This window comes from Corynebacterium sp. LK2510 (assembly GCF_040946405.1).
GTDB lineage: Bacteria > Actinomycetota > Actinomycetes > Mycobacteriales > Mycobacteriaceae > Corynebacterium.
Map to the genome: position 1 here is coordinate 1 of NZ_JAYWLR010000007.1, position 112,049 is coordinate 112,049.

Sequence of the window (112,049 nt, forward strand, 5' to 3'; positions counted from 1 at the left end):
GACGGGTGAGTTCGGTGCTGTTGCAAGTGCGGGTATGAATGAGTTCATTTTTGTAGGAACCGTTGGCATTTTCGGCTAAGGCATTGTCGTAGGAGTCACCGACCGTCCCAGTAGAGGCCGTGATTGCGTGCTCGGCTAGACGCTCGTTGTAGACAATGCTGACGTAGTGCGATCTGTGATCTGCATGGTGAACAAGGCCCGCTGTGTTCTTGGCACACACAATGGCTTGATTTAAGCGCCTGCAGCGGCAACGCCTCGGTACGCATCGAATCGGACAACGCCCACTCGACGATCCGACGGGAGTACACGTCAGTCACGAACGCTGTGTACACGAAGCCGCCCCGCGTGCGGACGTACGTCATGTCAGCGACCCATAGACGGTTGGGTCTACAGGCCTTGAATTCACGGTTAACGAGGTCAGCATCGCGCATCCGGGCCCGTAGGCTTACGGGTGGTGATGGGTGCACCACCTTTTGCCTTTCCGGACAGGTCTGCTAGGCGCATCAACCGGGCAGTCTGTTCGCGACCAATATCACTACCTTCACGTCGAAGCGCGTGCCACATTGTCTGCACGCCGTACACGCCGTCATTGCCAGCGTGAACCTCGCGAATGTGCTCCACGAGGGCAGCATCGCAAACGCGGCGAGTGCTCACGCCACGTGCTTTGTGTTGGCGGTACCCGCGCGAGGTGATAAATCCTGCCTCACGATGATTCCTTAACGTCTGGCAGATGAACTCGACTGTGAAACGATCCCGCTGTCTATCGATGAATTGGATCATCTCCGACGTTGTGGGTCGAGTTCTGACGCGAAAAAAGCCGATGCGGCCTTCAACAATTCATTGGTGTCACGTAGCTCCTGAACTTCGCGGCGTAGCCTGGCATTTTCAGCAGCCAGGTCGTCAGGCAGACGTTCGGGAACTCGTCCTTCGCGGCGAGCTGCCTGCGTCCATTGGCGGGCTGTGTGCCATGAGACGCCCAGTTTGGGTGCCACAATCTTGCACGCTTCCTGCGTGGAAACATTCTCCACCAGAATGGGGTCTTCTACGAGGCGGACAACGCGGTCCTTCGCATCCTGGTCAAAACTCCTCGGCATGCTCCAAACTTTCCCATCTACTCAAACGGAACAAAACCCGGGGCACTTCAAAGACCCGTTCGGGAGATAGTGTCGCACCCTGGTGGACTATGCTGGAGCGATGTTGCATGCGTTCATTGACGAGTCTGAGTACAAGGACAAGTACTTCATTCTCACCGCTCTGATAGTCGAAGATGAAAAGCTTCAGGCATTGGATAATGAGCTCGCGACACTAGTGTTCGACTACTTCCTCGAAACAGATGTCAAAGCTGATGCTGAATTGCATGGTTACGATCTCCTCCAGCAAAAGGGTGACTGGGAATCTGTACACATGAACATTGCAGCATCGATTTACAAAAAGGCTCTGGGCATCATCGATGAACACGGGGCAGCGCTTTACATCGAGGTCATTGACAGAGAAGCCCAACGAAGCCGCTACAAGTATCCGTACAATCACCGCAAGCTGGCAATTGGCTACATTTTGGAGAAAGTAAACAGTTACGCCTACCGTCGCGGAGAAACTGTCAAGGCTTATCTAGACGACCATTACACTGCTCCTGAAGGTCGAAAAGAGTTCATTGAATACAAAGCAACGGGAACCTTCGGCTACAAAAGCTCAAAACTCCTGAATATTGAAGAAATGGAGTTCTACGACTCCAGAACGCTGTATGGATTGCAAGCCTCAGACCTTTGTTGCTACATCTATCAACGGCATTTGTGCGCAGAAAAAGCACATCCACGTGCACAAAAGCTACAGGACAAACTCTGGTCGATCTTTGCAGATCTTCGAGCAAGAGGCTACACAAGAATCTGGCCTTAGAAGCACGAAAACCCCGCGAGGCGGGGTTTCGGCAATGTGGAGTTGCGAACGCTCGCAATCTCTACACCCACAATGTAGCGCGCGCGACTGTCTAGAGTCAACAGTTCGTGTCAATTGAGTTGATCCGGTGGTTTATCTAGATGCGGCCAAAATTGACTGAAATTATCGAGCTGTCTCCCGTAGAGTCTGATGCACTGTGGGGAGTGAAGGGGCTAAAGCTTGTTGAGATTTCCACCGGTATCTCCACTGGTTCTTCTGTTCGCCAGCCTCGAGAGCTTAACTGGATGAACAGAGAGCGGTAGCGCTTAGCAGATACGAGACCGAGGTGATGTGCCCGCATGATGAGTGCTGCGATTGAGACGGCATACTGGGCCTTGATTCTCGCATACCCTTCCAGGGTCAAATACTCGCTGAATATTTCCCGAGCATCTTTTTCCGGAACGAGAAAAGCGCCGGCGAACAAATTTGCTTCTGATTCACGCACCTTTTCGATGCCAGGTCGGATATACGTATGGAGGACTAGATGTCCGAGCTCGTGAGCCCGGGTGAATCGAACACGCCCACCGTCTTGTTTCTCGGTGGTGGCGATTAAGCCACGTCCTTCAGGATTGAATGCTGGACTAGACGCTCCATCGATCCTGGAAATATCAACGAAATTGTTGGTGATGGTGCAGACCCGGTGCCCTGCATTTTCGATGGCGTGAGTGACATTGAATACCGGACCTGAGGTAGGGATTCCTAATCGTCTTCTGGTTTCAGCTGCCGCAGATTCGATCAACGGCAGTGGAAGTGGTGCAGTTCGATCCGCTAGATCATCCTCGAGCAGCGGAACTACGGGGGAGCTGGAGGGTTCTGATAGAAGCGCATTCTCGGCTTCGTAGAAGGTTGAGGCAAATGCATTCTGTACTTTTGCTGGCACTTTGTAAGTGCGGAAATTGAGGGCGCCAGATCCGTAATGAGAAGGGGACGCTTCAAAGTAGGAGGAAGGAATCTTGAATGCAAAGACGGCCTTTTGGATGAGGTCGTGGTTCTCCGTGCGCCCATTCTCCGCCTCGGAGAGCGTCGATTGGGTGCATCCGAGACGTTGAGCGAATTCCTTTTGCGTCATGCCCATGGAATGGCGCAGATCCTTCAATCGCTGGCTATGAAAAATCCTCATCCTTCTCGACTTCTAGCTCATAGTTGTAAATAGCATTGGGGTCAAAAGAGGCCTTAGGGAGCATCTCAGATTGTCCTGGAAAAAGCTGAATTGCGAGGTCAGCTTCTCCCTTTCGAAGGTTTCCTTTTCGAGATTGCCTAATAGCCATGAGATTGAAGTTGTAGGAATCCACTGAACTAGGGTTTTCCCAGCTGATAAATGCCAAACTGGGCGACTGCAGCTCCAATTCGTATAGGGCAAGTTGTTGTTGGATCACAGGGTCTTGATCAAGTTGGGGGATAGGGCTATCAACCAAGCTCAGTTGTTTGAGTTTCGCTAGCCTGATTTCGAGACCAGTATCTTCCTCGCGGAGACAAACAGCTTGGTTTAAGTTGTGGGCACTCTCATCCAATGTGAATCCCTTGACTGGATTGTCATGCAGATAGTCGAAGGCGCCACTGCGAACGATATGGGATAACAATGCCTTCTTATTCGCTCGAAACGTTCCAAGGTTTGCCTTCCGCGCTTTCTTGATTCCCTGAGTGAGAGCGAACTGAACCGGCTCGGCAAGTTTGTTCATTGTTTCATGAAACTGTTCTGGTGAATGGCGCATAACGCGAGCTCCAATGTTTCAAATGGATAGAGAGTATCGCTACTGCCGATAATATAGCACACATTGAAACATGTTAACGTGGCAAATTAACCAATCACCTTGAACCGCGCCCGCCGACGCTCCGCCTCCGACTCCTCCCGCGACGCCACCTCGGCCGCCAGTCGCTCCCGCTCCTTCGCCATGAGTGCGTCCAGCTCTCCGGGTAGGGTGTCCAAACCTTCTTCCCAGAGGTGGCCGTAAACGTCCAAAGTCGTGGTGGCTGACGAGTGGCCGAGCATGAGTTGCACGGTCTTGACTTGACGTCCGCGCCAACAGCGATCGCGAGCGACGCGGCCGTGTGCCGTAGCTCGTAGGTATCCAGGTCGCCGATGCCGGTGTGGATCAAGATCGTGGCACAGATTTTGCGCCACCGGGCGGTGGTCCAGACGTGGCCGTGCTCGTCGGGTACGAGCCATGCGTCATCGTCTCGCCCGTCCGCAGCGGCCGCCCGCAGCTGTAGTACCTCGCCGCCGATGGGGACGTCTCGGTGTTTGTAGGTCTTGACGTCGCCGATGTGCCCGAGGTCATCGACGTCACGGCGAATCGCTAGGCGCCCGCGCGCGACGTCGAGGTCGCGCACTTTCAGTCCTTTGGCTTCGCCTGGGCGTAGCCCCGTCATGAGCAGCACCCGCAGCAGTAATTTGGCGGCGTCTGTTGGGGCGGCGTTGAGGATTGCGTCGATCTCCCAGACTTTGAGGTAGCGGCGCTCGGCTTTCGCCTGCCGGAGCACGTCACCCGACTTGAGCGGGTTGAAGTGCCCCGGGTTTTGTTCCTGGGCATTTGCCTTGATTTTCATTCTCTCGTGATTTGGGTTGCCAGTCCACAACTCTTCTTCTACTTCTGCCGGCGTACGGTAGCCGAGACTTTGGTGAAGCCTTGATTCGTTCCACCACGTGACCCACTCAAAGGTCGCGACTTCTACATCGACCACATCGATCCAAGTGCGGGTATGAATGAGTTCATTTTTGTAGGAACCGTTGGCATTTTCGGCTAAGGCATTGTCGTAGGAGTCACCGACCGTCCCAGTAGAGGCCGTGATTGCGTGCTCGGCTAGACGCTCGTTGTAGACAATGCTGACGTAGTGCGATCTGTGATCTGCATGGTGAACAAGGCCCGCTGTGTTCTTGGCACACACAATGGCTTGATTTAAGCGCCTGCAGCGGCAACGCCTCGGTACGCATCGAATCGGACAACGCCCACTCGACGATCCGACGGGAGTACACGTCAGTCACGAACGCTGTGTACACGAAGCCGCCCCGCGTGCGGACGTACGTCATGTCAGCGACCCATAGACGGTTGGGTCTACAGGCCTTGAATTCACGGTTAACGAGGTCAGCATCGCGCATCCGGGCCCGTAGGCTTACGGGTGGTGATGGGTGCACCACCTTTTGCCTTTCCGGACAGGTCTGCTAGGCGCATCAACCGGGCAGTCTGTTCGCGACCAATATCACTACCTTCACGTCGAAGCGCGTGCCACATTGTCTGCACGCCGTACACGCCGTCATTGCCAGCGTGAACCTCGCGAATGTGCTCCACGAGGGCAGCATCGCAAACGCGGCGAGTGCTCACGCCACGTGCTTTGTGTTGGCGGTACCCGCGCGAGGTGATAAATCCTGCCTCACGATGATTCCTTAACGTCTGGCAGATGAACTCGACTGTGAAACGATCCCGCTGTCTATCGATGAATTGGATCATCTCCGACGTTGTGGGTCGAGTTCTGACGCGAAAAAAGCCGATGCGGCCTTCAACAATTCATTGGTGTCACGTAGCTCCTGAACTTCGCGGCGTAGCCTGGCATTTTCAGCAGCCAGGTCGTCAGGCAGACGTTCGGGAACTCGTCCTTCGCGGCGAGCTGCCTGCGTCCATTGGCGGGCTGTGTGCCATGAGACGCCCAGTTTGGGTGCCACAATCTTGCACGCTTCCTGCGTGGAAACATTCTCCACCAGAATGGGGTCTTCTACGAGGCGGACAACGCGGTCCTTCGCATCCTGGTCAAAACTCCTCGGCATGCTCCAAACTTTCCCATCTACTCAAACGGAACAAAACCCGGGGCACTTCAAAGGGCTTGGCACCACTACTTAGATCGGCGGCCTCGAATCTGATAAGGTGGAGCTATCACGACCGGTTCCGCCCTTTGGGGTCCAGGGCCGGTCTTCATTTTTCTGCAGCGCTGGAGGAGGATACCGAGCATGGTCGAGCGCTTGCCCAAGGTCTTCAAGACCTACGACGAGCAGATCACTCTACTGCGGTCCCGTGGCATGCGCATCGACGACGCGGAGTATGCGCGAGCTGTCCTTGAACAGGTCAACTCCTACCGCCTGTCGGGCTATTGGTATTCGCTGCGGCGCATGTCTGAGAACTCGCCTGGCAGAAGCGACGACTTCGTTGATGGGACAACGTTTGAACACGTCACCGCGCTCTACAACTTCGATGAACGCCTGCGTTCACAGCTATTTCAGGTTGTGAGCACGATCGAGTTGGCCTTGCGTGCGATGCTCGGATACGAGCTGGGCCGAGTCGACCCGCATATCCATCTACGCCCTGACCTTCTTGGACCCTTGGCTCGTGCACCGCAGTCTGCGGATGAGCCTTCAGCTGATTACAACCGGTGGCTGAGTCGATACCGCAAGGAACTGAGCGCTTCGCGTGAAGACTTCGTTGCTCACCACAAAGAGACATACGGTGGCCGCCTGCCCATTTGGGCGGCTGTCGAGGTCATGGATTTCGGAGCCCTCAACTACCTGTATCGTCTTTCGCCGGAAAACGTACGTCAGGACATCGCGGCTCGTACAAATCTCACGCCTGCACAACTGGGCTCGTGGATTAAGTCGCTGAATATCGTACGCAACTACTCCGCGCACCACGCACGGATGTTCCACCGTGTCTACGTGCTACAACCCCGACTTCCACGTTTAGGGAAGGACCCAGATTTGGATGCGGTACGAGGCGTGATGAATCGCTGCTTCGGGCAACTCACGCTGATTCAGTATCTGATCACAGTCCTTGATCTGCGTGGACGACATATCCTTCCCGAGGTTGTAGCTACCTACCCCACAACCGTGGCACCTGTCCCTATCAGTCATATTGGTGCACCACACGATTGGCACGAGCTCTCACTGTGGCGCACCAGCTAGTCCTTCACATAGAAATCGCACGCATACCCATCCGCCGATAACGGCAGCCCCTCAGCCCAGTCGGGTGTAATGGCCGTGAGCGCACAGATCTCGTTCACAGTGGCGGTGGTGGTTTCGACGACGACCTCGTCGTGGACGTGCATCACGATCCTGGGCCCAGCGTCCGCTACTTGGCGCATACCGTAGGTGAGGAGGTCGCAGGCGACGGCCTGCACTGATGCCCTCGTGAGTGATGGACGTGCCACCGAACTTGTTCTCATCCGGTCGTGGCTTCACATAAGCGAGCCAGCGCCCCACCCCGAGATCAACCGCGCGCTCAGCGCTGTAAACCCAGGTGGGAAAACTCGGGGCAATTCATTAGACTTTCCCGTCATGACACTCGATGCCACTGGGCTGCCCGAGGCGACTGTGACAACCGACGCTGATCGGGTTCCTTCGCTTCTCGACGCCACCTGCGAGGACTACGTCTACGACCTAGCGGAAATCTCGCCGACGCTGGCTACTAAGATCGGCGTTGAGGGCTACGACCATGAGCTGCAGGACTTCGGCCCGGAATACTGGGACCGCGTTGCTGACCGCCTGCGCGACATGGTTGCCGACATCGACGCTCTCAACGACTGCACGGACGAGTCCGACGATGAGGACGACTTCGACAACACCGACCACCTCACCGCCGCGATCCTGCGCGAGCGTCTCACGCTCGAGCTTGACCTGCACCACCAGGGCGAGTTCCTGCGCATGCTCAACAACATCGACTCCCCGGTGCAGCACATCCGCGATGCCTTCGCAATGATGCCGAAGGTGACTCCCGCAGACCTGGACAACGTTGAGTCGCGCCTCAACCAGGTGCGTAACTCCCTGCACGGCTACCGCGAGTCTCTTGCCGAAGCCGCAGCCCAGGGCAACGTAGCTACCCACCGCCAGATCGACGCCGTGATCAACCAGTGCGAGGCCTTCGCCGAGGACGAGTCCTTCCTCGAGCGCCTCGGCTTTCCGCCCGAGCACCCCGCCGTGGTCGAGGCCAAGGACGCTTTCGAGGAGATGGCGGACTGGCTATCTACCGAGTTGTCCGTGCAGGCGGACCACGAGGACGGTGTGGGCCGCGAGCGCTACGAGCTGTTTTCGCAGTACTTCCTGGGAACGAAAATCGACGTCGACGAGGCGTACGATGCGGTCCTGCATGATCTTGAGGAGACCGTCGAGAAGCAGCGCGAGATCGCGCACGAGCTTTTCGGCTCGGACTGCACGGTGCAGGCTGCTTATCGACGCCTCAACGAAGACGAGCGCTACACCCTCCACGGCATCGATGAACTGCGCGAATGGGTGCAGGAAACCACCGGCGCGGCGATGGACGTCTTCGCGCGCGACTACTTCACCCTCCCGGACCCGGTGCGCACGCTCGCCTTCGACGTCGATAAGGGCGGCTCGGGTGGGGTTTACTACACCCCGCCGAGCGACGACTTCCTGCGCCCGGGAACGATCTGGTGGTCCGTGCCGGAAGGCCGCGACACCTTTCACACCTGGCAGGAGACGGCGCACGTCTTTCACGAAGGCGTGCCCGGCCACCACATCCAGCACGCCACGGCGCTGACCCAGCGCTCCGAGCTCAACCTGTGGCGCCGCGCCGTGAACTGGAACGCCGCGCACAGCGAGGGCTGGGCGCTCTACGCTGAGCACCTCATGACGGAAGCTGGCTTCTTCGACGACCCGGCGCTGCGCCTCGGACTGCTCAGCACCCGCCGCCTGCGCCTCGCGCGCGTCGCCGTCGACCTCGGCGTGCACTTGCAGAAGAAGACCCCGGACAAGTCCGGGCCGTGGGATGCCCAGTACGCCAAGTCCTTCCTGCGTGACAACGCCGCTATGTCCGAGTCAGGCATCGCGTTCGACCTTGACCGCTACATGGGCTGGCCTGGCCAAGCACCCGCCTACACCGTGGGCTACCGCGCGTGGATGCAGCTGCGCTACAACGCCACGGCGGCGGGCATGGACTTACGAGAGTTCCACGACAGGGCGCTGCGTCTCGGCTCCATGCCGATGGGGCTTTTGGCACAGGAGTTGCTGCCGAACTAGCGGCTACCTCCTGCGCAGCAGCTGGGGGAGGAACCCGGCGATAAGCAGCACCGCGATTAGTCGGATCAACTGCAGGGCGATCACGGCCGGGCCCGCGCCACCCTCGGCTGACAGCGCCAGGACTGTCTCTAACGCGCCCGGGCTGGTGGCGAGGTAGCCCTCGAAGAAGCTGATGCCCAGCCAGACTGAGACGACCCAGCCCATCGCGGCGCAGGCCGCCATCACCACCACGATGTAGGTCACCGTCACCGGCAGCTCGCGGGCGAACAGCTTTAAGGCGGGCACGGACAGCCCGCCGCCGCACGCCCAGCCGACGGCGAGGAATGCGAGGATTGCCAGTGGTTGTGGCATCACGAGCGGTACGTCAAGAAAAGCACCGACAGCGACCGCCACTAACAGCGGGCCGAACACGCTGGGCACCGGGATGTGCACCAGGCGCGCAAGCGGGCCCGCGCCCGCCGCGATGGCGAGCACTAATAGCCACATCCACCACTGCGCCGCCGGGCGCTCTACCCCGGTGGCACTGGGCGCAACGAGGAACGACGCCGCGATCGGGAGGGTGAGCGACACCGCGAGCAGCCGCAGGTACTGAGTCAGCGCCACGAAACGAATATCCGCGCCGAGGTCGGCGGCGATGGCGGGCATGATCGAAGCACCACCGGCAAGCATGGACAACACCCCGGTCTCCCGGCTCAGCCCGCTGTGGCGGGCGAGCACGAAACCGCCGGCGACCCCCACGCCCGTGGTCACGGCCGCGGCCACGATGCCCGGGACGATGTAGCCAGCCAGCTGGCTCGGCGGCACCCCGTCGAGTGGGAGGGCGGCAAGCACTCCGATAATGCCGCGCGACAGGGCGTAAAAGCGGGTGTCGATGTGCAGTTCCCGAGCCGAGCCCAGCGCCATCGCGCCACTGGCCACAATCGCGCCAAGGATCCACGCTGCGGGGACGTTCACAGCACTAAAAAGCCAGCCCAACGCCACGGACAGAGGGGCGACGATGAGCCAGCGATACATGCTTGATTACCTTACCGGCGGTGTAAAATCCGCCTCATGGCTAAACAGGTGGGCCCACGGTGACCATGGGGGTTGTCGTCGCCGCCGCGTTCGCCGCCGGCTGGGTCGACGCCGTCGTCGGCGGGGGCGGGCTCGTGCTCATCCCCGTCATGCTGGCTTCGACAGGTTTAAGTCCCGCGGGCGCGTTGGCCACCAACAAGGCCACCGCGATCGCTGGCACGGCCTCGGCCGCGATCACGATGGTGCGCCGGGTTGGGGTACCGCGCCACACGTGGGCCTACGCCGTCATCGCAGGGGTGCTGGCCGCCTGCGGTGCGCTGGCAGTATCGATCGTCCCGGCGGAGATCGTCCGTCCGTTGATTATCGTGCTGCTGCTGGCGGTGGGCGTGTTTGTGGCGCTGCGCCCGTCGTTCGGCACGGAGGCCGGCGCGCCCACGGTTACCCCGCGCCGCGTCGCGCTCGGTGGGCTACTTGTCGCTGCGATCGGCTTCTACGACGGGGTCTTCGGCCCCGGTACCGGCATGTTCATCATCATGGGGCTGACCTCCATCTTCTCCCAGGCGTTTTTGCGCTCGGCCGCGATGGCGAAAGTGATCAACGTCGCCACGAATATCGGCGCGCTGGCGGTGTTCATCGCCGGAGGCTTCGTGGTGTGGAAGCTCGTCATCGTTCTCGCGGTGGCCAACGTTCTCGGCGCGCAGCTGGGCGCGCGCACGGCACTCAAGGGCGGATCCACCTTGGTGCGCTGGGCGTTGCTTGTTCTCGTGGTCGTTCTCTGCGCCCGTCTCGGGTGGCAGGAAATGCATAACTCTCTTAGTTGATAAAAGTTTTCACTAGTTTTATGCAATAGTGTTGGCATGACCGATCAGGGACCACCCATTCACAGACGGCCAAACCGCCGCAAGGCAACGGAGGAGAAGATCTACCGCTCCGTTCTCGCTCTCGCGCGGGAGTATGGGTTTAATGCAGTGACCATCGATGCCGTCGTCGCGCACTCGGGGGTTGCGAAGACCACGATCTACCGGCGCTACGACGACCGCAGGGAGATGCTTGCCGACGCCCTCGACAACGTCGTCATCAACATCCCGACGGAATACCCCACGACCTTTGAAGAATTCGAGGCGTTCCTCGCGCAGCTGCAGGATCACCTCGAAAACGAAGTCGGCATCCGACTTATCGGCGCGCTTCTGGCCAGCCACGAAGAATACGTAGAGGAGTGGGGCGACCGCCTCGTCGAGGAGGTACTCGACGGGCTCGAGGTGTACGTCAACGAGGGCATCGAGCGCGGCTTGTTTTCCGAGGATGTCGACGCCCGCATCATCGTGGCGATGGTGGTGGGAAGCATCCTCGTGCGCGCCGCCTTCGAGTACGGCGACCCGAAAACGCACGTGCACAAGCTGGCCACACAGGTCTGGCCGATGCTGCGGGTCGGCGTGGCGGAGGACAGAGATTAAGTCAGGGTGAGGGTGCCGTCGATAAGCTTGGCGAGCGCATACGCAGCGGCGATGAGCACGACGGTGAGCACGACCCACTCGAAGCGGTTGAATGCGCGCTCCCGGTTAGCGCGGCGCGTGAGCACGTAGGGGACGATGCCGGGCACAACCACGAGCGCACCGAGGAGCACGTAGACCGGATCGGCGGCGTAAATGAGCCACAACGAGTAGATAAACCCGATCGCACCGACGAGCACATGGCCACGGGTGTCGCGCGCGGAGATCATCAGGTACAGCGCCGAGAAGATGTAGGGCAGCAGGTACATGATTGTGGCCAGCTGGACCATGGCGTTGTAGGATGCCTCGGACGCGAAGAAGATGAGCACGAACAGCTGGATCACCGCAGTCGAAACCAGTTGAGCGCACCACGGCGAACCGGCAGCATTCGTCGCTGCCAGCTGGCGTGGCAAGAGGCGGTCGTTGGCCATTAGCACCAGCGGCTCGGCGCACAGCATCTGCCAGGAAACATAGGCGCCGAGCACCGACAGGCACAGGCCCAGCGAGATCAACGCCCCGCCCCACGGGCCGACGACGGCCTCGAGGACGGCGCCCATGGAGTTTTCGGGAAGCGCCGCCAGCTCCTCGCGGGTAAGCACACCGTAGGACAGCGTCGACACCGCGACCAGCAGAGCGAGCACCGAGAGGAACCCGACGATGGTGGCGCGGCCGACGTCGCGGCGCGCCTGCGCCTGCTTCGAGTACACGGATGCGCCCTCTATACCGATGAACACCCACACCGTAAACAGCATGATGCCCTGGAGCTGCTGGCTCAGCGGGATGCCGGAACCCTTGCCCCAGAAATCGAGGGTGAACGTGTCCCAGGAGAAGCCGAGGAAGGCAACGAGCACGATGAAGCTGACGATGGGCACGAGCTTCGCGACGGTGGTGACCAGGTTCATCACCGCCGCTTGCTTGATGCCGCGGGAGAGCACGAAGAAGATGGCCCACGTCAGGATCGACACGGCGACCGCCAGGACCCACTGGTTGTGCAGCACCGGAACGTAATGACCCAGGGTGCGGAAGAACAAGGTGGCGTAGCCGACCTGCGCCATGACCGAGCCGAGCCAGTAGCCCAGGCCGGAGGTGAAACCGATGAAATCGCCCAGGCCCGCGCGGACGTAGGAGTACACGCCTGAGTCCAGGTGTGGCTCGCGCCGGGCGAGGATCTGGAAGACGAACGCGATCGACAGCATGCCCACGCCCGCGATCGCCCAGCCGATAAGCATCGCTCCCGGGCTGGCCACCGACGCGATGTTCTGCGGCAGCGCAAAGATGCCGGAACCGATGGTCGATCCGATGATGAGGGAGACCAGCGTCCACATAGTCACCGTGTGCGCCTTATGCGCGGTCGTCATGGAGCACAAGAATACTTGGGGTGGCCCTATTTAATAAATGGGACGCGGTCCGGTTAACTGCTGGAGGGCAAAACCTCGAGCGTGAAGACGGTGAAGGAAGGTTGTCCTGGCTCATAGCGTTGACGCCCGAGCGAGTGGAATGGATCAGCTCCATAGTGGGCAGGGGTGCCGGGGATGTCCCGGTGATTAATGAGGAAGCTGAGCCGCAGTGGAATCTATCGTCCTACCTGTTGCTTTCGAGTTCGTGGCGTGGATCATTCCCGTTTAATTGGGATTTCCAAGCGAAGAGGGCCTTGACCAGAGTGGTTCCCGGCCAAGGCCCTGAATGGGCGGAGCGCTTAGTCCTTGCTATTGCGTCTTGACGTGAGGCTCCAGTAGATGCACATTGCTCCGATTACGGCGACAGTTCCAGCAGCCGCCAAAACCGTAACCTCGCCCGTGCCCCGAGAGATTGCCAAGAGCACGCTCAGCAGCGAGAGCACGATAGCGATGACGCCAGCACCAAACCCTACGCGTTCTGAAACATTCATTTTCAACACCTCCGAGCTGGGATCAGTAGTGCTTAGTTGAGCGGGCCGCAGTTAACCTTGCAAGCAGCGATCTGTTGCTATGGCAGTTCCAATATAGGTCGCGGCTGCCCCTCCGATAACCAAGCTACCGCCCGGCTGCTTTGTGACCGAGCCGTTTGCGACACTGGCAGTGAAGCCATTTTCGTCCAGGTGATCGAACGTCAGTTCCGCCACCCCAGATTCTTCTCAGCTGTAACCTTTTCCATCAATCGAGCTCCACGCAGCAGGCTGTATGAGGTCGGGTTGCGTCCCTCCATCGCTCACATTTTCCTCTTCGTGCGCGCAGTCGCCGGCGCCGTCCACGGATCCTCAGGCCACGGGTGCTTGGGGTAGCGCCCGCGCATTTCCTTGCGCACGTCCTGGTACGGCCCGTCCCAGAAGCTGCGCAGGTCGTCGGTGACGGCGAGCTCGCGCCCGGCGGGCGAGAGAAGGTGGAACAGTACCCGCACGCCGCTGACTCGCGGGCTTGCCGCCAGTCCAAAACATTCCTGCAGCTTGACGCGCACAATCGGCCTGCCTGTCGCGTAAGAGATGCGCGGGTGGGAGCCGCTGGGAACCTCGAGCCGGGCGGGTGCGAGCTCGTCGAGGCGCGCGGCCTCGGGCCAGGGCAGTTGTCGCATCAGTGCGGCACGCATGTCGAGCTTGCTTATCGACGCCCCCTCCGCCAACCGCGCAACCTCCACCGAGTAGTCACCCTCGGAAACGTCCGGCCAGGGTGTGCCGACGTTAGCGTGCAGGAAGTCTAGGCGCTCCTTGAGCTCGCGTGCGGTGTCGTCGAGCTGGAAATCGGCAAAACCAATGCCCGTGAGCGCCTCGGCCGCGGCGGCTGGGTCGAGGCGTACCGGTGTCGAGGTCAGCTCGATGGCGCCGACGGCTGTGACTTTTCGGCCGCGGACTTTGCCGTCGACAAGCGATGCCCGATCCTCGCTGGTGACGAGCTCGGTAGGGAAATCGATCGGGGCTGCCGCGCGGATGACCGCGCCGCCGCGGGTGAGCTGGACCTCGGAGGCGGCGATCCAGTCAGGGGTACTCATCGGTACGGCGAGGCGGGCGCGCGTGCCGCTGGCGAGCAAATACTCCTCGCCGGTGCGCTTGGCCACCCACTGTGGGTAGGCAGCCTTGATGACCTCGCCGGCGGGCACGGGCGGCGTCTGAGAGACGAGCTTTGCCAGCCGGGCGACCTGGTTATTCGGCGGGCGGGCGCGGCTGAGATCACCGCTGAGTCCCTCTGCGAGTGCGGCGACGGTGGGCGCAGCACCGGAACCGTGCGCGAGCAGGGCAGCGCCCAAGCGCGGGTCGAGAGGCATGCGGGCGAGCTGCTCACCGAGCGCGGTGATGGCGCCGTCACCGTCAAGCGCGTTGAGGAGGCGCAGGGTCGCGTGGGCGTCGTCAAGCGCTGGACCCGACGGCGGGGTAATGAGCGGCAGGTCGGGCGAGCCCCACGCCGCCATGGTCAGCGCGGCACCCGTTAGGTCGGAGGTGACGATCTCCGGGGTGATATCGGCTGGGAAGTGCTGGTAATCGGACGGGGAGTACGCGCGTACGACCTCGCCGGGGCCGAGGCGGGCGGCGCGGCCGGCGCGCTGATCCGCGCTCGTCTTCGCCGTCGAGACAGTCACCAGCCCGGTCATGCCGCGGGCGGCGTCGCGGCGCGGGACGCGGGACAGGCCGGCGTCGACGACCCTACGTACCCCGGGCACCGTCAGGGAGGACTCCGCGATCGACGTCGACACGACAACCCGGGCATCACCGTTGAGTGCCTCGTCCTGCTCCGCGCTGGTGAGTCGGCCGTGCAGAGGGGCGGCGCCCGGCAGGTGCCCGCAGACCATGTCGACCTCCCGCGCGCCGGGCACGAAGACCAGGGTTCTGCGGTCGCTTCTTCCGGCCAGATCGGCGACGTGGCGGTAGAACTCGCGCGTGCCCTCGGTGCGGCCCGGGTGGGGCGCGTAGCTGATGTCTATCGGGTGAGTCACGGCTTCGGTGCTGAGCACCCGCGCACCCATATGTGTCGCGAAAGCCTGGGCGTCGAGGGTCGCGGACATGGCGACGAGGTAGAGGTCGTCGCGAAGCACGGCTAGCTCCATGCACATCGCGAGCACGAGGTCGGTGTCGAGCTGGCGCTCATGGACCTCATCGATGATCACCGCACCCACGCCGGTGAGCTCCGGGTCCTTCAAAAGACGGTTGAGCAGCACGCCCGGGGTGACGAATTCGACAAGTGCGCCGGGGGAGTGCTCGCCGCGGATGGAGTAGCCGACCCGGTGGGTGTCAGGGTGTGTGTCTAGGTGCTGTAGGCGCCGCGCGGCCGCACGCACCGCCACTCGGCGCGGCGCTGTGACCAGCGTTTTACCCTTGATGTTGCTGATCGCCGGCGGGATGAGCGTCGTCTTTCCTGTGCCGGGCGGGGCCTCGACGACCAGGGGCCCTTCCGCCGGGAGATCACCGATCACGGCGGCGACGGGCAAGTTCTTGCCGATGGCGTCGAGGTCGAAGGGCGCGTGGGACATGACTGCAAGGGTAGCGCCCGCAGGTACAGCGGCGTGGAAAGGTCGCAACAACTCCGAAACAACTCTCAACAACTCAAAACAATTCGCTGAGCTGCAGAAACGGGGATCTGACCTACCGTTTTCCCGACATAGTTGTTGCAGAGTTGTTTAGAGCATTGTTTTCGGGCACCAAAAACAACTTCCTGGGGAAATGTATGATTGCAGCATGGATTCCCACCCTGAAAGTGTCATTACGCCGCCGCTACCGGCTGATGTTGCGGACGCGCTCCACGCAATTTGGCAGGGCGCTACGGCGGATTCAGTCGAATCGGAGACGCTGGAGATCAAAGAGGATCCCGCTCATCTCAACCATGGAGAGGGCATTGGTGGAAATGCCCAGGCAAAGCTTGTGGAAAAGCTCATCGACGAAGCTATCTGTCTGGCAAACGGAGACTCCGCGATGGGCCACATTGTTGTCGGTATCAGCGATAAGACCGGTGGCCCGAGCGGATTTACCGGAACTGATCTCGATACAGACTTTATTGAGCGAAAAATCTTCGGCGGTACACGGCCGAACCTGCGCGTTGAGGCATCTGATGTCAATTACAGGGGAATACGTCTGTTGGTGATCCGTATCCCGGAAGCTCTCAGTCTTTATACGCGAACACTTGGTCAGGCGCGAAAGAGAAGAGGTTCGGAATGTATTCCACTTAGCGAGGAAGAGAGAAGGGCAATCGCGCAGGAGCGTGCGAACCCGGATTACTCGAATGGCGCGTCAACTTCTTCGGTTGATGACATTGAGATTGCCGTGATTGGCGAAACGCGTCGCCTACTTAAAACTAAGCGAAATCTCGTAGACGGTTCGGACTATGTCCCGAGCACAACGGTGGGGCTCCTTCGCGAGTTAGGTCTTCTCTCCAGGGACGAGACAACACTTAAGCGTGCAGCAGACATTCTTCTGCTTCCAGTTGATCGCCCAGAAGTGATGGTGCGGCACCTATGGCGCCCAATGGTCGGGGCAGACCCGCAAGTTACCGAGATTCTTGATCCTCTTATCGTGGCTTTGCCCCGCTTACGCCGACTCATCGAGGAGCGCGCATCGCAGGAGATTGAACGTATCCAGTTCTCGGATGGCCAGGAGGAAGCGATTCCTCGTTTCCCCGCTCAGGCGATTGATGAAGCGGTAACAAACGCATTTATTCACCGAGATTGGCAGCTCAGCAGGCCGGTAGTGGTCGATCAGTCTCCCAGTACTCTGAAAATCTGGTCGCCGGGGCCGTTGCCCCCCGGGGTGGATAAAGACCACTTGCTGACAACTCAGTCGGTTCCGCGAAACAGCCGTCTCATGGCGGCGATGCGAGGACTGGGACTCGCGGAAGAGTCGTCCCGAGGTTTCGATCGCATGTGGTCGGCAATGATCAGTTCAGGCCGCGAAATCCCGGTTGTGCGCACAGAAGACTCATTCGTGGAGGTAGTTCTCTCCGCGGGTACGCCTGACACTGAGTTCGTCACCATGCTGCACGAGCTTTCAAAGTCATCCTCGAGTTATGTCCTCGAGAGCGTTGATACGTTGATCGTGCTTAAGCATCTCTGGGATGCGCCACGAGTCACGAGCGCACAGGTTGAAAAGCTGACCCAAACGTCATCAGTAGAAACCGCAGAATTGATGGTTGCGCTCCAGGAGGCCGGAGTCGTGGAACGACTTCCGAACTCGAGCGAGTGGGTTCTAGGGCCCGCAGTTGATGCTCGTGCTGGGAAATCTCGAAGTGGCAGCGACGCGGTGTTGCCAGCAAAAGAGGTGCTTCGGAGGAAGTTTGCTAGCGGCGAGTCGGTTTACGCAGCTGAGGCAGCAGAAGTTCTTGGCATCAGCCGCTCTGAAGTCACCGCGATATTGCGAAGTCTGCGTAATGATGGCGTAGCGCAGATTGATCCGGAAGGGCCGCAGCGAGGACCCCGGACCAGGTGGATAAAGCTGGGGGAGAAAAACTAGTAGGCCATCAACTTCGAAACAACTTCAAACAACTACGCATCAACTCGCTGAGCTGCGAAAACGGCGCGTTTCGTCGCACCTTTCCGGCAATAGTTGTTGAAGAGTTGTTTCAGAGTTGTTGAGCCGGCCATTTTTTGGCCTCGAAAACAACTTCCTGGGGGAAACGGGGGATATTCGCTGACCCCCGACTGCCCAGGTACCCTCGGCAAGCATGAGGAATTACTCGAAGGACAAGGAACCGAAGGACGCCGCGATGGCGCTCCGCACCTTCGCATGAGGCGGCTGTTCGCGGCGATCATGCTTCCCCACGCAACACGGGAGCACTTGGTCACAGCCCTGCGCCCGTTGCGGGATCGTGAGCTGCGGTGGACAGAGCCGGATAACTGGCACCTCACGCTGGCGTTCTACGGCAGGCAGCCGAACGACGCCGTTGCCGTCACCGAGGCACTCGCCCACGCCACGGCGTTTGCTCGCCCGCTCTCGCTGCACCTCAGCGGTGCTGGCTGCTTCGACCGCCGGACCCTCTGGGTCGGCGTCGGCGGTGACACGCAGCCGCTGCGCGAGCTCATGGCGGATTGCCTGCTGGACCCGGAGGAGCGCCACCGCCAGCGCGCGCACCTCACCGTGGCGCGCGGGCGTGACGGCTGGCTGCTCGCAGACCACGCCCACGCGTTGAGCGTCTACCGCGGTCCGGAGTTCCTTGCCGACGAGGTCGCGTTGGTGGAGTCGCACCTCGGCGAGGGTCGCGGCGGCGGGCCGCGCTACGAGGTCGTCGACACGTTCCTTCTGCGCTAGTCAGTAACGCGCGGCTGGCGCATGGCCGCCCACGCCGCGATCACGGCGGCGATGAGGACGACGACGGGACCGCCCCAGCGACCTTCGGCCAGGATGTAGGACGCGACGACGACGGCTACCACGGCGGCCGCGATCACGGCCATGTTCACATCTTTCTTCATGCGCCCAAGGATAGCCTGTTGGCATGCTTTTCGACGCCACAGATCTACCGCGCCCGCCGCACAGGATCGCCGAGGGCGTTGTCCACCTGCCCGCCTTCCTCACCCCTGAAACTCAGGCAGAGCTGGTGGCGCAGGCGCGCGCCATCGCAAAGTCGGTAGCGGGCACCCCTGTGGCGATGCGCCGGCCCATGGTCGGGCAGCACCAGATGAAGGCGTACCTGATGTCGCTGGGCTGGTTTTGGGCCACCAACCCGTACCGCCTGGTGCGTGAGATCGACGGCGTGCAGGTCCCGCCCGTCCCGGAGAACTACCAGGGCATTGCCGACAGCGTCATCGCTGCCGCCCGCCAGCTCGAGCCCGGCATCGCGGACGTCACCGTCGAGACCGCCCTGGTGAACTTCTACCCGCCTGGGGCCGGGATGGGCGAACACGTCGACGGGGAAGAACAGGCCGACAATCCCGTGGTCAGCTTGTCCATCGGCGAGGAGACCACCTTCCGTATCGCGGGGCACAAGGTCGTGCTCATGTCCGGAGACGCCCTCGTCTTCGGCGGCCCCGCGCGCCGGGCAAAGCACGCGGTCGCCCCGCCACGTGCGGGCACCGGGCCCGACCACACGGGCCTAAAAGACGGGCGCATCAACATCACCATGCGGCAGGTGCACCCCCAGTAGAATGTCCGAGCATGAACAAGATCGCAGTGGTGACAGGCGGGTCGGCAGGAATCGGGGCGGCCACCGCGCGGGCGCTCGCGGCGGACGGGTGGACCGTCTACGTCGCCGCGCGGCGGCTGGAGCGCTGCGAGGAGATCGCGCGTGAGATCGGCGGGGTTGCGGTTGAGGTGGACGTGACGGACCAGGGGAGCGTCGACAAGCTTGCGGCGAAACTCGACCGCGTCGACCTGCTGGTCAACAACGCCGGCGGGGCGAAAAACCTGGACTTTCTTCGCGACGCACGCGAAGAGGACTGGGAGTGGATGTACAAAACCAACGTCTTCGGCACCGTGCGCATGACCAAGGCCCTGTACCCGCAGCTCAAGGCGGCGCAGGGGCTCGTGATCAACATCGGCTCGGTGGCGGGCACGGATGCGTACAAGGGCGGGTCCGGCTACAACGCCGCAAAGTACGGGCTGCGCGGACTGACCCGCGCGCTGCGCCGCGAGGAAGCAGACAACCTCATCCGCGTTACGGAGATCGACCCGGGACGAGTCAAGACCGATTTTGCGCTCAACCGCTTCTCCGGCGACACCGCGCGTGCCGATGCCGTGTACGACGGCAACGTCAACCTCACCGCCGAGGACATCGCTGAGACGGTGCGCTGGGTGGCCAGCCTCCCGGCGCACGTCAACATCGACACCCTCAGCATCATGCCGGTGGACCAGGCAGAACGCTAGGATGCTCGCACTCATCGGGGTGTGGCTGGCCGCGCTTGCCAGCCCCGGCCCGGACCTGTTCCAGATCATCCGCCTCGGCGCGAAGTCCCGCGCGGTCGGCGTAGCCTGCGCGGCAGGCATCATGATCGGCAACGCCCTGTGGATCACCGCTTCGCTGGCGGGCCTGGGCGCACTGGTTCAAGCCGTGCCCGATGTGCTGTCCGTGCTCCAGGTCGTCGGTGGCGCCTACCTGCTGTGGATGGGCATCGGCGCGATCCGCACCTCCGCCGGCGGCACGGTGCCGAAGGCGCGCCGGGAGGTCAGCGCCTCGCGCGCGCTGCGCATTGGCTGTGCCACCAACCTGTCCAACCCGAAGGCCGTGTTGTTCTTCGGCGCCGTGTTCGCCCAGTTCGTCCAGCCCGGTGCCGGGTGGGGATGGATGCTCTCGGTTGCGGCGACACTGATCTTCATCGGCGTGGTGTGGTTCGTCGGCTTTGCGCTCGCGGTGCAATCGTTGGCGAAACCCATCGAGAGGTACGGGCACATCATCGACGCCGTCACGGGCCTCGTCTTTATTGGGCTCGCGGTGTGGATGCTGTGGGAGGGTGCAACGGGGTTGTTCGATTAGGCCCGCGCCCGGTTAGGCCCGCGGTTACAGCGACCGCTTCACCACGGCCGGGACACCGGCCACAAGTGATCCGGCCGGCACATCGCGCGTGATTACCGCCCCGGCAGCGACGACACAGCGATCGCCCACCGTCACGCCGGGCATGACCATCGAACCTGCACCGAACCAGCAATCGTCGCCGATAGTGATCGGGTGGGCGATTTCCCAGCCCTCGGCGCGCATGGCGTGGTCGTCGACCGGATGGCCGACGGTGATGAGCTGGCAGCCGGGGCCGAATAGGCAGCGCGCCCCGATGGTTACTGGAGCGATGTCAAGAATCGTGCAGTTGAAGTTCATGAAGCAGCCCTCGCCGAAGCGCGTGTTCACACCGAACTCGAGGTGGAGCGGCGCCCACACGTCCGGTGTAGACACGCTACCGGGAAACATCTGGGACAACAGCTCCCGTGCGCGCCCGGGGTCCGTGTTGGACAACGCGTTAAACTCCCGTACAAGCTCCCAGGTGGCGCGGTGCCGGGCGTCGGCCTGCGGATCGCCGGACGGCAGATACCATTCTCCGGTGGGGTACATGGTGCTCACGCTACCTGCCGCGGCAGGGTCGCGGCCCAAGCCCGCTAAGCTTGTGCCCCATGGACGTCGACATCACGGGTGACTCGATCAAGCTCGGACAATTCCTCAAACTGGCCAACCTCGCCGAGAGCGGGGGCCAGGCCAAGGAGCTCATCGCCAGCGGCGAGGTGACGGTCAACGGCGAGGTGGTCACCTCCCGCGGCTACACGCTTCGCGACGCCGACACGATCACCGTCGCCGGAACCACGGCCACCGTGGCGGCTGACGCAGACGGCGACGACTACTTCGACGAGCGCACCGCCAACGACGACTTCGACCCCGAGAAGTGGAGGAACCTCTAAATGCCGGCATTCGAGGCGATGGAGGGCATGCCGTACTGGCAGGACCTGGCCACCAGCGACACCCAAAAGTCCACCTACTTCTACTCCAAGCTGCTCGGCTGGGACATCTCCGCCGACGCCTACCGGATCGCGCGTACCTCGGGCCTTCCGGTCGCGGGGTTCATTCCGCAGCTTGACGACGCCACCATGACCGACGCCTGGGTCATCTATTTCTTCACGCGCGACCTAGGGCGCGACCTCGGTGGCGTCGAGAAGCTTGGCGGCACTGTCTTGGCCCGCGCTGAGGTGTCGCTGGGCGAGATGTCGCTGTGCGCCGACCCCGCGGGTGCCGTGTTCGGCCTGATCCAGCCGGCGGGCGAGGATCAGTTCGTCGCCGCCGGCGAGCCCGGAACCCCGGTGTGGCACGAGTACGTGGGCGTGGACAAGGCAAAGGAATGCATCGACTTCTACGCCGAGCTGTTCGACTGGGAGGTCAGCGTCACCGACGGGTACTACACCGCGCTGCGCGAGGGCGCGCCCTTCCTCGGCATGCGCGACGAGTCCGGCCGGGAGGAGCTCGAGGGCATGGCCGGATTCTGGGAGCTCTACATGGGCGTGGCCGACGCGCGCGCCGCGGCCCAGACTGCTGCTGAGCTGGGCGGTGAGGTGCTCGTCGCCCCCGAGCAGCACCCGTTCGGTGTTTTGTCCGTGATCGGGGACTCCACCGGTGCGACGCTGACCGTGTGTACGGTAGACGCTCCGGTGGCCGATGACCTCAGCGAAGCCGAGTCGATCCTCGACCTCTAGCTGCACCTTTCTCGCTACCTCCTCTCGCTAGCTCCAGCCACTGAAACGGATGGCCCCATCGGCGAGAGACGTGACAAAAACATACCAAAATTGGTATGTTTTTGTCTCGGAAGAGGAAGGTGGTGGCACTGCAGATGACGTATCGAGAAATCCTGCGCGATTTCGCTGGGTATGAGAATTCGATCTTTACCCTCGACGACGCAGACGAACTTGGCGTACCAGCTGTAGAGGTTCACAAAATGGCCCGCAGAGGTGTGGTTAAGCGTGTAGGTGTGGGCGTATATCGCCACCTAGATTTACCCACGACGCTTTACACGGAGTTTGCCGTAGCCGTACGATCTGTTGGCGCAAATGCATATCTAGCGGGCGAGTCTGTCCTGCACATGCACGATCTAGCTTTCGTGAATCCCCGAGGGATCACCGTAGGTACCCCGGATCGACTTCGGAGAAAGGTACCGCCTCAAGTGACAGTGATGGAACGCCGCGCTGTCGAAGCTGAGGATCTGACTACATATTGGGGCGTCCCGTCAGAGACGGTCTCTAAGGCACTAACCGACGGAATCAACTATCTAATGGAGGATAGGGTGATCGACGCTGCAGATACTGCGCAGAAGATCGGGCTGATAACACCCAACGAGTTCGATCGTATCGTCCGCCAGGTTCAGGAGAAGAAAAAGTCTCTGGCCGTCTAGGGGGGGAAGTGGAACCAAGTGTCTTCTGGAAGCGACAGGCTGGCAGAACTCAGAGCGTTAGGGGAAAACGGCTTTCCCCGTACAACCAAAGAGCTGGAAAGCCGTTTGGAGGAGATTGCGGGCAAGCTCAACATCAGCATCAAAAGGACGCGCTGGTTGGTGGGAGCGCTCGTGGTTTCCCAAATGCTTCCCCCAGACACCCTGGTAAAAGGCGGTTTCGGGATCACCTTACGGGTAGGAGATGCAGCAAGTAGAACGACTGAGGATCTCGATGTTGCAACACGGGATCCAGAAGCGTTGTTCGATGCGCTCAATCAACGCTTGAGACAAGGCTTGGGGGTCATTCCGGCCAGAAAGCCAGGCAAAAGAGATCGAATCGCGTTTTCAGGGGAAGCAAAACGCAAAACGAAAAGGATCCCTGAGGGCGTTATCCCTGCCTACGCGATGCAGCCTTACCCCGTGAAGCTCACCTATGACTCAAAGGGGCTGAGCACAATTGAACTCGAGGTAGGGCATAACGAGATCGACGCACTTGAGAGCTTCGATGAAGTTCCACTTCCCGAGGATTTAGAGGCGGTACTCAATGCAATGGGTATCTCGGATATCAAACCAGTACGGCTCCTAAGTATCGAACAACAAGTTGCGCAGAAGGTTCACGCACTCGCATTTGATCACAATGATCGTGCCCACGATCTAGTTGATCTACAGGTTCTTTGGGAACAAGAGGACATCGATCTTCAAAGGACACTGTCCCGTTGCGAGCGAGCTTTCCGATACCGCCAAAATGGTGATTGGCCTCCCCCATCAGATTTCAGCCATCTGACGGATGGCGGATATAAAGCTGCACTCAAGGAAACTGACCTTGCTGATCAGTTGCAACCTAACTTGATCCTGGCAAAAGAATGGCTAAAAGACATCATTTCTAGAATCTCTGCCGCATAAGGAGTATTGATCACCTAGTCACGCCTTTACCGGAGGACTTCCCTAGTTCGCTCACACCGTTCACAGCCTCCCGAGGGAATGCATCTAAAGTGTGATCTGTGCACGTGAAGAAACTGCTGATTGCGCTGGGGATCTGCGCTATGCTCCCCGTGTCACAAGCGCACGCCTACGAGGTGAACCGCTCCTTCGACCAGGACCGCACGGGGATCGCCGTTTACCATCCCGACGGCCGGTGGTCGGGCACCTCTGACGCCCTCGAGCCGCGCCCCGCGTTGTCCCTGGCCAAGATCTACCTCGCCTACTACGTGCTCTACAACGGCTCGGCGGAGGAAAGGGGCCTGGTCAGGGACATGATCCGCCACTCCAGCGACGACAAAGCCCAGCAGCTCGACAACGCCTACCCGGAAGCGATCGGGCAGATCGCCGATGACTTCAACCTCAACGACACCTCCCGCAACGGCGCCTGGGGCAGGACCACGACCTCGCCGTATGACATGAGCCGGTTTATTGCCTCCATCTTGTGGGACCCCAAGGCCCGCCCGCTTTTCGACGCCATGGAGGACGTCGCCGACACCGCCGCCGACGGCTTCCGCCAGGAGTTCGGCACAGCGAAGCTTGACCGCGTCACCGGTTTTAAAACCGGCTGGTCGGACGACCAGATCAGCGCCACCGGCAGCGTCGCCTACGGCAAAATCGGCGACGAGGTGTGGGTTGCCACTGCTTTGACCAACGGCGACGCTTTCGACAACACTGCCGACGCGATCCGGGGAATCGACCAGATCGAAGAAGAGCGCGTGCGCCCGAGCCGGGTGGCTGCTCTCAAGGCGTGGAAGCGCGGCGACCCGATCCCGTTCCCGCTTAAGCGCAACGACAGGTAAGGTTCCTGCCGCAATCGCGCTGCTTCCGGGTGCATACTGGACAAATGAAGCGTTTGATTGTCATCCTGTCCACCCTTGTCGTCGCCGCGGCGGGGGCCGTGGCTGGGGCGGCTCCGGCCCACGCCATGGATGTCACCGCGGGCTACTCCGGTGGCCGCACCGCCGTTGCGGTCTACCACCCGGGCGGCGGTTGGTCGGGCTCGCCGAACGCCCGCGAGCCGCGCCCCGCGCTCTCCCTGTCCAAGCTGTACCTCGGCTATTGGGTGCTGCACCACGCGGCGCCGGAGGACAAGGCCCGCGTTGAGCAGATGATCCGCACCTCCGACGACGCGATCGCCTCGCTTCTCGACGCCCACCATCCCCACGCGATCGACCAGGTCGCCCGCGACTTCGGGCTTACCTCCACGCGCCGCGGCGGGCACTGGGGACTATCTTCAACATCCGCCTACGACGTGGCGAAGTTCCTCAACGACATCCGGACCGACCCCGTTGCTTGGCCGCTGCTTAACGGCATGCGCACCGCCGCGCCCGTTGCGGCCGACGGGTTCGCGCAAAACTATGGCACCAGCCACCTGCCTGGGGCACAGGGTACGAAGTTCGGCTGGTCCGATGATCGAGTCTCCCTGACCGCATCAGCCTCTTTTGGGCCGGATTGGACGGCGGCAGCGCTCACGCACGGCGACGTCGCAGCAAACACGGCCGATACGCTCGGCGCTATTTCCCCGGGCCTGACCGGCGGGCCGGGGGCCGCGACCAGCTCGGCCGGCCCCGTCGAGCTGCCGCTCATCTCGCTTCGCGACGCCCTGCGTCCCTACTTCCCGCCAGCACAGCTCGAGCAGATCCCCGCTACGATCATGGTCCCGGCCGGCCCGCCGGTCGTGCGTTAGGAGTGTGAGCTACCCGCCGCGCGCAGGAACTCGGCGGCGTCGCGCACCCGGCGCCGTGCCTGGGCGGGGGTGGAGATCCAGCCGCGGGTGACGTACTCCTCGCGAGTTTGCACGAGCGTTGCCTCGTGAGCCTCATCGGTGGGAAACGTCAGCAACGTCGCGTCGGCCTGCCCCGCCGGTAGCGCGCCCAACCCCCACAGGGTGACGTGCGTGGCGCCGGCCTCGCGGGCGGCGCGCACCGCCGCCGGTGCGGCATCAGGGTCGGCGACATCCAGGATCGTGGTGCCGGACAGTTCCGCAGCGCCCGCTACTTCGGGGTGCCAGAGAAACTCGCGCGCCTGCGGGCCAAGGCCCACCGCGCACGAGACCGCCCACGCGCCGCTGGCGGCAGAAGGGTTAAACAGCGTGCCGTGCTCGACCTCGTCTACCGAGATCCCACCGGCGAAAGCGACACCAGGCATGGTGTGGTCCACCGCCGAGCCCAACATGAGCATCGACGCGTGCGTGAGACGGTCCGGCAGCAGCGCCAGGTACTTGTCCGACGGCTCCCCGTCGACCGGGTAGGTGGCATCCATGTAGGAGACCAGCTGCTCAAGCTGCAGCTCATCGGGCAAGAGCCTCTCAACGCCGCCGACGTTGAAGTCGGAATTGCCTTGGACGTTTTCCGGGTAGGCGTCGTCAAGCGAGCCCTGCTCGAGCGGTTTCCTTACCAAATCGTCACCCGCTCCGCCGGGTCGATCCACACCCTGGAGCCCTCAACGACGTCGAACGCCTCATAGAACTCGGGCACGTTCGCCGCGATGACGTTGCAGCGGAACTCGTTGGGCGAGTGCGGATCAATCGCCAGCAACTGTGCAGCCATCTCCGGGCGGGCCTTCGAACGCCACACGCGCGCCCACGCCAAAAAGAGGCGCTGGAAGCCGGTGTACTCGCCGTCGAGTTCCCCGAACGGCGCCGCGGGGCCGTCCTCCTCACCCTGATCCGCGAGGTAGAGCTTGTAGGCGACCACCGCGATGCCGAGGCCGCCCAGATCACCGATGTTCTCGCCGAGGGTGAACTTGCCGTTGACTCCGCTGATGTCCTCGCGCTCGTCGAGCACAGAGGGAACCAGACCGTCGAACTGATCCACGAGCTTGGCGGTCAGCTCCTCGAATCGCGCACGATCCTCGTCGGTCCACCAGCTGTTGAGGTTTCCCTGCCCGTCATAACGCGAGCCCTGGTCGTCGAAGCCATGGCCGATCTCGTGACCGATGACCGCGCCGATCGCACCGAAGTTCTCCGCGGCGTCGGCCTCCGGGTCGAAGAACGGCGGCTGCAAAATGGCAGCAGGGAAGGTGATGTCGTTGACCACTGGGTTGTAGAACGCGTTGACCGTCTGCGGGGTCGTGACCCATTCATCGCGGTCAGTGGGGCGGCCCACCTTGCTGATCTGGTAGTCGTGCTCGAACTCGGCACCGCGGCGCACGTTGACCACGAGGTCCGCGCCCTTGTCCGAGAACGACAGCTCTGAGAAGTCGCGCCACCGCTCCGGGTAACCGATCTTGGCGTTGAACTGGTCCAGCTTTTCCAGCGCCCGCTCCCGCGTCGCAGGCGTCATCCACTCCAGATCCGAGATGCGGTGGCGGTACGCCTCAACCAGGTAGTCGACCAGCTGAAGCATCTGATCCTTGGAGGAGGCGGGGAAGTGCTTCGCCACGTACTCGCGGCCGATCTCCTCGCCCACCAGGGATTCCGCCAGGCTCACGCCGCGCTTCCAACGGTCGCGCTGTTCCGTGGCACCCGACAGAACGGTGCCGTAGAACTCGAAGTTCGCGGCACCGACCTCCTCCGGAAGCACGCCGGCGCGCGAGCGCAGGATGTGCCACGCGCCCCACAGCTGCCAGTCCGCCAAGGTCTCGGGGCGCAGCATCCCCGCCAGGGCGGTGGTGAAGGAGGGCATCATGTTGATCACGGTGCCGTCGCTAAGCCCGGAGGCGCGCAGCATCGTCTGGATGATCTCGGGTAGTTCGTCCAACTGAACCGGGTTGTAGGTTTCCACCGCGTCGCGGGTGGACACGACATCCCAGTGGCTGGCCGCGATCTGCCTCTCGTGGTCGACGATGCGCTTCGCGGCGATCTCGGGAGTGAGGCCGAACAGATATGCCGGGTCGATAAACCCGAGCATCTTCTCCACGTGCTCGCCGTAGAGACGCAGCGTCTCGGCGTGCTCGGGGGAGCGGTAATACGCTTCGTCGGGAAGCCCGAGCCCGCTTTGCATCAAATAGGGCACCGCGTCCTCGCCCTGGGAGTCCTTTTCCACCCAGTAGCTCAGCGGCGCGCCCACACCGCGGCGCTCAAGCGTGCCGAGGTTGCGGGCGAACTCCTCGATGTCGGCGATACCGAGCAGGTCGAGGTCCTCCTTCAGCGGCGCCATTCCCGCCGCGTTGACCCCCTCGGTGTCGGTGAAGGAGGTAAACAGATCGCCGCCGCGGCCCGCGCCTTCGGACAGCAGCGCGCGCACATCCGCCTCCGATTTGTCGCGCAGCGCGTAGAATGCGCCGTCGATGCCGCGGTCGGCGGGGATGGTGTGGCTGTCCACCCAGGCGCCGTTAACAAGTTCAAACAGGTCTTTCATGTCCCCCACCTTAACGCGGTTGCGGACACGACAGCGCGGGTACGCTCCACCGTGTGTGGGGAGCGCACCCGCGCGACGCCCGGTAGCCGCCGGACGGATGGACCGTGAGTCTGGAAAGCCCTAGAACGTCACCGCGTTCGGATCGCGGATCTTCATCGGGCCCGGCGTCCACAGTCCGGAACGAGGGATAACTTCGTAGTCGATGTCGGCGAGCTCCGGAGCCTCGCCCACCGAGTTGGTGCGGCGCTCGTACTTGGCCACCGAACCCCAGTCGCGCTGCCAGTCACCGTCGAGGTAACCTGGGATCTCGTAGGAGTAGTTCACGGCCTCCGCGGTTGCGAGCGCGCCGCCGCCGAGGAAGTCCATGAAGCCCGACAGCTGCATCTTGCCCGGGGCGTCCGGCATAATGCGGAACTCCGGGATCTCGGCCACGCCGGCGTAGTGGTTGAAGGTGCGCTGGCACGGGTACTGGAAGGCGACGGACCAGTCGAGCAGGCCCGGCTGATCAGACGGCAGCACCTCGCCGAGCGGGGCGAGCTCCGGTACGCGCAGCGGAGTGACGGCGAACCAGTCCTCGAGCTTGAGCGAGGTGTCCTCCGCGACGATGCGCGCCACGTTAGCCTCCTCGGGCAGGTCCGCGAGCGGGTAGCGCAGGTTGCGCCACGATGGCGTCGGGCCCTGGTCGAGCATCTCGACGTCACCGAGGACATCGACCTCGCCGTTGTCGGCTCTGCGGCCGTACTCGAGGCGCACCGTGGTGCCCTCCTGCTCGACACCGTTGATGTCGTGGTGCGCGATGCGCCCGGCTACCGACGTCACCAGCAGCGGCGCCGTCTCGCTCGGCTCTGGCAGCTCGTACCACTGGCTTTCCAGGTAGGAGGACGTCGCGGGGTCGTCGGCAAACGTGCCGAGGACCGGGATGCGGGTGTAGTCGAGGTTGAACGGCAGGCGCACGGTGGAGCCGTTCACACCGCGCTGGTCCGCCGGCCGGTTGCCCTGTGTGGCCGTGCGCGAGGTGGACTGGGCCTCCTCGGAGGCCGCGCCCGCGCCTGTGGTGTCGCCGGCCGGGTCGGCGCCGTCGGCTCCGCCTGTCAGGGCACCGTCACCCGCGGCTGCGGCAGCTGCGCCGTCCGCGGCCTGGGTGTCGCCCGCCGCGCGCGAATCCGCGGTGGCAGTGTTGTTCTTCTCGGAGACGATGTAGGCGGGCACTCCCTCCGGGTTCATACCGCGGTTGGCGTCCGAGTCGAGCGAGCGGCCCAGCGGCACGCCGTCGACGGGGGTGAGGAAGGCCTCGTTGGTGTTGGTCTCCAGCAGCACCTCGCCGCCGAGGGCGCAGGCGTTACCAGCGAACGTTTTCACGTTGCCCATGCCCACCGAGTACGACGGCGCCTGGTCGGCGAACGCCTTGATGAAGGTCAGGCAGGAAAACGCGACCATGAGGATCGACATCACAGCGATGGGAGCGGACATGACACCCGCCCAGCGGGAGCGGTTGACGCGCTCGCGGCCGGAGCCGCGCCGCATCGACTGCACGATGCCGATGACGAGGACGATGAGCGTGATACCCAGCATGACGGTGTTCGCCTCAATCGCCTTGAGCTGGACCGTGCGGTCCCACCACGGCACGCCGAAGGAGGACACGTACCACCACGCGTTCCACCCGGCCAGGGTGAGCGACATGATGAACAGCACCGCGGCGAAGGCGAAGGTGCGGTTGCGCACGGAGCGCAGCGCCACCTGGCTGAGCACGACGGCGCCCAGCGCCGCGGCGGCGCCGCCGATGCCGGCGTAGATGCCGAAGTGGTGGGTCCACTTCGTCGGCGTGAACATGAAGAAGAAGGTGCTCAGGCCGACGATCATCACGAGACGCTGCGTGGGGCCCGCCGCGGCCCCGGGGACCTTGTTGAAGCGGGCGAGGGCCCACAGGATGAGTGCGACGCTGAAGATGAAGATGAACATGGGGAAGCGCCGGGCCATGGAGCCGTCGACAGCCTGCTCGAACAGTGTGGCGTAGCGGGTCCACTCGTTGTACCACTCGAGTGCCGGGCCGACCTCGGAACGCACCGCGGTGGCCTCGAGGACACCGGCGACAGTCTGGTCGTTGAACACCGGGATCATCACCGCTGTGCCCACGCCGAAGAACGCGAGCACGTACGCGACCATCGGCGCGAACCGGCGGCGGGCGTGCATGATGCCGAACAGCGCCGGCAGGCTGACCACGAACACGCCCACGGCGGACAGGCCCGTCGGGCCGCACGCCAGCGTGAACGCCGCGATGAGGGTGCCCAGCGCGGCCGGGAAGAGGCGGTTAGTGGCGATGGCGCGCTCAAAAGCGGCCCAGGTGGCGATGAGTCCCAAGGCGATGATCGGCTCGGGGCGGGTGCCGTTGTTGTACGGCAGCCAGAACGCGAGGAAGACGAACGCGGCCGTCCAGTAGGCCACGCGCCGCAGCGCGATGGCCTCGCCGAGGCGCGGGAGGATCTCGCGCGAGAGAATCCACCAGATGAGGATGCCGGCGATCAACGTGGGCAGGCGCATCCACATCGACGCTGTGGAAACCTTGGCCAGCAAAGAGAGCAGGTCGTAGAACGGGGAGCCGAAGGGCGACTCGGGCACGCCGTACCAGCGGTAGTAGTTGGCCATGTAGTCGGACTCGTTGGCCACGCGCGCCATGGTCAGCAGGTAGCCGTCGTCCGAGGTGTTAGCGCCGAAGACGTGCCAGAAACCGAGGATGGCCACCACGATGCCGTCGAGGGGGCGAATCTCGCGCCACCGGCGGGTGATGCGCGGCAGGCGGGCGCCGTCGCGGCGGTCGAGCTGCCACAGGCTGTACAGGGCGAGGGCGGTCGAGAGCGCGCCGATGACCATGGCGGCGAGCTTGATCGCGCTCGGCGAGGAGGTGAAGCGGGAGTTGATCTGCACGTCGGCGTTCAAACCCGCCCCGGCAAGCGCGGCGGCGTCTCCCTGGAGTTCCGTGTAGATACCGGTGACCTGCGGGCGCAGGTCATCCTCGGTCTCCTCCTTAAAGTCGGTGCCGGGGACCTCGACGCTTGTACCGTCGGGCGTGGCGCGGACCTCGATGCGCGCGTCCGCAGGCAGCTGCGCGACTTCCTCCGGGGTCAGCTCGAATATGACCTCGTTGACCGAGTTGACCACGATGCCGCCCTCGGGCGCGGTCACGAACATGCCGCGGTCGAAAGCTTCGCTTGACGACGCCGGGAGGGTACCAATCAGCGTCGTCTGGCCCGGGCGCAGGGAGTTGATCGCGCCGACCGGCACGGTCAGGTCGATCTCGTCGGGGGCGAGCGAGATCAACGGCGCGTTGACCGAGTTCAACGAGTTGCTCTGCGGCCAGGTCAGCGAGGACTGGACCTGGTTCACCGGGAGCAGGGGCGTCAACAGGAAACAGATGAATGCCACAAGTCCTGAGAGCGCGGCCGTGCGGGCCCACGTGCCCCACACCCCGCGATCCCCGGCCGCAGGCCTCACCGCTGTTGAACCAAAGCGCTGGTCAGAGGCTATATCTCGTGCTGTCACGTCGTGTAACTCTACTTTCCGTGCGACGTATTGCGAACCGCCACGACGAACGGACCGATCTCCGTTACGTCCCAGTCGGCGGAATCGAAGGCGTCCGGGTTGAAGAACAGTGCCTCGTAGCGCACGTTCGGCTGGTTCGGGAAGATGTCGTGGGCGATGTGGGTCTTGAACGGCTCGTCACCATCGAGGGAGCCGCGGAAGATGAAGGCGTCGGGCGCCGCCCACTGCGACTCGTCGAGCGCCTCAGCGAACGCCGCCGGGTCGGCGAGGTCGTCGAAGGACCCTTCAGCCCAGCGGGCGAGCTCGGCGCTGCGTGCTTCAAATTCGCCCAGCGGGTTGGCGTAGTGGCTGGTGAACGCATTGAACCCGTAGTAAGGGTGAAACGCCATGAAGTTGATCTCATCTGTGTAGACGATTGCTTCGGTGGGTGCGTGGCCGCGCTCGGTGAGGTGCTCGGTGATCTCGCTGTAGTAGCGCGCAGAGTCAGGAGGGAACCTGTCGGCGCGCTCGCCGAAGCCGTCGGTGTCCGCGTACGCTTGGTCGATGTGGGACTCGTTTTCCATGGGCACGTTCTGCAGCATCGAGAACGCTCCAGCCGCGACGACGACGGCAGCGAACGCCGTGGCGATCCGCTTGTCGCGCGTGCTCAGACGGGGTGGGTAGAAGTTATCGAGGGCGTCGACAATCGCGAGGACACCGGCGGTGCAGAACAGTAGGACAAGAAGGACCTCGACGCGGAAGCCGAGCAATGAGGTACCGAGCAAGGTGGCCACCATCGAGCCGAGCACCCACAGGTAGCAGACCACGATCCCGGCGCCAAGGCCGGTGATGTCCGCGCGGGTGAAGCGGCGGATCAGGTACAGCAGGCCGACGAGGCTGAGCAGGCCGACGAGCGAGAAGCTGAAGAAGGGCAGGGGGAAGATCGTGCCCTTGATGGGTAGAAAGTGGTTGGCCGTGCTGTGCGCATCGAAATCGCCGGTGAGCAGATTCCACAGGTACGGGCCCCAGGAGATCAGTGCGATGAGGACTGAGCCGGCCCCGATGACAAGCAGGTGGATCAGCGGGGTAAGACCGCGCTTGCGGGTGAAGAAGAGCACCAGAGCGATGGCCACGACGGTGAGGGCGGACAGCGCCGTGTATAGCGTGTAAAACGTCGCGGATATACCCAGGTAGAGCGTCAGCGCAGCCGTGGCAGCCCATGAGCCGGACAACGCGCGCACGGAAGCGACGGCGGCGGCGGGGACGAACATCGCGACGATTGCCGCGTACGGCTCGTCTGGGGTCTGCGTGAGCACGATGGCGGTGGTCACGCCCGCGATCGCTACCGCGGCGGGTAGCGAGGAGGTGAGCTTGCGCCAAACGGGCACGAGCGCGGCGGCGGCCGCGGCGAGAGAGACGAGCGCCCACGGCTGGTAAACCTGCCAACCGGGCATCCCGAGTACGTTCGCCATCCGTCCGCCGAGCCAGAACCACCCGAGTGGGTAGAACGTGGGCAGCTCGGCGTAATTCATGTCGTGGTTGCCCAGCTGCACGGTCATCCGGGACAAAAATTGGGTGCGGAAGCCCTGGTCAACCTGGATACCGTCGAGATAGAGTCTCGTCGCGCTCAGCGGCACACCCAGGGAGGTCAGCACGAGGGCGGCGGGCATGAGCGTGGCGACGACCTCCGCGACCCACCGGTGCCAGCGTGGGGCGCGGGGGCCACGTGTGCCGTCGACAAGCCAGAGCCACATCAGCACTGCTGTGACGGCGACAACCGCGAAGGATCCCGCGGTGGCCAGCGCCCGGGTGACCATGGAGGTGTTGAAGGCGGGCAGCGTGATCGAGTGGAGAATAACCCACGCGAGTAACGCGAACACGCCGCCGCCGACAACTGCGGCAAGGATGCGCAGCGCGGCGCCGGCGTTGGTGATCCGGTCGGGTGCGTAACCGGCCCCCCGGGACTCAACCCGGGTGGGCGTCACGCCCGGTTGTGTTTCTTGCATGGCAAACAGTGTGTCATATGGGCCGGACACAACTGAGCAAGCAGAAACGCTGCCAACCGGTCCCGTCGATAAGCGCTAGAAGTTCAGGCGACGCATGACGGCCGCCGGAAGGTGCTGGAGCACGATCGAAATGGGGCCGAAGAGCTTGTGCACGAACACGGAGCGCCCGCCCTTGAGCGCGGATTCGACAGCCGCGTGCGCGACCTCCTCCTTGTTCACGGTGAGCGGCGCCTCGTCGAGGCCCTCGGTCATCTTGGTGCGGACCTGACCCGGGCGCACGACGGTGACCTTCACGCCGTCCTTGCGCAGGGCCTCGCCCAGCTGCAGATAGAAGGCGTCCATGCCGGCCTTGGCGGAGCCGTAGACGAAGTTGGAGCGGCGCACCTTCTGGCCCGCAACGGAGCTGAAGGCGATGATCGTGCCGTGGCCCTGCTTCTTCATGGCCTGGCCCAGCAGCACGCCGACAGAGACGAACGCCGTGTAGTTCGTCTCGGCGGAGGCGACGGCCTTGGCCTGGTCCTGCCACAGCTCTTCCTGGTCGCCCAGGGTGCCGAAGGCGACAATGGCGACATCGACGTCGGCGCCGTCGAAGGCAGCCTCGATGGTCGCGGGGTGGGAGTCGAAGTCGGTGGCCTGGAAGTCGACAACGCGGACCTCGCCGGCGCCGGCACGGCCGACTGCCTCGATGGCGGCGTCGGCGCGCGGGGAGTCCTTGCGCATGGCGAGGGTGACGGTCGGCGCGGCACCGCGGCCGACGAGCTCGGCGACGGTCGCGAGGCCGATGTCCGAGGTTCCGCCGATGAGAAGGATGTTCTGTGCTTGGCCTACTGCGTTCAGCATGTGATTCTCCTGTTGCTGGTTAAGCGTTCTAGTTCGGCGGGGATTAGTGCAGCTCGAGGCGGCGGGACATGTCGGAGGCGAACACACCGGTCGGGTCGATGGCGCGGCGGGTCTCCAACCATCCCTGCATCTCCGGGTACATGGAGTGGAACTTCTCCGGGGTGGTGCGGGACTCCTTGGCCAGGTAAAGGCGGCCGCCGAACTCCATGACCTGCTCGTCGAGTCGGTCGAGGAAGTCGCCCAGGCCCGAACGGATGGGGAAGTCGACGCAGACGTTCCAGCCCTTCATCGGGTAGGACAGCGGCGCGCGGTTGCCCTCGCCGAACAGCTTGAACACGTTGAGCGCGGTGTAGTGGCCGCTGGCCTGAATCTGGTAGATGATGTCCTTGAACGGCTCGACGGCGTCGGTCGGGACGACGAACTGGTACTGCAGGAAGCCTGCGGAGCCGTAGCCGCGGTTCCACTCGCCGATGAGATCGAGCGGCTGGTAGAACTGCGTCAGGTTCTTGACCTTGTTACGCGAGGTCGCGCCCATGCGGTAGTAGGCCTCACCGATGGCCATGAGGGAGTACTTGTTCATGGTCCAGGACGGGAAGATGTCCGGCACCGTCATCAGCTGCGGCGCGTTGAACTTCAGCGGGTCCTTCGCCAGCTTCGGGGCGAGCTCCTCGAGCTGCGCCAGGGTGGCCAGGGAGCCGCGGGAGATGGTGGAGCGGCCCGTCTTCGGCGGCGCGGAGATCGCGTCGAACCAGGCGGAGGAGTACTCGTAGTTGACCTCGGAGCCGTCGGAGTGCGCGGCGATCGTCTCGTCGAGGGTGTTGGTGCGGTCGGTGTCCGCGATGAAGTAAGCGGTCTCCGTCTTGGTCATGCGGATTTGCGCACGCAGGATGATGCCGGTCAGGCCCATGCCGCCGATGGTGGCCCAGAACAGGGTGCCCTCGGGGTCGTCCTGGCTGCCTTCCGGGGTCAGGTGCAGCACGCGGCCGTCGGCAACGAGCAGCTCGAGGGAGACGACGTGGTCACCGAAGGAACCGGCGGTGTGGTGGTTCTTGCCGTGGATGTCCGGTCCGATGGCGCCACCGATGGTGACCTGGCGGGTGCCGGGGAGCACGGGGACCCACAGGCCGTAGGGGAGCGCGGCCTTCATCAGCTGGTCGAGGGTCACACCGGCGTCGACGTCGACAATCGCGGTCTCCGGGTCGATGGCGTGGATCTGGTTGAGCGCCTGGATGTCGACGACGAGGCCGCCGCCGTTCTGCGCCGGGTCACCGTAGGAGCGGCCCATGCCGCGGGCGATAACGCCGCGGCGCAGGTGCTCCGGCAGCGACTCGTTGTCGGCGGCGACCTGGGCGACGGCCTGCTTGATCACGTCGACGTCCGGGGTAGACAGAACGTGCGCAGTGGAGGGCGCGGTGCGCCCCCAGCCGTAGAGGGATTCAACGGTGGTGTGGAGTTCCATTGGGGGATCGTTCTCCTTCTTATCTGCCGGGCAGAATGTGGAACAGGTGTAATCGGGGTTAACGGGCCGAATAATGAACGGATATAAGTGTAATCGTCTTATCCGTCAAAAGTTGTATGACTCGCACCCGGGCGGGGGCGGTGGCGTGGCGGATCCGGTCCAATCCGGGTTACAGGTCCATGATTTCGCGGATCTCGGCGGGCAGCTCCTCCTGGGAGGAAATGACCGGCCGGCCAGCGTCTTTGTGCTCGCGGAGCAGCTCGTAGACCCGGGTGCGGGAGACGGAATCCAAGAAAGGCAATTCCTCCACGAACACGCGGGCCATGAAGTCGGACAGTGGGGCGTCGATACGTTGTGCGGCCTCGTGGATCGCGTCCGGGTCGTCGCCCTTGTAGTGCTTTCTCATACCCCGCAAGCCTAGTGCGCGTCTACCATGGGCGGGCATGGACGCAGCAGCAGCACCGACTTCCCCGGCCCCGGAGCAACGGATCGACTACAACGCGCTCGACAACAGCTTCGGCGGCCGGCTCATCCAGGCCGGGTTCATCGTGGGTTTCTACGCGGCAGGCGACCTGACCCGCCACGTTATCGCGGCCCGCCTCGCGCTCACCGCAGCCAACCTCGGAGTGGTGGCCGCGTTCAACGCCTTCGACGAGGAACCCGGCAACGATCTCACGTCCGTCGCCCGCGACGGCGGGTCACCGGCCCAGACGTGGGCGCTGCTCGGCGGTGCCGGCGTGGCAGCCGCAGGTGTGGCCGTCGCGAGCACGTGGGCGCACCGCGCGGTGGCGCGCAGCCTCGCGCGCCGCGGGGTGAACACCCCGTGGACCGCAATGGGGGTGGTCGTCGCCGCTGGCTACCTCGCCGCGACGCAGCTCGCACAGGCTAGGCGCTGATATGTCCGGAAGCAGAGGTTCTGACGCGGGAGTCATCGACTTCGCAGGCGCCGCGCTCGCCCGCGCGCGGCGCGCCGGAACCTCTGCTTTCCCCACCACCCTCGTCGTGCGCGTGTCCACACTCAAGGCAGACGAGGACATCTACCGCTACCTCGGGCTCAACAGCGACCTGCCGCTCACCGAGGTGCAGCGCGTCATCGCGGCCGCCTTCTCGCTTCCCGACGACACCCCCACCCCCGCGCAGTTCTCCACCGACGCCGCCACCCTCGGCGAGGCGCTCAGCGGCGCGAACCCTCCCTTGTCCTTTACATGGGGGCTGTGGCGTTTCGACCTGTTTCGCGCAGGCGCCTACCCGCGCGACGCCGCCACCCCCAACGCCGTCTGCATCGCCGGCGCCGGCGACTTCACCGACGCGCCCTTCGACATCACGGAAGTCAACCGCCGCCTCGTCGGCGACGACACCGCTAACGGCGTCCTCGCCACCATCCATCCCGAGGCCCGCGATGTGATCACCCGCTCGCGGATGTTCGACTTCGTTCTGTTGCTGCAGGCCCTGGACGTGGGGAAGGAGGGCGTCGATAAGCGAGCGCGCGACGTGGCGCGGACCCTGCCGCGGGAGCGCAGCCCCGAGGCCCGCGACGCCTACTGGTGCGTGGTGCTCGGCCTCGCCTGCCTTGCCGACGCCCCCACGACCAACTCCGTGATCGAATCCACCTTCCGCGCCCTCGGCTGGCCTGCTCACACCGCGGACGAGATCCGGGCCCTGTGCGCGGGGTCTTTGGTGCGCCTCGCCGCCATCGGCGCGTACGGCCCCGGCCAAGCCGCGCCGGTCGAGCGCGTGGATGTCTTCCGCGAACTGCTTCGCCGCTAGACTGTCCGCCGTGTCCAAGGAGAACAGGCAATCAGTGCTGCGGCAGCTCGTGCCGTTCATCATCATCGGCATTGGCTGCGCGGTGATCGACTTCGGAATCACCTACGCGCTCACCGAACTCACCGGCCTGTCACGTACCTCGTCCAAGGTCGTCGGCTGGGTCTTCGGCACCCTGGTCGCCTACGTGCTCAACTCCCGCTTCGCCTTCCAGGCCCAGGTCAGCGCCAAGAAAGCTGGCGCGGTGCTGCTGCTCTACGCCGTCACCTTCGCCGTCCAGGTCTTCCTATATAAGGTCACCGACGACCCGCTGCAAGCGATTGGCCTGGTCAACCCCTGGAAGGACTTCGCCTCCTTCGTCATCGCCCAGGGCGTGGCGACGGTGACGAATTTCGTGCTGCAGCGCCGGGTGATCTTCAAGGAGGAGACGAAGATCGTCATCGCGCAGGAGCCCGTGCCGGGGCGCGCTGCTGCGGTCACTCCGGGTGTCACTCGGGGCGGCGGAAATCCTCCCGTGCCCCCATCCGCAGTAACCGCAACCAGCGAATAAACTCCGCCGGATTCTTCTTCTCCAGCAGGAAGAACCAGCCGAAACGTACCACTTCCTGCAGCTTCATCTTCCGCATGCCCGGCTGGTTCATGATGTAGCCGCGGTTGCGATAGGTGAAGTAGCGCTTTGTCGGGTTGTCCGGCCACTGGGCGTGCGCCCGCCCGCCCATGATTGGCAGAAACTCTCCCGAGCCGTCCGGGTGCAGGTACGCGGTGGTCAGCGCCGTTCCGTAGGCCAGGCCCGAGTTGGCCAGCCGGCGGTGGTACTCCACTTCGTCGCCGCGGATGAACAGGCGGTAGTCCGGCACGCCGATGCGCTCCATCGCCGCGGCGGAAATGAGCGCGCCGTTGAACAGCGAGGCGTACTGCGGCAGGAAGTCTCCTTCGAGCTGATCAGTCGTACGCTTCCAGGTCAGGCCCTGTCGCAGCGGGAACGCCAGCTTGCCTGGGTCGTCCATGTTCACCACGATCGGGCTGACCTCGTGCAGTCCGTGCTCCTGTGCCGTGCGGTAGAGCGTGTCCAGGACGTGCTCGTCGGCGGGGCGGCCGTCGTCGTCGGCGCACCACACCGCATCCGCGCCCAGTGCCAGGGCATGCAGGAAGCCGTAGGCGAACCCGCCGGCGCCGCCGAGGTTGGTGCGCGAGGGCAAATAGACTGCCTTGTCGCCGGCGAGCTCGCTGAGCAGGTCACGGACCTCGTCCTGGGCCGCGTTGTCCACCACGATCACCCACTCCACCGGGTGCGTCTGGCGCACCACTTGCTCCAGGGAGTGGCGCAGCAGCTCGACGCGGTTGTGGGTGACGATCACCGCCGCGGTCGTCCCGCGGGGATTCAGGGTGGCAGTCATGCCCACTATTGTGCCATTGCGGGTGCGCGCGGCCCTATGCGGCAGCGCCGCGAAATCGGAGGGACCGACGCGGCCCACCCGGCTGCGCAGTGACACATCTTCTGAGCCCCAAACCCCGCGCCCCGAAACCCCCTACCCGTGGAACCGCTCCACCAAGTCGGCGACATACCCGCCGGCCTCGGGCCCCTCGTACGCCTCGACCACATCGGCGACGAGCCCGGCCTGGCGGATTTCTCCCTTGTCCACCCACAGGGCGGTGGTGCACAGCTGTGCCAGGAAGTCGTTGGAGTGGGAGGCGAAGACGAGGATGCCGGAGCGCTCGACCATCTTGGCCAGGCGGACGCGGGCCTTGGCCATGAAGGCGGCGTCGACGGCTCCGATTCCTTCGTCGAGAAGCAAAATCTCGGGCTCGATGGAGGTGACTACGCCGAGGGCGAGTCGGACGCGCATGCCGGTGGAGTAGGTGCGCAGCGGCATGTTGAGGTAGTCGCCGAGCTCGGTGAAGTCGGCGATCTCGTCCATCTTGGCTTTCATCTGCTTGCGGGTCTGCCCGAGGAAGAGGCCGCGGATGATGATGTTTTCGTAGCCGGAGATCTCCGGGTCCATGCCGACGCCGAGGTCGAAGACGGGCGCGACGCGGCCGCGCACGTCCGCCACGCCGCGGGTGGGTTCGTAGATGCCGGACAGGAGGCGCAGCAGGGTGGACTTGCCGGCGCCGTTGTGGCCGACGAGTCCGACCCGGTCACCTTCGCGCAGGTGCAGGTTGATGTCGCGCAGCGCTTCCACGACGACGGTGTTGGAGGAGTTCTTGCCGATGGCGCCGCCGGCGGAGGAGACCACCGCCTTTTTCAGGGAGCGGGACTTGGCGTCGAAGATGGGGAAGTCGACGCAGGCGTTGTAGGTGTCGATCGAAACCACAGGTCAATCCTTAAACCCAGTAGGGGACGCGGAAGCGCCACTGGCGCATGACCACCAGAGCGAGGAACAGGCCAACGAGCGTGCACGCGGCGACGATAGCCCAGTGGTAGGCCGCCGCCTCGCCGCCGATGAGCGGGGCGCGCACGATTTCGAGGTAGTGGTAGAGCGGGTTGAGCTCGGCGATGCGGGCGCGCTGCGCCACCTCGCCGCCCTGCTCGCGCAGGGTGGCGGTGGTCCACACGATGGGGGTGACGTAGAACAGCAGCTGCACGAGCGCCTCGAGCAGGGGCGCGACGTCGCGGAAGCGGGTGGCGATGATGCCGAAGAGCATGGTCACCCACACGCCGTTGATCACCAGCAGCGCGAGCGCCGGGATGGCCCACAGGGTCGTGACGGTCAAAGGGATCCGGAAGATGATGACCAGCAGCAGCCAGATGACCATGTTGTGCGCTAGGAAGAGCAGATGGCGCCACACGAGGCGGTAGACGTGCACCGACAAAGCGGAGGGCAGCTGCTTGATCAGGCCTTCGTTTTCGATGAAGACGTTCGCGCCGTCTTTGATGCACCCGGAGATGAAGCCCCAGATGATGAAGCCGACGGTGACGTGGGGGAGAAATTCCCGCACGGAGATCTGGAAGAGCATGGAGTACAGCAGGCCGAGCGCCAGGGCCATGACACCGGTGGCGATGGTGATCCACAGCGGGCCGAGCGCGGAGCGCCGGTAGCGCTGCTTGATGTCTTGCCAGCCGAGCTGGAGCCACAGTTCTTTCTGGCTCCAGCCGTGGGTCAGGTCCTTCCACGCCATGGTGAGCGTTTTGGACAGTGACTTCGGCATGGTTTCGGTGGCCGGGGTCGTCATTCTGGCGACGTCGGCGCGCAACTTATTCATGTCCTGCACGTTCCTTACCCTAGCCCCCGCGCCGCCGGCGTTAGTGGATTGTCGCGCCGCGCGGGGCGATTCATAACTGGTCTCGCACCTGTCAACCTGGAAAAACGCTTATAATCGGCTGGTTCCGGGGGAGTGTGCATTGCGCACCGGGGCGGTGCATAATTGGAGTCGTTGTTTTCGAGCGAGGGTCCGCGGGAGGTGGGTTAGGGTGGCTTACGACGTCTTCCACGTGCGCGGCTTGTACACCTCGCTTTCCGACGGCTGGACCTACCTCAACGCCCACGACTGTCCGCAGATCCCCGAGCGCGTGTCGTCGGCGGTGGCCCGCTCGTTCCGGATGTCCACCGCGGTGGCGCGCCCGGAGCCGGTGGCGGGTTCGCACTCGCGCGATAACGTCGGCAAGCCGGAGGGTTATTCGCTGCTGAGCGACGCCCATGCCGCTGTCGCGGATCTTGTGGGTGTCTCTCCGGATCGCGTGGTCCTCGGCCCGAACTTGCACACCCTGTACTCGGCGCTGGCGGCGGCGATGCGCCCGATGTTCCGCCACAATTCGACGGTGGTGCTGAGCAAGCTCGACCGTCCCGAGCTCACCGCGGCGCTGGGCCGCATCGACGCGCGCGTGCGCTGGGCCGAGCCCGACCTCGGCACGGGTGAGCTGCCGGCGTGGCAGTACGGCGAGCTTGTCGACGGCACCACACGCCTCATCTCGCTGCCCGCGGCGCACCCCCTGCTCGGCAACGTCACCCCGGTCGCCGACGTGGTCGACGAGGTGCGCGAGCGCTCCCGCGCCTGGGTCGTGGTGGACGCCTCGGCCTACGCCCCCTACCGAGCCATCTCCTTCGACGAGTGGGGCGCCGACGTGATCGCCGTGGACATCGGGCAGATGGGTGGCCCGGAGATCGCGGCGCTCGTATTCCGCGATAACGCGATGTTCACCCGCATGGAGTCGCTCGGCGACTCCAGCCTCGCCGGCCGCGACAAGCTTGCCCAGACCGTTTCCCCGGGCCTGGCCGGCGGAGTCTCCGCGACCGTGGAGCACTACGCTTCGCTTGCCGACGCCACCCCGCGCGGCCGCGCCACCCGCCGCAACCGCCTGATCGCCTCGATGGCGGAGCAGGAGCGCTACCTCAACGGGCTGCGCGACGACTTACACACGTTCCTCGGCACCCTGCCGGCCGTCCACATCGTGGGCGTTTCCGGCGAGGCGGCCGGAGGGGTCAGCGTGGACAGGATCCCGCGGGTAACCTTCGGCGTGCGCGGCGTTCCCGGCCAGACCGTCTACCAGCGCCTCATCGACAACGGCATCGTCGCCACGGAGGCGCCCGCCAGCGAGCTTTTCGACGCCATGGGGGTCCCCGACCTCGGCGGCGCCGTCACCGTTTCTCTCGGCCCCTTCAACACAGCCGGGGACATCAACCAGCTGATCCGGACCGTCGCCTCCCTGGCCTAGTCCGACCTAGTGTGGCCTAGTCGCCGACGGTGAGGACGATCTTGCCGGTGTTGTCGCCGGAGTCGAGGTACTCGTGGGCGGCCGCAGCCTCGGCGAGGGGGAACGTGCGCGAAATGGTCGGCGCGATGGTGCCGTCCTCGAACAGCGGCCAGATGGTTTTTACGGTGTCGGCGACGATCGCGGCCTTCATCGGCAGGGGACGCGCGCGCAACGTCGTGGCGTGGACCGTGAGGCGGCGCGGCATCATCCGCCCGAGGCTCAAGGTGCCCTTCGCCCCGCCCTGCAGGGCGATGACGACCAGGCGGCCGTCGTCAGCCAAGGACTTGATGTTGTCCTCGAGGTAGTCCCCGCCCATGATGTCGAGGATGATGTCGCAGCTGCCGGCGAGTTCCTCGGCGAAGTTCTGTTCCTTGTAGTTGATCAGGATGTCCGCGCCGAGGTCGCGGCAGTACTCCAGCTTCTCGGCGCTGCCCGCGGTGACCGCGACCTCGCAGCCCAGGGCCTTGCACAGCTGAATCGCGAATGAGCCGATGCCGCCAGCGCCGCCGTGGATGAGCACGCGGTCGCCCTCCGCGATGCCCGCCGTCATCCCCAGGTTCGACCACACGGTGGCGGCGACCTCGACCACGGCGGCCGTCTCGTTCATCGAGAATCCCTTCGGCAGGGGAGTGAGCTGGCCCTCCGGCACCGCGACGTACTCCGCGTAGCCGCCGCCGGCGAGCAGGCAGCCCACCTCCTCGCCAACCTCGCGGGAGGTGTCGCCGGCATCGGCGATGGTGCCTGCGCACTCCAAGCCCAGGGTCTCGGGCGCGCCCTTCGGCGGCGGGTACATGCCCTCCGCCTGCTTGAGGTCTGCCCGGTTCACGCCGGCCGCAGCGACCTTGACCAGCACCTCGCCCGGCTGGAGAGTGGGGCGCTCAACCTCGGCGAGCTCGAGTGAGCGGGGGTTGTCGGGGTCTGTCTGGATGATTGCCTTCATGCCCCCCGAGATTATCGAAGTCTGCGGTCCCGGGCTAAGATGGTCGCGTTGGAGACGTGGCAGAGCGGCCGAATGCACCGGTCTTGAAAACCGGCGAGGGTCAAACCTCCGGGGGTTCAAATCCCCCCGTCTCCGCCACGCGAAATCGGGTTGTGCGCCACATGAGGCGCACAACCCTTTCCGCGTTTTCGGAGGTCAGAAGATTATTCGTTGGAGCTAGCGTGGCGAAGGCTGGCGCGGCGGACGCTCTCGAGCTTGGCCCTGTTATCGGGTGTCAGGGTCTTCCTCATATTGGTTTCTACGACTGGACGTTCGGCATACATCACCTGTGAATGGTGTAGATCATCTGTCGCCCTGTGAAATAGCTTCAACTTGGATTCGTGGGTGAATGCACCTTTTGCGGCTCCGAGTGAGCTGCTTTGGGGAACCCAGCTGTACCGCGAGTTCTCGACGAGTTGGTATTCAATCGCTCTCTTCACCAGAGCAGATATCCAATCGGCGAATTGGATATTTGCAGACACCTTGCTGTCGATGTGCATAGGGGGTTCGATAATCCGTCGCATTTCATCGTGGTCGCTCGCTCGACCGAGAATGTGAGAGTACATGCGTGGCAGGCGCTGAAGGCGTGATTTCTCATTGATTTGGTCCATCATCACCAAGAGCGTTTCATCAGCGGTATCTGCATGCCGAGCCAACCGGTTGAGAGTCTCCCGCATGGCGACTTCCTCACGGATGCGGAACTCCGCTGGACCTGAGTTGGTTTCCTTTGGGGTCCCGAGCGCCTTTTCCTCTGCATAGTAAAAGAGACGACCTTCGAGCTTGCGCACTGCTCTTATCAGCGATCCAAGAACACGAAGATTTTGGGGGCGCTCCTCTGCGGCCCGAGCGAAAAGGAGGTCGGAACCCTTCCATTCCCAACGACCTTCGTGGTCAGCATTGCTGTTGGCTTCGGGAAACAAGTTGCGCTTTTCTCTGGTGAAGATTGCTCCGAACGCCCGAGCATTGTAATCCGGAATCAGGAAGCCACCGTAGCCAAAGGCGGGGCCGTCACTGAAACGCTTGTGTTCAAGGCTAACGAAGGCACCGGGCTGACCAATTTCATCTATGTAGGCGAGGAGCATAGTGTCGATAGTCCTTTTCCGAAACGCGAGAACCCGCGCTCAGAGCGCGGGTTCTCGGATTTGCTGCCCTAGACCTTCTTGTCCGAAGACTCAATCTTGGCTCACGGGAAAAAGCTTAATACATCGGAACAGGTATCGCTAGACAGCAGCGCTCTTAAGGAGCACATATCTGTGCCCTCGCCCTACGCCTCGATAGCGTCCAGCGCCTCGACGAAGCGCGCGGCGGTCGCCTCCGGGTCCTCCCACTTGTCCAGGCCGAACAGGCCGATGCGGAAGGTGGAGAAGCTCTCGCCTTCGTTGATCTTCAGCGGAACGCCCGACGCGATCTGCAGGCCTTGGGCCTTGAACGCGGCGCCGGACTGCTGCTCGGGGGTCTTCGCGTAGAGCACGACCACGCCGTTGGACTGGTACCCGTCCGCGGCGACAGAGGCGTAGCCGCGCTCGGCGGCGGCGTCGCGGACCAGGCGCCCGAGCGTTTGCTGGCGGTTTTCCAGCTCGTCCAGGCCGATCTTCACAGCCTCGCGCATGGCCTCGAGGTTGGCCACGATGGTGTCCGTTGGCAGGGTGGAGTGGTAGGCGGCGGTGCCCTTGCGGTATCCCTCGAAGATCTCCAGCCACTTCTTCAGGTCCAGGGTGAAGGACGTGCTTTGCGAGGCCTCCACGGCCGCGCGCCCCTTCTCCCCGAGCATGACGTAGCCCGTCGAAGGCGACCCGGACCAGGACTTCTGCGGCGCAGAAATCAGCACGTCGACGCCCGTTTCGCGCATATCGGTAAAGGCAGCACCTGCGGCGATGCAGTCGAGGACGAACAGGGAGTCCGTTTCGTCGGCGATCTCGCCCAGGCCGCGCAGGTAATCCTCGGGCAGCGTCAGGCCGGCGGCCGTTTCGGTGTGGGCGGTGACGATGATGTCGGGGTTGAACTCGGCGGCGGCTGCGCGGACGCTATCAAGCGAGGGCGGTGCGAACGACGGCGTGGCACCCTCGGTGGCGGGCGCGGCGTTGAGGACGCGGACGTCCTCGGTGATCGCGCCGGTCTCGATGATCTGCGACCAGCGGAAGGTGAACAGGCCCGAGCGGAGCACGAGCACCCGCTTGCCGGTGAACAGCTGGCGGGCGACCGCTTCCATGGCGCCGGTGCCGCCACCGGGGACGAGCACCGCCGATTCAGCGCCGTAGGTGGAGCTGAGCAGCTCCACGATCTCCTGGGCTGCGTCGATGAACTTCTGGGACATGTGGTTCAGGGAGCGATCGGTGAAAACCACCGAGTACTCCAGCAGACCATCCGGGTCGATGTTGGGGCGAGGTAGTTTAGTCATGCTGCCAGGGTAGCCCCTCGCAGCGTGGCCCGGGGCTGTTTTCCCGGGTCAGGTCAGCGCACTATGCCTCCGGGAAGAGCTCCGGCATGGTGTAGAACTTGCGCTCGCCGAACGGTGCGTCGACGCCGCGGAACACCTCGAGGGCGAGCTTGGTTGACGGCCGATCCTGGCCCGCAACGACCTGCACCTGGTCGAGGCTCAGCGGGCCGTCGATAAGCACGGTGGCGCCGGCGTTGGGGGAGTCGGTGCGGTGGGAGAAGCGGGAGATGTCGAAAAGCGAGGAAGCGTCGTCGAGCGAGCGCGTGGACTTATCGACGCCATCCGAGAGTGTCCAGTCACCCTCAATGTCGCCCAGCGGGATGCCGAGGAGCACCACGTCGCGCGCGAACTCCGGGTTCGTCAGCGCGGACACCTTCGGCGCCAGGTAAAAGGTCAGCGGCCCGCGCAGGGTCTCGGCGCTTAGCTCGCCCGCGCGAACGGGAAGCCAGACGAGCCAGTCCTTGGCGTTGTCGGTGGTGGGGGCTTCGTCGCCGCGCGCCGCGAAACCGGAGGTGAGCCATGAGTTAATTTTCATGCGTCATAGTTTACGTAAATGCGGGCGGCCGAGGGGTGGGCGCATTTTGCGGGCGGGGCATTGTTGGGTAGGATTCCAGAAGGTCTGGAGACGTGCCAGAGTGGCCGAATGGGGCTCCCTGCTAAGGAGTTGCCCTCTTTGCGAGGGCCGCAGGTTCAAATCCTGTCGTCTCCGCCACGCGCCCGTAGCTCAACGGATAGAGCATCTGACTACGGATCAGAAGGTTGGGGGTTCGAATCCCTCCGGGCGCACGTTATCCCCGGGACACCGCACGGTGCCCCGGGGTTTCGCATGTGTGGGGGTGGGGCTTGTTCTTCCGGTTAAGAACACAAGGCTAAGAATCCACCTTTTCCGGGCCGAGCCCTGGATTCTTACCCTTCCGTTCTTAACCTGAGGCGCCAGTGCCCCCGCGCTACCTCGGTAGTGTGAAGCGCAGTGAGGAAGGGGCAGGTATGGCAAAGGTAAGTATGGACCCGCTGCGCTCGCTCAAGCGTCGCAAGTCCGTCGCCGCGCAGGACGTGGAGGCGATGCAAAGGCAGCTGGAGTCCATGCCGTTGCGCGAGGTCACCGGGCTGGTGGAGCGCACCGCGCCCGCCGAGGGCGCGAAGGTGCTGCGCATGCTGCCGCCGGAGCGGTCGTTGGCGGTGTTCGACGTCCTCGATCCAGGCCACCAGGCAGACATCATCGCCGCGCTTGGCGACGACTCCGTGGTCTCCTACTTCGGCTCCATCGGCGCCGAGGACCGCGTCGCGCTGCTTGATAACCTGCCCGCGGAGATGGCGGAGCGCCTCCTGGCCCAGCTTGGCGAGGACGACCAGCGCGTGACCAACGTGGTCCTGGGCTACCAGAAGGGCTCGGTGGGCCGCGCCATGTCGCCGGCCGTGCCGGAAGTGACCCCGGAGATGACGGTGCAGCAGGTGGTGGACATGCTGCGGGCGGACGTCGAGAAGCTGGAGACGATCTACACCATCCCGGTGATCAACGACGACCGCGAGCTCGTCGGTGTGACCACCCTGCGGCGGCTGTTCCGCAGCTTCAGCGACGACACGATTGCTGACGTCGTGGAGCCGGCTGCCTCCGTCACCGCGACCGACGAGGTCGAAGACGCGGCGCGCTGGTTGATGTCGACGGACCTTCTCGCCGTGCCCGTGGTCGACGAGGACAACCGCCTCGTGGGCATCCTCACCTACGACGAGGCCCAGGACGTGGTCGAGCACGCCGACACAGAAGACTCTGCGCGCCTCGGTGCCTCCGAGCCGCTGGGCAAGCCGTACCTGTCCACCCCGCTGGTGCAGCTGGTGCGCAGCCGTATCGTGTGGTTGCTCGTGCTTGCGGTCTCCGCGACGCTGACGGTGCAGGTCCTCGATATCTTTGAGGACACGCTTGCGCAGGCGGTGGTGCTGTCTCTGTTTATCCCGCTGCTTACCGGCACCGGCGGCAACACCGGGAACCAGGCTGCGACGACGGTCACTCGTGCGCTCGCGCTTGGCGACGTCCACAAGCGCGACGTCCTTTCCGTCATGTGGCGCGAGCTGCGGGTCGGCATGATGCTCGGCGCCGCACTCGGCGTTATCGGCCTGGGCGCGGCGACGGTCTTCTTCGGCTCCGACATTGGCGTTGTCATCGGTGCGACACTCTTCCTAGTCTGTTCGATTTCGGCGACCGTCGGCGGTGTGATGCCGTTGGTGGCCAAAGCCGTTGGCGCGGACCCGGCGGTCTTTTCCAACCCGTTCATTTCCACCTTCTGCGACGCCGCCGGGCTCATCGTCTACTTCCTCATTGCGAAGACAGTGCTCGGCCTCTAGGTCTAGGATTATGTGTCTGGCCAGGCTTTTTGGCGGGGAATCGACCGAGGTGTAAGGTTTCTATCTGTTGCCGAGCACAACGCAGCAGCGTTTCGGCCCGACACAATAAAATATGCGCCCGTAGCTCAACGGATAGAGCATCTGACTACGGATCAGAAGGTTGGGGGTTCGAATCCCTCCGGGCGCACAAAATCAGGCCCCCGAGCTGCAAGGATATTGCACAGCTCGGGGGTTTCTCGTTGTCTGAGTTCGCCTGGTGTCGGATGCGGATTGCAGCTTGTGTTTATGGCGTCAGTGTCGGCGTAGAAATGAACGCAATTTTCAATGCGGAACCGGTAATAACCCCAGTTCATAGGGCTTAACAGAGAAATTGGTTACGCGTCATCCAGTGAGTTCTGCTGCACTTCCTAGATTCCTTCTAGTGCAGTAAGCTTCCTGGGGTTATAGCTATACCCAATTCTCAGTGGCCTATTGCGTAACCCCGTTCCCGGGGTGCGTGCACCTGAGGTTGGTCGGAAAAAGGACACTTAATGAACGGCAAGTCCACAAATACGCTGCTGAAGGTACTCGCAGCTTTGCTGTCCGCCGGATTACTGCTGGGGCTTGTTGTCCCTGCGATGGGTCGGGCAGAAACTAACGGCTACAGCGTGGCGATTAGTGATGCGAAATCTGCGCCCACGCATTCAACCCTCGAGTACACCATCTCCATCAACTGTGTCGTTCAGGGCGGCTGCGCGGGTGCGAGCCTGACGCTGAACCGGCCGACTGGCCCGGATGGGGTAAAGCTTGACGGCCCGGCGGTTTTCTCCCTGCGTTCGGGGGTTAACCCGGCAATTGTCTTCACCACGACCGGAGACAACACCGACACGGTGACGATGGATTTTTCGCGCTTTGACCAGAACATCTCCCAGGTCTTCACCGTGAGCTGGAAGACCACTGATGCTCTCGTGATCCCGGGAACTTACACCTTGAACTGGTCCACCAAGTGGCCGGCGCAAGGGGTGGATCGTACCGGTAGCGCAACGGGTGTGGTGACTGGTACTCCAAATGTGAGTCTCCAGAAGTCGGCGGTCACTGGGGGTAACACGACCTGGGCTGGTCAATTCCGCCGCTACCAGATCCAATACAACCGTCCTAGAAACGTCGGTACCACTGGTGTGACGACGACACTCGTGGATAAGCTTCCTCCGGAGGTCGAGTTCCTCGGCTTTACGGAAGAGGGCGTTGGCGGCGACATGAGATTCCGTCGTTTGGATATCGCAAACGGCGACACGAAGACCGTCTACGACACTACCGAGTCGGGCGGGGCCATCTACGAGTACGACGCCGCCAACCACCAGGTCCTTATCCATATCACCCGCGGAGTGGATGCGTATCTCGGCATGCGCACCCGGGGTATGGCAATTATTCGCTACGACGTTCGCACAAAGCAGCAGAACGCCTCTGGTCAACCCATTGCGGCTGGCACTCCCGTCAAGAACACGGTGAGTGCCCTGGACCCGACAACGTTGGATGGTAAGTCCTTCGCGATTGCTCCTGCCACAGCGTCTGCGACGTACATCGCACAGCGCCCCGGTACGTTCACGAAGGGGCGTACCACCGGTGAGTATGTCAGGACGACAGCGGATGATCCAAACGCACCGGCGCAGCGGTTTGGCTGGGCTATCGGCACGACTAACCCGGGAACCGCGCCGACTCAGTTGCGCATCGTGGACAAGACGAGGTGGGAGAAACCAATCCAGGGTACCGACTACCGTTACCTCACGGCGGTCTCCCTCGACCCGGTGACCTATAACAACGGGGACGTCATCTCGTATCCCGCGACGGTGATCGGCACCACCGCGTCTGGGAACACCATCACCTACACCGTAGGAGCCGGTCAGACGCTCAATATTCCGGCGAGCGACGAGATTATTAACGCGGAGATCGTCGTCGAGAACTTCCGCAACATGGACTTGGTGCCGGATACGCCAACCAACGGGCTGCTTAACGTGAGGCTCACTCATGACGTGAAGATCACCACGCAGCAGATTGTCGATGCGAAGAATGCGCCCGGCATGTTCCTGTTCAACGAGGCGACCTTTATCCTCAACAACAAGGGGGCGGGGTTCGCGAGAGCGTACTACACTTTGCAAGCCATTTTGCCGGCCATTAATCCGCTGCTCGAGGGCGTCCCTAAACCTGGGAATACGAGGGACGGGATCGGTCTGTACCGCAACGAGACCTTCACGGCTCAGATGAATCTGTACGCGACCCAGGCAGGCGTGATGGCTCACCCAGAAGCCTTCATGGTGCTTCCGAAGGGTTTCACATTGGGCGGTACGCCCCAACTGACGAACGCGCCCGGAAAATCCTGCACACCCGATGCCTCCGAATGGGTCTGGGAGAAAATGGCGCCCTACAACGGTGGCGAGCGTTGGCGAATTACCCTCCGCGATGGAGGCGAACTCGATCCCAAAAACGGAGCGGCGCAATTGTGCTACAACCTCGAGGTCTCCTCGGGCAACGCCATGGCGGGCACGTATGACAAGCCCAACCTGAATGATCCCATGCACGGTATCGTCCTTGGTGTGCGTGAAATGGGAGGCGCACTGGCGTCTACCCAAATGGGCTCTAACGACGCCTACGACATCAACTCCGACGGAAATACAGAGGGCCAGTGGCGTTTCACTTCCATGCCCGTCAGCGTCGCCCCGATTAGTGCGGTGGGCGTAACCAAGACCTCCCAGGGTGACCTGGACAAGGTCAACGATATTTCGCCGCAGCAGTGGGAGCCGGGTGCTACTACGGCTGCCCAGGCGCGGGATACTGCCGACTTCACCATCACTGCCTCGACGTCTGGAACGACTGCCGTGCGCGACTTGGTGGTCTACGACATGCTTCCCACCGTCGGAGAGAGCTTCACTCAGATGGTCGACAACGCGACTGCTGATCCTGCAGCGAACACCGTCAACACCTTTGGCCCCACGCTGACGGGCCCGGTCACAAGAGTTGGCCACAGTGAAGATGTGACCGTGTACTACACCACCTCAGCTAACCCGTGTCGCCCCGAACTGTCGACGAGTAGGCAGTGGCCGACAACGGATTGCACGAGCTTCAACGCGAAGAACGAGTGGACCACGAATTTCGATTCTCTCCGCAAGGAAGACATCAAGGGCATCCGCATCGTCTTTAACCAACCGGTATTCGGTGACTTCAGCTTCAACGTGCCAGTTGCACTTCCGAAGAACGACTACTCCGGCAAGCCTGTGGATGACGCGGACATTGCTACCAACCGCACGGCTGTTGCCGCGAAGACCCCGGACGGCGTGGTCATTCCTTACGTCGGTCCCGCGTTCGCGAGGGTGACCCCCTACGGCGCCATCGGCGTGAATAAGTCCACCATCATTAATGGCAAGTTTTCCGACACCGCCGGTGACACCGCGGCGCCGACGCTTCGCCGAGGCGACGAGTTCATCTGGGTGGTCAATGCTTACGGCGACAAAGACGGCGTGGCAACGACGGACCCGGAGATCTACGACGAGCTGCCCGCAGGCGTGGAGCTGGTTGAGGTAGTTAAGGACGCCCCGTACGCCAGCGACGGAACCTTCGACGAGGAGAACGGTCTGTGGAAGCCTGGTCGGATTGATCCGGGCCAGCACAAGTACCTTTATTTGAAGGTCCGTGCGACGGGAGCGGGGGACATGTCCAACTACGCGCTTTACGACGACCCCAGTGAGCCCGGCTTGCCGGATCAGAACCAATGCGTGGCCGGTGTTGACAACGACGGAAAGCGCGCATGCGACGTCTCTACCGTTCACATTGACGCAGGAAACGCCACGATTTCTGGCAACGTCTTTAATGACGTGGACTGGTCCAACACCCGTACCGATGGCGACGGCGCAAACGACAACTGGCCTGTCTACCTGATGGAAGTCCTCGAGGACGGGACGCTGAAGCCCATCGCGGAGACGTTTACCAACGTCGACGGCAACTACACCTTCGATTCCCTCCCGGCCGGCAACTACCGTGTCGCCTTCGGTGCGGAGGACCGTGTGCGTTTCGCCGACAGCAACATCGGTGATGACGAGCAGGCAGATTCCGACGGCGAGGAGTACCTCGAAATCGACGGCAACCCGCGCTTCCTCACTGCGTCGTACGCACTCGCGGAGAGCAGCAGCATCGACAACATCGATCTCGGTGTCCAGGAGCTGGCTTACGTCAGCGGTATCGCTTTCGACGACCGCGACGGCAACGGCAGCATGGATGGTGAAGACACGGCGCTGTCCGGCGTCGAGGTCCAGATTTTCAACGAGGACGGCACCCCGGCTCTAGCGGGCTACTCACCCTCCAACCCCACCGGTGCTGAGGCGCCGACCCTGACCACAGGGGAGGACGGCACTTACCGCTTCGAGGGCCTGCGCCCGGGACGCTACTACGTGCAGTTCTCTGAGAAGGACAACTACGCCTTCACCATTCAGAGCGGCGCCGCCGACACTATCTCTGAGCCGGAAAAGTCTGATGTCATTCAGTTCGGAGAGACCGCCGGCCAGACCCCGGTGTTCGGGGCAGTCATTGGTGAGACCCCGAACGTTGACGCCGGTCAGGTGCAGCGCGCCCAGCTCGCCGGTGTGGTGTGGACCGACGACAACGGCGACGGTTTCAACTCTGAAGGCGAGAATCCGCGCGAGGGTGTTGTAGTGCAGCTCGTCGACGCCAATGGCAACGTCGTCGAGACGACAACGAACGGGAACGGTGAATACTCGTTCACGGGGATTCTGCCCGGCACCTACACGGTCGTTTTCAACGCCGGTGACGACATTGTTTTCACTACGCGTCCGGAAACCCCGAACGCCTCTGACGTGGACGGCAGTGATGTTGACTCCGCCACCGGTCGATTTGAGAATCTGGTGCTCACTCCAGGTGCCAACGTAGGGCACCTAGACGCTGGCGTCTTGCCGCGCTCCACGGTGTCGGGTGCCGTCTTCTTCGACGACAACAACAACGGCATGTGGGACGACGACGAGTCGGTTGAGCCACGCGAAGTTACAGTGCAGCTCCTCGACTCCGAGGGCAACTTTGTCGCCGAGACCAAGACCAACCCTGCGACCGGAACCTACTCGTTCCCCAACGTCGTTCCAGGGACCTATTCGGTCCAGTTCGTGAACCCGAACGCCGGACGTTTCGCTAACCCTGGCGACGCCGATTCGATCACCGATCCTCGCGTCAACGATGCTGACGCAACCGGCACGACCGCGCAGTTCGTGGTCGCTGGTGGTAAGGCTGTCGAGAAGGTGGACGCTGGCTTCCTGCGTTACCAGCAGGTCAGCGGACACGTGTTCGAGGACACCAACGCCAACGGCGTATGGGATGAGGGCGAGCCCGCGCGCAAGGACGTGACGGTGACGCTTACCGACGCCCAGGGAACCGAACATGTCCAGATGACGAACGACGACGGCTTCTACCTGTTCGACGGCGTCATGCCGGGTCAGACCACCGTCACCTTCACCCTGCCGGACGGCACGCAGTGGACGACACGGACTAACTCCAGCACGCAGCTCGATGACCTGCGCCGTGACAAGCTCAGCGACATCGATCCGGAGACAGGTGCGGTCACGTTCACCATGGTCGGTTTCGACGACCCGGCGAACGCGGATAGCGCGAACGTGGTCAACCTCGATGCCGGTCTGATCAGGCCCAGCGTTGTCGCCGGCGTTGCTTTCACAGACAGCAATCGCGATGGACGCCGCGACGAGGACGAGGCCGTGCTCGCCGGAGTGACCGCCACGCTCTTCAGGGCGGACGGCACGCAGGTGGGTGACTCGGTCACCACCAACGAGAACGGGCGCTACGAGTTCACCGACGTCGTCCCGGGTGAATACTATGTCGTCTTCGGCCCGCCGGAGGGCGCTGTGTTTAGCCCGCAGGCTCCAGCCGAGGACGTTCTCCTGCCTGGTTTGAATGACGCCGACGGCCAGGGTCGCACCGCGATCTTCACGGCTGGCAACAACCCGGTGGACACAATCGATGTTGGCATCATTAACTCCGCCAACATCAGTGGTGTTGCCTGGATCGACAAGAACCAGGACGGCATCCGTGGTGATGATGAAGAGGTCCGCAGCGGCGTTCCGGTCTACCTCGTGGACGAGAACGGCAACGTTGTCGGTGAGCCAGTGTTCACCAACGGCGATGGGGCCTACGCGTTCATCGGTGTCGCACCGGGCACCTACAGCGTCGTGGTGGGCGATCCCGCCAAGTCGATCGCGGAGCGCTCGGCAGAGCTCGGCCTTGGCATAGGTAGCCCGCAGACCGGCGAACCGTTCGACGCGGAGAAGCTCAACGACGTCGATCCGACGACGTGGACGTCGCGCCCGTTCCGCCTTAACGCGGGTGCGGACGTGGTCAACGTCGATATCGCGACCACGAACCTCGCGAGCGTCAAGGGAGAGGTCTTCCTCGACCTGAACCGCGACGGAATCCAGGACAGCGGCGAAACGCCGGTGGCCAACGCAGAGGTCCGCATCATCGACGTCGAGAGCAACCAGGTGTACACCACGACGACCGACGAGACGGGTGCGTACTCTAAGGCCGTTCCGTCCGACCGTACCTACCGCGTCGAGTTCCCGGCGCTCGAGGGCTACAAGTTCAGCCCCTCGAACGACTGGAACCGCGACGTGAGGGAGGCTGGTTTCTCCGACATCAACGACCAGGGTGTGACCGGAGAGTTCACCGTCGGCGACGGTGAAGAGGTTGGTCCGATCTCGGCCGGCTACATCGCCAACGGCGCCATCTCGGGCATCGCGTTCAACGATGTCGACGGCAACGGTACGCAGGACGCCGGTGATGAGCCCCGCGCGGGCGTCAATGTCGAGCTGATCCGCATCGCCGAGGACGGCACTGAGACTGTCGTCGACACCGTCACCACCGATGAAAATGGTGCGTACCTGTTCAACACGGTCGAGCCGGGCACCTACGCGGTGCGCTTCAGCACTGGGGATGAGAAACTCGACTTCACCCAGTCCGACGACGCCACGGACCAGAACCTCCAGGAGTCGGGCCGAAGCGATGTCAACACGAGCGGCATGACCCGCCCGTTCACCATCGCGGTGGGCGACATCGTTGCGAACGTCGACGCAGGTGTGGCTGCTGTGCCCGAGCCGACGACCACCCCGACCACGCCGGTAGGGGAGGGCACCATCGCGGGCCGCATCTTCAACGATGACAACCGCAACGGCGCTATCGACGGCATCGACTCGGGCATCGCAGGCATCGTGATCGAGCTTCTCGACGCCAACGGGGACCCCGTCCTCGGCACCGACGGCCAGCCGGTGACCGCTACGACGAACGCTCAAGGCGAGTACTCGTTTAACAACCTGCCGGTCGGTGACTACCGCGTGCGCGTCCAGAGCGCGCCTGCAGGCATGGAGCTCACCTCGTCCTACGGCGGCGACGGTCCCACCGTTAATCCGAGCCTTGTGGCTCCGGTGACGTTGACTACCTCGGGTGTGGGTGGCGTGAACTTCGGATTCTCCGCGCCACTCATCCAGCCGATTCCAGGACCTGGTTCCATCTCCGGAACCGTGTTCGTGGACAAGACGGCACTGGGTGAGATGGGTACGGATGAGTATGGCATTGGCGGCGTCATTGTGATCCTGCGCGACGCCTTCGGCGCCGAGGTTGCCCGGACGGTGACCGACCGTGAAGGTCGTTACGTCTTCACCGGACTTCCGGCGGGTAGCTACGTTGTCGAGATCGACACCGACTCCTCGCCGCTCGGCACGGCCTTCACTCTCGTGTCGGGCCCGAAGGGCGCCACTGGCGCCGCGGCAGTCCCGCGCTTCGAGGTGGAGCTGGTGGAGATCGCGGATGTGGACGGCACCCTGATCGTCGACTCCGTTGAAGGTATCAACTTCGGTTTCCAGCCCACCGCAGGGCCGGTGGAGCCCGCCACACCGACGGAGACCACGACGGAAACCACGACAGAGACCGCCACGGAGACTGAGTCCTCCGCGGTAACGGTGACGAAGGAGCCCTCGTCAGGCCCCACCACCACCGTCACTGCTGCGGCGCCCACCACGGCTCGCAGCGACAACCCCACCCCGAGCGCACCCGCGCTCACCGCGGCTGCACCGACCGCCAGCGCGGCGCCTGCGCCTGCTGAGGATCGTGCGCGCTCGCGCGGACTCGCCGAGACCGGCGCGAACGTCCTGCTCGTGGTCTTGGTCGGCCTGGTTCTGCTGGGAGCCGGAGCGGCACTGGTCACCCGTCGCCGTAAGGACAACAACTAACACCGAACGGCGCGGTGTGATCCGCACCGTGTGATCAAGTCCCCGCCCACAGACTGTGTCTGTGGGCGGGGACTTTTCGTCGTAAAGCGAGCTGGCGTTGGGATGGGGTTACGCGTTGAGAACCTAAGGGAGCTCCGATAGATTGGGTGGGAGATATCTGCACACAGACGCATGGCAAGACTGTGCCTGGTTGATTGAGGTTGGAATGGCAAACAAGAACTCGGCACGTCGCGTCGGACGGATCTCCCTGGCGCTCATCGCGTCCACCGCGGTGGCAGTCTCCCCGCAGGTGGCACTGGCGCAAACCCCCACCAGCGTGAACGCATCGCCGGTCGAGCCCACCTCCCCGCAGTCGGCCCCCGAGCCCGACGCCGCAGCGACGCCCGACCTTGCTGGGGAGCTGCTCGGCCTCGCTACCGCGCTCGGTGCGGCAGGCACCGTCTCGGAGCCGGGCGCCGGCACCTCTGGCACGACGTTCACCTCCGATGGGCGTCAGTACACCGCCCTCGCCGCGAACCCGATCAACGGCAAGCTGTACGCGGTTCAGCCGGCGAAGGACGACGAGATTGCCGACCACCTCCTGCGCATCAACCCCGCCTCGGGTGCTTCCATCGACCTCGGTCCGCTCACCGCGCACGGTGCCGAGCAGCCGGTCGGCCTGACCACCGCGACCTTCACTAACGACGGCACCCTGGTGCTGTTCCCCGAAAACGCTGACGCTGACAAGCGTGTGTTCACCCTCGAGCTGGCGGACGACAACGCCCAGGACTCCGCTGACCGCGTCATGACCCCGCTGGAGATCCTCGTTACCGAGGAAGCCGACAAGCTCGGGGTCGAGAGCTTCGGTGCCTTCGCGCCGTGGGGCACCGACGTGAATGACCAGTCGCTGTACTCCTTCGCGATCGTGGAAAAGACGAAGCCGGTTCTCTACCGCTACGACCTGAAGGACCAGACCCTCGACGCCCACCTCGTGTCCATTGATCCGAAGGTCGACCAGGCCACAGTCACACGCGAGGACATCGTCGCTGCTTGGACGAAGGACAACGATGTTTTCGTTGCCGCGGACGCGCAGGGCGAGACGTTGGAGATCGTGAAGTCCGGCGCAGACGACACTAAGCCGGTGATCTCCGCGACCTCCAAGATTGCTGAAGACGACATCGCCTCCGAGGTCGCCCAGAAGCCGGTCATTGGCATGCAGCGCGTCATGCTGCAGGGTGAGGTACAGGCAACCCCGTCGGCCAGCGACACCCCTGCTTCGAGTGAACCTGCTGAAGCAATGCATGACCTTTCGGTGAAAGCAGTTGATGCCGATGGGAAACCGATCGCCGGAGCCACCGTGACTCTCGCAGGTGCCGATGACCGGAGCCAGACAACGGACGATAAGGGAAGAACCGTCTTCACCGGCTTGCCGACGAACACGTACGGCATCACGGTGTCCAAGGACGGCTTCACGACGAGTGTGTCAGACAGTGTTGAAGTAAAAGCCGGGTCGACGAATTTCCAGGTGAACCTGACCAAGACCACCACCACGACTTCGACGACGACCACGCAGTCGACCCCGGACCAGATCCAGGGCATCATCAAGGAGTTCACCCCGCTCCTCGCCGCTCTGGGCGTACCCGCTGCGGCGCTAGGCGGGACTGCGGGCGGATCGAAGGCCACCACGACGCGGACGACCTCGACGACGAAGTCCACCACATCGACTAAGTCGGCAACGTCCGGTGCGCGCACCGTCAGCGCGGGCGTGACCACCAGCCGAGCAGCTGCTGCGGCGAAGAACAACACCGCGAAGAGTAACACGGCGAAGAGCGGCAACGCTAAGTCCACCGCGACGACCGCTAAGAACGCGCGCAAGGGCAACCTTGCCGACACCGGTACCCCGATGACCTCCGTGATCGGTCTGGGTACGCTGCTGCTGCTCGTCGGTGCCGCCTACGTGTTCATGGGCCGCCGCCGCGAAAGCTAGTCGACGCGAGAGCTAGGCGTGGAAACTAGGCGTCGAGAAGCGAGCGGCTAGAACACCTCGACGCGCGCGCCGAGCGATTCGATCTGCTTGAGCTGGTTGATCCAGCCCGGCGCCCCGGGGTGGACGCGCATGACCGGGCGCGACGAGATGCGCACCGGGGAGACGGACTCGCGGCGCGCCCCGGAACGGGCAGCAAGGCGCGTGTAGGCACGGTTTCCGGCCTCGGCGAGCTCCTGCATGGAGGGGGCGTCGCCGCTCAGACCGTCGCGGGCGTCCTTGAGTAGGGCGATGTATTCGTCGATAACCGGCACGAGCGCGGCCGCGTTGGTCTCCACCATGTTGCGCACGAGGACGGGGTCCGTGCCGGCCACGCGGGTCGCGCCCTTGAATGACCCGGCCGCAAGCGACTGGGCGAGGGTGCCGCCTTGGTCGCCGACCAGCGAGAGCGCCTCGGCGATGACGTGGGGCAGGTGGGAGACGCGGGCGACGGCCTCGTCGTGCTTCGTGCCGGAGACGGGGACGGCCTCGGCGCCGAGGGCGGCGGCGAGGTTGCACACCTGGCCGAACAGCGTCGCCCACTGTGCTGGTACGGAGGCACCCTCGGCGTCGAGCTCGATGGCCCAGTCGTAGGTGACAGCCCACGCTGCGCGGACGAACAGGTCCGCCTGGGAGGCGTTCCACCCGGAGTTCTCGGTGCCGGCCATTGGGTGGCCGCCGACGTACTGGTTCTCAAGCCCGCGCTCGCGCACGAGGTTGTAGACGGGCTGCTTCACGCTGACTACGTCGGTGATGCCGCAGCCTCCGGCGTGCTCGACGATGGCGTCGAGGACCCCGGCGACGGCGTGCATGGGGGTGGCTACCACGATGAGGGCGTCCTGGTCAGCGGCGCGTTGCAGGGTCTCGGTCAGGTCGGAGGACACGTCGAAGCCGTCGCGCTGTGCCTGGCGTGCGCCGGAGCGGGACAGGGTGTAGCCAAAGGCGGTGAGGTCGGCGGCCACAGCGTCGCGCATGATGGACCCGCCGATCAGCCCGAGGCCGATGATGCAAAGCGGAGGGAGGGAGTGCGGGAACCGGTCAGTCACGGTGACAAGTGTTGCACACCCCCGCTATTCTCACTAGGCATGAGCCAGGATTTCGAGGACGGGTACGCCGTCACTGTTGCTGCGGACGGCGGTGAGTGGGTTGTGCGGGAGTTCGAAGACGATTTCGACAGCCTGGAGACCTCCGTCGCGGCGGTGCGCGCGCTGCGCAGCGAAGGTGCGGCCTTTGCCATCCTCAACGTGGAGGAGGAGTACCTCGTTATCGTTCGTCCTGGCCCGTCGAAAACACGGCTGCTTATTTCGGACGCGACCATGGCTGTCGACGACGACTTCGCGGCCGACATCCTCGATGAGGCCGGCATCGACATCCCCGATATTGACCCGGACGAGCTGGACAACATCGATGGCTGGCCGGACGGAGACTTTGGCATTTTTGCTGATCTCGGGCTGTCCGAGCAGGTCCTGAGCATCGTGCTCGACAGTGGGGACGACCCGCACGAGGCGATTATGCGCATTGCAGAGGAGCTCGGTTTCGCCGACGAGCTCGCTGACTGTCTCGAGTAAGCGGTGGTCAGCGAGCTGGAGCGCCGTGCTCACGAGAGAATGGGCCGGGCGATGGAGGTCGCCGCGGGCACCCCGCACGGCGATGTCCCGGTCGGCGCCGTCATTTTCGACGCGGACGGCAACGAGGTGGGCTGGGGGGTGAATCGTCGTGAAGCGAATGGCGATCCCACCGCCCACGCCGAGGTGGAGGCGATCCGCGATGCCGCGCGCCGGCTGGGCACGTGGCGGCTTGACGGCTGCGAGCTCGTGGTCACCCTCGAGCCGTGCACCATGTGCGCCGGTGCCATCCTCGGCGCGCGGGTGAAAAGCCTGGTCTTCGGGGCGTGGGAGCCAAAGACGGGGGCCGTGGGCTCGCTTCTCGACGCCCTCCGGGACCCGCACCACCTCCACACCGTCGACGTGCGCGGCGGGGTGCGTGAGCAGGAGAATGCGGAATTGCTCAGTCGTTTCTTCGCTTCCTTGCGCTGAACCGTCATGGAATTGTTACGCGGCGACCCAAGCGGCGTCGTTACAGTGGAGGCGTTAGTAACAATCGATTTTAGGTAAGGAGTCTCCTCATGGCACTTGAAGGCAAGGGCGACCAGCTCAAGGGTAAGGCGAAGGAAGCTGCCGGCGACCTCTCCGGCAACAAGGACCTCGAGAACGACGGCAAGGCTGACCAGCTCGGCGGCGGCCTGAAGGAGAAGGCAGCCGAGGTGCGCGACGCCGTTAAGGACAAGGCGAACGAGATCGCGGCCAACATTCAGGACAGCCGCGAGAAGTAGCAAATTTGGTGTCCCGGGCCTGCTGCCGTTACGCTAATCGGCGGTAGCGTGTCCGAGCGGCCGAAGGTGCTCGCCTCGAAAGCGAGTGTGGGTAAAACCACCGCGGGTTCAAATCCCGCCGCTACCGCAAGGTAGGAACAAAGCCCCTGACCAGCAGGTCGGGGGCTTTGTCGTGCCTGGCGTATATGATGGCGGAGACCTCAAGGCTCTTTGACACTTCAACCGCGGAAAGTTTATGGCTGATCTCCTCTTCCGACTCGGACGCTGGTCCTACCTGCACAAATGGCGCGTGATCGTGACATGGCTGATGCTGTTGGCGGCCGCCGCTGCGGGGGCCGCGGCTTTTTCCAGACCGTTTACCTCCGAGTTCGCGATTTCGGGCACGCCGTCCATTGATGCCCTAGTCACCCTCGACGAGAACTTCCCCGGTTCCGGCGATATTGCGAATGCGCCGACGGTCAATGTGGTCTTCGCCGCGCCGGAGGGGGAGACGCTGGACCAGCCGGAGAACATGCGGGCCATGGACCAGACGGTCGGCTACATCCGCGACAACCTCCCGGACATTGAGAACACGGAGCGCTTCGGCAACCCCGTGGCTGTCAATGCCGAGATCAGCCGCATGATCGTCGAACAGATGACCAGCATGGGCATGCCGGAGGAGACGGCCCGCGCCGACGCGTACAACGTGCGCACGCTTTCGGACGACCGCCGCATCGCCTATACCGCATTCGACTTCGGCGCCGAGTCCTCCATGTCCGTCAGCGAGGAAGACCGCCAGGTGGTGGAGGACGCGATGGACATCGGCCGCGCGGCCGGCCTCCAGGTGGAGGCGGGTGGGCCCGGTTTCGGCGATCCCATTGAGATCAAGACCGGCAGCGAGGCAGTTGGCTTGGCCGTGGCGTTCGTGGTCCTGGTGGTCACGTTCGGCTCGCTCATCGCGGCATCTATGCCCGTTGTCACCGCCGTGATCGGCGTGGGCATTGGTGCGCTGCTTATCTTGAGCGCCACCTACTTCGTCGAGCTCAACGACGTCACCCCGGTCCTCGCCGTGATGATCGGTCTCGCGGTCGGCATCGACTATGCCCTGTTCATCCTGTCGCGTTACCGGCAGGAACGTGCCACGCTCGACGCCCCGGACGCTGCGGGCTTGGCTACCGGCACGGCGGGATCCTCGGTGGTGTTCGCGGGTGCGACGGTCTTCACCGCGCTCGTGGCGCTCTCGCTCGCCGGTATCGAGTTCCTTACCTGGATGGGCTTGGCTGCCGCGGCCACCGTGTTCATCGCCGTGCTCATCGCGCTGACGCTGATCCCGGCGCTGCTTGGCGCGTGGGGGAAGCGCTCCTTTGGCCTGAAGATCCCGGGTGTTGCCGGACACCCTGGCCCGGGGTCTCGCCCGGCGAAGGATCTGGAGAACAAGTCCCTCGGCCGCAGCTGGGTCAACTTCGTGCGTCGCTTCCCGGCTGTCGTGATGGCGGCCGTGGTGCTCGGACTCGGTGCGCTGTCGCTGCCGGTGCTTAACCTGGAGATGGCGTTGCCGTCGGACACTACCTCCAACCTCGACACCACCCAGCGCAAGGCGGCTGACCTCATCGGTGAGGGCTTTGGCCCAGGTGTCAACGGCCAGTTCATGGTCATCGTCGACGCCCACGGCGTGAACCCCGACGCGGAGATCCTTCAGCCCTACATCGCGGCGATGCCCGACGAGGTCGGCAACGAGACGACCAAGGCGTCGCTCGCATCCTTCCTGTACTCGGTGGAGCAGGCGTCGTCGGTTAACGGCATCCGCCATGCGCAGCTGATCAACGTCAACGAGGATTTCACCGCGGCCCAGATTGTGGCCACCCCGGTCAGCGGGCCGGAGGAGGAGTACACCCTCGACGTCGCCCACGCGCTGCGTAGCACGAACACTCAGGTGGAGGACGCCACCGGTGTGGACATCGGGTTGACGGGTTTGACCGCGGTCCAGATGGACATCACCGAGGAGCTCGGGGGCGCGATGCCGCTCTACCTCGCCGTCGTGGTGGGGTTGGCGATCATCCTGCTTATCCTTGTGTTCCGCTCGCTGATGGTGCCGCTCGTTGCGGGCCTGGGCTTCTTGCTGTCGGTGGGCGCGGCGTTCGGTGTGACCGTCGCGGTGTTCCAGATGGGCTTTACCGGCCTGGTCAACACCCCCGGCCCGATCCTGTCGTTCATGCCGATCTTCCTTATCGGCGTCACGTTTGGCCTGGCCATGGACTACCAGGTCTTCCTGGTCACACGCATGCGCGAGCGATATCTCGAGGCACGCGACAATGGCCACCCGAACCCGGAGATCGCCGCCGTGGAAACCGCCACGGTCGAAGGCTTCGCCCAGGGCGCGCGTGTCGTCACGGCCGCGGCGATCATTATGATCGCGGTCTTTGTGGCGTTCATTGACCAGCCGCTGCCGTTCATCCAGATCTTCGGCTTCTCCCTCGGTGCGGCAGTGCTTTTCGACGCCTTCTTTATCCGCATGGCCCTCGTCCCCGCCACCATGTTCATCCTCGGCCGCGCCACGTGGTGGATGCCGCGCTGGCTCGACCGCATCCTGCCGGACCTGGACGTGGAGGGCACCGGGCTGGAGAAGAAGTTTGAAGGTAAGCGCCGTGAGGTGGGCGTCGAGAAGCGAGAAAGCCTGGAGGCGAGCCATGCGTGAGGACCTGACTTTTGAGGTGGCGACGACGCTGTATGACGCACCCGGCAAGCACGGGCGCACCGGTGTGATCCGCACCCCGCACGGTGACATTGCGACCCCGGCGTTTATCCCGGTAGCCACGAAGGCCACCGTGAAGACGCTCACGCCGGAGCAGATCCGTTCCACGGGCGCGCAGGCGATCTTGTCCAACGCGTACCACCTCTACCTGCAGCCGGGCCCGGACATCGTGGACGTGGCGGGGGGAGTGTCTGCCTTTGCCAACTGGGGCGGGCCGACGTACACCGATTCCGGCGGGTTCCAGGTGATGAGCCTGGGTGTGGGGTTCAAGAAGGTCCTCGCGATGGGCACTGAAGGCCTGGTGGACTCGGACATCCGCGCGGCCAATAAGGACCGCATGGCGCGTGTCGACGACGACGGTGTGGACTTCAAAAGCGTCATCGACGGCTCGAAGCACCGCTTCACCCCCGAGGTGTCCATGCAGATCCAGCACCAGCTTGGCGCCGACATCATGTTCGCTTTCGACGAGCTGACCACGCTGGTGGATACCCGCGCTTACCAGGAGCATTCCGTGGAGCGCACCCGAAGGTGGGCGAAGCGCTGCCTGGATGAGCACGACCGGCTCACTCGCGAGCGCGCCGCTAAGCCGAAGCAATCGTTATGGGGCGTGGTGCAGGGCGCGCAGTACGAGGATTTGCGCCGCCAGGCCACGCGAGGCCTGCTCGACCTGGACCGCCAGGCCCGCGCCGAAGGGAAGCGTGGTTTCGGTGGCTTCGGCATCGGCGGCGCGTTGGAGAAGGAGAACCTCGGCACGATCGTCGGGTGGGTGACCGACGAGCTGCCGGCGGATGCACCGCGGCACCTGCTGGGCATTTCGGAGCCGGACGACATCTTCACGGCCGTCGAAGCCGGCGCGGACACGTTCGATTGTGTCGCGCCGACCAGGCTCGGGCGCCGCGGTGGCGTGTACACGCTCGACGGGCGGATGAACCTCGCTGCGGCGCGGTTCCGCCGCGACTTCGCCGGGGTGGACGATGAGTTCGGCGGCTACGTCTCGCAGAACTACTCCCGCGCGTATATCCACCACCTGCTGCGCGCGAAGGAATTCCTGGCCGGGACGTTGTGCACCATGCACAACCTCGAGTTCATGATCCGGTTGGTGGACAACATCCGCGCGGCGATCAATGCGGGCAGGTACGAGGAGTTCCGCGACGAGTTTCTTGGGCGGTATTACGCGGCGTCGAGAAGCTAGGCGGCGCTTTCCGCGCGGCGAGTCCACGCGACGGCGGCGTAGGTCAAAGGCATGACGATGACCTCCATGAGCGTCTTCCACAGGAACCCGACCACGACGTAGTTGATGAACTGGCCCGGGGTCTCGATGCCAATGACGGCGGCGGCGATTGCGCAGAACAGCAGCGTGTCCGCGAACTCGCCGACGATGGTCGAGCCGATCAGGCGGGCCCAGAGGTTGCTGGTGCCGAAGCGGTCCTTCATTTTCTGCAGCACCCAGGCGTTGAGCAGTTGGCCGACGACGTAGCCGGCGAGCGAGGCAACCACGATGCGCGGCAGCAAGCCGAGCACGGCGGCGAAGGTGTCCTGGCCGTCGTAGAAGCTGGCCGGCGGCAGGTAGATCGCCACGTAGAACGACACGATGCCAACCACCGCGATGGCGAATCCGGTGAACACGGCGCGCCGGGCGGCGCGGAAGCCGTAGACCTCGGCGATGACGTCGCCGATGACGTAGGACAGGGGGAACAGGAAGAACGCGCCGTCGGTGATCAGCGGGCCGATCTGCACGCCTTTTTGCGCGGTGATGTTAGAAATCAGGAAGATCGCGCAGAAGAAGGCGACTAGGACGGGGTACGGGGAACGGGTAGCTGGGTGTGTCACCCGTAATATCCTAGGGCCATGAACGCTGGCAGATACGCGCCCTCGCCGAGTGGGGATCTCCATTTCGGCAACCTGCGCACAGCACTTCTTGCGTGGCTTTTCGCGCGTCAGAGCGGGCGGGCGTTTTACTTGCGTGTCGAGGATATTGACTCGGAGCGCTCCTCTGCCGAGTCCGCGGCTAGGCAGATCCAAGATCTCGAAGCGCTCGGCATCGATTTCGACCCGCCGGTGGTTTACCAGTCGCAGCGTTCGGATTTGTACGAGGCGGCGCTGAAGAAGTTGCCGGTGTACGAGTGTTACTGCACCCGCCGCGACATTCGCGAGGCCGCCAGCGCGCCCCACGCCCAGCCCGGCATGTACCCGGGGACCTGCCGCAACCTCACCGACGCCGAGCGAGCTTTACGACGCCAGGAGCTTGCCGACGATCACCGCATGCCCGCCCTGCGCCTGCGTTCGTCTGTTGCGGAGTGGACAGTGCGCGACTTCTTCCATGGTGCTGTCACTGGGCCTGTCGACGACGTTATTGTGCGCCGTGGCGGCAACCTCAACCAGGCGCAGGCGGGTGACTGGGCGTACAACCTCGCCGTGGTGGTTGATGACGGCGAGCAGGGCATCGACCAGGTGGTGCGCGGTGATGATCTGCTCATGTCCGCACCCGCCCAGGCGTACCTGGCGCAGTTGTTGGGGTATGCGGAGCCGGAGTACGTGCACGTGCCGCTGGTGGTTAACGCTGACGGTAAGCGCCTGGCCAAGCGCGATGGGGCGGTGACCTTGCGAGAGATGGGTTTGGATGCCGCATGGCCCGAACTGGTGCGTTCGTTGGGGTGCTCGTTGGGGTGTGAGGGCGTGGCGTCGGCGCGTGAGCTGCTGGAGGTGTTCGACCCGGCGAGGGTGTCGCGGCGGCCGTGGGTGTGGGAGTGACGAGAACGGTAGGGCTGGCGGCTGAGATCGATTTTATGTGAGTTTAGTCACTTTTTCGCGGTGCCTTCCCGCGACCTGCGGAAACGCCGGGCCACATGTCCGGACCCCTTGATACGAATATGTGTGCGATACAAGCCACACGTTCAGGGGGATAAATCATGGAGGGTTTCTACACCGTCAATACGCCGGGCGATCCGCTCGCGGAGGCGCTCACGGCAACGCGTCGAGCTGAATACGAACTGTTCCAAGCGAACCGGCCGCCCATCGATGCGGACTTCGAAGAAGTCGTCGATGTGCTGGCGGCTGCCTCGGGTCGCAGTGTGTTCTCGGTGACGGCCATTGTGTTCGCGCTACACCGCCTCGATGAGCTGCCTCGGCTCAGGGAGGTTCAAGAGAGGCTGTTTCATCTGGACTTCGCGCGGCTCATTGCTATCGATAACGTGCTCGGAAAGCTTGGTCCCGAGCCTGATCTGGAGGTGCTTGCGCGCATCGACGCCGCGGTCGCGCGCTACCTTACGCCGCGCAGGCCCCGCCAGGTGCTGCCGTCGGTGGCGAATCTGCGCCGCAAACTCAACGCGCTCGTTGCGGTGGAGGACCCCTCCATCGATCCTGCGCCCGACAAAGATCGCCCGCCGACGTATGACACGACGCCCGCCGGCGGGGGCAGGGTCGGGATCTATGCGGAGTACTCAGCTGCCGACGCCCTCCTGATCGACGCGGCCGTCTCTGCGGCGGCGAAAGAGTTTTCGATCAGCGAGGCTGAAGCGCTCAAGGGGCTCGTGCTCGGTGAGATGGCTGCTCCGAAAGTGGTGCTGCACACCTACCGGGCGAGCGACGTCAATCACGCACCGGGCTACGTGCGCGGCTTCGGCTGGGTGGACGGCTCCACCGCGGAACTGCTGGACTCGAAGGCGTCCCGCACGGTGGACCTTGACTGTGCGGCCCGTCGTGTCAGCCCGTCCTACGTCACCCCCGACCTGATCAAGCGCGCGGTCGAGGCGCGCGACGGGACCTGCCGCTACCCGCACTGTTCCCGGCCGGCCGCGGCCTGCCAGAAGGATCACTGCGTGGACTTCGCTGACGGCGGCCCGACCGCAGCGTTCAATCTGGTCAGCCTGTGCCAACATCACCACAACGTGAAAACCGACAAGCGGGCGACCTACGTGATCGACCCAGCGACCGACGACGTGATCTGGCTCTTCGCCGACGGGCACTGGGAGCGCACCGAAGCCACCGGCCCCACCGCGGCGGCCTCCCGCAACTGGGTGCAAACAGTTGGCCAAGCTATCGACGCCCGCCGGGCCGCCACCCGGGCAGCCGCAAAGCGAATCGACACTCGGGGTGACGGTGACGGAATGTCGGAAAATCCGACAATCACCCCGGTCGACGACATGTCCGTCGACGCCCCGCCGTTCTAACGAGAGAGGAGGATTTGAGGCACCCGGTGCGAGTCCTTTCAGGCCTTTACCAGCGTTTCCTGACAAAGGTTTGCCTAGCCTTACCTAAACACCCTAAGGTAAGCCTGTCCTAAGTTGAGGAAAGCGTCCTCGGGACTTGTGAAAGGAACAGAACATGAAGGTGTGGAAACGCGTCGCCGCCACGGCACTCGCGCTTGTCACGTCCGTCTCCCTGACGGCATGCGCAGGAAACTCGAGCAACACCGCCGCGACCGGCGCGGGCGATACGCCCTCGGCAAGTGGACCGATCGAGGTAACCGACGTCGTCGGTCGCACCGTCACGCTGGACAAGCAGCCCGAGCGCATCATCCTGGGCGAGGGCCGAGCGCTGTTCGCGACGTCCATCATCGACCGTGACAACCCCACCAACCACGTGGTCGCGATGGGTGAGGACCTCCTCAAGGCAGCGCCGTCCTACTACGAGCGCTTGACGGAAGCCCACCCTGAGATCAAAGACGTGCCGACCATCGGCAACCTGGGCAAGGGAGACGTGTCGGTGGAGAACCTGGTGTCCTACAACCCGGACGTCATGACCATCACCCTGGATCACTACAAGGCCGCCAAGGACGCGGGAATCCTCGAGAAGATGGACGCCGCAAGCATCAAGTACGTGGTGACCGACTTCCGCCTCCACCCGCTGGAGAACACCACCAAGTCCGTGGACATCTACGGCCAGCTCCTCGGCAAGGAAGACAAGGCCAAGGAGTTCAACTCCGAGTGGACCTCCACCGTTAAGAGCGTGGAAGACCGCGTGGCCAAGGCTGACAAGCCCAGCGTCTTCGTGTGGCGTGCAGCCGGTTACAAGGACGGCGTCTCAACGGTGAAGAACTCCAACATCGGTGACTTCGTCCGTGTCGCCGGTGGCGACAACATCGGCGACCGTCTGCTCGACTCTGAGTTCGGCGACATCACCATGGAAAAGCTCATTCAGGAAAATCCGGAGAAGGTCCTGGTCACCGGCGGCTCGTGGGCCCCGAAGGGTGAGAAGGTTACTCACGTCACCCTCGGCTACACCACGGAAGAAGCAGCAGCGCGCGAGTCCTTGGGCAACCTGTCCGACATCGCTGGCGTGGACCAGGTAACAGCCATGAACAACGGTGAGACCCTTGCTATGTGGCACCAGTTCTACGACTCCCCGCTGAACTACCTGGCCATCGAGCGCATTGCTCAGTGGCTGCACCCGGATCTGTTCGAGGACCTCGACTTCGACAAGGAGTGGAGCGACGCCCACGACAAGTACGTTCCGTTCGACGCGTCGGGCACCTTCTTCACAGCAGACGCCAACTAGGCCGCCAGCCCACCCACCAGGTAGAAAGTCGGAAAACTGTTGACTGCCGCAATAATGCCCCAGGATGATGCGTGCGCCGAGAGCATCGACAAGCTGCTGAAAAGCCACAACAAGGTCGTGCGCAGGCGACGGCTCATCATCGCGGGGCTCGTGTTCCTCGCCGTTGCCGCCTTCACCGTTGGCACAATTGTCGGGCCCGTGAACCTCAGCGTGCGCGATGTCTTTGTGGGGCTTGTAAACCCGTCTTCCTTAGACGACACCGCACATACCGTGCTGTGGAAACTACGCCTGCCCATGTCGGTGATGGCGGTACTGGTGGGCATGTCCCTGGGTGCCGCGGGTTCGCAAATGCAGACAATTCTGGGTAACCCCCTCGCGGAGCCGTTCACCTTGGGCATCTCTGCAGCGTCTGCCTTTGGTGGCGCCGCCGGCATCGTGCTGGGCTGGAACCCGCTGGGTCACCCACAGCTGAGCCTGGCGGCGATGGCGTGGGGCTCCTCGATGCTCGCCACCGGAGTCATCATTGCGGCAGCAATTGTGAAAAAGGCCAGCGCGGAGACCATGATCCTGCTGGGAATCGGTCTGGTCTTTCTCTTCCAGGCCCTCCTCGCACTGATGCAGTACAGGTCCTCCGCTGAAGCTCTGCAGCGCATTGTCTTTTGGATGATGGGGTCCATGTCCCGCGCGACGTGGCTGGGCAATTCCGTCGTCGCCGGTGCTTTGGTGGTTTCCCTACCCGTGATGTGGTTCCTGTCGTGGCAGCTCACTGCCCTGCGCTTGGGTGATGAACGCGCCAAGGCCATGGGCGTGAATGTGCTTACGCTGCGCGTGGTCATGCTGGGCATTGTTTCGGTGCTGACAGCCAGCGCCGTCGCGTTCTGCGGAATCATCGGCTTTATCGGCCTGGTCGGCCCGCACATCGCGCGCATGCTGGTGGGTGAGGATCAGCGCTACTTCTTGCCGGCCTCGATGGCTGCGGGTGCGACACTCCTCGCCGGTGCGCACGCCTTGAGCCTGATCATTATTCCCGGCTTGGCTATCCCGATCGGCATCATCACCGCCCTGATCGGCGTGCCCTTCTTCATCTTTATTGTCCTGACGCGAAAGCGAGCCTTGTGGTGATTTCCCTTGAACTATCGCAGGTAGCAACGGGCTACGGCCGCACCCGAATTGTGGACAACCTGACGGCGTCACCGCTTCGCGGCGGCACCGTAGTGGGTTTGCTGGGGCCGAACGCCTCCGGAAAATCCACGTTGATCAAGACCATCGCCGGGGTGCACCCGCTTATCGACGGCACCATCGCCCTCACCGATGGCACAAAAACCTTCACGGGACGCGAACTTCGCGACATCATTGGCTACGTCCCCCAAGACCTCCCCAGAACCGCAGCGCTGACGGCCTTTGAAACTGTGGCCGTCTCCGCGCGGCGCTATTTCCCTCCCAAGGAGGCCCTGCACCGCGCGGCGGCGATCCTGCACGAGTTGGAAATCCCGCACCTCGCGCAGAAGTACTTGAGCGATATGTCCGGCGGTCAACGCCAGTTGGTTGCGGTGGCACAGATGCTGGTGTCTGACCCCTCGGTCATGCTGCTGGATGAGCCGACGTCCGCCCTGGACCTGCACTGGCAGTTGTTTGTCCTAGCGCAGTTGCGCCAGCGCGTCCGCGCTAACGACTCGCTGGCCATCGTGGCCATTCACGACATGAACCTGGCAGCGCGCTTTTGCGACGAGCTCATCGTGCTGCATAAGGGTGTTATTACCGCGCAGGGCGCGCCCAGCGAGATCATGTCCTCGACGCTGCTGCAGAAGGTCTACCAGGTAGAGACCGAGATTCTCGACCACGTTGGTGTTCCGGTGGTCTGCGCCATTAGGTAGGCAGGCCTGGCGTCGATAAGCGTCGGCGTGTACACAACAGAATCCCGCCCCTCGGTACGTATCGGGGGCGGGATTATTTTGCGGAGGATGTGGGAATTGAATTCAATCGCTATTTGCCAACCTGGTTGTGAGTCATCTGAGTCAAGGAGTTCGCAATCACGTTGAAGTTTCGTACTGCCGCTGAGACGGCGGATTTAATCACGGAATACAGTGCCATGCCGCATGGAAAGAAAACTCAGTGGCGACAAGTGCATAACTTGTCGGCCAATGACGTCTGTAAGTTGAATCGCCAGTACTTCGGTGGGGACGTGGATCGTGATCTGACTCCACGCGAGTAGTGTATCTGCCCTTTCGATAAAACAAGCAGCATGACGGTGTCAGGGACCGGCACGAGCCCGATGGTGAGACTGGCTCATGCGACCTCCTGAACGGTGTCGCCGGCATCGATGACGGCGGCAGCCATCATCGCCTTTGTCTGCTCCAGGGCCGTCAGCGACATGTAGCGCTTCTGCTGGATCCTCTCATCGTGCTGCTCCGCCAGCACCGCCCCGACGAGGTGGACGACGGCATCTCGGTTCGGGAAGATCCCCACGACGTCGGTGCGCCGGCGGATCTCCCGGTTGAGCCTTTCAGTCGGGTTGTTCGACTACACCTTCGTCCACACCGCCTTCGGGGCGTGGGTGAAAGCCAGCAGCTCGTCGAGGGACTCCTCGAGATAGTCCGCAACATGCGGGAACTTCTGCTCACAGAAGCCCACCTTCTCCCGTGCCTGATCCCACACAGCCTGGGCGTCAGGTTGCTGGAAGATCGTGTGGAACATCGCCGACAATGTCGGCCACTGCGTCTTCGACACCATCCCGGAGAGATTCTTCGAAAAGTGCGTCCGGCACCGCTGCCAGGAGGCCTTGGGCAGTGCCTCGCCGATGGCGTGCTGGATACCTAAGTGTGCGTCGCTGGTGACCAGGTAGACGTCGTTGAGGCCCCGGGCCTTGAGGTCGCGGAAGAAACCCGTCCAGGAGGCCATCGACTCCGAGGTGGCGACCTGCATACCGAGTAGTTCCCGATAGCCTTCCGCGTTCACACCGGTGGCCAGTAGGACGGAGGTTTTCACGACCCGTCCGCCTTCACGCACCTTCATGATCAACGCGTCGCAGGAAACATACAGGTACGGGCCAGAATCCAGGGGTCGAGTCCGGAAGTCCTCCACCGTCTGATCGAGATCCTTGGCCATCTCTGAGACCTGCGATTTTGAGAGGTTGTTGATCCCCAGGGTGGCGACGAGGTCGTTCATCCTGCGGGTGGAGACACCCTTTGAGGTAGCAGGTGGCGATCACGGTGGTAAGGGCACGTTCGGCCCGGGTGCGCCGTTCCAACAGCCAGTCCGGGAAGAAGGAACCGGTGCGTAGTTTGGGCACGGCGACGTCGATGGTGCCGACTCTGGTGTCGAGGCCTTGGTGGCGGTAGCCGTTTCGGACGTTGGTGCGCGCATCACTGACGGTGGCGTAGTCGGCGCCGCAGACCTGGTCGGCCTGGGTCGAGAGGATCTGGTTGATGAACCCCTTGGAGCATCTCGCGCATCAGGTCCGGGGAGGTGTGAGACAGCAGGTCGTCGAGGTAGGTGGTGGGGTCGATAGAATAGGGGCCAGCGTCCATCGTGGTTTCCCTTTCGAGGAAGTGTGGTTACGGATTCGAAAGGTACTGCGGTGGTCGCCTCATGCATTCATGAGGTCGTCACCGGCAGCTACAGATACACCACGCCAAAGGACGCAACCGCGACGGGTTCGCGCTGTTCAATAACAGCTTTGACGATCGCGTGGTTGCGGTTGGGACTGTTCACCTTGTCAACGATGTCGCGACTGATCTGTCAACCGTCTCAACTGAAGCCCCAGGCACGCGGTGTCAACTATGTCATGACTTCGGACACGCGCCGGGAACCCCCGAAATCTCGCCACATGCTCGTTCAGTTACACGCGCCTCGCAGCGTGGTAGCAGCCCGGCGGGCGGGGCATCCCGGGAGTCTGCACTGCCGTAGCATGTGGTGCAGGTGGCGCGACCTTTCATTGAGGGTTTCTGCTCTTCGTGGACAGGACCGCGGCAAATTTCGCCGTCGCGTCACCGCGCCATGCAGAGATATACTTTCTACCTTTAGTGGAAAGATTGAAAACCAACACTAGTGTCGGGTAGTGTACTACCATCCTCTTTAGGTGCCTCACCGATGGGGCGCCGCCAGAGTAAAGGGCATCCCGGACGTGCCGAACCCCCAATTCGAACTCCCTTTCCCTGGCCAGTCTTCCGTGCCACAAGGAGCGCCATGATCACCCCCGATTTGCTTGCCGACGCCTGTTCGCGCGGCGGTGCCAACGTTCTCACTTCTGTGACCCGTCTTGAACCGGCGGCGGGTAAGCACGCCTCGGTTTCCCCGGCGAAGTTTGTGGATCGACGCGGTTCGGTCTTCGCCTTTGAAACCCGCTACATCGACGGCTCCCCGCAGCGGGTGGTTATCATGGACTCCAAGCAGTCCATGCTCAATCGCGGCGAGGCCATCCTCAGTCGCGATATAGAGGAAGGCAACGACACCCTGGCGAAGATGCCGCGCATGCGGGTGCGTTATCCGAATGGGGAGACCTTCACGGACCTGGATCTACCACACCGCTTTGCAGACGGGCATTTCAGAGCAGCGACCATCAACGGCCAACCTGCTACCCAAGACCCTGCCTACCGCGCCGTTCGCGACACAACTCCAGGCGATATCACGCCTCTGGTCAACACCGCGCCCGCCTCCGCCGTGTTCGGCGTCTGGGACGCCACCCGCGCTCAGAGTCAGGTGCGCCTTCCGAGCATCGTGACCGGAGAAATCATCGGTGTTCTCGCTGACCAGGAGCACGACGGAGAGGAACAGCAGTCACGCCGCGGTGGGGCGCGCGTCGATCCACTGGCAATGAGTGTCCAGCTCACTCCGGTGCAGATGCGGGCTCTACTCGACGGTCAGCGTTCCGAGCTGAGCCCAGGCAACGCGACAAAAATCGAGGATCAGATCAAGAAAGCCAAGAAAGGGCAGCGCATATCAGCCTCCCCGCTCGGACTTGGTGGCATTCCACCGCAGCTCGATTCCCTCGGCGGAGTTTCGTGCCGTGACATCATTCGTTCGTGGGTTGTTAGCTTCGCCGGCCTGCGGCAACTGCGTTTCGGCGGCAACGCCGAGCAGGATGTGGCGGGCCGCGCGCTGCTTGCCGCCCTGGGCCTTTCGGCAATCGCCCGGGCTGAGGAGGAGCTGTACCTGCGGGCGAACTGCCACCTGGTGGAGGCTGGCGCACCGATTGTCACCCTGGACAAGCGCTTCGGGGAGAGCGAGACCCTTGAACCGCTGACGGTTGGGGCGACCGACAAGCTTCTCGCGGAGACGCTCGCGGTTGCCCAGGCCGCCGGTGTGGTGGACTGGCACGGTCAGGTGCTCGAGTTCGAGGGCAACCCGGACATCCTCGGCGGCGCTGTGGATGAGGCCGAGGAGTAGGTCATGGCGGCCATGAGCATCGGGACCACGACGTTGTCGTTGCGCGTGCGTCTCATCAACGGTGTGTACCGGGGTCACCTTCCGGATAAGGGGCCGGAATTGTTCCCACAGCCCGCACGGCTCCATGCGGCCCTGCTGAACGCAGCCGGGCGTGGCACGCTTGCTGAGCGGGGCAAAGACGGGGTGCTGCGCCCCTCCGAAACGTCGCTGCACGCTTTGCGCTGGTTAGAGAACAACCCGCCGGTGGGTATCGAAATCCCTGCCCACCAATGGGTGCATCGCGGAGGCCGACGCTTTATCTACCGCGAGGTCAGCTCAGTCAACAGGGCCCACCGTACGGAGGAGCGCGCAGTGTCGGACGGGGTCGCCGTGGCCTCGCATTTCGGTTTCACGTGGAACGACGTTCCGGAGGACGTCGCTGCGACACTGGTGGAGCTCACCGCCGACATTGGCTACCTCGGAGAGGCGGAAAGCGTGGCTGTGGTGGAACCCGGCGACGTTTGCCCCACGCTGGTGTTGGACGCCTCCTCGTCGCCCTTTGAGCACGGAGGACTGGGTTTCGAGTGCGCTCAACCGGGCCGGACCGACCATCTGGTGGAGGGCTTTGCCGCGGTTGCGGCGCGGAAGGCTCAGAAAAAGGAGCGGTACAAGAAAGCGGAGCTTCCCCTTCCGTCGCCCTCGCCGCGCGCATTCATCGCGCGGTGCCGGTATTCGGCACCGCGCCCTGCTCCGGTGGACGGGCCGTGGACTTCCGTGGTGCTGCTCGGCCTCCCCGGAGAGGACATTCCCGTCGACTTTCGGGTGGAGCTCGCCAAGGTGACGCACCGGGCTATCGTCTCTGCCATCGGCTTCGGTGCCTCTCCGATGATCACGGGGCGCTACCCAAAAACCGTGGTCGCGCGGCCCGCGAACCACTTGGCGATCCATTACCTCCCGAGGTTCGAAGCCAGGCGCTTTGGGTATGACCACGGGGTCATTGCTCTGTTGATCCCGGACGGTGCCGATGGGGCCGATCTTGAACAGCTCGCCACTGTGCTGCCGCTGGTCGCCGCGAACGGTATATGGTCACGCCGACTTGGCCGGCGCGAGGTGAGTTTCGACGGGCAAACTGTCGCCGCTGACGAGTTCTGGCCACCGGAGGAAGAGGGAATGAAGCGACTGTGGTTGACCGCTACCCCGGTTGTACCGGATTCCCGCCCAGTGGATTCTCGGCGATTCGGCCGGACGTGGACGCTGCGCGATGCTGGGCTGTTGTCTATCGCCTTCACCTGGAGGGCGGGCTTGGACTTTCGCGGTCGCCACGACACGCTCTACATCAACGGGCGCAACGCCGCGTACGAACGAGGCGCCCGCGTTATTCGGGCGCGCACCGTGGACACGCGCCCACGGGAATTCGCGCACACCGTCCCTCAGAGTGTCACGATTCAGGCCTGGCGCGGGGTTGTTGATCTGGGGCACATTGGAGCGGACACAGCGATCGCGGCGATCGGCCAATCCCGGCACATGGGCGGGGGGCTGCTCGTGCCCCACGATGTGCCCCGAGAGGAATACCGCATGCTTGTGGAAGGGAGCAGCGATGAATGAACGCAGCGCTACACCGGTAATTGAGCGTGAGCGGTTTGCAGAGTTTTTCGCCGCTGTTAACGGGGGTCACAGCCCCTTCACGTGGCAGGAGGATGTGCTCGCCTTCATATTGGACACGGGGGAATGGCCGCGGCAGATCGGGGCGCCCACTGGCGCCGGGAAATCTTCCGTGGTGGACATCCACGTCTTTGCCAACGCGGTGAGCGCGACCCGGGGGCCACGGATCCCGCGACGATTGCACACCGTGGTGAACCGCCGCGGCTTGGTGGACAACCAGGCGGATCGGGCACAGTATATTTCTGTAGCGCTGGCCGATGCGCTGCAGGCAAGCGCACCAGCCGGGATTCTCCGCGACGTCGCGCAGGCCCTTGTGAGTTTGCGCGGCGATGGCCTGGAGATCCCGCTCGAGGTCGGGCATCTGCGCGGCGAGTTGCCGTCGCGTTCTGTGCCACTTTCGGAACTCTCAGCCTGCGCGGTCATTGCCGCAACCCCCGACATGTGGGGTTCACGATTACTCTTCCGGGGCTACGGGGCGAGCCGTTACGCCCGCCCTCGGGAGACAGCCCTGGTGAGCATGGATTCCGTTGTTGTTGTTGATGAATCGCACCTGAACAGGCAACTTGTTGCCACGGCGCGCCGGGTGTCAAATCTGCAGGCAGGCGAAATGGATCTGGGAGTTCCACGCCTGCAGGTGACGGAAACCACCGCCACCGCCGCCACGGTGGAGGATGACAGCAGAACCATTGAGGTGCGCGCCGCGCACCTGGACGGTGAGCGGGATGCCGCCCTGCTGAAGCGACTCACCGCCAGCAAGAATTTAACGTACGTTCCCCTTGATGAGTGGACTGGGGCGCCGCGCACCCCCGGGGTGAACGCGGAGATCGTCGCACGTGCCACACAGTTGCATGGTGCTCTCGGTGCAACGGTGGGGGTGATCGTAAATCATGTGAAGAGTGCGACGGCGATCGCCAAAGAGCTGCGACGAGCGGGATTGAGAGTGCTCACCCTAGTAGGGCGGATGCGCCCCTGGGACCTGCAGAGAATACGGGAGGAACACCCGGACGCGTTCGCCATCACCGGTGACCCCACGGTGGACGTGGTGGTGGCCACGCAGACCCTCGAGGTAGGTGTGGACGTCAGTTTCTCGGCGCTCGTTACCGAGCTCGCCCCGGCATCCTCTTTGGCGCAGCGCTTTGGACGGGTAAATCGTCTGGGCGAGCATGAGGTTGCAGAGGTAGTCGTCGTTGGCCCACCCAACCCCAACGATATTGGTCGGGATGCCCCGCCTTACACCCGAGACGACCTGCAGACCTCTATGGGGTGGCTGCATGAGTTGGTAGGGAGACGTTCTGTTTCCCCGGTTGTGCTGGAATCTGTCCCGGCACCCGCGGCGCGGCTGCAGCGCCCTGTGGTGCAGCGGGTGGAGCGGACCGACCTCGACTTCCTCGCACGCACTTCGGACACATTGGTGGCGGACCCGAGCCTCGAATTGTGGTTGCGAGACAACCTCGATCCGGATCCGGTGACGCTGGGCGTGGTGGTGCGCGATACTCTGCCAGAGGACCGGATTGCCGCGCTTGAGTTGCTCCGCCAGTTCCCACCGCGCGATGAAGAGGTATTTCCCGCTCGCTTCCGGGACCTGGTTACCCTTCTTCGGCGCGGTTCCTTTGCCCGGGCATTTCTGTATCGGAATGAGGAGTTTAGCGTCGTTGATGTGGATGATCTCGGCCTGCAGCCGGGCGACGTCCTGGTTGTCGATTCGGGAGCCCGATTCACCACCGAAGGCGTCGTTGACGACGCCCCCCAAGACTCGCCAGCGCTCCCGGTTTCCTCCGGCGGCGGCGCGGACGTGAGGATCCACCTGTACAAGGATGACGCCAGTGAGAGCGAGAAACGGACCTTCCGCACTCTGGTTGGTCTGACACCGCAAGAGGCGATCGAGGAGCTGGGCGTCGCTGCCGAAGCGAAGGAAGTGGCGGTCTCGCGGGTCCTCGTTGAGTCAAATGGGCGCGACGCCGTTGCGTGGTACGCGGTGGTTCCCTTACGGGTGGAAGAATCGGAGGTGCTCCAGGAATGGACCCCCTCGGAGCATGTGGTCTTCCTGGCCAACCATCAGCGCGACGTCGCGCGGCGCGCCGGTGATATCAGCCGAGCACTGGGTCTCGATGACGCGCTCACCCTCCAAGTCGAGATCGCGGGTGCGCACCACGATGACGGAAAAGCAGATCTGCGCTTCCAGGCGATGCTCGGGCGCGTCAGTGACCAGGAGGAGTTGGCGAAAAGCGAAAAGCGGTCAAAGCAGGAGGTCAAACGCGCCCGCCTGCTCAGTGGCTTGCCGGCGGGGTGGAGGCACGAACAGCTTTCGGCACTTCTCTTCGCCGCCGAACACGGAGTGGGTACGGAGGCCGACCTTGCCCTGCGGGTCATTGGGACCAGCCACGGTCGTGGGCGTTGTAGTTTCCCCCACGTCGGGGAGGAGTTATTCGATTCCGGCGCGGATGGTCACACCGGTGAGGTTGCGTGGGAGCTGTTCACCCGTGGCGATTGGGACGCGTTGATCAACACGACCCATCGAAAGTACGGCCACTACGCGGCCGCATTCATTGAGGCGATCGAGCGGGCCGCTGACGCCCAGATTTCGAGGGAAAAGAAATGAGTGAATCGGAACACCTGACACTTGCTGGCGACGTGACCTCGGCGCTGACGCATTTCGCCGCATTTGGGCTGATGATCGTCATCCAGGAGGAATGCGAGCACGCTCGCGCCCTATTCTGGTTCACCGAGGAACCGAGCCCCAGGGCTGTCCTGCACTTGGACGGGTGCAACCGTATGGAGGTTGCAGAAGCGGTGGGCCGTGTCGCTCGTCGGTGGGCTGCAGATAATTCGTGGGTGCAGGAAACGGTGTCGTACCCGTCGGGGAACGGAAATGCGGAAGAACGTTCGCCGTTCTCTCCACGTATCAAAGCATTTACCGACCCGCAGACTTGGCAAAAACACAGTGCGTTCCGTCACGGGCACATCGATGCCCTGGCCGGTGACGGTGTGGCACGGCGCTTGATCGCCGGGTTGGGGGAGGCCGCCTACTGGCGTGCTGAGTCTAACTCTGCCCGTCCCGACGAGGGGGCATCCAGGTGGGAGATGAAGACCCGGAACAAGGGGCAGGAATTCATCGTCCATCGCCTCGCCCCGCTGGTCTCCGAGGTTGCCTCCTGGTCTGTTGACGACATCCTCGACGGCATCGAGGGGAAGTGCTTGCGCGATGCGATTGGCAAGATGGCACCCGATTCACGAACCTCCACTGGGCTGACCACCCCGCAGCCGGTGGACAACGCACTCGCATTAATAGCGCTTCTCGGAATGGGGATGATGCCGCCGGTCGTACGTTTGCGGGGGATTGCTGTGACTCCCGGGGCGTACCCCAACACGGTCACGCACCCACAATGGATGGTTCTGCCGGTTCCGGTCTGCCCCGTCACCGCGGAACGATTCCACGGTGTGGTGCTATCCAGCCAATTCGACCAGGTCACGCGGTCAATCCTCGGTTTCGAGGAAGAGAAATCCGGCCTTGATACGGCGGGAAGGGCGTGGATGATCAGCAGAAACCTTCCGGCTGTCGCGGTGTTCCCGATTTTGAAGACCGGGAGTAGTTCCGCTCCGGAGCGTCAGGTCCTCAATGGCAACTTGGTAGTGCTGTGATGACTGTAAAAGGTGACCCGCTGCCCATCAGCCTCGTGTGTCACACCGTGTTCTGCCCGCGGCGTACCTGGCTGGAGGCAAATGGTGAAAAAACCGACACCTACCAGATGCAGGCAGGTCATACTGCCCACAGGCGGGTGGATAATTCAGCGGAATCCCGGCCGAATGAACTGCGAAGCCTGACGCTTGCCTCTCGAGAGCTCGGCTTGAGCGGACGTGCGGACTTGGTGCGCACGGGTGAGCGATCTGTGGAGTTGGTTGAATACAAGGCAACACCGCTTCGCGGTAGAGCAACGGTGACTCGTGCACAAGAGGTGCAGCTCGCGCTCCAAGCAGCCTGCCTGCGGGAAGCAGGCTACGAGGTGAGCGGTGCTGCGGTGCGTTTTGCGGACCACAACCGCACCATTCGGGTGGATCTGACTGGTGAGCTTGATCGAACCGCTCAGGAATACGTTTCCAAAACCCGGGCAATTGTTGATGCTGATCACGCTCCGGCGCCTCTCATCGACGACGCGAGATGCACCTCGTGCTCCCACATCTCGGTGTGTCTACCGGACGAACGGCAAGAAAAACTCGTGCGTCGAGGAATCCGTACCTCGGAGGTGCATGGGAAACTGCTTCACGCCACGGTCCCCGGCAGTCGTGTATCGCTCTCCCGGGGGCGGGTCAGAGTGTCCCGTAAGGGTGAAGAGCTTGCCGACGTGCCGTTAGAAATAGTCGAGGGGATTGTGGTTCACGGAAACATCGATCTCTCGTCGGCACTGGTGCGAGAAGTATTGTGGCGGAGCCAGACGATTGTTTGGTGCTCTTCCACGGGAAGAGTGTACGGCTGGACGCAGCCTGCCGATGGCCCCAACGGTCTTGCCCGGTCGCGGCAACACGTTATTTTCGACGGAGGGTACCTTCCCGTGGCGTGTGAAATGATTCGAGCGAAACTCTTGAACCAGGCGACAATACTGCGCCGAAACTCCGCACATACGGTGACCGCCGCTAAACTCCGAAGCCTGGCGCGTGCAGCGGCCCAGGCGCCCGCCGTTAATGTCCTCTTTGGCATCGAAGGGGAGGGTGCGGGCGCGTATTTTGCGATGTTCGGTGACCTGGTCAAGGAGCGCGCCCGGGAAAAGTACGGTTTTGAATGGGGTGGGCGCGTGGGCAGGGGTGCAACCGATCCGTTGAACATCCTGTTGAATTACGCCTACGGCATGCTCACAGCGGAATGCATTCGGGCGCTTGTCGCATGCGGTCTCGACCCACACGCGGGTGTCCTCCACAGCAGTGCTCGCAATAAGCCGGCGCTCGCACTTGACCTAATGGAAGAATTTCGTCCCCTGATTGCCGATTCGGCGGTCATCGGTATGTTGAACAGGCTCGCCTTTCCACTTGGTGGGCTCCACCGCAGTGGAAGCGCCATGCGGCTTTCCAAAGAGGGAAGGAAATCCATCATCCGGGCGGTGGAAACCCGCCTGGGAGAAGAATTCACCCACCCGGTGTTCGGCTACAAGGTCTCGTGGCGGCGGGCGATCGAAGTGCAGGCGCGCATGGTGCTGGGAGTTATAGAGGGAACGCAACCGAGTTATAAGGGCGTGGTGACTCGCTGATGCGAAAAGATACTAGGAGACACATCATCGCCTATGACATCCCACATGACCGCCGACGGAGCCGAGTCGCAAAGGCGCTGGAAACTTACGGGGACCGAGTGCAGTTCAGCGTATTCGTGGTCGACTGCGCACCTGCGGCACTTCTCAGGTTGAAAACTGAGTTGGGGGATATCATCCTCAAGAATGAGGATTCCATTCTCTTCTGCGATCTCGGACCTGTGGCAGCGTTGGGCGACACCCGTTATTCCTACCTTGGCAGGGAGCGAGAGATCACTGGGCACGAGCCACTCATTTTATAATGCGAACGCCCTCCACTCCACTAAAATCCGGGGTTTCGCTCGCGTGCAATTTTGCCCGGTCAATTCATTGATTGGGGCAAATACGAGCTCCCAACTGCGCTCGGAACGGATCCTCAGGTAAGATGCTCGCAAAACCTCTAAAAAAGGCCCAATCTACAGGCCTTTTATAGGGGGCAGTCGCTGCCACTTCGGTGGCAGCCTTTCATTGAGGCATGGTAGGAGCAGATGGCGCGGCTGTCCGCGTCGAGTCGCTGCCACTTCGGTGGCAGCCTTTCATTGAGGCTCGGTATTGAGGGCGCACGCGAACGCACCCGCCGTCGCTGCCACTTCGGTGGCAGCCTTTCATTGAGGCACGAGACGGTGTAACCCCATCTATGGCGCCACGCCGTCGCTGCCACTTCGGTGGCAGCCTTTCATTGAGGCTGCGCGGGCGAGAGCTCTGGCGCGGCGCAGGGCGCGGTCGCTGCCACTTCGGTGGCAGCCTTTCATTGAGGCGTGCTCAAAACAACACGAGATGCATTAATGTTCTTCGAGGTCGCTGCCACTTCGGTGGCAGCCTTTCATTGAGGCACATAGGGCCCCGACACATCACAATCGACGGCACGAGTCGCTGCCACTTCGGTGGCAGCCTTTCATTGAGGCGACCTCGTGGGGCCACATGGACGCGCTCCTCAACGGTCGCTGCCACTTCGGTGGCAGCCTTTCATTGAGGCGTTCTTCCACTGCAACGCGCCGTTAGTCGCGTCGGTGTCGCTGCCACTTCGGTGGCAGCCTTTCATTGAGGCATCTCCATCACGCACCGCGACCTCGACGACACACCGTCGCTGCCACTTCGGTGGCAGCCTTTCATTGAGGCCCGGTAGATCGCGGCGACGCGGTAGAGCGCGTAGGTGGTCGCTGCCACTTCGGTGGCAGCCTTTCATTGAGGCACCGCCCAGACGGGCCAGAACGCCCGCGAACGATTCCGTCGCTGCCACTTCGGTGGCAGCCTTTCATTGAGGCTGCCCTGGCTTTCGCCACCGGTGTTGATTTGAACGTCGCTGCCACTTCGGTGGCAGCCTTTCATTGAGGCATGAATAAGGCACTTATTCAGGTTGAGGTGTGGATAGTCGCTGCCACTTCGGTGGCAGCCTTTCATTGAGGCTTCAGAGTGATGATCAGTGGCATGAGGCGCGTCGCGTCGCTGCCACTTCGGTGGCAGCCTTTCATTGAGGCGCGGCGTCAGCCGTCTAAAGCACGTAGCGCGACGGCGTCGCTGCCACTTCGGTGGCAGCCTTTCATTGAGGCACGTTCGGCCAGTTCTCGATCATCGATGTGCTTGTGTCGCTGCCACTTCGGTGGCAGCCTTTCATTGAGGCCCGTCGAGACATGAGTGGTATTGCATATGCGTGCGAGTCGCTGCCACTTCGGTGGCAGCCTTTCATTGAGGCACGTGGAAGCAGGCGTACGAGGATGCTCTGGCATAGTCGCTGCTACTTCGGTGGCAGCCTTTCATTGAGGCGGCGACCCGCACCACCATGTCGGATTTCCTCACCTCGTCGCTGCCACTTCGGTGGCAGCCTTTCATTGAGGCGCGCGAGGGTATTGCTCGGAGTGTAGGGCGGAGTACCGGTCGCTGCCACTTCGGTGGCAGCCTTTCATTGAGGCTGGGAGTGCGACGCACCCGCCGCTCCTCCACCAATGTCGCTGCCACTTCGGTGGCAGCTTTTCATTGAGGCCACACAGGCGCGCGGCTTTCGCTTGGTTCCGGAGGTCGCTGCCACTTCGGTGGCAGCCTTTCATTGAGGCCGGACACACCTTCTTGCGCACCAATCATATACTTAGGTCGCTGCCACTTCGGTGGCAGCCTTTCATTGAGGCATCTAGCGGCCCTGTGATGTGAGGTGCCACGCCCCGGTCGCTGCCACTTCGGTGGCAGCCTTTCATTAAGGCGTCCAGTTCAACAAGCGCGCCGACCTGTCGGAGGTGGTCGCTGCCACTTCGGTGGCAGCCTTTCATTGAGGCGACGATGTTGGCGGGTCGTGGTTGGGGCAGTCGAGTCGCTGCCACTTCGGTGGCAGCCTTTCATTGAGGCGACGATGTTGGCGGGTCGTGGTTGGGGCAGTCGAGTCGCTGCCACTTCGGTGGCAGCCTTTCATTGAGGCAGACCTGTGGGGCCTTGAGCCGGGCGAGGAAGCCAACGTCGCTGCCACTTCGGTGGTAGCCTTTCATTGAGGCCGCGACCACTCGAACGTAGGCGGCACGCCGGTAGGGTCGCTGCCACTTCGGTGGCAGCCTTTCATTGAGGCGCACGCGGACTGGCAGATGGGCATGTGCCACCCGTCGTCGCTGCCACTTCGGTGGCAGCCTTTCATTGAGGCTACCGGGGCCCGATTGAGGGCGGCGCGGAGGCACTGTCGCTGCCACTTCGGTGGTAGCCTTTCATTGAGGCGCCCGCCAGATCGAAGCGCTCGAGTCCCGCACCATCGACGTCGCTGCCACTTCGGTGGCAGCCTTTCATTGAGGCGACGTACACCGCCGCTCCGACATCTTCACCTTCCGCGGTCGCTGCCACTTCGGTGGCAGCCTTGTGCCTCGGCGCGTCCGAGCCACCTCTTGGCTATGCAAAACCCCAGTTCCCTGTCCCGGGGCGCTGTCGTTCCTGGTGACGGACTTGCTCAGGATGGCCAAGGTGCCATTCGGGAAAACGATGGTTGAGGGGTGTCCCGGTAAGACAGATGAGAGTCGAGGATTGGCGGACCAGTAGGTCGGTAAGAGCCGAAAACCAAACAATGACGAAAGCTACCACGCGATGGCGGTGACGTCTCTGAAAACCACGAGTTAGAAAAATGGCTTACCGTCATGGGCGCGACAGCTATATGCCTGCCACTCCGCGATTATTCCTGCGCTGAATCGTGGGCGGAATTACCGGGCGAGATATTGAGAAAGCCCGCCTGCATCGCAGGCGGGCCAGATGGCGGAGGATGTGGGATTTGAACCCACGAGGGTATTGCTACCCGCACGCGTTCCAGGCGTGTGACATAGGCCGCTAGTCGAATCCTCCATCAGAAACGCTCTTAGCGTCGAGGCACTACTCTAGTCGACGCGAGTGCGAGCGACAAAACCGCTGCTAGTCGCCGTTGCTCGGCGGCTTTTTGTGCCTCTCGGGGCAACGGGCTAGAGTGTGGGACAGGATCCCACGCGGTGCTTATCTTGTGAACTCCCCCAGGGCGGGAACGCAGCAAGGGTCAGCGAGCTCTGGCAGGTGCGTGGGGTCCCTTTATTTTGCCCAGACGACCTCCGCGCAGCTCCTGCGCTGCATACCGGACGAGCACGGGTACTATAGACGCGACAGTTTTGGCCGCCGTACATCTCACGGTCCCACCAACGGAAGTGATGCATCCATGTCCCTGCTTGACCTGCAGTCGAACGAGCTGGAGCAGCTCGCAGCCGATGTCCGCGCGAAGTATGACGCCTTGAAGGCGAAGAACCTGAATCTCGACCTCACTCGTGGCAAGCCCTCGAGCGAGCAGCTGGACTACAGCAACGAGCTGCTCACGCTGCCGGGCGCCGCCGACTACACAGATAAAACGGGCGCTGATGTGCGCAACTACGGCAATCTCGAAGGCATCGCGGACATCCGCGAGCTGTGGGCCGAGGTCCTCGGCGTGAACCCGGAGAACGTTGTCGCAGGTGACGCGTCGTCGCTGAACATTGAGTTTGATCTGATTTCGTGGTCGTACATCTTCGGCAACAACGATTCGCAGCGCCCGTGGCGCGACGAGGACGTCGTCAAGTGGATCTGCCCCGTGCCGGGCTACGACCGCCATTTCGCTATTACTGAGAAGTTCGGCTTCGAGCTGATCTCCGTGCCGATGCTGGAGGACGGCCCAGATATCGCCGCGATCGAGAAGCTGGTCCAAGACCCGCAGGTCAAGGGCATGTGGGCGGTGCCGATCTTTAGCAACCCAACCGGCGTGACCTTCTCCCGCGAGGTTGTCGAACGCCTCGCCGCGATGGAGACGGCCGCGCCCGACTTCCGCATCGTGTGGGATAACGCTTACGCAGTGCACTCGCTCACGAGTGAGCTTCCGGACAACCCCAACGTCATCGCGCTCGCGGCGGAGAAGGGCAACCCGAACCGCTTCTGGTACATGAGCTCGACGTCCAAGATCACCCACGCCGGCGCAGGCGTGTCCTTCTTCGCCTCGTCCGTGGACAACCTGCGGTGGTACACCTCTATCGCCGGGATCCGCGGCATCGGCCCAAACAAGGTCAATCAGCTCGCGCACGCGCGGTTGTTTGGCGACGCGGAGGGCGTGCGCGCCCTGATGCGCAAGCACGCCGGATCGCTGGAGCCGAAGTTCCGCGCGGTCATCGAGATCCTTGAGCGGCGTCTGGGTGAGTACGGCGTGGCCACCTGGACCGAGCCGAAGGGTGGCTACTTTATCTCCCTCGATGTGATTGACGGCACCGCCACCCGCGTGTGGGAGCTGGCCAAGGAAGCCGGGATCACCCTGACTAAGGCCGGATCTTCGTTCCCGCACGGTAAGGATCCGCGCGATCGCAACATCCGGCTGGCGCCGTCGCTGCCCCCGCTTGATGAGATCGTCGAGGCGATGGACGGTGTGGCGACCTGTGTGCTCCTGGCGGCCGTCGAGAAGCGCGGAGCGTAGGTGACAGGCGACGAAGTCGTCGCGTGGCTCGCGTCGATCTTCCCGGGTGTGAGCCTAACGCTTATCGACGCCACCCCAGTCGCCCACGCCACCCACAACGGCCGACCACTCGCGGTGACCGCGGGTTTTAGCTCCGTTGATTCGGGGCTGGTCACCGACGATGGTGCCGCAACAAGCGTGCGCTGCGAGATTGTGTGCACCGCAGATACCTCTCTCGACGTGCTGGGCAGCGCCGTGGTGGCGACGGCCCGTGAGCTGGAGCGGCTCGCCGTTCCCGCCCAGCCGGGCGTGCTGCTGGAAGGCGTCCTTGAGGGTATCGGCGCTCCGGAAGAGACAACCGTGCGCCACGCGTACCTGCGCGAGCCTCAGCTCTTCGCGCAGGGTACACCCATGTACACCGAACCCGGCCAGCTCACCTTGCTGCTGGAGCTGGTAGGGCTAACCGACGATGAGTTCGCCGTCGGCTCGGAACAGGGCGCGGCGGTACTTGATCGCCGGCTTCGCCGCAGGGGTGTGGACCTGGCTGATTGGGCGCGCTCCTGAAACTGCTCGTTTTCCCACGTCAGAGGTGATGTCGGGGTGATGGGCTAAGCTGGTCGCCGTGGCTTTGTACAGGAAGTATCGCCCGGCATCGTTTGGTGAAGTGATCGGCCAAGAGCAGGTCACTCGCCCGCTATCCGCCGCGTTGGACAACGGGCGGATCAACCACGCCTACCTCTTCTCCGGCCCGCGCGGTTGCGGCAAGACGTCCTCCGCGCGCATCCTCGCACGCTCATTGAATTGCGTGGAGGGCCCGACCTCGACGCCGTGCGGTGTGTGCGACTCCTGCGTCTCGCTCGCCCCGGGCGGGCCGGGCAACCTCGACGTGATGGAGTTCGACGCGGCCTCCCACGGCGGTGTCGAGGAAATGCGCGACCTGCGCGAACGCGCCCAGTTCTCCCCGGCGGAGTTCCGCTACCGCGTCTTTATCATCGATGAGGCCCACATGATCTCACGTGAGGGCAACAACGCTTTGCTCAAGATTGTGGAGGAGCCGCCGGAGCACCTCATCTTCATCTTCGCTACCACTGAGCCGGAGAAGATGCTCAGCACCATCCGCTCGCGTACGCACAACTACCCGTTCCGTCTGCTCACACCGCAGGCGATGCGCGAGCTGTTGACAAAGGTCGTCGCCGACGAGGGCGCCTACGTCGAGGACAGTGTTTACCCGCTGCTCATCGCGGCCGGTGGTGGCTCGCCGCGCGACACGCTATCGGTGCTAGACCAGCTGCTGTCCGGCGCTGGTCCCGAGGGGCTCACGTACGAGGCGGCGTTGCCGTTGTTGGGGGTCACGGACCTTTCGCTTCTCGACGCCACAGTAAACGCCCTCGCCGACCGCGACGCAGCCGCAATCTTCCAAACCGTCGACGAGGTCATCGAAGCGGGCAACGACCCGCGCAAGTTCGCCACCGACCTGCTTGACCGGCTGCGCGACCTGATGATTCTGCGCACCGTCCCGGACGCTATCGGGCAGGGGCTGGTCAACGCCCCGGCGGAGCGCGCCGAGATTCTAAACGAGCAGGCGCGCCGTTTCAGCGGCCACGAGTTGGCGGAGCTCGCCTCCGAGGTCAACAGCCGTATTACGGAGCTGCGCGGTGCGACCAGCCCGCGCCTGCTGCTTGAGATCATGATGGCGCACCTCATTACCGCCCCCGCGGTCGCCGCAGAGGCGCCGGGCCCGCAGCTGCCGCAGGACCGCCCGGAACTCGCGCCGGGCTCGCCCGCGCCGGTTACCCGGGGCCGCGCGGGTGCTGCTGCAGCCGCAGCTGCTGCGGCCGCGGCTGCCGAGGGGCAGGTGCGTAGTTCGTCGACACCTGCTCCGCGCAAGGCGCCGCAGGTACCCCAATCTCCGCCCGAGCCAGAGGTCCGCCCAGAGCAGACCGAAACCCAAGCGGAAGAGATCCGCGAGGAGGAGCGCGCCGAGCAGGGCGAGGTGTACACGCCTGAGACACCCGCACCGCACGAGTCCCAAGCGCAGCTCCAGGAGCGCCAAGCCGAGGAGCACGCCACCGAGAACCCGAGCAGCGTCGACGGGGCGGACCTGTTCGAGAAAGTCACCCGCCAGTGGACGCAACTGCGCCAATCCGTCGGTTCGCGCAACCAGATTGCTGAAATCATGCTCACCGAGGCCACACCCCTCGGATTCGACGGCGAGACCCTAGTCGTCGGCCACAACACCGGTGCGCTCGCGCAACGCATCAATTCGGAGCAGCACAACCGAGACATCGCCGCCGTGTTCACGGAGCAGCTCGGCACCCCGGTGAGCGTGCGCTGCGTCGTGGGCACCGACACGGCAGCGGCGGGCGTGGGCGCGCCGGGCGCGCGGCCCGCATGGAACCCGCGCGCGTCCCAGACCCCGGACACTCCGCCTGCACAGGAGCAATCGCCGGAACCGGAGGAACCCCTCCCGGCCCGCCCCGAGGCGCCCTCAGCTAACGACGACTGGCTCGCCGCCGCCAAGGCCGCCAGCCAACGCGCCGCCCAGCGTGCCCGCGAGCAAGCCGACGAAGTCCCCCTGCCGCCTGAGCCAGCGGACGAGGACTACCCCGACGACGACGGCGGATACAGCGCGCCACCGAGTCCTGCGCCAACGCCCGAGCCGGCGCCTGAGCCAGCGCCGTACTCCCGCGAGGACGAGGAGCGTGACATGGTCGACCAGGCGGACAAGGAGGAAGGGGAGCGCGACCGTCGTGACGCGACGGCAGTCGCGATGGACCTGCTGGCCGCTGAGCTGGGCGCGAAGCCCTTGTAAGGGGCAGGTACACTGGACGCCGACGTTAACGCGATTCGATGAAAGGGTGTCACCCAACATGACCCAGCCGAACATGCCCCAGGACATGCAGGAACTCATGCGCCAGGCCGCCGAGGTCCAGGCCGCACTGCAGAAGGCGCAGCAGGAACTGCTCGCCACCACCGTGACCGGTTCCGCCGGTGGCGAGCTCGTCTCCATCACCATGACCGGTGGTGCGGAGATCAAGGACATCGCCATCAAGCCAGAGGCTGTCGACCCGCAGGACGTCGAGACTCTGCAGGACCTCATACTGGCCGCGTACCGCGACGCCCACACCAAGGCTGGCCAGCTCGCGCAGGAGAAGATTGGCCCGCTGACCAACCCGGGTCGCGCACCGCAGGGTGGCTCGGACGAGATCCCCTTCGGCGGCATCGTTTAAGCACCGCTCCACCCCCGCCCGGCTATTGAAGCCGGGCTTTTTCCATCGTTGCTCCCACTGATCGTTTTCCCAAGGAGATCCCAGCCGCATGTTCGAGGGCCCGCTGCAAGACCTGATCGACGAGTTCTCCCGCCTGCCTGGGGTCGGGCCGAAAAGCGCCCAGCGTATCGCCTTTCACTTGCTCAAGGCGGATCCGGAGGACATCGACAGACTCAGCGCCGCGCTGCTCGCAGTGCGCGACGGGGTGACCTTCTGCCGGATCTGCAACAACGTCTCGCGCGAGGAGGTCTGCCGCATCTGCGCCGACTCGGGGCGTGACGCTTCGCTGGTGTGCGTGGTGGAGGACGCCAAGGACATCCAGGTCATCGAGCGCACCGGCGAGTACCGCGGGCGCTACCACGTCCTCGGCGGAGCGCTGGACCCGTTGGCCAACGTGGGCCCGCGCGACCTGGCGATCGCCCCGCTGCTGCAACGCATTGGCGGAGTGCTTGAGGACGTCGCGGGACGCGAAGCCCCCGCCATTGAGGAGGTCATCCTGGCCACCGACCCCGATACCGAAGGTGAGGCGACGTCGTCCTATCTGGCACGCCTGCTCAAGGACTTCCCGGGCCTGACCGTGTCGCGGCTAGCGTCGGGCATGCCGCTAGGCGGCGACCTCGAGTTCGTCGACGAGCTGACGCTCTCGCGCGCACTCAGCGGGCGTTTGAAGCTCTAGGGCGCGCTACGATCGACATTTCCCCTCGGCACCACATGCGTGCGCGACGTGGCCTCGGTACTCTTGCCTTAGTTTTCGCTGTCTAAATTGTGGGCAGTACCTTTCAATTGGCATAGGCAAGGGCAAGATGATCAACTACCAGTTACTCGAGCGTCACCAAATCGCATATCGCGCGGCTAGACAGTTCGAAGAGAACGTGGCCCAATGCGAGCGGATCAATCGATCCCTGAAGAGGAAACTGGAGCTCCCTCACGTATCACAACGGGGTATGAAATGGTGGCTAATCATTATGCTCTTGACGTGGGCGTACGTTGCGTATGTGATCTACGCAACCACTCACTCCTTCCAGATGGATTATGAGGAGTGGCAGACTCTGTACCCCGGTGAAGTCAACTGGCTACTGCATTTCGACGAGTACACACAAGATCTTGCTGAAGAAGTAGCCCTGGAAAAATTCCCGGTCCCGACTACTCCGCTATGGGCCCCGGAAAGCATGGACGATCTGCCGTTCTACCTGATCGTGTTGGCAATTCTCGTGGTTGCTGCCTTCTCCATTCCGCTTATTGGATATATGCGGCAACGGGACAACTTGGGGAATCTGGTCTTCGGGGACGCCAATCGGCGCAGGGCCGCACAAAATGCTCCTCTACAGGCAGAAATTGCGCGCTTCGAAGGATACGCTCGCGAGAACGTGAGGGCATATCTGCAAACGGGATACCCAGAGGCGTACCTCGACGCCGCCGTGTTGGAGCAGATGGGGCGCTTCATTGCATCTGGGCGCGCGACTAGCTTCCAACAAGCCGCAAATCTGTATGAGGCGTCAGTCCAGAACAGGCGTCACATGAACGAATTGCGGCGGCTGGAGTCGAAGATGGATGCGCAGCATCGCGCCAGGATGATGAGCGATTTCTTCCTCAGGCAGGATATTCAGGACCTACGCTATCGCTAGAGGGCTGTCTGTCGGCCCTACTTCAGGCGCTCGAGGCGCAGTCTATCGACAGCAGGGAGCTCCAGCGGCTCCAGATCGGCCAGCTTCATGTCGAGCGCCCGCGCCAGCAGCAGGTCCGCCAGCTGCGGGTTGCGCGCTAGTGCTGGGCCGTGCATGTAGGTGGCTACGACGCTGCCCTGCACCACGCCTTCGACTGCATCGCTGGCGCCGGCGGTGTTGCCCACGCCGCGGGTGACTTTGCCCAGCGCCTCGGCATCGGGGCCGATGACGGTGCCTCCCATGTGGTTTTCGAAGCCGGTGAGCGGCTCGGTTAGCTCGGCAGTGATGCCCGTGCGGGTGGGCAGGGAGGCGACTTCGCCGATGGCGCGGGTGGACATGGGGCTGGTGGTGGCGTCGATAAGCCCGATGCCCTCGACGGTCGAGCCGTGGGCGGTGAAGGTGCGGCCGAGCACCTGCATGCCGGCGCAGACGGCGAAGATGGGGCGGCCATCGGCGGCTGCAGCCTGCAACCCCGGGGAAGCAGCGAGGCGCGCTGATGCGATGACCTGAGCGGAGTCCTCGCCGCCGCCGAGGGTGTAGATGTCGCAGTTGGCGGGGATGTCGTCGTTAAGCGTGACCGGCTGGATCTCCGCACTGTAACCGCGCATGCGGGCGCGCTGACGCAGGACGAGCGCGTTGCCGTCGTCGCCGTAGGTGCCCAGGACGTCGGGCAGGACGAGGCCGATCGTGAGGTTCTTAGGCACGGTAATCCTCCTGCTTGCTCAGTTCCTTCTTCAGGTCCCTAAACGCGGTGTAGTTGGCCAGCACCTCGACGCGGCCGGGAGGGCACGCGCGGATGGCGGCGACGGTGTCGTGAACAAGCTCGTGGTCAATGCCGGCATACAGCAGGCGCACCGCGAGGTCCGTGCCGCGCTCACCGGCGGCCTTGACAGAAATACCGGAGAAGTCCTCGAACTTCACGTCCCACAGCCAAGACAGGTCCTCGCCGTCGGCGACCTGGCCGTTGACAGCAATGACAAGCCCGTCGGCGTCGCGGTCGACCATGGACAGCGCCTCCTGCCATCCGGCAGGGTTCTTCGCCAGCAGCAGGTGGATCTCCCTGTCACCAAGAGTGACGGTGGAATAGCGGCCGGCGACGTCGCGGACGTCCTCGGCCGCGGCAACGGCCTTATCCAGTGGGACGTCGAAAGCCTCGACAGCGGCCGCAATCGCCTGGGCGGCGTTGCCGCGGTTCGCCCGGCCCGGCAGGGACAAAGAAAGCTCGACCTCGCCGTGCGGGGTGATCAGGTGCGTGTCGGTGACTTCGTAGTCGGGGGAGGGGCGGCGGAACTCGCGGCCGTCGGCAAGCTTTTCCACGCCGTACCAGTCGCCGCTGTCCTCGCGGACCACGTGGCCGCCGGAGCGCGGGTTGGTTACCGAGTCGCCGATCCAACCCGCGCCGGCGGCGACCCACACCACCTTGGGGTGGTCGTAGGCAACGGAGGAGACGAGCACGTCGTCGCAGTTGGCAATGACCGTCATCTCCGGGTGGGCCTCGACCGCCGCACGCAGCACGCGCTCAATCTTGTTGATCTCACCGACGCGATCGAGCTGGTCACGCGAGAGGTTGAGCAGCACCAACGCGTTGGGCTCGAGACGCTTGGCAGCCTCCGGCACGTGCAGCTCATCGACCTCGAGGGCGATGTGGGTGGCATCACGGCCCGCCATAAGGGCCGAGATGATACCGGCATCCATGTTGTCGCCGCCCTCGTTGGTGGCCACGCTGTAGGTGCTGCGCAGCGCTCCGGCGAGCATGCGCGTGGTTGTCGACTTTCCGTTGGTTCCGGTGACCAGCGCGGCGGGGCGGCCGCCGCTGAGGGAAACCATGATGTTCGGATCGATGGCGCCGGCTATCAGGCCACCAATCATGCCACCGGCGCCGCGGCCAGTGGCGCGCGAGGCCGTGGTGGCGAGCTGCGCTGCTGCCAGCGCCGCCCGGGTGCGGAGACGGGAAAGAGGTCCCTTCGAAGTCATGCGGTTTAGATTAGTCGACCGCATCGCCGCGGCGTGGCGGCTGGCTGGCCGCGGCGAGGAACTCCTCGCCGCTGAGCACCGGGATGCCCTTGCGGTGCGCGTGCATCGCCTTGCCTGTCAGCTCCGCGCCGGCCTCGAGGGCATCCGAGACGACCAGAGAGGTTTCGCGGGAGAGCTTCTCCACGTAGTTCAGGTCGTGCTCGGTCGCCGCCGCGATGACCTCGTCGGGGTGGACGCGCAGGTCGTCGGTCACCACGATCTCCATCCCGGCGACGAGGCCGCGCTGTGGGGTGTAGGCGCCAGGGTTGTCCGCCCCGCGGGGGGCATTGGCAGCGTCGACGCGCACCACGCTGCGCTGCAGGCCGAAGCGGTCGGGTGCGAGCTCCTCAGGTGCGTAGCCGGTGGCGGCGTCGCGCTCGCGCAGCTCGAGGAAGGTATCGACAAGCAACAGTGTCGCCTCGCGGGACGTATCGTCCTCGGCGCGGCTGGCGCGCTCGACGCTGGCGACGGGGGAGGGCACATCCATGCCGAGCGCGGCTGCGATTGCGGGCAGGCGGATGTCGGTGGGGATGACGCCGAGGCGGCGGGCGTTATCGAGGGTGTCGACAATCTCGGTGGGGCGCGGCACGTGGCCGACGCGCTGGCGACGCCGCCCGTTGCGGCGGTTGCGCGAGCGATTCGCCCGCGCCGCGGCGTTCATGGCACGGCGCGCTTCGGAGACGATGAAGCCCCAGACCAGGGGGGAGTCGTGGACGATGAGGGTGCGGGCGTCGATAAGCCTGTCCAACGTCTTCAAATGCCGGGAGAACTTCGGCGCTTGGGCAAAGTCGCTCGCGTCGCGGCCGTGCGTGTGCCGTGGGCCCGGGTCCCCACCCGGGTTAAACACAGCATGAAACTCCTCGCCGATCTCGCCGTCCTCATTGAACGTCACCGCGTCGATGGTGAGCAGCCGGCCTGTTGACGGGTGGATGCCCGTCGCCTGGACGTGCACCGCCACGAAGGCGAACGCCTCGGTGTCCGGAGTGTCCGGGGCGGAGTGCTGCGCGGGTGGGGTGCTCATTGGGCTGATTCTAGTGCAGCCCCGGCCCGGCGAGCGTCATTCCGTGGCGTTCAACCCGCGGTTGGCGGCGGAGACAATCGCCTCCAAGGAGGCGCGGGTGGTGGAGCCAGCGATGCCCACGCCCCACGCACGGGCACCGTTGACCTCGGCGTAGATGTAGCAGACCGCTTCGGCGTCATCACCCGCGGTGCGGGAGCGCTGCGTGTAGTCCTGGACCTCGAAGTCGACGCCGAGGGACTCCAGCGCTTGGGCGAACGCGGCGACGGGGCCGTTGCCGGTGCCGGTGACGTTGTAGTGCGTGCCCATGTACTCGACCTGCGCGTTGACGTGGGCGATCACGTCGTGGTCTTCCCCGGTGACCTCGTAGTCGACCAGCTCCAGCGGCGAGTCCACGTCCAGGTACGTCGTGGCAAAGATGTCCCACATGTTCTTGGAGTTGACTTCGCCGCCCTCCTTGTCCGTGATGGCCTGGACGATGGCGGAGAACTCCGGCTGCATCTTCTTCGGCATCGTGATGCCGTGGTCGGTCTTCATGATGTAGGCCACGCCGCCCTTGCCGGACTGGGAGTTGACGCGGATGACGGCCTCGTAGTTGCGGCCCACGTCCTTCGGGTCGATGGGCAGGTACGGCACCTCCCACACGGTCTCGCGCAGCTCCTCCCAGCTGACGTCCGTCGAGGACGCGCCGGGGCGCACCTTCTGCGCCAGGGCGTCGAGGCCCTTGTTTACGGCGTCCTGATGCGAGCCGGAGAACGCGGTGAAGACCAGCTCGCCGGCGTAGGGGTGGCGCTCCGGAACGCGGAGCTGGTTGCAGTACTCCACGACCTCGCGGATGCGGTTGATGTCGGAGAAGTCGATCTGCGGGTCCACGCCCTGGGTCAGCATGTTCAGCCCCAGGGTGACCAGGTCGACGTTGCCGGTGCGCTCGCCGTTGCCGAACAGGCAGCCCTCGATGCGGTCAGCACCGGCCATGTAGCCCAGCTCGGCGGCGGCGACACCCTCGCCGCGGTCGTTGTGCGGGTGCAACGACAGGATGATTGCTTCGCGGTTGGCCAGGTTGCGGTGCATCCACTCGATCGAGTCGGCGTAGACGTTCGGGGTGATCATCTCAACTGTCGACGGCAAGTTGATGATCATCGGGTTCTGCGGGGTCGCGCCCATGATCTCCACCACGGCGTCGCAGACCTCGCGGGCGAACTCCAGCTCGGTGCCGGTGTAGGACTCCGGCGAGTACTCCCAGCGCCAGGTGGTGTCCGGGTAGTCAGCCGCGATCTCCTTGATCAGCTCCGCGGCATCCGTAGCCAGCTTCTTGATCTCCGGGCGGGTCTTGCGGAAGACCACCTCGCGCTGCAGCTTGGAGGTGGAGTTATAGAAGTGCACGATGACGTTCTTTGCGCCGGCGCACGCCTCGAAGGTGCGGCGGATCAGGTGCTCGCGTGCCTGCACCAGGACCTGGATGGTCACATCGTCCGGGATCATGTCCTTTTCAATGATCTCGCGGACGAAGTCGAAGTCAGTTTGGGAAGCCGAGGGGAAGCCGACCTCGATCTCCTTGTAACCCATCTGCACCAGCAGGTTGAACATGCGGCGCTTGCGCTCTGGGCTCATCGGGTCGATCAGCGCCTGGTTGCCGTCGCGCAGGTCGACGGCACACCACTGCGGTGCCGAAGTGATCTTCGCATCCGGCCAGGTGCGGTCCGGCAGGACGATGTCCTCGACTTCCTGGGCGAACGGCAGGTAACGCTTTACCGGCATCTGGGATCCGCGCTGCTTGTTCCACGCGGGCTGGCCTTGAGCGGGCGGGCCGGAGGGGGTGCGGATCTCGTGCGGGGCGAAAAACTCGGACGTGGCCATGGCGTGGGTCTCCTTCACGGGGTGTTTTATGTGGTGGGCCCGGCCGGCAATCACAAACTCCGCGACGGGGCGCCGGCCGAGCTGACCGTGAAGGTCGCGTTGTGGCCTAAATCCCGCCGCGGCGAAGAAGGAGAATCCGCCCTGTAGGGCGCGTCCATGCCGATGACATAGGCCACATAATAGCGCGCGTGTGCGCTAGCGCAAGGGATTTAACCCACGGGTTTGCGCGAGATCATCCCCGTGGCCACCATCATCCCCACGATCGCGGCGATGATCACTGCCCAACCGAGAAGGCTCGAGATGGCAAAGTCTTCCCCAAGCAGCGTGAAGCCGAGCAGCAGTGCGATGAGCGGCTCGACGATCTTCATCGCGGGTAGCGAGAGTGACAAAACACCCGCTCCGAACGCGTACTGCTGCACCGCCGTGCCGATGACGGAGGTGGCCAAAAGGGCCCAGAACTGCCACGTCACCACCAGCTGGGCGGCGCCGCCGCGCGCGAAGGCGTCGACGGTGGACTTGGAAAACACCGCCAGGTAGCCGAACACCGCGCCGCAGACGATCCCGTAAAGCAGGGCTTTGGTGGGGGCGGGGAGGGGGCGTCGATAAGCGATGGCGAACACGGTCCCGGCGATGCACAGGCCTGTGGCAATGGTGAGCATCCATTCCCACGTGGGCGCGGCGCGCTCGCCGGGCAGTGGGCGACCGAGGATGACGACAGTGCCCACGCACGCCGTGAGCACGAGCGCCCAGAACGTCTCGTCGGCCTCCATCCGGCGCTTCTCCACCCGCGCCGCGAGCACAAGCGTGAGCATGAGCGAAAGCACGAGCACCGGCTGCACCACCAGCAGCGACCCGAAGGCCAGGGCGAGGGCCTGCATCCCGTACGCGCCGAATGCCAGCGACAGCGACAGCCACCACGCGGGCCTGCTTATCGACGCCAACGGGGCCGCGTTCGCCTCCACCTGAGTCAACCCGGCCCGCAGGATCTGGTGGCGCCACACCGTGCCGACGGCGATCATCAACGCCGAAGTCAAGGCGAAGGCGATAGCGAGGGCATTGCTGTGCACGGCCACCACAATAGAACCCACGTGCCGGTGCGGTGCGATGTGCCGCGCCCTATCGGGCCAAATGCGGGTGTGTGCTTGTAGGATTGGGACGTCTCTTAATGACACTGTGGCTGGAAGTGGCTAGAAGTGACTGGAAGTTACTGGGAAGGTGGCGTGCAACGATGGCATTGATCGTCCAGAAGTATGGGGGATCGTCCCTGGAAAGCGCGGAGCGTATCCGGGCTGTCGCCAAGCGCATCGTGGAGACCAAGCGGCAGGGCAACGACGTTGTCGTTGTCTGCTCGGCGATGGGGGACACCACCGACGAGCTGCTTGACCTCGCAGAACAGGTCAACCCGAACCCTCCCGCCCGCGAGATGGACATGCTGCTCACCGCCGGCGAGCGCATCTCGAACTCACTGGTGGCGATGGCCGTGGCGTCGTTTGGCGAGCCCGTGCAGTCCTTCACCGGCTCGCAGGCCGGCGTGATCACCACGGAGCGCCACGGCAACGCGCGCATCCTCGAGGTCACCCCGGAGCGCGTCCAGGAGGCAGTGCAGCAGGGCAACATCGCCATCGTCGCCGGCTTCCAGGGCGTCAACCGCGGTACCCGCGACGTGACCACCCTGGGCCGCGGCGGCTCCGACACCACGGCTGTGGCGCTGGCCGCCGCCATGAACGCCGACGAATGCGAGATCTACTCCGACGTCGACGGCGTCTACACCGCGGACCCGCGCATCGTGCCGGACGCCCGCAAGCTGGACCAGCTCTGCTTCGAGGAAATGCTCGAGCTCGCCGCGTCCGGTTCGAAGATCCTTGTCCTGCGTAGCGTGGAGTATGCCCGGGCGTTCAACGTCCCGCTGCGCGTCCGTTCGTCATACAGCAACGACACCGGCACCCTCGTCGCCGGAGCATTGGAGGATATCCCCGTGGAGGAAGCAGTACTGACCGGTGTGGCCACCGACGATTCGGAGGCAAAGATCACCATCCTCGGCATCAAGGACACGCCCGGTGAGGCAGCCAAGGTCTTCCGCGCGCTTGCGGACGCCGAGATCAACATCGACATGGTCGTGCAGAACATCTCGTCCGCCGAGGACAACCGCACCGACATCACCTTCACTTTGCCCACCGCCGACGGCGAGCGCGCCATGGCGCTGCTGACGGAGCTGCGCGCTACCGCAGGCTTCGGCGACCTGATCTACAACGACGCGATCGGCAAGGTCTCCCTCGTCGGCGCCGGCATGAAGTCCCACCCGGGTGTGACCGCCGACTTTGCAGAGGCGCTGCGTGACGCGGGTGTGAACATCCAGATGATCACCACCTCCGAGATTCGCATCACCGCCGTCGTGCGCCAGTCCGACCTTCCGGTTGCAGCCCGCGCCCTGCACACGCAGTTCGACCTCGGCGGCGACGAGCCCGCAGTCGTGTACGCAGGCACCGGCCGCTAATCGACGCCCACCCGCCACACCTTTAAGGAGTACCCATGACCACCATCGCCATCGTCGGAGCCACCGGACAAGTTGGGCGCGTCATGCGCTCCATCCTCGAGGAGCGCAACTTCCCCGCGGACAAGGTGCGTTTCTTCGCCTCCCCGCGTTCCGCCGGCACCACCCTGGAGTTCCGCGGTGACGAGGTCGTGGTGGAGGACCTGACCAAGGTGACGGAGGAGTCGGTCGCCGACGTCGACATTGCCCTGTTCTCCGCGGGCGGCTCGACCTCGAAGCAGTGGGCCCCGGTCTTCGCCGCCGCCGGCGCGAAGGTCGTGGACAATTCCTCCGCATGGCGCAAGGACGACGAGGTTCCCCTCATCGTCTCCGAGGTCAACCCCAGCGAGGCATCCGACCTGGCCAAGGGCATTATCGCCAACCCGAACTGCACCACCATGGCGATCATGCCGGTTGCCAAGGCGCTTCACGACGCCGCCGGGCTCACCGCCATGCGCGTCGCCTCCTACCAAGCAGTGTCGGGCTCTGGCCTGGCCGGTGTGGACACGCTCGCGGCGCAGGTCGCCGACATGGGTGAGCGCGCACCCGAGCTGGCGCGCGACGGCAGCCTCCTCGCCCCGGAGAGCTTTGGCCCCTACGTCGCACCGATCGCCTTCAACGCGTTGCCGCTCGCAGGCAACCTTGTCGACGACGGCACCGAGGAAACCGACGAGGAGCAGAAGCTGCGTAACGAGTCGCGCAAGATCCTCGGTCTGCCCGAGCTGCGCGTCTCCGGCACTTGCGTGCGTATCCCGGTGTTTACCGGCCACACGATGGTCGTCCACGCCGAGTTCGAGCGCCCCATCACCCCGGACCAGGCCCGTGAAGTACTGGGCTCCGCGCCGGGCGTGCGCGTTGTCGACGTCCCGACCCCGCTCGAGGCCACCGGAATCGACGACTCCCTGGTGGGCAGGATCCGCCAGGACCAGGTCGTCGCTGACAACCGTGGCCTCATCTTTGTCGTTTCTGGAGACAACCTGCGCAAGGGCGCGGCGCTGAACACTATCCAGATCGCCGAACTCCTGGTTTAGGTCCGGTCAGGTTTAAGAACCTGTTTCCGTTTGGTTGCGAACACGTAACAGCCCTTGAGTTTGCTCGCCTCCAGATCGATACTGACTGGAGGTAATCGCGTCAGGCCCAGATCGGGCGAGCGGACGGACTAGTTGGGAAGGTGACCTTTGGTGGCACATCGCAGGATGGTGGTCGCCGGAGCAATGGCTCTTTCCATTGGTTCGGCGTCGTTGATCACCCACGCGCCAGCGGCATTCGCGGCGCAGTGGCAGGACGCGACCGTCGCCCCTGGGGCGACAGTGGTGCTCAAGGCTATTGACGGCGCTGATTCAGCTGACCAAGAATCCGAGGCGGCGGGCGTTCCCGCACACGTGACGCTTGTGAACTCGGACGTCCTCCCCGCTGGGTGGAGCGTGGTTAGCCTCGCCGGAGAGGTGCGCGTCTCCGCCCCCGCAACCGCTAAGAGCGGCGACAGCATCGTCCTCGCACTCGAGGATGGGGACTCCACGGTTGACGAGCTCAAAGTGACCGTGGAGGACGACTCAGAAGCTGTTGCTCCTGAAACTGCCCCCGCCAGCGAGACGGTGCGCGGCTCCCTCGACGGTGGGACGTCCGGAGGAAGCTGGATTTCACTGATGCTCGATCGGATCGGTGGACTTTTCAGCTAAAGGTTTTAAGTCCACGCACAAATGTGTCCCCCTGACTTAGCGTCAGGGGGACACACGCGTCTGCGACTACGTAGTGGGTGTATTCGGCTTATGGCTCTTGGATCGAACCGGGTCGGAGAAGGAGTGGTAGGCGACCGTGCCGGAGGGGTTCTCCGGGTCGAAGTCGACGTCGTTATCGCTGGAGAGCTTGTCACCGACTTCCTCCGCAATGGATTCGGTGAGCTCCTCCTCCGGGACGTTGGACGCCTCGGCGATGGAGGCGAGCTCAGCCTTGTCCTCGGTGGTGAATCGCTCGCGCGGATCAAGCTTGCGGCGGACGAGCTCGTGGGCGCGGCGGCGGAGCTTGCCCTCGCGGCGCAGCTTCTGGCCACCGCGCAGCCATGCCACGAGCACAACGACGATGAGCAGCAGACCCATGTAACCGAGCACGGGGTACACGTGGGCGACCAGCGGCTGGAATCCGAAGAAGGAGAGTCCAAATCCGATGACACACGCGGTGATAAAGATGACGCGGAACCGACCCTCGCGGCCGCGGGACAAACGCTTGCCCAGCGCGTAGAACATGCCGAGCGAGGTGGAGAAGATCATGCCGAATAGCACCAGGGACATTGCCAGACCCAGTGCGGGGTGCAGCTGGTTGATCAGGCTCAGCAGCGGCATGTCGTCACCGGCGACGGTTTCCGCGCGCGACATCAAACCCAAGGTGAGCAGCATCAGCATCATCAGGTAACCCAGACCGCCGAAGAAACCGCCCAGGCCGGCTGAGCGGGTGTCGAGGTGGCTGCCGCCGATGACGATGGCCATGGACGTAACACAGATGAAGTTCAAGCCCGTGTAGTTGAGCGCGGAGATCCACCAGTTCGGCAGGGTGGTCGACACGTTCGCGGCGTTGGCGTTGAGCGCGGAGAGGCTGACGTCGGCATTCATCAGCGTCCAGGTGCAGCCGGCGATGACGAAGACGAGCAGGAACGGTGTGAGCACACCGATTGCCCTGGTTACCTTCCTCACGTCCAGCATTCCGAAGAAGATCACCAACCCCAGCATGATCACCGCGCCGATCCACAGCGGGATGCCGAATTGCTGGTTTAGGTTCGAGCCTGCTCCGGCGAACATGACAAAACCGATGGAAAACAGGGTGACGATGGTAGCGATGTCGAGCACCCAGGCGATGATCTTGCTGGAGATGTTGCCGAGGACCTCCATGTGCTCCTTGGCCTGGTAGTAGCTACCCAGCTGGAGGATGGAGATGCCACCGACAAGCATGAGGACGGATCCGAGGATCGCGCCCCAGATGCCCTGCTCACCGAAAGCGACAAAGTACTGCATCGCCTCTTGACCTGAGGCGAAACCCGCACCGACGACGACGCCGACGAAGGCAAAAGAAATTCCGATTGCGTTTTTAAGCATGAGGTAGTTCGGGGCTCCGAAGATTGTAGAAAAGCATTCTGACTTTTCTAATAGTAGTGAGAGCGGTTGATTGCGTAGCTGGTGGGATTCGCACCCCGGTAGGGCAACCGTAGAAGAACCTTGGAACTGTTTGGTTGTTGAACGATTCTTTATCAGCTATATCTAAGTAAAGAGAGTTATCTCCGAGCTAGGTGGCTTCTGCCATCAACGGCCTGCACTACAGGGTCAGAACTGAGAGGGTTCACGTTTCATGAAGAAGAACAGTAAGTTCATCGCTATTGCGGCGGCAGCGTCGCTGTGCGCGTCGTTCGCACCGGCAGTGGCTCCGAGCGTCACCTTGCCGCTGACGGCAACCGCCGAGGCTCAGGTCGTGTCCAAGGGTGGGCTGACTGCCGAGGAGGTTCGTGAGGGTGTACTGGTGGTGGTTGATAGTTCTAAACCAGCTGACAAGGTTTATGTCCCATTGTCGGACCCTGAAGTTCCCGCAGAAAAGGTCTACAGCTGGGAAGGCGTCGACTACCCAATGTACCTAGAGCGATACGGCAACTCCCCAGAAGGTAACAGGAAAGCCTACCGGTGGGTCGTTGGCACGGAGTCGGGGAACCGGGGGGATGCTTGTAACCTTGCGTGGGAAGAGTACTCCGTTAGCGACCGTTCGCTCATTCGGCACCAGGTGAATGGTTTCCTCATTTCGCCTCGAGCTAACCCTGCCACTGATGAGTACGTTTGGGGCACCCTCGAGCACTTTCCAGGTGGCCCGAACAATACATTGACGAACTGGCGATTCCCGTTCTCGATTGGCCAGCCACTCTACAACGTGGTGGTCGATATCGAATTTCCCCGCGTGGCCGCGGATGGAAGCGCGGTTACCGCTCCTCGTATCGAACCCCACGCCTACCATTGGGGTGCAAGTGTTGAACTGCAGTCAACCGGCGAGACCGTCTCCTATACGGCCTACCACGCCGATGATGCGAACCTTCCTTGGCACCACGTCGCCCCCGCGAATATTGATTTCGACCCCTCGGATCCGTACATCGCTCGCGTGACGTATCCGTTCATTCCGGAGAACTCGACTACAAGCTTCCAGTTTTCTCAGATTTCGGAGAACGTTAGCTCCCCGATTGCTGCCCGCGCGACGATCACCGCTGACAAGGTGTGCTACCCGCAGGCACAGGTTGTCCAAGGTGAGAAGATTGAGGTTTTCGAGGGCGATCCGAATGAACCGAATGCTGCCATCCAGAACGCAACGTTTGATCGAGTCGATGGCACGCCTGAGTGGATCCAGGTGAATCCGGCGGACGGAACCCTGACTGTCGCTCCGGGCTTTAACGTGGCTCCGGGCGAATATCGCGTGCCGGTGGCCGTCAACTACGCAGGTTATCCGCCGACCACCGCCACCGCTTTGATCACTGTTCTGCCGGCTATCGGATATGACGATTCGATGGTGAAGCCGGGTGGAACGACTAAGGTCTACCCCCAGAACAACGCCCCGTACCCGGGTGACACACGGTTCGAGTTGGACGGAGATTGGGAAGTCCCGGAGGGTTGGACCGTTACTGTGGACCTGTACACCGGTCGCGTGGACGTTGCGGTGGCAGAAGACATCGATCTGACGGACCTGGAGAAGGTCCAGATCCCGGTCGTGGTGACCTTCCCTGCTAAGGGAGATGCGCAGGGCGTCACCTACGAAACCACTGCTGACGTGACTGTCATTAATGATGCCGTGATCAAGAGCGTCGTCGAGACGATCGAGAATGGTGTCCCGGTTACGATCATCACGCTGATTGATGGCCGCGAGATCAGGATTCCTAAGGGCCAGGACGGCCAGGATGGCAAGGACGGAAAGGACGGCCAGGACGGCGGTTCGACCATCGAGGGCTCGTCTGAGCTGTCCGATCGCTGCATCGCGACCGGCCTGGGTCTGGGCCTTCCGCTGCTCGCACTGATTCCGCTGGGCCTTGCTAACCAGGTTGGCATCCCGGGTCTCGCCTCCGCTCAGGCGCAGATCGGCGACATGATCCAGGACTTCAACAACAACCTGCAGAGCCAGATTGGCGTGTTCAACCCGTCACTTGCGCGCCAGTTCGAGTCCATCAACAGCCAGCTCCAGCTCGCTGGACCGGGCATCGCGATGGTTGCGGTTGCTTTGCTCGCCGGTGGCCTGCTTTACGACGCCTGCCTTCCCGAAGGCGAGGGCTCGATCAGCGACGCCGACTCCAGCAACGCTGAGGAGCTCGACGCAAGCTCTGAGGAGAGCAACACCTCTGAGCTGAGCAGCGGCTCGTCTGAGTAATCTCTCGTAGCCTAAAGGCCCGGCGTGATCTCTTCGGAGGTCGCGCCGGGCCTTTTGCTGTGTGCGGCGTTGGGGTGGGAGGGCGTCGATAAGCGAGGGCTAATGAGTGGGGTGTTTGGGTATCGGTGAACTTTTCTTCGGGCTGCATACGACCAGCTCGGGCAAGGGTTTTGGGGAGACAATCGGATACGAAAGGTTGTCATGACGACATTTATCACCTAGCCTGTGCCCCAGCTGGAGAAGTCCAGGAAATCCGCAGCTAGATAGGTAAAAATGTTGAACAAAAGAATCATATCCGTGTCCGCTGCAGTGATGCTCGGACTGTCGGCCGTGACCGCGCCCACCGCACTTGCGCAGGCGGATGGGAACGGTGTCAGGATTACGGAGGACCAGGAATCCTACGCCAAGGAAACCTACCCTGACGTCGAGTGGACAACGAACGCAAACGGCGAAGTCATCTCCGTGCCTGCGAATGGTGATCGCTCCCTGAGGTGCGCCGTCGATTGGAATGCGGCGACGATCCTCGACAAGCAGTTGGATGACTCATCCAATAACGGCTTCACCATGAAGGTGCTCGACGAGAGCCACGGTGGGCAGTCCCAGGGCTACGCCGCGCTGCAGCACTGGTTTGCGGGCGGAACCACAGTTGCCTACTGGCGTCCCGTTGTCGCGTTCGACGCCGATGTCAACGATGCCACTGTCGTCCTCACTGTTCCCGCGGCCGACTATTCGTTGTCCGATGCGAGTGACTGGTTCGTCAACCGGTATCTCCCGGCTGTAGTTTCGAACAACCCGTACACCACCCTGGCTACCGTTGTCGGTACGGACGTCACAACTGACGGCGACACCACCACCATCACGTACCACCTCGGCGATGTAAAGCCCGGCACAGGATTCGGTGCGGTTGTCAGCGGTGATGTCGGTGCGGACGCTGTGACCGGTTCGCTGCGTGTCACTGGCGACTTCGTCCGCGGAGCGGCAAACGGTGCCGAGGACTGCCAGTTCACCTTCGGCTACAGCGACTCTTTCACCCATCCCGGAGTCGAAGTCGAGGTCAACCAGACCGGTGAGTTCAATGCTCCGAGGAACACCTCGTTCGAGGTGATCCTCGAAGACGGGCAGCCGAAGGTAACCGACGCTGATGGTGAGGTCTACACGGGTTGGATCGTTGAGGTCGATCAGTACACCGGTCGCCTCTCGATGACCCCGCCGGCAAACACCGACCCGAACAAGAAGTACTTTGCGCATGTACGCGCCACCACCCAGGACGGGATCTCGCAGGAGACGACCGCCGGCGTGCAGGTGGCTAAGGACGTTGAGGAATACGAGATCCGCGAGGGAAACCTGTGGGTCAAGATCAACGGCACGTGGACCGACCTGGGCACGGTTGTCGGCCCCGCCGGTGAAACCGGTGCTCCTGGCGCATCCGTCAAAATTGTGAACCAGTCCATCGATTCCGACGGCAACACCGTTATTGAATTCTCGGACGGCACGTCCGTCACTGTGAGCAAGGGTGAGTGCGCCTCCTGCGGTCAATCGTCCGGAGCCGATTTCATTGACCTCGGCGGCTCGTCCATCTTCGAGGGTTCTGGTGAGGGATCGTCGGATGCCCGCTGCGTCCAGGCTGCCGCGACCGTCGGCATTCCGCTGCTGGCGCTGATCCCGATCGGCCTTGCAACCCAGTTCAACATCCCGGGTCTGTCTCCGATGGTTGCGGATGCACAGGCTCAGCTGCAGGATTTCAACACCAGCTTGCAGCAACAGTCCGGCATCTTCAACGAGGAGACCTCCCGATTCATGGCGCAGGCCAACGCTGAGCTGAAGAAGTTCGGTGCCGACCTTGGCCAGGCCGCTGGCGTGGCTGCTGCTATTGCAGTCGTCGGGCTCATCGGTCTGTACCTGTATGACAACTGCGCGCCGACGCCGCAGAGCTAATCGCCCGGGTTGACGCGCGGTAGCGCGTTGGCCAGGAAGTGAGTGTGACCTCCGGTGTGGAAGGATTTGGTCCTTCCTTACCGGAGGTTTTTGCTGCGGCGATGAGGCTAGCTACGTATCGGCAGGCGCAAACTGGGAAGAACGGATGCCTTTTCGGAGAGCTCTGCTCGGTCGATGGGGTGGGGGAGACGTCGGAAAGCATGCGGTGGAAGGTGGTAGCTACAGCAATTGAGATCTCGCATTCCTGTGGATCAGCCGAAAAATCGAGGTCGTCGGGCCCCAATTCCTATAAAAGTGTTGTGGTTTCCTGAGAATTACGTTTAACTTGCGGGTGTTCAGTTCTTCAATTGCATCGAAACCAGTAGTACTCGAAGGGAATTTGATCTATGTACAACAAGAGAGTCCTCTCACTGTCTGCGGCAGTGATGCTCGGCTTGAGTGCGGTGGTGGTACCGGCCGTGGCACCAAATACCACTTTGCTGCCGACGGCCTCCGCTCAGACTGCGGTGATTAATCCGGCTAGTCCATTTGCCATGGACCACGGGAACGACGTGCTTAACCACCTGTATGGCGGCACGCCACGGTATCCGTGGACGACAAATCCTTTTGATTCGTACCAGATTGCTCGTTGGAGTGTAGAAGGATTCGGAACCGCTCCGCTACCGCCGTTCCAGATGACCGCGTATACGCAGATCAATCCGGATTCCTTCGCACCTTACCCGCCTGACAACAAATATGGAGATGTCATTCGGCCGGGCGCATACGTTTCCCCACTGCGTATTACCGCATTTGGAGGCAGGCAACCGTTCGGGGACGGAACGTATATCGTCGATAAAAATCTGGTCCCGATCGGAGGCTTTCCTGGAACCCATTTTGCGGGTGACGGCTGGATCAATGGTCTCTACAAACCGGTGCAGGAGCTTGGCGCTCGCGTGCGAATGTCGACTGACTACGCCGCGGATGTGCGAATGGTCATGAAGGTAAGTGACACCCATTCCAAAGCAGAGTATGTGAAGTCTGCTGAGGTGTTTCCCTGGAATGGCTGGTGGGTGCAGGCACCTAAGCCTCCGTTCCAGGCAGATGTTTCACAGCTGACGACTAGGTATGAGACAGGGGCTGACGGCGCGACCTACTTCATTGTTGAAGGTCACATGCCGGAGAAGACGTGGTCTTCATTCCAGGCCAACTTTTCGATTCCAGCTGAGGTGCACGATGCTAATCCGTTCCCTATCACTTCTTGGGCTCTAGCAGGTACTTACACGGATATCCAGGCGTATCGTCCAGCTAATACCTACTCCGAGCTGAGTTTGTACCAGGGTGATGAGGAAACTGTTGGCAAGCCGGCTGTGGCCAACGGTCTCGCTGTCCCAGGAGGTACCACCTACACCGCAGGTGAAGATGTGCCTGAGTGGGCTACCGTTAATTCTGACGGCACTATTAAAGCAGCTCCGGGTTTGGATGTGGTTCCGAGGGATTACACTTTCAATGTTGTCGTGAATTACCCGGACGGCACGCAGGTGAATACCACCGCGACCATCAACGTACTTAAAGCAATCGCACCGCAAAACGTTGAAGTGACTGTGGCGCAGGGAGATGTCGTTACCTCCGATGTCCCTCGTGGCAACAACGGCGAGCCGCTTCCCGAAGGGACCACCTACACATACCCAACGGACCTGGAAGATTGGATTGTTCCCAACGGCGACGGAACTGTTACCGCGCGGCCGGGTTTTGAGGTCGCGCCGGGTAAGACCGTCGTAACCGTGACCGCCTCGGTTCCGCAGGAAGACGGGAGAGTTCGGGATTTCACCTACGACATCACTGTTGAGGTCATCAAAACCCCTATCGTCCCGGTTTTCTCTCCAATTACTGTTATCCAGGGTGACACTCACACGGTTGATGGCCCTGCGAATGGCAATGACTTGCCTTCTGGAACGACTTTTGGAAAAGCCTCTGACACTCCTTCGTGGGTGACCGTCAATGAAGACGGTTCGATTTCTGTAATTCCTACCGCCGAAACAACGCCTGGCTTGAACACAGTACCGTTCCAGGTCACTCATCCGGACGGTACAGTCGAGTCGGTGTCGATGATCATTAACGTCATCAACCCCAACCAGCCTGTGTACCAGCCAGTTCAGGTGATTCAGGGTGGGGAACCTGTTACCGCTAATGCTCCCCTCAACCAAGACGGGACTGGTTTGCCAAGCGGTACGACATTCGGTCGCACTGATGAAACCCAAGACTGGGCTGAAGTAAACCCAGATGGCACCGTCACAGTTGAGGTCGGGTATGAGACCCCGGTTGGCGCCGTTAATGTCCCGGTTCTTGTCACTTATCCTGATGGCACATCTGAAGTGATTAACGCTGCTGTTTCGATCATCAATGACGATGCTCCGCGCTACGCGCCGGTCGCTGTCAAGCAGGGGTCGACTGGTGAGAACGCAGTAACCACTGAGGCTCCAGTTGATGCCTCTGGTGAAAGACTTCCGGGAGGTACGAAATTCGAAATCGGCCCCGATGCTCCGGCATGGGTTACTGGTATCGATGAAAACACTGGTGAGCTCACGCTGGAGCCCGGTACGGATGTTCCGGCCGTTCCCTACGCCATTCCTGTGATTGTTACTATTCCGGGCGGTACCACCCTGACGATCGAAGCCCCTGTCTTTGTCTACGAGGCTCAGCCCGAGGTCACCCAAGCAGATGAGAACAACCCGGGTTACGGAACTGGGACCACGCAGCCGGGTAAGCCCGTTGTCGTGGAGCAGAACGGTGACAAGGACCTGCCGGACGGCACCACGTTCGGGCCTGGTGAGAACTTCACCAAGCCTGAGGGCTGGGTCATCGAAATTGATTCGAAGACGGGTGACGTTTCTGTGACTCCGCCAGCGACGGCGAAGCCGGGCGATAAGGTGACGATCCCGGTGGTCATCACCTACCCGGACGGGTCTACCGACACTGCTGAGGTGACCGTCGTGGTCACCGAAAACCCGGGCGGGGGCGGTTCTGCCGATGGTTCTGCCGACGGTTCTTCGGTTTCTGACCGCTGTGTCGCCGCTGCCGCGACGGTGGGTCTGCCGCTGCTGTTCCTGATCCCGCTGGGCTTCGCCACCGAGCTGAACATCCCGGGCCTGTCCCCGGTGATCACTCAGGTGCAGAGCCAGATCGGGCAGATCAACGCCGAACTGCAGCGCAACCTGGGCATCTTCGAACCGAACACCGCACGGTTCGTGCAGGAGCTCAACGCGCAGTTCAACCAGTACGGCAAGGCTGTCGGCGGACTGGCGCTCGTGGCCGCGGGCCTGCTGGCCGGTGCGTACGTCTTCGACAACTGCGTCGACGGCGGTTCCAGCTCCTCCAGTTCCTCGAGCTCTTCCGACGACGTCGCGACCGCCGAGGACTCTGACGCCTCCAGCGACTCGTCTGACTCCTCCTCGCTGTCTTCCGAGTAGCGTCGAGTAGCTGACTGGCCCGTCCTTCCCTTGAGCGGGGAGGGCGGGTTTTGTCGTTAGCGAGGAGTTTCGGCTGATTCGATGAGGTCTTTCCGCGCCCGGGCGACCCGGGAGCGGATGGTGCCGATGCGCACGCCGGAGATCTTTGCGGCTTCCTCGTAGGTGTAGCCAAGGACCTGGGTCAGGATGAGGGCTTCGCGGCGTTCGGTCGGGAGGGCGTCGAGAAGCGAGCGTGCGTCGATGACCTCGGACCACGTGGTGGTGTTGTCGGGGCTCGGCTCGAGGGCGGCGACGTCGTCGTACTCGGCGGCGGACTTGCGCGGGCGGGCCATGTCGTGGCGCACGGAGTCGATCCAGGCCCGGCGGGCGAGGGAGAGCAGCCACGTGCGGGCGGAGGAACGCGCCGCGAAGCGGGGGAGCGCTCCCATGACCCGCAGGTAGGTTTCCTGGGTCAGGTCGTCGGCGTGCTCGCGCCCGGCGAGGTGGGCGAGGAGGCGCCAGACATCGTCATGCGTCTCGCGGATGAAGTCGGTGAGTGCAGCTTTGTCGCCGCGGCCTGCCCGGAGGGCGAGGTCGGTGACGGCGTCGTCATTTCGGCTGCTCACACGTGGAAGATTACCAGCACAGACACAGTCTCTTAGCGCGGTGGGGAATACGTGCGAAACCCCTGAACTTCGTTGCCGAGCACCACTGCATCGCGTAGAATATCAATTGTTCGACTATAATAAGCAAACCCTTTTAGGTCTGAGGAGGCCGACACAATGGCAGAGAAGTCCAAGGCTGAGGAGATCGTCGCCCGCGGCGAGCGTCCGGCCGGCAACGGCAAGACCACCACGCTCGGCGGGCAGCCGGTCGCGTCCGAGAACATCTCGGTCACCGCGGGACGCCAGGGCCCCAACGTGCTCAACGACATCCACCTCATTGAGAAGATCGCCCACTTCAACCGCGAGAACGTGCCGGAGCGCATCCCGCACGCCAAGGGCCACGGCGCCTTCGGTGAGCTCCACATCACTGAAGATGTCTCCCAGTACACCAAGGCCAAGCTCTTCCAGCCGGGCGCTGTTACCCCGATGGCTATCCGTTTCTCCACCGTCGCCGGCGAGCAGGGCTCCCCGGACACCTGGCGCGACGTGCACGGCTTTGCCATGCGCTTCTACACGGAGGACGGCAACTACGACATCGTGGGCAACAGCACCCCGACCTTCTTCCTGCGTGACGCCATGAAGTTCCCGGACTTCATCCACTCCCAGAAGCGCCAGCCGCACACCGGCCTGCGTGACGACGAGATGCAGTGGGACTTCTGGTCCCGCACCCCCGAGACTGCACACCAGGTGACCTACCTGCTCGGCGACCGCGGCACCCCGAAGACCTCCCGCCACCAGGACGGCTTCGGCTCCCACACTTTCCAGTGGGTCAACGAGGATGGCACCGCGGTCTGGATTAAGTACCACTTCAAGACCCGCCAGGGCTGGGAGACCTTCACCGACGAGGAAGCCACGGAGATGGCCGGCAAGAACGCCGACTACCACCGCGAGGACCTTTACAATGCAATCGACCGCGGCGACTACCCGATCTGGGACGTCAAGGTCCAGATCATGCCGTTCGAGGACGCGGAGAACTACCGCTTCAACCCGTTCGACCTGACTAAGACGTGGTCGCAGAAGGACTACCCGCTTGTCGACGTCGGGTACTTCGTGCTCAACCGCAACCCGAAGAACTTCCACGCTCAGATCGAGCAGATCGCCCTCGACCCGGGCAACATCGTCCCGGGTGTCGGCCTGTCCCCGGACCGCATGCTGCAGGCCCGCGTCTTCGCGTACGCCGATCAGCACCGCTACCGCATCGGACCGAACTACCGCGACCTGCCGGTGAACCGTCCGCTCAACGAGGTCAACACCTACGCCGAGCGCGGCTCCATGGCGTACTTCTTCAACGACGAGGGCGAGCCGAACTACACCCCGAACCGCACCGCCAAGGGCGCCGGCTACCTGGACAACGGTGAGGACTCCTCCTCCAACCACACCGACTACGGTCAGGCGGAGAACCTCTACGTCAACCCGGACCCGCACGGCACTGACCTGGTCCGCGCCGCCTACGTCAAGCACGCCGAGGACGACGACTTCGGCCAGGCTGGCACCTTGTACCGTGAGGTCTTTGATGATGCCGCTAAGGAGCGCTTCATCAACAACGTGACGAACAAGATGCTCCCGATCAAGGACAAGGGCGTCGAGGAGCGCACGTTCGCGTACTGGGGCAACGTGGATGCCGACCTCGAGCAGCGGCTGCGCGCTGAGCTCAAGCGCAAGCGTGAGGCTGACTCCGAGTAAGTAGGGGTTCCACAGCAACTGGGTGTCCGGTCGACGTGTTGTCGGCCGGGCACTTTTGTTTGCGCAGCACGAATACACACGCAACCTGATCAGATCGGT

89 protein-coding genes, 6 tRNA genes, 1 other RNA gene, 4 pseudogenes and 1 CRISPR repeat array are annotated in these 112,049 nt (G+C 63.3%); of the genes and pseudogenes, 58 read left to right on the forward strand and 42 right to left on the reverse strand.

Annotated features, from left to right (window positions below; all coding sequences use genetic code 11):
- The 4 genes and pseudogenes from VVR41_RS05320 to VVR41_RS05335 form a co-directional block, all read right to left on the reverse strand.
- Positions 1-220: pseudogene (locus VVR41_RS05320) on the reverse strand (hypothetical protein); the annotation flags it as partial.
- Positions 221-263: 43 nt separating this feature from the next.
- A pseudogene (locus tag VVR41_RS05325) lies at positions 264-431 on the reverse strand (DDE-type integrase/transposase/recombinase); the annotation flags it as partial.
- Positions 418-780 carry an IS3 family transposase gene (locus VVR41_RS05330; protein WP_368523897.1) on the reverse strand — a complete coding sequence of 121 codons (363 nt, stop codon included), beginning with the start codon at positions 778-780 and terminating at the stop codon, positions 418-420. The gene VVR41_RS05330 and the pseudogene VVR41_RS05325, both read right to left, overlap by 14 nt.
- A complete protein-coding gene (locus VVR41_RS05335) occupies positions 777-1,094 on the reverse strand; it encodes a transposase (RefSeq protein ID WP_368523898.1) in 318 nt (105 codons plus the stop codon). The genes VVR41_RS05330 and VVR41_RS05335 overlap by 4 nt, the downstream gene beginning before the upstream one ends.
- Before the next feature lie 82 nt (positions 1,095-1,176).
- On the opposite strand from VVR41_RS05335, the gene VVR41_RS05340 reads away from it, so the two are divergent.
- On the forward strand, positions 1,177-1,893 hold the full coding sequence (locus VVR41_RS05340) for a DUF3800 domain-containing protein (RefSeq protein ID WP_368523899.1): 717 nt from the start codon (positions 1,177-1,179) through the stop codon (positions 1,891-1,893).
- A 136-nt stretch (positions 1,894-2,029) separates the two neighbouring features.
- On the opposite strand, the gene VVR41_RS05345 is transcribed toward VVR41_RS05340, so the two are convergent.
- The 7 genes and pseudogenes from VVR41_RS05345 to VVR41_RS05375 form a co-directional block, all read right to left on the reverse strand.
- Positions 2,030-3,052 carry an XRE family transcriptional regulator gene (locus VVR41_RS05345; protein WP_368523900.1) on the reverse strand — a complete coding sequence of 341 codons (1,023 nt, stop codon included), beginning with the start codon at positions 3,050-3,052 and terminating at the stop codon, positions 2,030-2,032.
- Positions 3,036-3,611, reverse strand: a complete 576-nt coding sequence (locus tag VVR41_RS05350) for a hypothetical protein (protein WP_368523901.1) — start codon at positions 3,609-3,611, stop codon at positions 3,036-3,038. The genes VVR41_RS05345 and VVR41_RS05350 overlap by 17 nt, the downstream gene beginning before the upstream one ends.
- Before the next feature lie 127 nt (positions 3,612-3,738).
- Positions 3,739-4,479 (reverse strand): tyrosine-type recombinase/integrase, encoded by a 741-nt coding sequence (locus tag VVR41_RS05355; protein ID WP_368523968.1) that lies wholly within the window; start codon positions 4,477-4,479, stop codon positions 3,739-3,741.
- A 51-nt stretch (positions 4,480-4,530) separates the two neighbouring features.
- Positions 4,531-4,755: pseudogene (locus VVR41_RS05360) on the reverse strand (integrase core domain-containing protein); the annotation flags it as partial.
- Entirely contained in the window at positions 4,694-5,029 is a 336-nt protein-coding gene (locus tag VVR41_RS05365; RefSeq protein WP_368523902.1) for a DDE-type integrase/transposase/recombinase, read from the reverse strand. The pseudogene VVR41_RS05360 and the gene VVR41_RS05365, both read right to left, overlap by 62 nt.
- Positions 5,016-5,378, reverse strand: a complete 363-nt coding sequence (locus VVR41_RS05370; protein ID WP_368523897.1) for an IS3 family transposase — start codon at positions 5,376-5,378, stop codon at positions 5,016-5,018. The genes VVR41_RS05365 and VVR41_RS05370 overlap by 14 nt, the downstream gene beginning before the upstream one ends.
- On the reverse strand, positions 5,375-5,692 hold the full coding sequence (locus VVR41_RS05375) for a transposase (protein WP_368523898.1): 318 nt from the start codon (positions 5,690-5,692) through the stop codon (positions 5,375-5,377). The genes VVR41_RS05370 and VVR41_RS05375 overlap by 4 nt, the downstream gene beginning before the upstream one ends.
- A gap of 180 nt (positions 5,693-5,872) precedes the next feature.
- Between VVR41_RS05375 and VVR41_RS05380 the strand changes: the two genes are divergently transcribed.
- Positions 5,873-6,817 carry an Abi family protein gene (locus VVR41_RS05380; RefSeq protein WP_368523903.1) on the forward strand — a complete coding sequence of 315 codons (945 nt, stop codon included), beginning with the start codon at positions 5,873-5,875 and terminating at the stop codon, positions 6,815-6,817.
- Here VVR41_RS05380 and VVR41_RS05385 read toward each other — a convergent pair.
- A complete protein-coding gene (locus VVR41_RS05385; protein WP_368523904.1) occupies positions 6,814-7,062 on the reverse strand; it encodes a hypothetical protein in 249 nt (82 codons plus the stop codon). The genes VVR41_RS05380 and VVR41_RS05385 overlap by 4 nt on opposite strands.
- Before the next feature lie 127 nt (positions 7,063-7,189).
- Here VVR41_RS05385 and VVR41_RS05390 point away from each other — a divergent pair, with 127 nt between their 5' ends.
- Positions 7,190-8,887: a DUF885 domain-containing protein gene (locus VVR41_RS05390; protein WP_321101473.1), complete on the forward strand. Its 1,698-nt coding sequence runs from the start codon at positions 7,190-7,192 to the stop codon at positions 8,885-8,887.
- A gap of 3 nt (positions 8,888-8,890) precedes the next feature.
- Here the strand turns inward: VVR41_RS05390 and VVR41_RS05395 are convergent, their stop codons facing one another.
- Positions 8,891-9,901, reverse strand: coding sequence for an AbrB family transcriptional regulator (locus tag VVR41_RS05395; protein ID WP_368523905.1), 1,011 nt, complete (start codon positions 9,899-9,901; stop codon positions 8,891-8,893).
- Between the two features lie 65 nt (positions 9,902-9,966).
- On the opposite strand from VVR41_RS05395, the gene VVR41_RS05400 reads away from it, so the two are divergent.
- Positions 9,967-10,722 carry a TSUP family transporter gene (locus VVR41_RS05400; RefSeq protein WP_368523906.1) on the forward strand — a complete coding sequence of 252 codons (756 nt, stop codon included), beginning with the start codon at positions 9,967-9,969 and terminating at the stop codon, positions 10,720-10,722.
- Between the two features lie 36 nt (positions 10,723-10,758).
- Positions 10,759-11,355 carry a TetR/AcrR family transcriptional regulator gene (locus VVR41_RS05405; protein ID WP_368523907.1) on the forward strand — a complete coding sequence of 199 codons (597 nt, stop codon included), beginning with the start codon at positions 10,759-10,761 and terminating at the stop codon, positions 11,353-11,355.
- Here VVR41_RS05405 and VVR41_RS05410 read toward each other — a convergent pair.
- The gene (locus tag VVR41_RS05410; RefSeq protein WP_368523908.1) at positions 11,352-12,749 is read right to left on the reverse strand and encodes an amino acid permease; all 1,398 of its coding nucleotides are present in this window, start codon (positions 12,747-12,749) and stop codon (positions 11,352-11,354) included. The two genes, VVR41_RS05405 and VVR41_RS05410, sit on opposite strands and share 4 nt — an antisense overlap.
- 829 nt (positions 12,750-13,578) lie before the next feature.
- On the reverse strand, positions 13,579-15,825 hold the full coding sequence (locus tag VVR41_RS05415; RefSeq protein ID WP_368523909.1) for an ATP-dependent RNA helicase: 2,247 nt from the start codon (positions 15,823-15,825) through the stop codon (positions 13,579-13,581).
- A gap of 205 nt (positions 15,826-16,030) precedes the next feature.
- Between VVR41_RS05415 and VVR41_RS05420 the strand changes: the two genes are divergently transcribed.
- Both VVR41_RS05420 and thpR read left to right on the forward strand, forming a co-directional pair.
- Complete coding sequence (locus VVR41_RS05420) at positions 16,031-17,794, forward strand: RNA-binding domain-containing protein (protein ID WP_368523910.1); 1,764 nt, start codon at positions 16,031-16,033, stop codon at positions 17,792-17,794.
- 273 nt (positions 17,795-18,067) lie between these two features.
- Entirely contained in the window at positions 18,068-18,589 is a 522-nt protein-coding gene (gene thpR, locus VVR41_RS05425; protein ID WP_368523911.1) for an RNA 2',3'-cyclic phosphodiesterase, read from the forward strand.
- Here thpR and VVR41_RS05430 read toward each other — a convergent pair.
- On the reverse strand, positions 18,586-18,750 hold the full coding sequence (locus VVR41_RS05430) for a hypothetical protein (protein ID WP_321100942.1): 165 nt from the start codon (positions 18,748-18,750) through the stop codon (positions 18,586-18,588). The genes thpR and VVR41_RS05430 overlap by 4 nt on opposite strands.
- A 23-nt stretch (positions 18,751-18,773) precedes the next feature.
- Here VVR41_RS05430 and VVR41_RS05435 point away from each other — a divergent pair, with 23 nt between their 5' ends.
- The 3 genes from VVR41_RS05435 to VVR41_RS05445 are packed head-to-tail and all read left to right on the forward strand — an operon-like array spanning position 18,774 to position 20,747.
- A complete protein-coding gene (locus VVR41_RS05435) occupies positions 18,774-19,421 on the forward strand; it encodes an alpha-ketoglutarate-dependent dioxygenase AlkB (protein WP_368523912.1) in 648 nt (215 codons plus the stop codon).
- Positions 19,422-19,432: 11 nt separating this feature from the next.
- A complete protein-coding gene (locus VVR41_RS05440; protein WP_321100939.1) occupies positions 19,433-20,140 on the forward strand; it encodes an SDR family NAD(P)-dependent oxidoreductase in 708 nt (235 codons plus the stop codon).
- A 1-nt stretch (position 20,141) separates the two neighbouring features.
- Positions 20,142-20,747 carry a LysE family translocator gene (locus VVR41_RS05445; protein ID WP_368523913.1) on the forward strand — a complete coding sequence of 202 codons (606 nt, stop codon included), beginning with the start codon at positions 20,142-20,144 and terminating at the stop codon, positions 20,745-20,747.
- A gap of 24 nt (positions 20,748-20,771) precedes the next feature.
- Here VVR41_RS05445 and VVR41_RS05450 read toward each other — a convergent pair whose 3' ends face one another.
- Positions 20,772-21,314, reverse strand: coding sequence for a sugar O-acetyltransferase (locus VVR41_RS05450; protein WP_368523914.1), 543 nt, complete (start codon positions 21,312-21,314; stop codon positions 20,772-20,774).
- Positions 21,315-21,373: 59 nt separating this feature from the next.
- Between VVR41_RS05450 and VVR41_RS05455 the strand changes: the two genes are divergently transcribed.
- The 6 genes from VVR41_RS05455 to VVR41_RS05480 all read left to right on the forward strand — a co-directional run bounded on the left by VVR41_RS05455 (position 21,374) and on the right by VVR41_RS05480 (position 25,840).
- Complete coding sequence (locus tag VVR41_RS05455) at positions 21,374-21,655, forward strand: RNA-binding S4 domain-containing protein (RefSeq protein WP_368523915.1); 282 nt, start codon at positions 21,374-21,376, stop codon at positions 21,653-21,655.
- On the forward strand, positions 21,656-22,441 hold the full coding sequence (locus VVR41_RS05460; RefSeq protein ID WP_368523916.1) for a VOC family protein: 786 nt from the start codon (positions 21,656-21,658) through the stop codon (positions 22,439-22,441).
- A 122-nt stretch (positions 22,442-22,563) separates the two neighbouring features.
- Positions 22,564-23,133, forward strand: a complete 570-nt coding sequence (locus VVR41_RS05465; RefSeq protein WP_368523917.1) for a type IV toxin-antitoxin system AbiEi family antitoxin domain-containing protein — start codon at positions 22,564-22,566, stop codon at positions 23,131-23,133.
- An 18-nt stretch (positions 23,134-23,151) separates the two neighbouring features.
- Positions 23,152-24,075, forward strand: a complete 924-nt coding sequence (locus VVR41_RS05470; protein WP_368523918.1) for a nucleotidyl transferase AbiEii/AbiGii toxin family protein — start codon at positions 23,152-23,154, stop codon at positions 24,073-24,075.
- 98 nt (positions 24,076-24,173) lie between these two features.
- Positions 24,174-24,953, forward strand: a complete 780-nt coding sequence (locus tag VVR41_RS05475) for a hypothetical protein (RefSeq protein ID WP_368523919.1) — start codon at positions 24,174-24,176, stop codon at positions 24,951-24,953.
- Positions 24,954-24,997: 44 nt separating this feature from the next.
- Entirely contained in the window at positions 24,998-25,840 is an 843-nt protein-coding gene (locus VVR41_RS05480; RefSeq protein WP_368523920.1) for a hypothetical protein, read from the forward strand.
- Here the strand turns inward: VVR41_RS05480 and VVR41_RS05485 are convergent.
- The 7 genes from VVR41_RS05485 to VVR41_RS05515 form a co-directional block, all read right to left on the reverse strand.
- Positions 25,837-26,553 (reverse strand): alpha/beta hydrolase, encoded by a 717-nt coding sequence (locus tag VVR41_RS05485; protein ID WP_368523921.1) that lies wholly within the window; start codon positions 26,551-26,553, stop codon positions 25,837-25,839. The two genes, VVR41_RS05480 and VVR41_RS05485, sit on opposite strands and share 4 nt — an antisense overlap.
- Positions 26,547-28,454, reverse strand: a complete 1,908-nt coding sequence (locus tag VVR41_RS05490) for a M13 family metallopeptidase (RefSeq protein ID WP_368523922.1) — start codon at positions 28,452-28,454, stop codon at positions 26,547-26,549. The genes VVR41_RS05485 and VVR41_RS05490 overlap by 7 nt, the downstream gene beginning before the upstream one ends.
- Positions 28,455-28,574: 120 nt before the next feature.
- Positions 28,575-31,991, reverse strand: a complete 3,417-nt coding sequence (locus VVR41_RS05495; RefSeq protein WP_368523923.1) for an arabinosyltransferase domain-containing protein — start codon at positions 31,989-31,991, stop codon at positions 28,575-28,577.
- Positions 31,992-32,002: 11 nt separating this feature from the next.
- Entirely contained in the window at positions 32,003-33,976 is a 1,974-nt protein-coding gene (locus VVR41_RS05500; protein ID WP_368523924.1) for a galactan 5-O-arabinofuranosyltransferase, read from the reverse strand.
- Between the two features lie 75 nt (positions 33,977-34,051).
- The gene (locus tag VVR41_RS05505; protein ID WP_321101214.1) at positions 34,052-34,816 is read right to left on the reverse strand and encodes a decaprenylphospho-beta-D-erythro-pentofuranosid-2-ulose 2-reductase; all 765 of its coding nucleotides are present in this window, start codon (positions 34,814-34,816) and stop codon (positions 34,052-34,054) included.
- 43 nt (positions 34,817-34,859) lie between these two features.
- The gene (locus tag VVR41_RS05510; RefSeq protein WP_321101216.1) at positions 34,860-36,275 is read right to left on the reverse strand and encodes an FAD-binding oxidoreductase; all 1,416 of its coding nucleotides are present in this window, start codon (positions 36,273-36,275) and stop codon (positions 34,860-34,862) included.
- Positions 36,276-36,444: 169 nt separating this feature from the next.
- Positions 36,445-36,681 (reverse strand): hypothetical protein, encoded by a 237-nt coding sequence (locus VVR41_RS05515; RefSeq protein ID WP_321101218.1) that lies wholly within the window; start codon positions 36,679-36,681, stop codon positions 36,445-36,447.
- Positions 36,682-36,718: 37 nt separating this feature from the next.
- On the opposite strand from VVR41_RS05515, the gene VVR41_RS05520 reads away from it, so the two are divergent.
- The 3 genes from VVR41_RS05520 to VVR41_RS05530 are packed head-to-tail and all read left to right on the forward strand — an operon-like array spanning position 36,719 to position 38,589.
- Positions 36,719-37,171: a hypothetical protein gene (locus tag VVR41_RS05520; protein WP_368523925.1), complete on the forward strand. Its 453-nt coding sequence runs from the start codon at positions 36,719-36,721 to the stop codon at positions 37,169-37,171.
- A 1-nt stretch (position 37,172) separates the two neighbouring features.
- A complete protein-coding gene (locus VVR41_RS05525) occupies positions 37,173-38,042 on the forward strand; it encodes a hypothetical protein (RefSeq protein WP_368523926.1) in 870 nt (289 codons plus the stop codon).
- Positions 38,043-38,052: 10 nt separating this feature from the next.
- Positions 38,053-38,589, forward strand: coding sequence for a GtrA family protein (locus VVR41_RS05530; RefSeq protein WP_368523927.1), 537 nt, complete (start codon positions 38,053-38,055; stop codon positions 38,587-38,589).
- Here VVR41_RS05530 and VVR41_RS05535 read toward each other — a convergent pair.
- The 3 genes from VVR41_RS05535 to VVR41_RS05545 all read right to left on the reverse strand — a co-directional run bounded on the left by VVR41_RS05535 (position 38,528) and on the right by VVR41_RS05545 (position 41,243).
- Positions 38,528-39,436, reverse strand: a complete 909-nt coding sequence (locus VVR41_RS05535; protein WP_321101226.1) for a glycosyltransferase family 2 protein — start codon at positions 39,434-39,436, stop codon at positions 38,528-38,530. The genes VVR41_RS05530 and VVR41_RS05535 overlap by 62 nt on opposite strands.
- Before the next feature lie 132 nt (positions 39,437-39,568).
- A complete protein-coding gene (locus VVR41_RS05540) occupies positions 39,569-40,354 on the reverse strand; it encodes an ABC transporter ATP-binding protein (RefSeq protein ID WP_321101230.1) in 786 nt (261 codons plus the stop codon).
- 10 nt (positions 40,355-40,364) lie between these two features.
- Positions 40,365-41,243, reverse strand: coding sequence for an ABC transporter permease (locus tag VVR41_RS05545; RefSeq protein ID WP_409338278.1), 879 nt, complete (start codon positions 41,241-41,243; stop codon positions 40,365-40,367).
- A gap of 208 nt (positions 41,244-41,451) precedes the next feature.
- Here VVR41_RS05545 and VVR41_RS05550 point away from each other — a divergent pair, with 208 nt between their 5' ends.
- The gene (locus VVR41_RS05550; RefSeq protein ID WP_368523928.1) at positions 41,452-42,693 is read left to right on the forward strand and encodes an aminotransferase class V-fold PLP-dependent enzyme; all 1,242 of its coding nucleotides are present in this window, start codon (positions 41,452-41,454) and stop codon (positions 42,691-42,693) included.
- A gap of 16 nt (positions 42,694-42,709) precedes the next feature.
- Here the strand turns inward: VVR41_RS05550 and VVR41_RS05555 are convergent, their stop codons facing one another.
- Positions 42,710-43,672: an NAD(P)H-quinone oxidoreductase gene (locus VVR41_RS05555; protein WP_368523929.1), complete on the reverse strand. Its 963-nt coding sequence runs from the start codon at positions 43,670-43,672 to the stop codon at positions 42,710-42,712.
- Between the two features lie 50 nt (positions 43,673-43,722).
- On the opposite strand from VVR41_RS05555, the gene VVR41_RS05560 reads away from it, so the two are divergent.
- Positions 43,723-43,810, forward strand: a tRNA-Ser gene (locus VVR41_RS05560).
- A gap of 65 nt (positions 43,811-43,875) precedes the next feature.
- Here VVR41_RS05560 and VVR41_RS05565 read toward each other — a convergent pair.
- The 3 genes from VVR41_RS05565 to VVR41_RS05575 all read right to left on the reverse strand — a co-directional run bounded on the left by VVR41_RS05565 (position 43,876) and on the right by VVR41_RS05575 (position 46,683).
- The gene (locus tag VVR41_RS05565; protein ID WP_368523930.1) at positions 43,876-44,793 is read right to left on the reverse strand and encodes a DUF3800 domain-containing protein; all 918 of its coding nucleotides are present in this window, start codon (positions 44,791-44,793) and stop codon (positions 43,876-43,878) included.
- A 182-nt stretch (positions 44,794-44,975) separates the two neighbouring features.
- Complete coding sequence (locus tag VVR41_RS05570) at positions 44,976-46,109, reverse strand: alanine--glyoxylate aminotransferase family protein (RefSeq protein WP_368523931.1); 1,134 nt, start codon at positions 46,107-46,109, stop codon at positions 44,976-44,978.
- Between the two features lie 61 nt (positions 46,110-46,170).
- Positions 46,171-46,683 carry a hypothetical protein gene (locus VVR41_RS05575; protein ID WP_321101239.1) on the reverse strand — a complete coding sequence of 171 codons (513 nt, stop codon included), beginning with the start codon at positions 46,681-46,683 and terminating at the stop codon, positions 46,171-46,173.
- 86 nt (positions 46,684-46,769) lie between these two features.
- Between VVR41_RS05575 and VVR41_RS05580 the strand changes: the two genes are divergently transcribed.
- The 6 genes from VVR41_RS05580 (at position 46,770) to VVR41_RS05605 (ending at position 58,721) form a co-directional block, all read left to right on the forward strand.
- Positions 46,770-46,860 (forward strand) — tRNA-Ser (locus VVR41_RS05580).
- A 1-nt stretch (position 46,861) separates the two neighbouring features.
- Positions 46,862-46,934: transfer RNA gene (locus VVR41_RS05585), tRNA-Arg, on the forward strand.
- A 201-nt stretch (positions 46,935-47,135) separates the two neighbouring features.
- Entirely contained in the window at positions 47,136-48,488 is a 1,353-nt protein-coding gene (gene mgtE / locus VVR41_RS05590; RefSeq protein WP_409338279.1) for a magnesium transporter, read from the forward strand.
- Positions 48,489-48,602: 114 nt separating this feature from the next.
- Positions 48,603-48,675, forward strand: a tRNA-Arg gene (locus tag VVR41_RS05595).
- A 343-nt stretch (positions 48,676-49,018) separates the two neighbouring features.
- A complete protein-coding gene (locus tag VVR41_RS05600) occupies positions 49,019-56,755 on the forward strand; it encodes an SdrD B-like domain-containing protein (protein WP_368523932.1) in 7,737 nt (2,578 codons plus the stop codon).
- Positions 56,756-56,960: 205 nt separating this feature from the next.
- Positions 56,961-58,721: a carboxypeptidase-like regulatory domain-containing protein gene (locus tag VVR41_RS05605; RefSeq protein ID WP_368523933.1), complete on the forward strand. Its 1,761-nt coding sequence runs from the start codon at positions 56,961-56,963 to the stop codon at positions 58,719-58,721.
- A gap of 47 nt (positions 58,722-58,768) precedes the next feature.
- On the opposite strand, the gene VVR41_RS05610 is transcribed toward VVR41_RS05605, so the two are convergent.
- Positions 58,769-59,803, reverse strand: coding sequence for a prephenate dehydrogenase (locus VVR41_RS05610; RefSeq protein WP_368523934.1), 1,035 nt, complete (start codon positions 59,801-59,803; stop codon positions 58,769-58,771).
- 39 nt (positions 59,804-59,842) lie between these two features.
- Between VVR41_RS05610 and VVR41_RS05615 the strand changes: the two genes are divergently transcribed.
- From VVR41_RS05615 to tgt, 6 genes are all read left to right on the forward strand, one after another.
- Positions 59,843-60,325 carry a tRNA adenosine deaminase-associated protein gene (locus VVR41_RS05615; protein ID WP_368523935.1) on the forward strand — a complete coding sequence of 161 codons (483 nt, stop codon included), beginning with the start codon at positions 59,843-59,845 and terminating at the stop codon, positions 60,323-60,325.
- A gap of 39 nt (positions 60,326-60,364) precedes the next feature.
- Complete coding sequence (locus tag VVR41_RS05620) at positions 60,365-60,793, forward strand: nucleoside deaminase (protein ID WP_368523970.1); 429 nt, start codon at positions 60,365-60,367, stop codon at positions 60,791-60,793.
- An 89-nt stretch (positions 60,794-60,882) separates the two neighbouring features.
- Entirely contained in the window at positions 60,883-61,089 is a 207-nt protein-coding gene (locus VVR41_RS05625) for a CsbD family protein (protein WP_321100975.1), read from the forward strand.
- Positions 61,090-61,131: 42 nt separating this feature from the next.
- Positions 61,132-61,216, forward strand: a tRNA-Ser gene (locus VVR41_RS05630).
- Between the two features lie 108 nt (positions 61,217-61,324).
- Positions 61,325-63,763 (forward strand): MMPL family transporter, encoded by a 2,439-nt coding sequence (locus VVR41_RS05635; RefSeq protein ID WP_368523936.1) that lies wholly within the window; start codon positions 61,325-61,327, stop codon positions 63,761-63,763.
- On the forward strand, positions 63,756-65,012 hold the full coding sequence (tgt, locus tag VVR41_RS05640) for a tRNA guanosine(34) transglycosylase Tgt (protein ID WP_368523937.1): 1,257 nt from the start codon (positions 63,756-63,758) through the stop codon (positions 65,010-65,012). Before VVR41_RS05635 ends, tgt begins: the two co-directional genes overlap by 8 nt.
- Here the strand turns inward: tgt and VVR41_RS05645 are convergent.
- Entirely contained in the window at positions 65,009-65,713 is a 705-nt protein-coding gene (locus VVR41_RS05645; RefSeq protein ID WP_409338280.1) for a queuosine precursor transporter, read from the reverse strand. The two genes, tgt and VVR41_RS05645, sit on opposite strands and share 4 nt — an antisense overlap.
- Here VVR41_RS05645 and gluQRS point away from each other — a divergent pair.
- The 5 genes from gluQRS (at position 65,669) to VVR41_RS05670 (ending at position 71,190) form a co-directional block, all read left to right on the forward strand.
- Positions 65,669-66,571 (forward strand): tRNA glutamyl-Q(34) synthetase GluQRS, encoded by a 903-nt coding sequence (gluQRS, locus tag VVR41_RS05650; RefSeq protein WP_368523939.1) that lies wholly within the window; start codon positions 65,669-65,671, stop codon positions 66,569-66,571. The genes VVR41_RS05645 and gluQRS overlap by 45 nt on opposite strands.
- A gap of 158 nt (positions 66,572-66,729) precedes the next feature.
- Complete coding sequence (locus tag VVR41_RS05655) at positions 66,730-67,989, forward strand: HNH endonuclease signature motif containing protein (protein ID WP_368523940.1); 1,260 nt, start codon at positions 66,730-66,732, stop codon at positions 67,987-67,989.
- A 154-nt stretch (positions 67,990-68,143) separates the two neighbouring features.
- Complete coding sequence (locus tag VVR41_RS05660; RefSeq protein WP_368523941.1) at positions 68,144-69,316, forward strand: ABC transporter substrate-binding protein; 1,173 nt, start codon at positions 68,144-68,146, stop codon at positions 69,314-69,316.
- A gap of 54 nt (positions 69,317-69,370) precedes the next feature.
- Complete coding sequence (locus VVR41_RS05665; RefSeq protein WP_368523942.1) at positions 69,371-70,438, forward strand: FecCD family ABC transporter permease; 1,068 nt, start codon at positions 69,371-69,373, stop codon at positions 70,436-70,438.
- Entirely contained in the window at positions 70,435-71,190 is a 756-nt protein-coding gene (locus tag VVR41_RS05670) for an ABC transporter ATP-binding protein (protein ID WP_368523943.1), read from the forward strand. The genes VVR41_RS05665 and VVR41_RS05670 overlap by 4 nt, the downstream gene beginning before the upstream one ends.
- Before the next feature lie 412 nt (positions 71,191-71,602).
- Here the strand turns inward: VVR41_RS05670 and VVR41_RS05675 are convergent.
- A pseudogene (locus VVR41_RS05675) lies at positions 71,603-72,843 on the reverse strand (IS256 family transposase).
- Positions 72,844-73,501: 658 nt separating this feature from the next.
- On the opposite strand from VVR41_RS05675, the gene cas7u reads away from it, so the two are divergent.
- From cas7u to cas2, 6 genes are read left to right on the forward strand one after another with little or no spacing between them, the layout of a single operon-like run.
- A complete protein-coding gene (cas7u, locus tag VVR41_RS05680) occupies positions 73,502-74,701 on the forward strand; it encodes a type I-U CRISPR-associated RAMP protein Csb1/Cas7u (protein WP_368523944.1) in 1,200 nt (399 codons plus the stop codon).
- Between the two features lie 3 nt (positions 74,702-74,704).
- Positions 74,705-76,285, forward strand: coding sequence for a type I-U CRISPR-associated protein Csb2 (gene csb2 / locus VVR41_RS05685; RefSeq protein ID WP_368523945.1), 1,581 nt, complete (start codon positions 74,705-74,707; stop codon positions 76,283-76,285).
- On the forward strand, positions 76,278-78,941 hold the full coding sequence (gene cas3u, locus VVR41_RS05690; RefSeq protein ID WP_368523946.1) for a type I-U CRISPR-associated helicase/endonuclease Cas3: 2,664 nt from the start codon (positions 76,278-76,280) through the stop codon (positions 78,939-78,941). Before csb2 ends, cas3u begins: the two co-directional genes overlap by 8 nt.
- On the forward strand, positions 78,938-79,981 hold the full coding sequence (locus VVR41_RS05695; RefSeq protein WP_368523947.1) for an aldehyde dehydrogenase: 1,044 nt from the start codon (positions 78,938-78,940) through the stop codon (positions 79,979-79,981). Before cas3u ends, VVR41_RS05695 begins: the two co-directional genes overlap by 4 nt.
- Positions 79,981-81,579 carry a CRISPR-associated endonuclease Cas1 gene (gene cas1, locus VVR41_RS05700; RefSeq protein WP_368523948.1) on the forward strand — a complete coding sequence of 533 codons (1,599 nt, stop codon included), beginning with the start codon at positions 79,981-79,983 and terminating at the stop codon, positions 81,577-81,579. Before VVR41_RS05695 ends, cas1 begins: the two co-directional genes overlap by 1 nt.
- Entirely contained in the window at positions 81,579-81,878 is a 300-nt protein-coding gene (gene cas2 / locus VVR41_RS05705; protein ID WP_368523949.1) for a CRISPR-associated endonuclease Cas2, read from the forward strand. Before cas1 ends, cas2 begins: the two co-directional genes overlap by 1 nt.
- A 176-nt stretch (positions 81,879-82,054) precedes the next feature.
- A CRISPR array of direct repeats spans positions 82,055-84,457; the repeat unit is 36 nt; unit sequence GTCGCTGCCACTTCGGTGGCAGCCTTTCATTGAGGC.
- A gap of 375 nt (positions 84,458-84,832) precedes the next feature.
- Here the strand turns inward: cas2 and VVR41_RS05710 are convergent.
- Positions 84,833-84,921: transfer RNA gene (locus tag VVR41_RS05710), tRNA-Ser, on the reverse strand.
- A 124-nt stretch (positions 84,922-85,045) separates the two neighbouring features.
- Between VVR41_RS05710 and ffs the strand changes: the two genes are divergently transcribed.
- The 7 genes from ffs (at position 85,046) to VVR41_RS05745 (ending at position 91,406) form a co-directional block, all read left to right on the forward strand.
- An RNA gene (ffs, locus tag VVR41_RS05715) (signal recognition particle sRNA small type) lies at positions 85,046-85,142 on the forward strand.
- Between the two features lie 119 nt (positions 85,143-85,261).
- Entirely contained in the window at positions 85,262-86,533 is a 1,272-nt protein-coding gene (locus tag VVR41_RS05720; RefSeq protein WP_368523950.1) for an aminotransferase class I/II-fold pyridoxal phosphate-dependent enzyme, read from the forward strand.
- Complete coding sequence (locus VVR41_RS05725; RefSeq protein WP_321101970.1) at positions 86,534-87,076, forward strand: suppressor of fused domain protein; 543 nt, start codon at positions 86,534-86,536, stop codon at positions 87,074-87,076.
- A 58-nt stretch (positions 87,077-87,134) separates the two neighbouring features.
- Positions 87,135-89,324, forward strand: coding sequence for a DNA polymerase III subunit gamma and tau (locus VVR41_RS05730; protein ID WP_368523951.1), 2,190 nt, complete (start codon positions 87,135-87,137; stop codon positions 89,322-89,324).
- Between the two features lie 58 nt (positions 89,325-89,382).
- On the forward strand, positions 89,383-89,742 hold the full coding sequence (locus VVR41_RS05735; protein ID WP_321101966.1) for a YbaB/EbfC family nucleoid-associated protein: 360 nt from the start codon (positions 89,383-89,385) through the stop codon (positions 89,740-89,742).
- Positions 89,743-89,830: 88 nt separating this feature from the next.
- Positions 89,831-90,457, forward strand: a complete 627-nt coding sequence (gene recR / locus VVR41_RS05740) for a recombination mediator RecR (RefSeq protein WP_368523952.1) — start codon at positions 89,831-89,833, stop codon at positions 90,455-90,457.
- 127 nt (positions 90,458-90,584) lie between these two features.
- On the forward strand, positions 90,585-91,406 hold the full coding sequence (locus tag VVR41_RS05745) for a hypothetical protein (protein WP_368523953.1): 822 nt from the start codon (positions 90,585-90,587) through the stop codon (positions 91,404-91,406).
- 17 nt (positions 91,407-91,423) lie between these two features.
- On the opposite strand, the gene VVR41_RS05750 is transcribed toward VVR41_RS05745, so the two are convergent.
- The 5 genes from VVR41_RS05750 to VVR41_RS05770 all read right to left on the reverse strand — a co-directional run bounded on the left by VVR41_RS05750 (position 91,424) and on the right by VVR41_RS05770 (position 97,400).
- Positions 91,424-92,149, reverse strand: a complete 726-nt coding sequence (locus VVR41_RS05750) for a type 1 glutamine amidotransferase (RefSeq protein ID WP_368523954.1) — start codon at positions 92,147-92,149, stop codon at positions 91,424-91,426.
- The gene (locus VVR41_RS05755) at positions 92,142-93,419 is read right to left on the reverse strand and encodes a MurT ligase domain-containing protein (RefSeq protein ID WP_368523955.1); all 1,278 of its coding nucleotides are present in this window, start codon (positions 93,417-93,419) and stop codon (positions 92,142-92,144) included. The genes VVR41_RS05750 and VVR41_RS05755 overlap by 8 nt, the downstream gene beginning before the upstream one ends.
- 10 nt (positions 93,420-93,429) lie before the next feature.
- On the reverse strand, positions 93,430-94,479 hold the full coding sequence (locus tag VVR41_RS05760; protein WP_368523956.1) for a DNA polymerase III subunit epsilon: 1,050 nt from the start codon (positions 94,477-94,479) through the stop codon (positions 93,430-93,432).
- A 36-nt stretch (positions 94,480-94,515) separates the two neighbouring features.
- Entirely contained in the window at positions 94,516-96,333 is a 1,818-nt protein-coding gene (leuA, locus tag VVR41_RS05765) for a 2-isopropylmalate synthase (protein WP_368523957.1), read from the reverse strand.
- Between the two features lie 209 nt (positions 96,334-96,542).
- Positions 96,543-97,400: a DMT family transporter gene (locus tag VVR41_RS05770; RefSeq protein ID WP_368523958.1), complete on the reverse strand. Its 858-nt coding sequence runs from the start codon at positions 97,398-97,400 to the stop codon at positions 96,543-96,545.
- A gap of 161 nt (positions 97,401-97,561) precedes the next feature.
- Between VVR41_RS05770 and VVR41_RS05775 the strand changes: the two genes are divergently transcribed.
- The 3 genes from VVR41_RS05775 (at position 97,562) to VVR41_RS05785 (ending at position 100,542) form a co-directional block, all read left to right on the forward strand.
- Positions 97,562-98,827, forward strand: a complete 1,266-nt coding sequence (locus tag VVR41_RS05775; RefSeq protein ID WP_368523959.1) for an aspartate kinase — start codon at positions 97,562-97,564, stop codon at positions 98,825-98,827.
- Positions 98,828-98,862: 35 nt separating this feature from the next.
- Positions 98,863-99,894, forward strand: a complete 1,032-nt coding sequence (locus tag VVR41_RS05780) for an aspartate-semialdehyde dehydrogenase (protein ID WP_368523960.1) — start codon at positions 98,863-98,865, stop codon at positions 99,892-99,894.
- 150 nt (positions 99,895-100,044) lie between these two features.
- Entirely contained in the window at positions 100,045-100,542 is a 498-nt protein-coding gene (locus tag VVR41_RS05785; protein ID WP_368523961.1) for a hypothetical protein, read from the forward strand.
- Positions 100,543-100,608: 66 nt separating this feature from the next.
- On the opposite strand, the gene VVR41_RS05790 is transcribed toward VVR41_RS05785, so the two are convergent.
- Positions 100,609-101,949 carry a hypothetical protein gene (locus VVR41_RS05790; protein WP_368523962.1) on the reverse strand — a complete coding sequence of 447 codons (1,341 nt, stop codon included), beginning with the start codon at positions 101,947-101,949 and terminating at the stop codon, positions 100,609-100,611.
- A 250-nt stretch (positions 101,950-102,199) separates the two neighbouring features.
- Between VVR41_RS05790 and VVR41_RS05795 the strand changes: the two genes are divergently transcribed.
- The 3 genes from VVR41_RS05795 to VVR41_RS05805 all read left to right on the forward strand — a co-directional run bounded on the left by VVR41_RS05795 (position 102,200) and on the right by VVR41_RS05805 (position 109,623).
- Positions 102,200-104,242, forward strand: coding sequence for a Rib/alpha-like domain-containing protein (locus VVR41_RS05795; protein WP_368523963.1), 2,043 nt, complete (start codon positions 102,200-102,202; stop codon positions 104,240-104,242).
- A 297-nt stretch (positions 104,243-104,539) separates the two neighbouring features.
- The gene (locus VVR41_RS05800; RefSeq protein WP_368523964.1) at positions 104,540-106,177 is read left to right on the forward strand and encodes a Rib/alpha-like domain-containing protein; all 1,638 of its coding nucleotides are present in this window, start codon (positions 104,540-104,542) and stop codon (positions 106,175-106,177) included.
- A gap of 386 nt (positions 106,178-106,563) precedes the next feature.
- Positions 106,564-109,623 (forward strand): Rib/alpha-like domain-containing protein, encoded by a 3,060-nt coding sequence (locus tag VVR41_RS05805; RefSeq protein ID WP_368523965.1) that lies wholly within the window; start codon positions 106,564-106,566, stop codon positions 109,621-109,623.
- A 56-nt stretch (positions 109,624-109,679) separates the two neighbouring features.
- Here VVR41_RS05805 and VVR41_RS05810 read toward each other — a convergent pair whose 3' ends face one another.
- Positions 109,680-110,228, reverse strand: a complete 549-nt coding sequence (locus VVR41_RS05810; RefSeq protein ID WP_368523966.1) for an RNA polymerase sigma factor — start codon at positions 110,226-110,228, stop codon at positions 109,680-109,682.
- 156 nt (positions 110,229-110,384) lie between these two features.
- On the opposite strand from VVR41_RS05810, the gene VVR41_RS05815 reads away from it, so the two are divergent.
- Complete coding sequence (locus VVR41_RS05815; RefSeq protein ID WP_368523967.1) at positions 110,385-111,950, forward strand: catalase; 1,566 nt, start codon at positions 110,385-110,387, stop codon at positions 111,948-111,950.
- Positions 111,951-112,049: the final 99 nt, after the last annotated feature.

Coding starts and splice junctions, on each gene's coding strand:
- VVR41_RS05330 (WP_368523897.1), bottom strand. CDS start 780: ATGATCCAATTCATCGATAGACAGCGGGATCGTTTCACAGTCGAGTTC.
- VVR41_RS05335 (WP_368523898.1), bottom strand. CDS start 1,094: ATGCCGAGGAGTTTTGACCAGGATGCGAAGGACCGCGTTGTCCGCCTC.
- VVR41_RS05345 (WP_368523900.1), bottom strand. CDS start 3,052: ATGAGGATTTTTCATAGCCAGCGATTGAAGGATCTGCGCCATTCCATG.
- VVR41_RS05350 (WP_368523901.1), bottom strand. CDS start 3,611: ATGAACAAACTTGCCGAGCCGGTTCAGTTCGCTCTCACTCAGGGAATC.
- VVR41_RS05355 (WP_368523968.1), bottom strand. CDS start 4,479: ATGAAAATCAAGGCAAATGCCCAGGAACAAAACCCGGGGCACTTCAAC.
- VVR41_RS05365 (WP_368523902.1), bottom strand. CDS start 5,029: ATGCGCGATGCTGACCTCGTTAACCGTGAATTCAAGGCCTGTAGACCC.
- VVR41_RS05370 (WP_368523897.1), bottom strand. CDS start 5,378: ATGATCCAATTCATCGATAGACAGCGGGATCGTTTCACAGTCGAGTTC.
- VVR41_RS05375 (WP_368523898.1), bottom strand. CDS start 5,692: ATGCCGAGGAGTTTTGACCAGGATGCGAAGGACCGCGTTGTCCGCCTC.
- VVR41_RS05380 (WP_368523903.1), top strand. CDS start 5,873: ATGGTCGAGCGCTTGCCCAAGGTCTTCAAGACCTACGACGAGCAGATC.
- VVR41_RS05390 (WP_321101473.1), top strand. CDS start 7,190: ATGACACTCGATGCCACTGGGCTGCCCGAGGCGACTGTGACAACCGAC.
- VVR41_RS05395 (WP_368523905.1), bottom strand. CDS start 9,901: ATGTATCGCTGGCTCATCGTCGCCCCTCTGTCCGTGGCGTTGGGCTGG.
- VVR41_RS05400 (WP_368523906.1), top strand. CDS start 9,967: ATGGGGGTTGTCGTCGCCGCCGCGTTCGCCGCCGGCTGGGTCGACGCC.
- VVR41_RS05405 (WP_368523907.1), top strand. CDS start 10,759: ATGACCGATCAGGGACCACCCATTCACAGACGGCCAAACCGCCGCAAG.
- VVR41_RS05410 (WP_368523908.1), bottom strand. CDS start 12,749: ATGACGACCGCGCATAAGGCGCACACGGTGACTATGTGGACGCTGGTC.
- VVR41_RS05415 (WP_368523909.1), bottom strand. CDS start 15,825: ATGTCCCACGCGCCCTTCGACCTCGACGCCATCGGCAAGAACTTGCCC.
- VVR41_RS05420 (WP_368523910.1), top strand. CDS start 16,031: ATGGATTCCCACCCTGAAAGTGTCATTACGCCGCCGCTACCGGCTGAT.
- thpR (WP_368523911.1), top strand. CDS start 18,068: ATGAGGCGGCTGTTCGCGGCGATCATGCTTCCCCACGCAACACGGGAG.
- VVR41_RS05430 (WP_321100942.1), bottom strand. CDS start 18,750: ATGAAGAAAGATGTGAACATGGCCGTGATCGCGGCCGCCGTGGTAGCC.
- VVR41_RS05435 (WP_368523912.1), top strand. CDS start 18,774: ATGCTTTTCGACGCCACAGATCTACCGCGCCCGCCGCACAGGATCGCC.
- VVR41_RS05440 (WP_321100939.1), top strand. CDS start 19,433: ATGAACAAGATCGCAGTGGTGACAGGCGGGTCGGCAGGAATCGGGGCG.
- VVR41_RS05445 (WP_368523913.1), top strand. CDS start 20,142: ATGCTCGCACTCATCGGGGTGTGGCTGGCCGCGCTTGCCAGCCCCGGC.
- VVR41_RS05450 (WP_368523914.1), bottom strand. CDS start 21,314: ATGTACCCCACCGGAGAATGGTATCTGCCGTCCGGCGATCCGCAGGCC.
- VVR41_RS05455 (WP_368523915.1), top strand. CDS start 21,374: ATGGACGTCGACATCACGGGTGACTCGATCAAGCTCGGACAATTCCTC.
- VVR41_RS05460 (WP_368523916.1), top strand. CDS start 21,656: ATGCCGGCATTCGAGGCGATGGAGGGCATGCCGTACTGGCAGGACCTG.
- VVR41_RS05480 (WP_368523920.1), top strand. CDS start 24,998: ATGAAGCGTTTGATTGTCATCCTGTCCACCCTTGTCGTCGCCGCGGCG.
- VVR41_RS05490 (WP_368523922.1), bottom strand. CDS start 28,454: ATGAAAGACCTGTTTGAACTTGTTAACGGCGCCTGGGTGGACAGCCAC.
- VVR41_RS05500 (WP_368523924.1), bottom strand. CDS start 33,976: ATGCAAGAAACACAACCGGGCGTGACGCCCACCCGGGTTGAGTCCCGG.
- VVR41_RS05505 (WP_321101214.1), bottom strand. CDS start 34,816: ATGCTGAACGCAGTAGGCCAAGCACAGAACATCCTTCTCATCGGCGGA.
- VVR41_RS05510 (WP_321101216.1), bottom strand. CDS start 36,275: ATGGAACTCCACACCACCGTTGAATCCCTCTACGGCTGGGGGCGCACC.
- VVR41_RS05515 (WP_321101218.1), bottom strand. CDS start 36,681: ATGAGAAAGCACTACAAGGGCGACGACCCGGACGCGATCCACGAGGCC.
- VVR41_RS05520 (WP_368523925.1), top strand. CDS start 36,719: ATGGACGCAGCAGCAGCACCGACTTCCCCGGCCCCGGAGCAACGGATC.
- VVR41_RS05525 (WP_368523926.1), top strand. CDS start 37,173: ATGTCCGGAAGCAGAGGTTCTGACGCGGGAGTCATCGACTTCGCAGGC.
- VVR41_RS05535 (WP_321101226.1), bottom strand. CDS start 39,436: ATGACTGCCACCCTGAATCCCCGCGGGACGACCGCGGCGGTGATCGTC.
- VVR41_RS05545 (WP_409338278.1), bottom strand. CDS start 41,243: ATGAATAAGTTGCGCGCCGACGTCGCCAGAATGACGACCCCGGCCACC.
- VVR41_RS05555 (WP_368523929.1), bottom strand. CDS start 43,672: ATGAAGGCAATCATCCAGACAGACCCCGACAACCCCCGCTCACTCGAG.
- VVR41_RS05565 (WP_368523930.1), bottom strand. CDS start 44,793: ATGCTCCTCGCCTACATAGATGAAATTGGTCAGCCCGGTGCCTTCGTT.
- VVR41_RS05570 (WP_368523931.1), bottom strand. CDS start 46,109: ATGACTAAACTACCTCGCCCCAACATCGACCCGGATGGTCTGCTGGAG.
- VVR41_RS05575 (WP_321101239.1), bottom strand. CDS start 46,683: ATGAAAATTAACTCATGGCTCACCTCCGGTTTCGCGGCGCGCGGCGAC.
- mgtE (WP_409338279.1), top strand. CDS start 47,136: ATGGCAAAGGTAAGTATGGACCCGCTGCGCTCGCTCAAGCGTCGCAAG.
- VVR41_RS05600 (WP_368523932.1), top strand. CDS start 49,019: ATGAACGGCAAGTCCACAAATACGCTGCTGAAGGTACTCGCAGCTTTG.
- VVR41_RS05605 (WP_368523933.1), top strand. CDS start 56,961: ATGGCAAACAAGAACTCGGCACGTCGCGTCGGACGGATCTCCCTGGCG.
- VVR41_RS05615 (WP_368523935.1), top strand. CDS start 59,843: ATGAGCCAGGATTTCGAGGACGGGTACGCCGTCACTGTTGCTGCGGAC.
- VVR41_RS05620 (WP_368523970.1), top strand. CDS start 60,365: ATGGGCCGGGCGATGGAGGTCGCCGCGGGCACCCCGCACGGCGATGTC.
- VVR41_RS05625 (WP_321100975.1), top strand. CDS start 60,883: ATGGCACTTGAAGGCAAGGGCGACCAGCTCAAGGGTAAGGCGAAGGAA.
- VVR41_RS05635 (WP_368523936.1), top strand. CDS start 61,325: ATGGCTGATCTCCTCTTCCGACTCGGACGCTGGTCCTACCTGCACAAA.
- tgt (WP_368523937.1), top strand. CDS start 63,756: ATGCGTGAGGACCTGACTTTTGAGGTGGCGACGACGCTGTATGACGCA.
- gluQRS (WP_368523939.1), top strand. CDS start 65,669: ATGAACGCTGGCAGATACGCGCCCTCGCCGAGTGGGGATCTCCATTTC.
- VVR41_RS05645 (WP_409338280.1), bottom strand. CDS start 65,713: ATGGAGATCCCCACTCGGCGAGGGCGCGTATCTGCCAGCGTTCATGGC.
- VVR41_RS05655 (WP_368523940.1), top strand. CDS start 66,730: ATGGAGGGTTTCTACACCGTCAATACGCCGGGCGATCCGCTCGCGGAG.
- VVR41_RS05660 (WP_368523941.1), top strand. CDS start 68,144: ATGAAGGTGTGGAAACGCGTCGCCGCCACGGCACTCGCGCTTGTCACG.
- VVR41_RS05665 (WP_368523942.1), top strand. CDS start 69,371: ATGCCCCAGGATGATGCGTGCGCCGAGAGCATCGACAAGCTGCTGAAA.
- cas7u (WP_368523944.1), top strand. CDS start 73,502: ATGATCACCCCCGATTTGCTTGCCGACGCCTGTTCGCGCGGCGGTGCC.
- csb2 (WP_368523945.1), top strand. CDS start 74,705: ATGGCGGCCATGAGCATCGGGACCACGACGTTGTCGTTGCGCGTGCGT.
- cas3u (WP_368523946.1), top strand. CDS start 76,278: ATGAATGAACGCAGCGCTACACCGGTAATTGAGCGTGAGCGGTTTGCA.
- VVR41_RS05695 (WP_368523947.1), top strand. CDS start 78,938: ATGAGTGAATCGGAACACCTGACACTTGCTGGCGACGTGACCTCGGCG.
- cas1 (WP_368523948.1), top strand. CDS start 79,981: ATGACTGTAAAAGGTGACCCGCTGCCCATCAGCCTCGTGTGTCACACC.
- cas2 (WP_368523949.1), top strand. CDS start 81,579: ATGCGAAAAGATACTAGGAGACACATCATCGCCTATGACATCCCACAT.
- VVR41_RS05720 (WP_368523950.1), top strand. CDS start 85,262: ATGTCCCTGCTTGACCTGCAGTCGAACGAGCTGGAGCAGCTCGCAGCC.
- VVR41_RS05735 (WP_321101966.1), top strand. CDS start 89,383: ATGACCCAGCCGAACATGCCCCAGGACATGCAGGAACTCATGCGCCAG.
- recR (WP_368523952.1), top strand. CDS start 89,831: ATGTTCGAGGGCCCGCTGCAAGACCTGATCGACGAGTTCTCCCGCCTG.
- VVR41_RS05745 (WP_368523953.1), top strand. CDS start 90,585: ATGATCAACTACCAGTTACTCGAGCGTCACCAAATCGCATATCGCGCG.
- VVR41_RS05755 (WP_368523955.1), bottom strand. CDS start 93,419: ATGACTTCGAAGGGACCTCTTTCCCGTCTCCGCACCCGGGCGGCGCTG.
- VVR41_RS05760 (WP_368523956.1), bottom strand. CDS start 94,479: ATGAGCACCCCACCCGCGCAGCACTCCGCCCCGGACACTCCGGACACC.
- leuA (WP_368523957.1), bottom strand. CDS start 96,333: ATGGCCACGTCCGAGTTTTTCGCCCCGCACGAGATCCGCACCCCCTCC.
- VVR41_RS05775 (WP_368523959.1), top strand. CDS start 97,562: ATGGCATTGATCGTCCAGAAGTATGGGGGATCGTCCCTGGAAAGCGCG.
- VVR41_RS05780 (WP_368523960.1), top strand. CDS start 98,863: ATGACCACCATCGCCATCGTCGGAGCCACCGGACAAGTTGGGCGCGTC.
- VVR41_RS05790 (WP_368523962.1), bottom strand. CDS start 101,949: ATGCTTAAAAACGCAATCGGAATTTCTTTTGCCTTCGTCGGCGTCGTC.
- VVR41_RS05795 (WP_368523963.1), top strand. CDS start 102,200: ATGAAGAAGAACAGTAAGTTCATCGCTATTGCGGCGGCAGCGTCGCTG.
- VVR41_RS05805 (WP_368523965.1), top strand. CDS start 106,564: ATGTACAACAAGAGAGTCCTCTCACTGTCTGCGGCAGTGATGCTCGGC.
- VVR41_RS05815 (WP_368523967.1), top strand. CDS start 110,385: ATGGCAGAGAAGTCCAAGGCTGAGGAGATCGTCGCCCGCGGCGAGCGT.